General features: G+C 71.1%; 103 protein-coding genes, 11 tRNA genes, 1 rRNA gene, 1 other RNA gene and 1 riboswitch (1 of these 117 cut by a window edge). Of the genes, 57 read left to right on the forward strand and 59 right to left on the reverse strand.

Translation table 11 applies throughout. The features are described from left to right. Both ACH4D5_RS12825 and ACH4D5_RS12830 read right to left on the reverse strand, forming a co-directional pair. A 16S ribosomal RNA gene (locus tag ACH4D5_RS12825) occupies window positions 1–85 on the reverse strand; the annotation flags it as partial. A 663-nt stretch (window positions 86–748) separates the two neighbouring features. Further along, window positions 749–1,297 (reverse strand): MarR family winged helix-turn-helix transcriptional regulator, encoded by a 549-nt coding sequence (locus tag ACH4D5_RS12830; protein ID WP_398301476.1) that lies wholly within the window; start codon window positions 1,295–1,297, stop codon window positions 749–751. A gap of 127 nt (window positions 1,298–1,424) precedes the next feature. Here ACH4D5_RS12830 and ACH4D5_RS12835 point away from each other — a divergent pair, with 127 nt between their 5' ends. Next, window positions 1,425–2,711, forward strand: coding sequence for an MFS transporter (locus tag ACH4D5_RS12835; RefSeq protein WP_398301478.1), 1,287 nt, complete (start codon window positions 1,425–1,427; stop codon window positions 2,709–2,711). 6 nt (window positions 2,712–2,717) lie between these two features. Here the strand turns inward: ACH4D5_RS12835 and ACH4D5_RS12840 are convergent, their stop codons facing one another. Together ACH4D5_RS12840 and ACH4D5_RS12845 are read right to left on the reverse strand one after the other, a co-directional pair. After that, complete coding sequence (locus ACH4D5_RS12840) at window positions 2,718–4,415, reverse strand: SpoIIE family protein phosphatase (RefSeq protein WP_398301480.1); 1,698 nt, start codon at window positions 4,413–4,415, stop codon at window positions 2,718–2,720. 165 nt (window positions 4,416–4,580) lie between these two features. After that, window positions 4,581–5,948 carry an NAD(P)/FAD-dependent oxidoreductase gene (locus tag ACH4D5_RS12845; RefSeq protein ID WP_398301482.1) on the reverse strand — a complete coding sequence of 456 codons (1,368 nt, stop codon included), beginning with the start codon at window positions 5,946–5,948 and terminating at the stop codon, window positions 4,581–4,583. Window positions 5,949–6,348: 400 nt separating this feature from the next. Here ACH4D5_RS12845 and ACH4D5_RS12850 point away from each other — a divergent pair, with 400 nt between their 5' ends. Together ACH4D5_RS12850 and ACH4D5_RS12855 are read left to right on the forward strand one after the other, a co-directional pair. Next, window positions 6,349–7,119, forward strand: coding sequence for a TetR/AcrR family transcriptional regulator (locus ACH4D5_RS12850; RefSeq protein WP_398301484.1), 771 nt, complete (start codon window positions 6,349–6,351; stop codon window positions 7,117–7,119). A gap of 203 nt (window positions 7,120–7,322) precedes the next feature. Next, the gene (locus ACH4D5_RS12855) at window positions 7,323–9,206 is read left to right on the forward strand and encodes a sigma-70 family RNA polymerase sigma factor (protein WP_398301486.1); all 1,884 of its coding nucleotides are present in this window, start codon (window positions 7,323–7,325) and stop codon (window positions 9,204–9,206) included. A 28-nt stretch (window positions 9,207–9,234) separates the two neighbouring features. On the opposite strand, the gene ACH4D5_RS12860 is transcribed toward ACH4D5_RS12855, so the two are convergent. Then, window positions 9,235–12,675, reverse strand: coding sequence for an AfsR/SARP family transcriptional regulator (locus tag ACH4D5_RS12860; RefSeq protein ID WP_398301488.1), 3,441 nt, complete (start codon window positions 12,673–12,675; stop codon window positions 9,235–9,237). A gap of 102 nt (window positions 12,676–12,777) precedes the next feature. After that, a complete protein-coding gene (locus ACH4D5_RS12865; RefSeq protein WP_398301489.1) occupies window positions 12,778–14,862 on the reverse strand; it encodes an asparagine synthase-related protein in 2,085 nt (694 codons plus the stop codon). An 845-nt stretch (window positions 14,863–15,707) separates the two neighbouring features. Here ACH4D5_RS12865 and ACH4D5_RS12870 point away from each other — a divergent pair. The 4 genes from ACH4D5_RS12870 to ACH4D5_RS12885 all read left to right on the forward strand — a co-directional run bounded on the left by ACH4D5_RS12870 (window position 15,708) and on the right by ACH4D5_RS12885 (window position 20,865). Beyond that, window positions 15,708–17,153, forward strand: a complete 1,446-nt coding sequence (locus ACH4D5_RS12870) for an MFS transporter (RefSeq protein WP_398301491.1) — start codon at window positions 15,708–15,710, stop codon at window positions 17,151–17,153. Between the two features lie 143 nt (window positions 17,154–17,296). Beyond that, on the forward strand, window positions 17,297–18,511 hold the full coding sequence (gene lhgO / locus ACH4D5_RS12875) for an L-2-hydroxyglutarate oxidase (RefSeq protein WP_398301493.1): 1,215 nt from the start codon (window positions 17,297–17,299) through the stop codon (window positions 18,509–18,511). 90 nt (window positions 18,512–18,601) lie between these two features. After that, window positions 18,602–19,459 (forward strand): tRNA (guanosine(46)-N7)-methyltransferase TrmB, encoded by an 858-nt coding sequence (trmB, locus tag ACH4D5_RS12880; RefSeq protein WP_398301495.1) that lies wholly within the window; start codon window positions 18,602–18,604, stop codon window positions 19,457–19,459. Between the two features lie 56 nt (window positions 19,460–19,515). After that, entirely contained in the window at window positions 19,516–20,865 is a 1,350-nt protein-coding gene (locus ACH4D5_RS12885) for a PrsW family intramembrane metalloprotease (protein ID WP_398301497.1), read from the forward strand. A 10-nt stretch (window positions 20,866–20,875) separates the two neighbouring features. Here the strand turns inward: ACH4D5_RS12885 and ACH4D5_RS12890 are convergent, their stop codons facing one another. The 4 genes from ACH4D5_RS12890 to ACH4D5_RS12905 form a co-directional block, all read right to left on the reverse strand. Further along, complete coding sequence (locus ACH4D5_RS12890; RefSeq protein ID WP_398301499.1) at window positions 20,876–21,820, reverse strand: aldo/keto reductase; 945 nt, start codon at window positions 21,818–21,820, stop codon at window positions 20,876–20,878. A 129-nt stretch (window positions 21,821–21,949) separates the two neighbouring features. Then, window positions 21,950–23,035 (reverse strand): M23 family metallopeptidase, encoded by a 1,086-nt coding sequence (locus ACH4D5_RS12895; RefSeq protein WP_398301500.1) that lies wholly within the window; start codon window positions 23,033–23,035, stop codon window positions 21,950–21,952. 11 nt (window positions 23,036–23,046) lie between these two features. Continuing rightward, window positions 23,047–23,194, reverse strand: a riboswitch (cyclic di-AMP (ydaO/yuaA leader). A 221-nt stretch (window positions 23,195–23,415) separates the two neighbouring features. Next, window positions 23,416–24,648 (reverse strand): PP2C family protein-serine/threonine phosphatase, encoded by a 1,233-nt coding sequence (locus tag ACH4D5_RS12900; RefSeq protein ID WP_398301502.1) that lies wholly within the window; start codon window positions 24,646–24,648, stop codon window positions 23,416–23,418. A gap of 112 nt (window positions 24,649–24,760) precedes the next feature. Next, window positions 24,761–24,834 (reverse strand) — tRNA-Met (locus ACH4D5_RS12905). A gap of 204 nt (window positions 24,835–25,038) precedes the next feature. Here ACH4D5_RS12905 and ACH4D5_RS12910 point away from each other — a divergent pair. Further along, window positions 25,039–25,584: a YceI family protein gene (locus ACH4D5_RS12910; RefSeq protein ID WP_398301504.1), complete on the forward strand. Its 546-nt coding sequence runs from the start codon at window positions 25,039–25,041 to the stop codon at window positions 25,582–25,584. A gap of 58 nt (window positions 25,585–25,642) precedes the next feature. Here ACH4D5_RS12910 and ACH4D5_RS12915 read toward each other — a convergent pair. The 5 genes from ACH4D5_RS12915 to ACH4D5_RS12935 all read right to left on the reverse strand — a co-directional run bounded on the left by ACH4D5_RS12915 (window position 25,643) and on the right by ACH4D5_RS12935 (window position 30,347). Then, a tRNA-Lys gene (locus ACH4D5_RS12915) sits at window positions 25,643–25,715 on the reverse strand. Window positions 25,716–25,851: 136 nt separating this feature from the next. Next, on the reverse strand, window positions 25,852–26,655 hold the full coding sequence (locus ACH4D5_RS12920) for a LamG domain-containing protein (protein WP_398301506.1): 804 nt from the start codon (window positions 26,653–26,655) through the stop codon (window positions 25,852–25,854). A 78-nt stretch (window positions 26,656–26,733) separates the two neighbouring features. Further along, on the reverse strand, window positions 26,734–29,016 hold the full coding sequence (locus tag ACH4D5_RS12925; protein WP_398301508.1) for a DEAD/DEAH box helicase: 2,283 nt from the start codon (window positions 29,014–29,016) through the stop codon (window positions 26,734–26,736). A gap of 224 nt (window positions 29,017–29,240) precedes the next feature. Further along, window positions 29,241–29,717 carry a hypothetical protein gene (locus ACH4D5_RS12930; protein ID WP_398301510.1) on the reverse strand — a complete coding sequence of 159 codons (477 nt, stop codon included), beginning with the start codon at window positions 29,715–29,717 and terminating at the stop codon, window positions 29,241–29,243. Between the two features lie 279 nt (window positions 29,718–29,996). Then, the gene (locus tag ACH4D5_RS12935) at window positions 29,997–30,347 is read right to left on the reverse strand and encodes a metallopeptidase family protein (RefSeq protein ID WP_398302588.1); all 351 of its coding nucleotides are present in this window, start codon (window positions 30,345–30,347) and stop codon (window positions 29,997–29,999) included. Between the two features lie 71 nt (window positions 30,348–30,418). Here ACH4D5_RS12935 and ACH4D5_RS12940 point away from each other — a divergent pair, with 71 nt between their 5' ends. From ACH4D5_RS12940 to ACH4D5_RS12955, 4 genes are all read left to right on the forward strand, one after another. After that, the gene (locus ACH4D5_RS12940; RefSeq protein WP_398301512.1) at window positions 30,419–31,969 is read left to right on the forward strand and encodes a metallophosphoesterase; all 1,551 of its coding nucleotides are present in this window, start codon (window positions 30,419–30,421) and stop codon (window positions 31,967–31,969) included. Between the two features lie 80 nt (window positions 31,970–32,049). Beyond that, window positions 32,050–32,122 (forward strand) — tRNA-Glu (locus tag ACH4D5_RS12945). 39 nt (window positions 32,123–32,161) lie between these two features. Then, a tRNA-Asp gene (locus ACH4D5_RS12950) sits at window positions 32,162–32,236 on the forward strand. A gap of 24 nt (window positions 32,237–32,260) precedes the next feature. After that, window positions 32,261–32,334 (forward strand) — tRNA-Phe (locus ACH4D5_RS12955). Between the two features lie 534 nt (window positions 32,335–32,868). Here ACH4D5_RS12955 and ACH4D5_RS12960 read toward each other — a convergent pair. The 4 genes from ACH4D5_RS12960 to ACH4D5_RS12975 form a co-directional block, all read right to left on the reverse strand. Then, window positions 32,869–33,987 (reverse strand): ABC transporter permease, encoded by a 1,119-nt coding sequence (locus ACH4D5_RS12960; protein ID WP_398301514.1) that lies wholly within the window; start codon window positions 33,985–33,987, stop codon window positions 32,869–32,871. A 71-nt stretch (window positions 33,988–34,058) separates the two neighbouring features. Continuing rightward, the gene (locus tag ACH4D5_RS12965) at window positions 34,059–34,889 is read right to left on the reverse strand and encodes a cytochrome c biogenesis CcdA family protein (protein ID WP_398301516.1); all 831 of its coding nucleotides are present in this window, start codon (window positions 34,887–34,889) and stop codon (window positions 34,059–34,061) included. After that, on the reverse strand, window positions 34,886–35,728 hold the full coding sequence (locus ACH4D5_RS12970) for a DsbA family protein (RefSeq protein WP_398301518.1): 843 nt from the start codon (window positions 35,726–35,728) through the stop codon (window positions 34,886–34,888). The genes ACH4D5_RS12965 and ACH4D5_RS12970 overlap by 4 nt, the downstream gene beginning before the upstream one ends. 59 nt (window positions 35,729–35,787) lie before the next feature. Continuing rightward, entirely contained in the window at window positions 35,788–36,186 is a 399-nt protein-coding gene (locus ACH4D5_RS12975; RefSeq protein ID WP_398301520.1) for a hypothetical protein, read from the reverse strand. Between the two features lie 83 nt (window positions 36,187–36,269). On the opposite strand from ACH4D5_RS12975, the gene hrpA reads away from it, so the two are divergent. The 3 genes from hrpA to ACH4D5_RS12990 all read left to right on the forward strand — a co-directional run bounded on the left by hrpA (window position 36,270) and on the right by ACH4D5_RS12990 (window position 40,832). Next, a complete protein-coding gene (gene hrpA, locus ACH4D5_RS12980) occupies window positions 36,270–40,256 on the forward strand; it encodes an ATP-dependent RNA helicase HrpA (RefSeq protein ID WP_398301522.1) in 3,987 nt (1,328 codons plus the stop codon). Between the two features lie 94 nt (window positions 40,257–40,350). Next, window positions 40,351–40,425 (forward strand) — tRNA-Asp (locus ACH4D5_RS12985). 185 nt (window positions 40,426–40,610) lie between these two features. Continuing rightward, complete coding sequence (locus ACH4D5_RS12990; RefSeq protein ID WP_398301524.1) at window positions 40,611–40,832, forward strand: DUF6274 family protein; 222 nt, start codon at window positions 40,611–40,613, stop codon at window positions 40,830–40,832. Between the two features lie 443 nt (window positions 40,833–41,275). On the opposite strand, the gene bldC is transcribed toward ACH4D5_RS12990, so the two are convergent. Then, window positions 41,276–41,482, reverse strand: a complete 207-nt coding sequence (gene bldC, locus ACH4D5_RS12995; protein ID WP_003949541.1) for a developmental transcriptional regulator BldC — start codon at window positions 41,480–41,482, stop codon at window positions 41,276–41,278. Window positions 41,483–41,963: 481 nt separating this feature from the next. Beyond that, the gene (locus ACH4D5_RS13000) at window positions 41,964–42,797 is read right to left on the reverse strand and encodes a hypothetical protein (RefSeq protein ID WP_398301526.1); all 834 of its coding nucleotides are present in this window, start codon (window positions 42,795–42,797) and stop codon (window positions 41,964–41,966) included. 151 nt (window positions 42,798–42,948) lie between these two features. On the opposite strand from ACH4D5_RS13000, the gene ACH4D5_RS13005 reads away from it, so the two are divergent. Further along, entirely contained in the window at window positions 42,949–44,025 is a 1,077-nt protein-coding gene (locus tag ACH4D5_RS13005) for a Leu/Phe/Val dehydrogenase (protein ID WP_398301528.1), read from the forward strand. 296 nt (window positions 44,026–44,321) lie between these two features. Next, window positions 44,322–44,579 (forward strand): DUF3073 domain-containing protein, encoded by a 258-nt coding sequence (locus ACH4D5_RS13010; RefSeq protein WP_344522176.1) that lies wholly within the window; start codon window positions 44,322–44,324, stop codon window positions 44,577–44,579. Window positions 44,580–44,695: 116 nt separating this feature from the next. Here the strand turns inward: ACH4D5_RS13010 and purM are convergent, their stop codons facing one another. Together purM and purF are read right to left on the reverse strand one after the other, a co-directional pair. Next, on the reverse strand, window positions 44,696–45,769 hold the full coding sequence (gene purM / locus ACH4D5_RS13015) for a phosphoribosylformylglycinamidine cyclo-ligase (protein WP_398301530.1): 1,074 nt from the start codon (window positions 45,767–45,769) through the stop codon (window positions 44,696–44,698). A gap of 36 nt (window positions 45,770–45,805) precedes the next feature. Next, the gene (gene purF, locus ACH4D5_RS13020; RefSeq protein WP_398301532.1) at window positions 45,806–47,332 is read right to left on the reverse strand and encodes an amidophosphoribosyltransferase; all 1,527 of its coding nucleotides are present in this window, start codon (window positions 47,330–47,332) and stop codon (window positions 45,806–45,808) included. 230 nt (window positions 47,333–47,562) lie between these two features. Here purF and ACH4D5_RS13025 point away from each other — a divergent pair, with 230 nt between their 5' ends. Beyond that, window positions 47,563–49,011, forward strand: a complete 1,449-nt coding sequence (locus tag ACH4D5_RS13025; RefSeq protein WP_398301534.1) for a sulfatase — start codon at window positions 47,563–47,565, stop codon at window positions 49,009–49,011. Window positions 49,012–49,029: 18 nt separating this feature from the next. On the opposite strand, the gene ACH4D5_RS13030 is transcribed toward ACH4D5_RS13025, so the two are convergent. The 8 genes from ACH4D5_RS13030 to purS form a co-directional block, all read right to left on the reverse strand. Continuing rightward, window positions 49,030–49,887 (reverse strand): META domain-containing protein, encoded by an 858-nt coding sequence (locus ACH4D5_RS13030; RefSeq protein ID WP_398301536.1) that lies wholly within the window; start codon window positions 49,885–49,887, stop codon window positions 49,030–49,032. A 55-nt stretch (window positions 49,888–49,942) separates the two neighbouring features. Continuing rightward, the gene (locus ACH4D5_RS13035; protein ID WP_398301538.1) at window positions 49,943–50,743 is read right to left on the reverse strand and encodes a sterol carrier family protein; all 801 of its coding nucleotides are present in this window, start codon (window positions 50,741–50,743) and stop codon (window positions 49,943–49,945) included. A 10-nt stretch (window positions 50,744–50,753) separates the two neighbouring features. Further along, complete coding sequence (locus tag ACH4D5_RS13040) at window positions 50,754–51,392, reverse strand: TetR/AcrR family transcriptional regulator (RefSeq protein ID WP_398301540.1); 639 nt, start codon at window positions 51,390–51,392, stop codon at window positions 50,754–50,756. Window positions 51,393–51,397: 5 nt separating this feature from the next. Continuing rightward, a complete protein-coding gene (locus tag ACH4D5_RS13045; protein WP_398301542.1) occupies window positions 51,398–52,237 on the reverse strand; it encodes a M23 family metallopeptidase in 840 nt (279 codons plus the stop codon). Between the two features lie 52 nt (window positions 52,238–52,289). Continuing rightward, window positions 52,290–52,796: an ArsR/SmtB family transcription factor gene (locus ACH4D5_RS13050; protein ID WP_398301544.1), complete on the reverse strand. Its 507-nt coding sequence runs from the start codon at window positions 52,794–52,796 to the stop codon at window positions 52,290–52,292. Between the two features lie 134 nt (window positions 52,797–52,930). Continuing rightward, window positions 52,931–55,180, reverse strand: coding sequence for a phosphoribosylformylglycinamidine synthase subunit PurL (gene purL, locus ACH4D5_RS13055; RefSeq protein WP_398301545.1), 2,250 nt, complete (start codon window positions 55,178–55,180; stop codon window positions 52,931–52,933). Then, on the reverse strand, window positions 55,177–55,857 hold the full coding sequence (gene purQ, locus ACH4D5_RS13060) for a phosphoribosylformylglycinamidine synthase subunit PurQ (protein WP_398301547.1): 681 nt from the start codon (window positions 55,855–55,857) through the stop codon (window positions 55,177–55,179). Before purQ ends, purL begins: the two co-directional genes overlap by 4 nt. Further along, window positions 55,854–56,135 carry a phosphoribosylformylglycinamidine synthase subunit PurS gene (gene purS / locus ACH4D5_RS13065; RefSeq protein WP_398301549.1) on the reverse strand — a complete coding sequence of 94 codons (282 nt, stop codon included), beginning with the start codon at window positions 56,133–56,135 and terminating at the stop codon, window positions 55,854–55,856. The genes purQ and purS overlap by 4 nt, the downstream gene beginning before the upstream one ends. 319 nt (window positions 56,136–56,454) lie before the next feature. Here purS and ACH4D5_RS13070 point away from each other — a divergent pair, with 319 nt between their 5' ends. The 8 genes from ACH4D5_RS13070 to ACH4D5_RS13105 all read left to right on the forward strand — a co-directional run bounded on the left by ACH4D5_RS13070 (window position 56,455) and on the right by ACH4D5_RS13105 (window position 61,038). After that, window positions 56,455–56,772, forward strand: a complete 318-nt coding sequence (locus ACH4D5_RS13070; RefSeq protein ID WP_398301551.1) for an Lsr2 family protein — start codon at window positions 56,455–56,457, stop codon at window positions 56,770–56,772. Between the two features lie 123 nt (window positions 56,773–56,895). Next, window positions 56,896–56,967, forward strand: a tRNA-Gly gene (locus ACH4D5_RS13075). A gap of 79 nt (window positions 56,968–57,046) precedes the next feature. Beyond that, window positions 57,047–57,122 (forward strand) — tRNA-Gly (locus tag ACH4D5_RS13080). 149 nt (window positions 57,123–57,271) lie between these two features. Next, window positions 57,272–58,243, forward strand: coding sequence for an ABC transporter ATP-binding protein (locus ACH4D5_RS13085; RefSeq protein WP_398301553.1), 972 nt, complete (start codon window positions 57,272–57,274; stop codon window positions 58,241–58,243). After that, window positions 58,240–59,019 (forward strand): ABC transporter permease, encoded by a 780-nt coding sequence (locus ACH4D5_RS13090; RefSeq protein ID WP_398301555.1) that lies wholly within the window; start codon window positions 58,240–58,242, stop codon window positions 59,017–59,019. The genes ACH4D5_RS13085 and ACH4D5_RS13090 overlap by 4 nt, the downstream gene beginning before the upstream one ends. Window positions 59,020–59,032: 13 nt before the next feature. Beyond that, entirely contained in the window at window positions 59,033–60,334 is a 1,302-nt protein-coding gene (locus ACH4D5_RS13095) for a sensor histidine kinase (protein ID WP_398301557.1), read from the forward strand. Then, on the forward strand, window positions 60,331–60,939 hold the full coding sequence (locus ACH4D5_RS13100; RefSeq protein ID WP_398301559.1) for a response regulator: 609 nt from the start codon (window positions 60,331–60,333) through the stop codon (window positions 60,937–60,939). The genes ACH4D5_RS13095 and ACH4D5_RS13100 overlap by 4 nt, the downstream gene beginning before the upstream one ends. Window positions 60,940–60,962: 23 nt before the next feature. Continuing rightward, window positions 60,963–61,038 (forward strand) — tRNA-Gly (locus ACH4D5_RS13105). 48 nt (window positions 61,039–61,086) lie between these two features. On the opposite strand, the gene ACH4D5_RS13110 is transcribed toward ACH4D5_RS13105, so the two are convergent. From ACH4D5_RS13110 to ffs, 6 genes are all read right to left on the reverse strand, one after another. Further along, window positions 61,087–61,983, reverse strand: coding sequence for a phosphoribosylaminoimidazolesuccinocarboxamide synthase (locus ACH4D5_RS13110; RefSeq protein ID WP_398301560.1), 897 nt, complete (start codon window positions 61,981–61,983; stop codon window positions 61,087–61,089). A 130-nt stretch (window positions 61,984–62,113) separates the two neighbouring features. Beyond that, entirely contained in the window at window positions 62,114–63,595 is a 1,482-nt protein-coding gene (locus ACH4D5_RS13115; RefSeq protein ID WP_398301562.1) for a N,N-dimethylformamidase beta subunit family domain-containing protein, read from the reverse strand. A 359-nt stretch (window positions 63,596–63,954) separates the two neighbouring features. Beyond that, on the reverse strand, window positions 63,955–65,769 hold the full coding sequence (locus ACH4D5_RS13120) for a hypothetical protein (RefSeq protein WP_398301564.1): 1,815 nt from the start codon (window positions 65,767–65,769) through the stop codon (window positions 63,955–63,957). Between the two features lie 362 nt (window positions 65,770–66,131). Then, on the reverse strand, window positions 66,132–67,385 hold the full coding sequence (gene purD, locus ACH4D5_RS13125) for a phosphoribosylamine--glycine ligase (RefSeq protein ID WP_398301566.1): 1,254 nt from the start codon (window positions 67,383–67,385) through the stop codon (window positions 66,132–66,134). 584 nt (window positions 67,386–67,969) lie between these two features. After that, window positions 67,970–70,339, reverse strand: a complete 2,370-nt coding sequence (locus tag ACH4D5_RS13130) for a DNA polymerase III subunit gamma and tau (protein ID WP_398301568.1) — start codon at window positions 70,337–70,339, stop codon at window positions 67,970–67,972. Window positions 70,340–70,383: 44 nt separating this feature from the next. Continuing rightward, an RNA gene (ffs, locus tag ACH4D5_RS13135) (signal recognition particle sRNA small type) lies at window positions 70,384–70,482 on the reverse strand. A gap of 120 nt (window positions 70,483–70,602) precedes the next feature. Between ffs and ACH4D5_RS13140 the strand changes: the two genes are divergently transcribed. The 7 genes from ACH4D5_RS13140 to ACH4D5_RS13170 all read left to right on the forward strand — a co-directional run bounded on the left by ACH4D5_RS13140 (window position 70,603) and on the right by ACH4D5_RS13170 (window position 78,973). Continuing rightward, window positions 70,603–70,687: transfer RNA gene (locus ACH4D5_RS13140), tRNA-Ser, on the forward strand. 908 nt (window positions 70,688–71,595) lie between these two features. Then, on the forward strand, window positions 71,596–72,006 hold the full coding sequence (locus ACH4D5_RS13145; protein WP_398301570.1) for a hypothetical protein: 411 nt from the start codon (window positions 71,596–71,598) through the stop codon (window positions 72,004–72,006). A gap of 76 nt (window positions 72,007–72,082) precedes the next feature. Further along, the gene (locus tag ACH4D5_RS13150) at window positions 72,083–72,724 is read left to right on the forward strand and encodes a hypothetical protein (RefSeq protein WP_398301572.1); all 642 of its coding nucleotides are present in this window, start codon (window positions 72,083–72,085) and stop codon (window positions 72,722–72,724) included. A gap of 35 nt (window positions 72,725–72,759) precedes the next feature. Then, window positions 72,760–73,818, forward strand: a complete 1,059-nt coding sequence (locus ACH4D5_RS13155; RefSeq protein ID WP_398301573.1) for a hypothetical protein — start codon at window positions 72,760–72,762, stop codon at window positions 73,816–73,818. An 81-nt stretch (window positions 73,819–73,899) separates the two neighbouring features. Then, complete coding sequence (locus tag ACH4D5_RS13160) at window positions 73,900–74,211, forward strand: hypothetical protein (RefSeq protein ID WP_398301575.1); 312 nt, start codon at window positions 73,900–73,902, stop codon at window positions 74,209–74,211. A gap of 7 nt (window positions 74,212–74,218) precedes the next feature. Beyond that, entirely contained in the window at window positions 74,219–78,679 is a 4,461-nt protein-coding gene (locus ACH4D5_RS13165) for a DUF6531 domain-containing protein (protein ID WP_398301577.1), read from the forward strand. After that, entirely contained in the window at window positions 78,680–78,973 is a 294-nt protein-coding gene (locus tag ACH4D5_RS13170; protein WP_398301579.1) for a hypothetical protein, read from the forward strand. A gap of 339 nt (window positions 78,974–79,312) precedes the next feature. On the opposite strand, the gene ACH4D5_RS13175 is transcribed toward ACH4D5_RS13170, so the two are convergent. From ACH4D5_RS13175 to ACH4D5_RS13215, 9 genes are all read right to left on the reverse strand, one after another. Then, window positions 79,313–79,576 (reverse strand): hypothetical protein, encoded by a 264-nt coding sequence (locus ACH4D5_RS13175; RefSeq protein WP_398301580.1) that lies wholly within the window; start codon window positions 79,574–79,576, stop codon window positions 79,313–79,315. Next, on the reverse strand, window positions 79,563–79,790 hold the full coding sequence (locus tag ACH4D5_RS13180; RefSeq protein WP_398301581.1) for a hypothetical protein: 228 nt from the start codon (window positions 79,788–79,790) through the stop codon (window positions 79,563–79,565). Before ACH4D5_RS13180 ends, ACH4D5_RS13175 begins: the two co-directional genes overlap by 14 nt. A 66-nt stretch (window positions 79,791–79,856) precedes the next feature. Continuing rightward, window positions 79,857–80,711: a peptidoglycan-binding protein gene (locus tag ACH4D5_RS13185; RefSeq protein ID WP_398301583.1), complete on the reverse strand. Its 855-nt coding sequence runs from the start codon at window positions 80,709–80,711 to the stop codon at window positions 79,857–79,859. A 17-nt stretch (window positions 80,712–80,728) separates the two neighbouring features. After that, window positions 80,729–81,364, reverse strand: a complete 636-nt coding sequence (locus tag ACH4D5_RS13190; RefSeq protein WP_398301585.1) for a hypothetical protein — start codon at window positions 81,362–81,364, stop codon at window positions 80,729–80,731. 46 nt (window positions 81,365–81,410) lie between these two features. Continuing rightward, the gene (locus ACH4D5_RS13195; RefSeq protein ID WP_398301587.1) at window positions 81,411–81,587 is read right to left on the reverse strand and encodes a hypothetical protein; all 177 of its coding nucleotides are present in this window, start codon (window positions 81,585–81,587) and stop codon (window positions 81,411–81,413) included. After that, complete coding sequence (locus tag ACH4D5_RS13200) at window positions 81,584–83,965, reverse strand: hypothetical protein (protein ID WP_398301589.1); 2,382 nt, start codon at window positions 83,963–83,965, stop codon at window positions 81,584–81,586. Before ACH4D5_RS13200 ends, ACH4D5_RS13195 begins: the two co-directional genes overlap by 4 nt. Further along, complete coding sequence (locus ACH4D5_RS13205; protein ID WP_398301591.1) at window positions 83,952–84,770, reverse strand: hypothetical protein; 819 nt, start codon at window positions 84,768–84,770, stop codon at window positions 83,952–83,954. The genes ACH4D5_RS13200 and ACH4D5_RS13205 overlap by 14 nt, the downstream gene beginning before the upstream one ends. A 45-nt stretch (window positions 84,771–84,815) precedes the next feature. Next, entirely contained in the window at window positions 84,816–85,928 is a 1,113-nt protein-coding gene (locus tag ACH4D5_RS13210) for a hypothetical protein (protein WP_398301593.1), read from the reverse strand. Window positions 85,929–85,968: 40 nt separating this feature from the next. Continuing rightward, window positions 85,969–86,514 (reverse strand): hypothetical protein, encoded by a 546-nt coding sequence (locus ACH4D5_RS13215; protein ID WP_398301595.1) that lies wholly within the window; start codon window positions 86,512–86,514, stop codon window positions 85,969–85,971. Window positions 86,515–86,541: 27 nt separating this feature from the next. On the opposite strand from ACH4D5_RS13215, the gene ACH4D5_RS13220 reads away from it, so the two are divergent. Beyond that, window positions 86,542–87,120 (forward strand): hypothetical protein, encoded by a 579-nt coding sequence (locus tag ACH4D5_RS13220; RefSeq protein WP_398301596.1) that lies wholly within the window; start codon window positions 86,542–86,544, stop codon window positions 87,118–87,120. 15 nt (window positions 87,121–87,135) lie between these two features. Here the strand turns inward: ACH4D5_RS13220 and ACH4D5_RS13225 are convergent, their stop codons facing one another. From ACH4D5_RS13225 to ACH4D5_RS13260, 8 genes are all read right to left on the reverse strand, one after another. After that, window positions 87,136–87,690 (reverse strand): hypothetical protein, encoded by a 555-nt coding sequence (locus ACH4D5_RS13225; RefSeq protein WP_398301598.1) that lies wholly within the window; start codon window positions 87,688–87,690, stop codon window positions 87,136–87,138. Window positions 87,691–87,777: 87 nt separating this feature from the next. Then, complete coding sequence (locus ACH4D5_RS13230; protein WP_398301600.1) at window positions 87,778–88,194, reverse strand: hypothetical protein; 417 nt, start codon at window positions 88,192–88,194, stop codon at window positions 87,778–87,780. A gap of 8 nt (window positions 88,195–88,202) precedes the next feature. Further along, window positions 88,203–88,493 carry a hypothetical protein gene (locus ACH4D5_RS13235; RefSeq protein WP_398301602.1) on the reverse strand — a complete coding sequence of 97 codons (291 nt, stop codon included), beginning with the start codon at window positions 88,491–88,493 and terminating at the stop codon, window positions 88,203–88,205. A gap of 159 nt (window positions 88,494–88,652) precedes the next feature. After that, complete coding sequence (locus tag ACH4D5_RS13240) at window positions 88,653–89,261, reverse strand: phage tail protein (protein ID WP_398301603.1); 609 nt, start codon at window positions 89,259–89,261, stop codon at window positions 88,653–88,655. A gap of 86 nt (window positions 89,262–89,347) precedes the next feature. Then, window positions 89,348–89,749 (reverse strand): hypothetical protein, encoded by a 402-nt coding sequence (locus ACH4D5_RS13245; protein ID WP_398301605.1) that lies wholly within the window; start codon window positions 89,747–89,749, stop codon window positions 89,348–89,350. A gap of 240 nt (window positions 89,750–89,989) precedes the next feature. Further along, complete coding sequence (locus tag ACH4D5_RS13250; protein ID WP_398301607.1) at window positions 89,990–90,187, reverse strand: helix-turn-helix domain-containing protein; 198 nt, start codon at window positions 90,185–90,187, stop codon at window positions 89,990–89,992. Continuing rightward, complete coding sequence (locus tag ACH4D5_RS13255; RefSeq protein ID WP_398301609.1) at window positions 90,184–90,738, reverse strand: hypothetical protein; 555 nt, start codon at window positions 90,736–90,738, stop codon at window positions 90,184–90,186. Before ACH4D5_RS13255 ends, ACH4D5_RS13250 begins: the two co-directional genes overlap by 4 nt. Then, entirely contained in the window at window positions 90,738–90,944 is a 207-nt protein-coding gene (locus ACH4D5_RS13260; RefSeq protein ID WP_398301611.1) for a hypothetical protein, read from the reverse strand. The genes ACH4D5_RS13255 and ACH4D5_RS13260 overlap by 1 nt, the downstream gene beginning before the upstream one ends. 529 nt (window positions 90,945–91,473) lie before the next feature. Here ACH4D5_RS13260 and ACH4D5_RS13265 point away from each other — a divergent pair. The 7 genes from ACH4D5_RS13265 (at window position 91,474) to ACH4D5_RS13295 (ending at window position 97,470) form a co-directional block, all read left to right on the forward strand. Next, complete coding sequence (locus tag ACH4D5_RS13265) at window positions 91,474–91,830, forward strand: helix-turn-helix domain-containing protein (protein ID WP_398302590.1); 357 nt, start codon at window positions 91,474–91,476, stop codon at window positions 91,828–91,830. Window positions 91,831–91,882: 52 nt separating this feature from the next. After that, window positions 91,883–92,755, forward strand: a complete 873-nt coding sequence (locus ACH4D5_RS13270; protein ID WP_398301613.1) for a hypothetical protein — start codon at window positions 91,883–91,885, stop codon at window positions 92,753–92,755. Between the two features lie 122 nt (window positions 92,756–92,877). Further along, window positions 92,878–94,332 (forward strand): FG-GAP-like repeat-containing protein, encoded by a 1,455-nt coding sequence (locus ACH4D5_RS13275; protein ID WP_398301615.1) that lies wholly within the window; start codon window positions 92,878–92,880, stop codon window positions 94,330–94,332. 112 nt (window positions 94,333–94,444) lie between these two features. After that, window positions 94,445–95,251, forward strand: coding sequence for a hypothetical protein (locus tag ACH4D5_RS13280; RefSeq protein ID WP_398301617.1), 807 nt, complete (start codon window positions 94,445–94,447; stop codon window positions 95,249–95,251). Next, a complete protein-coding gene (locus tag ACH4D5_RS13285) occupies window positions 95,188–96,027 on the forward strand; it encodes an ankyrin repeat domain-containing protein (RefSeq protein ID WP_398301619.1) in 840 nt (279 codons plus the stop codon). Before ACH4D5_RS13280 ends, ACH4D5_RS13285 begins: the two co-directional genes overlap by 64 nt. Beyond that, window positions 96,024–96,620 carry a GNAT family N-acetyltransferase gene (locus ACH4D5_RS13290; protein WP_398301621.1) on the forward strand — a complete coding sequence of 199 codons (597 nt, stop codon included), beginning with the start codon at window positions 96,024–96,026 and terminating at the stop codon, window positions 96,618–96,620. The genes ACH4D5_RS13285 and ACH4D5_RS13290 overlap by 4 nt, the downstream gene beginning before the upstream one ends. Before the next feature lie 139 nt (window positions 96,621–96,759). Continuing rightward, window positions 96,760–97,470 (forward strand): sensor domain-containing protein, encoded by a 711-nt coding sequence (locus ACH4D5_RS13295; protein ID WP_398301622.1) that lies wholly within the window; start codon window positions 96,760–96,762, stop codon window positions 97,468–97,470. Between the two features lie 14 nt (window positions 97,471–97,484). Here the strand turns inward: ACH4D5_RS13295 and ACH4D5_RS13300 are convergent, their stop codons facing one another. Together ACH4D5_RS13300 and ACH4D5_RS13305 are read right to left on the reverse strand one after the other, a co-directional pair. After that, a complete protein-coding gene (locus ACH4D5_RS13300) occupies window positions 97,485–98,060 on the reverse strand; it encodes a GNAT family N-acetyltransferase (protein ID WP_398301624.1) in 576 nt (191 codons plus the stop codon). Window positions 98,061–98,170: 110 nt separating this feature from the next. Then, window positions 98,171–99,772: an ABC-F family ATP-binding cassette domain-containing protein gene (locus ACH4D5_RS13305; protein WP_398301626.1), complete on the reverse strand. Its 1,602-nt coding sequence runs from the start codon at window positions 99,770–99,772 to the stop codon at window positions 98,171–98,173. 171 nt (window positions 99,773–99,943) lie between these two features. Between ACH4D5_RS13305 and ACH4D5_RS13310 the strand changes: the two genes are divergently transcribed. From ACH4D5_RS13310 to ACH4D5_RS13320, 3 genes are all read left to right on the forward strand, one after another. Next, window positions 99,944–100,579, forward strand: a complete 636-nt coding sequence (locus ACH4D5_RS13310; protein WP_398301628.1) for an HhH-GPD-type base excision DNA repair protein — start codon at window positions 99,944–99,946, stop codon at window positions 100,577–100,579. Window positions 100,580–100,667: 88 nt separating this feature from the next. After that, window positions 100,668–100,997, forward strand: a complete 330-nt coding sequence (locus ACH4D5_RS13315) for a hypothetical protein (RefSeq protein ID WP_398301630.1) — start codon at window positions 100,668–100,670, stop codon at window positions 100,995–100,997. Window positions 100,998–101,063: 66 nt separating this feature from the next. Beyond that, entirely contained in the window at window positions 101,064–101,225 is a 162-nt protein-coding gene (locus tag ACH4D5_RS13320; RefSeq protein WP_398301632.1) for a hypothetical protein, read from the forward strand. Between the two features lie 42 nt (window positions 101,226–101,267). Here the strand turns inward: ACH4D5_RS13320 and ACH4D5_RS13325 are convergent, their stop codons facing one another. After that, on the reverse strand, window positions 101,268–102,914 hold the full coding sequence (locus ACH4D5_RS13325; protein ID WP_398301634.1) for a helicase HerA-like domain-containing protein: 1,647 nt from the start codon (window positions 102,912–102,914) through the stop codon (window positions 101,268–101,270). A 146-nt stretch (window positions 102,915–103,060) separates the two neighbouring features. Between ACH4D5_RS13325 and ACH4D5_RS13330 the strand changes: the two genes are divergently transcribed. Together ACH4D5_RS13330 and ACH4D5_RS13335 are read left to right on the forward strand one after the other, a co-directional pair. After that, window positions 103,061–103,357 carry a type II toxin-antitoxin system VapB family antitoxin gene (locus tag ACH4D5_RS13330; protein ID WP_003955420.1) on the forward strand — a complete coding sequence of 99 codons (297 nt, stop codon included), beginning with the start codon at window positions 103,061–103,063 and terminating at the stop codon, window positions 103,355–103,357. 221 nt (window positions 103,358–103,578) lie between these two features. After that, window positions 103,579–104,238 carry a LytR C-terminal domain-containing protein gene (locus ACH4D5_RS13335; protein WP_398301636.1) on the forward strand — a complete coding sequence of 220 codons (660 nt, stop codon included), beginning with the start codon at window positions 103,579–103,581 and terminating at the stop codon, window positions 104,236–104,238. 87 nt (window positions 104,239–104,325) lie between these two features. Here the strand turns inward: ACH4D5_RS13335 and upp are convergent, their stop codons facing one another. Beyond that, window positions 104,326–104,961 carry a uracil phosphoribosyltransferase gene (gene upp / locus ACH4D5_RS13340; RefSeq protein ID WP_398301638.1) on the reverse strand — a complete coding sequence of 212 codons (636 nt, stop codon included), beginning with the start codon at window positions 104,959–104,961 and terminating at the stop codon, window positions 104,326–104,328. Window positions 104,962–105,106: 145 nt separating this feature from the next. On the opposite strand from upp, the gene ACH4D5_RS13345 reads away from it, so the two are divergent. From ACH4D5_RS13345 to ACH4D5_RS13385, 9 genes are all read left to right on the forward strand, one after another. Continuing rightward, entirely contained in the window at window positions 105,107–105,277 is a 171-nt protein-coding gene (locus tag ACH4D5_RS13345) for a hypothetical protein (protein ID WP_362992040.1), read from the forward strand. Between the two features lie 203 nt (window positions 105,278–105,480). Next, entirely contained in the window at window positions 105,481–106,035 is a 555-nt protein-coding gene (locus ACH4D5_RS13350; protein WP_398302592.1) for a hypothetical protein, read from the forward strand. A gap of 120 nt (window positions 106,036–106,155) precedes the next feature. After that, complete coding sequence (gene tadA / locus ACH4D5_RS13355; RefSeq protein ID WP_398302594.1) at window positions 106,156–106,587, forward strand: tRNA adenosine(34) deaminase TadA; 432 nt, start codon at window positions 106,156–106,158, stop codon at window positions 106,585–106,587. A 71-nt stretch (window positions 106,588–106,658) separates the two neighbouring features. Further along, window positions 106,659–106,746: transfer RNA gene (locus ACH4D5_RS13360), tRNA-Ser, on the forward strand. Window positions 106,747–107,120: 374 nt separating this feature from the next. Further along, complete coding sequence (locus ACH4D5_RS13365; RefSeq protein WP_150169725.1) at window positions 107,121–107,300, forward strand: hypothetical protein; 180 nt, start codon at window positions 107,121–107,123, stop codon at window positions 107,298–107,300. A gap of 55 nt (window positions 107,301–107,355) precedes the next feature. Further along, window positions 107,356–107,649 (forward strand): Dabb family protein, encoded by a 294-nt coding sequence (locus ACH4D5_RS13370; RefSeq protein WP_030780402.1) that lies wholly within the window; start codon window positions 107,356–107,358, stop codon window positions 107,647–107,649. 241 nt (window positions 107,650–107,890) lie between these two features. Then, window positions 107,891–108,823, forward strand: coding sequence for an RNA polymerase sigma factor SigF (locus ACH4D5_RS13375; protein WP_398301641.1), 933 nt, complete (start codon window positions 107,891–107,893; stop codon window positions 108,821–108,823). 244 nt (window positions 108,824–109,067) lie between these two features. Beyond that, window positions 109,068–109,931 carry an RNA polymerase sigma factor SigF gene (locus ACH4D5_RS13380; protein WP_398301643.1) on the forward strand — a complete coding sequence of 288 codons (864 nt, stop codon included), beginning with the start codon at window positions 109,068–109,070 and terminating at the stop codon, window positions 109,929–109,931. A 637-nt stretch (window positions 109,932–110,568) separates the two neighbouring features. Further along, on the forward strand, window positions 110,569–110,811 hold the full coding sequence (locus tag ACH4D5_RS13385; RefSeq protein ID WP_398301645.1) for a hypothetical protein: 243 nt from the start codon (window positions 110,569–110,571) through the stop codon (window positions 110,809–110,811). A 386-nt stretch (window positions 110,812–111,197) separates the two neighbouring features. Here ACH4D5_RS13385 and ACH4D5_RS13390 read toward each other — a convergent pair whose 3' ends face one another. After that, entirely contained in the window at window positions 111,198–111,398 is a 201-nt protein-coding gene (locus ACH4D5_RS13390; RefSeq protein WP_398301646.1) for a hypothetical protein, read from the reverse strand. Window positions 111,399–111,573: 175 nt separating this feature from the next. Here ACH4D5_RS13390 and ACH4D5_RS13395 point away from each other — a divergent pair, with 175 nt between their 5' ends. Together ACH4D5_RS13395 and ACH4D5_RS13400 are read left to right on the forward strand one after the other, a co-directional pair. Further along, on the forward strand, window positions 111,574–112,077 hold the full coding sequence (locus tag ACH4D5_RS13395; RefSeq protein ID WP_398301648.1) for a MarR family winged helix-turn-helix transcriptional regulator: 504 nt from the start codon (window positions 111,574–111,576) through the stop codon (window positions 112,075–112,077). Between the two features lie 13 nt (window positions 112,078–112,090). Beyond that, window positions 112,091–112,837, forward strand: partial view of an MFS transporter gene (locus ACH4D5_RS13400; RefSeq protein WP_398301650.1) — the 5' end (the start) only. 1,812 nt of this gene lie beyond the right edge of the window; 747 of the gene's 2,559 nt are visible here — the first part of the coding sequence; it begins with the start codon at window positions 112,091–112,093; the stop codon falls past the right edge of the window.

The raw sequence follows: 112,837 nt of genomic DNA on the forward strand, positions 1-112,837 counted from the left end.
CCACCGAAGTGGTTCATCGTTCGACTTGCATGTGTTAAGCACGCCGCCAGCGTTCGTCCTGAGCCAGGATCAAACTCTCCGTGAATGTGTACCGGTAATCCGGTGCTACACCACGAGAGCGGAACGGTCGGGAGGAATAATCCCGTCCGTTCACAGCGTCCTCGCTGTGTTTTTTCAAAGGAACCGCGTCCCAGCTGATGCTGGAGACGGGGTTATCAACATATCTGGCGTTGACTTTTGGCACGCTGTTGAGTTCTCAAGGAACGGACGCTTCCTTTGTACTCACCCTCGCGGGCTTTCCTCCGGGCGCTTCCCTTCGGTGTTTCTTTTTGTTCTTCGTTCTTGCGTTTCCGACTCTATCAGACTCTTTCGTGTCCGATTTCCTCGGTGCCTTTCTGGTTCCCGCTCCGGCCTTTCGGCTTTCGCGTTTCCCTTTCCGGCGGTTCCGACTCTATCAGATCCTTTCGGGCCTGACTCCCAGTCAGCGGGAGGTGTCTTCGCGGCTGTTGGGCCGTTCCGACGTCCCAAACTCTAGCGGGTTTTCCCGGCGACTCATAATCGAGCCTTGGAATTGAATTCGGGCACGCCGAATTGCATCCGTTGGGAGGTCGTGCTGAGTTTGGTTTGCCGCTCGATCAGCGGCGGGATGTGCTGTCGCAGAACCGTTACGGCTCCGTGGCAACCCGAAGAACCTTACGGATCCAGCAGGTGACTGTCAACCCCACCCTGTGCCCCGCCGGAGGGCGGTTCAGTCCAGGTCGGTGAGGCGTCCGCCGGCGTCCGGCTGGGCGTGCTCCACACGGCGTAGGAGACGGGTGAGCACTTCACCCAGGGCGCCGCGCTCGTCCTGGGACAGGTCCTGGAGGAGGTCCTCCTCGAAGACCGTGGCCAGGCGCATCGCCTCCAGCCACTTCTCGCGGCCCTCCGCGGTCAGCTCGACGATGACGCGGACGCGGTTCGATTCGTCGCGGTCCCGGGTGACCAGGCCCTCCGCCACCATGCGGTCGATCCGGTGGGTCATGGCCGCGGGGGTGAGGCCGAGTCGCTTGGCCAGCTCGCCCGGACCCATTTGGTACGGAGCCCCGGAGAGGACGAGGGCCTTGAGGACCTCCCACTCGGCGTTGCTGATCCCGAGGGTCGCCGTCTGGCGGCCGTAGGCCACGTTCATCCGGCGGTTCAGGCGGCCGAGGGCCGAGACGATCTGCTCGACCTGCGGGTCGAGGTCCTGGAACTCGCGCTGATACGCGGCGATCTGCTCTTCAAGTGTCGGCTCAGTCGGGCCGGGGGTGTCACCCATGGGCCGAGTATGGCACGGCACCGGTTGGCGTTGAAGTCCTTCGGTGTGTACAGTTTAGTATCGAACTTTAGCTTCGAAGTCTTCACTTCTAACGACTCACTCAAGGCAGGTGAAAGTGACCAGGGCGATGGGCGCAGCGATGCGTCGTATCCAGGCAGGCAGCGCGCTGAGCGCGTTCGGCATCGGTTTCACGGTCCCGTTCCTCTACGTCTATGTGGCGCAGGTGCGGGATCTTGGATCCAGTGCGGCGGGCATCGTGCTCGCCGCCTTCGCCATGGCCGCGCTGATCGTCCTGCCCATCACCGGCCGCGTCATCGACCGTCGCGGCCCCCTCCCCGTCCTCGTGGGCGCGGCGGTCGTCGCCTCCGTGGGCGCGGTCGCGCTCGGCATCGCGGACAGTGAGACGACGGCGATCCTCTCCGCGGCCCTGCTCGGCGCGGGTACGGCCGTGATGCAGCCCGCGCTGGCGACGATGATCGTGTGGTCCTCGACGCCGGCCACCCGTACGCGGTCCTTCGCGATGCAGTTCTTCCTGCAGAACCTGGGCCTCGGCATCGGTGGTCTCATCGGCGGCCAGATCGTCGACGAGGACCGGCCCGGCAGCTTCACGCTGCTGTTCTCCATCGAGTCCGTGATGTTCCTGGTGCTCGCGGCCATCGCGCTGACCGTGCGGCTGCCGCACGCGCCGTCCATCCAGGACGCGATGCCCAAGGACGCCTCGGCCCCGCGGGGCGGCATGCGCGCGCTCCTGAAGCACAAGGCGATGGTGCAGCTGTGCGTGCTCGGCTTCGTGATCTTCTTCGCCTGCTACGGGCAGTTCGAGTCGGGGCTCTCCGCGTACGGCGTGGAGGCCGCGGGGATCTCGCCGTCGACGCTCGGCATCGCGCTGGCCGCCAACACGGCGATGATCGTGCTCGCGCAGTTCGCCGTCCTGAAGTTCGTCGAGCGGCGCAAGCGGTCCCGGGTGATCGCGGCCGTCGGTCTGATCTGGGCCTTCGCGTGGCTCCTCGCCGGGTACGCCGGGCTCGGGCACGGCAGCCAGGCGATGGCGACCGCCGCGTTCGTGTCGACGTACGCCCTCTTCGGGCTCGGTGAGGCGATGCTGTCGCCGACCGTCGCGCCGCTGGTCGCGGATCTCGCGCCGGGCGGCATGGTCGGGCAGTACAACTCGGCGTTCGCCCTGGTGAAGCAGCTCGCTCTCGCGGTCGGTCCGGCCGTGGGCGGGCCGATGGGTGCCGCGCTGCACGTCCCGTACATCGTGACGTTCGTGCTGTTCTCGCTGGGCATCACGGTGCTCGCGGTGCGTCTCGGGCGCGGGCTCACCCCCGTGCAGAACCAGCCTTCGCTGGCCAAGAGCCCGGTGGTGGCGCAGGGCGGCCCTACTACGGCCGCGCCCGCCACGGCCGACGCGTAACGCGCGCTACTTGGGGAGCGCGAACTCGCACCAGACGGCCTTGCCGCCGCCCGGTGTGCGGCGCGAGCCCCAGTTCGACGCGATCGTGGCGACGATGGCGATGCCGCGTCCCGCCTCGTCGGCAGGTTCGGCGCGGCGGCGGCGCGGCAGGTGGTCGTCGCCGTCGGTGACCTCGATGATCAGCCGGCGGTCGGTGCGGCGCAGGCGGAGCCGCATCGGTGGGGTGCCGTGCTGGAGGGAGTTGGCGACCAGTTCGCTGGCGGCGAGGACGCCCAGGTCGTGCAGTTCCGGGGAGAAGCGCCAGCTGGCGAGGACGCCGGTGGCGAAGGCACGCGCGCGTGGAGCCGCTTCCACGCCGCCGAGGAGCTCCAGGGCGGCGTTCCTGAAGAGCTCGGCGTCCGAACCGGCGCGGGCGGGGTGCTGGAGGACCAGGACGGCGACGTCGTCGTCGTGGTCGGCGGTGACTCCCAGGGCGCGGATCAGGCGGTCGCAGACCACTTGGGGCGTGCCGGTGGCGCCGGCCAGGGCGCGCTCCAGGGAGGCCACGCCTTCGTCGATGTCCTCGCTGCGGCGCTCGACCAGGCCGTCCGTGTAGAGGACGGCGGTCGAGCCGGGGCCGAGCGGCACGGATCCCGAGGTGTGCAGCCAGCCGCCGGTGCCGAGCGGGGGTCCTGTGGGCTCCTCCGCGCGGTGGATGGTGCCGTTCTCGTCGCGGACGAGGATGGGGAGGTGGCCCGCCGATGCGTAGACGAGGCTTCCTTCGTTCGGGTCGTGCACTGCGTAGACACACGTCGCGATCTGGCTGGCGTCGATCTCGGCGGCGAGGCCGTCGAGGAGCTGCAGGACCTCGTGCGGGGGCAGGTCCAGGCGGGCGTACGCGCGGACGGCGGTGCGGAGCTGGCCCATGACGGCCGCCGCTCGGACGCCGCGGCCCATCACGTCGCCGATGACGAGGGCGGTGCGGCCGCCGCCGAGGGTGATCACGTCGTACCAGTCGCCGCCGACGGCGGCCTCGGTGCCGCCCGGTTGATACGTGGCGGCGATGCGGAGGTCGTCGGGCTGCTCCAGCTCCTGGGGCAGGAGGGACTTCTGGAGGGTGACGGCCGTCTCGCGCTGGGCCCGCTCGCTGGTGCGCAGCCGCTCGGCCGCCTCGGCGTGGTCGGTGACGTCGGCGGCGAACACGAGGACGCCGCCGCCCTCTTCGGAGCCCGCCGCGGAGCCGCCGAGCGGCAGCGTCACGGGGGTGCACGTGACGGTGTACGAACGGCCGGAGGGGGCCTTGCGGGACTTGACGGTGCGCGGCTTGGAGCTGCGCAGGACCTGGTCCAGGAGGGGCAGCAGCCCCAGCTCCTCCAGCTCGGGCAGTGCCACGCGCGCGGTCTCGCCGACGGGGCGGGGACCGAAGGCGGCCACGTACGCGTCGTTGACGTACGCGATGCGGTGGTCGGTGCCGTGCACCAGGGCGACGAGGGCGGGGATGCGGTCGAGCACCTCGCGGATCGGCAGCTCGTCGATGCCGTCGGGTCCCGGGCGGCCCGCGGGGCCGTCCGGGGGCGGCGGCTCCGCTCCGTCGGTGGGCCGCTCGGCGCGGGCCGCGGGGACGGAGCCGTCCCCGCGCGGTGCCGGGGCGATCGCTTGTTCGGTCCGCGCTGCTGCGCGGCGCTGCGTTCCGGGGAGCCGGGCGCTCCAGCGCGTGAAGTTCACTGCGGTAGGCCTCGTGGTGTCGCTTCTGGATCGGGAACACAGCATGTCGCGATCGGACGTCCCTGGTGTCGGCCTGACGGCCTGCCCATGGTCACACGGACAGTCTGACCGAACGGACTGACAACCGTCAGACGCCGGTCCCGTGCGGGGAGTTCCTGACTCCGGTCAGGAGGACTCCTTCGGGCGTTCGCCACCGGCTGCGAGTTCGAACTCCGCACGGGGGTGTTCGAGCGACCCCAGGGAGACGATCTCGCGTTTGAACAGGCCGGACAGGGTCCATTCGGCGAGCACTCGGGACTTGCGGTTGATGGTCGGCACTCTGCTCAGGTGGTAGACGCGGTGCATGAACCAGGCAGGGTAGCCCTTCAGCTTGCGTCCGTAGACGTGCGCGACACCTTTGTGCAGTCCCAGGGAGGCGACGGAGCCCACGTATTTGTGCGTGTACTCCTGGAGGGGGCGGTCGCGCAGGGACGCGATGATGTTGTCGCCGAGGACCTTGGCCTGGCGCACGGCGTGCTGGGCGTTGGGCGCGCACTCCGTGCCGGGCTTGTCCGCCGTGACGTCGGGGACCGCGGCGGCGTCTCCCGCGCCCCACGCGTGCGTGGTGCCTTCGACGGTCAGCTGTGGGGTGCAGGTGAGGCGGCCGCGTTCGTTCAGCGGCAGGTCCGACGCGGCGAGCACCGGGTGGGGTTTGACGCCCGCGGTCCAGACGACGGTGCGGGTGGGGTGGCGGGCGCCGTCGCTGAGGACGGCCACGCGGTCCTCGCAGGAGTCAAGACGCGTGTCGAGGCGTACGTCGATATTGCGCCTTCGCAGCTCGCGCACCGTGTACTTGCCCATTTCCTCGCCGACTTCGGGCAGGATGCGGCCCGTGGCCTCGACGAGGATCCACTTCATGTCCTCGGGCTTGATGTTGTGGTAGTACCGCGAGGCGTAGCGCGCCATGTCCTCCAGCTCGCCGAGTGCCTCGACGCCCGCGTAGCCGCCGCCCACGAAGACGAAGGTCAGGGCGGCGTCGCGGATCGCGGGGTCGCGGGTGGAGGAGGCGATGTCCATCTGCTCGATGACGTGGTTGCGCAGGCCGATGGCCTCTTCGACGGTCTTGAAGCCGATGGCGTACTCGGCGAGGCCGGGCACGGGCAGCGTGCGCGCGATGGAGCCGGGGGCCATGACCAGGTGGTCGTACGCGATCTGGACGGGCCCGGCGCCCTCCTCCTCGGTGGCGAGGGTGGTGAACGTCGCGGTGCGCTTGGCGTGGTCGACGGTCTCGACCTCGCCGATGACGATGCGGCACTTGTCGAGGACGCGGCGGAGCGGCACGACGACGTGGCGCGGCGAGATGGAGCCGGCCGCCGCCTCGGGCAGGAACGGCTGGTACGTCATGTACGGGTCGGGCGTGATCACGACGATCTCGACTTCGTCCCGCTTGAGCTCCCGTTTCAGCTTTCGTTGGAGTCTCAGTGCGGTGTACATGCCGACGTAGCCGCCGCCGACGACGAGAATGCGCACACAGTCCGGAGGTACGGGGGTCATCCCCCGGGAGATCGCAGCCTTCACCATCCCATGACGCACCCGGCTCCGGAGTTTGTCCACAGGCCCGGCAATTTGTGTGACCGGGCGGGGTGTGCGGGAAAGGCCCGGCGGCGTGCCTCGGGGCGGCGGAGGTGCCCAGGTCAGCATGGGCGAAGAGGGTGTTGGACTGGGGTGCGATAGGGCCTGAAAGGGCGCGTACTCCGATCGGGGGGCGCGCTGTGCGGAACCCGCCTCTTCTGAATTGACTCCCGCTCAACTATGTTCGTGGGACGTCGGGGTGTCGGGGGATGCGCTCGTCGGGCCGGATGCACGGCTCGCCGGAAGGGCTCGCTCCTCACACGTCGGTAGTCAATGGCGGGGAGTGTCTCCGGGGGGAGACGTCATTACCGGGGGAACGTGTATGCACATTCAGGAGACTCACTGGACTTCCGCCGCCGTGCCGGCATCAGCCGTCGGCCCGAGCGGGAACGGACGTGACATGGGGGAAGGAGCGCGCACGACACCGCTGCGTGTCGACGCACAGCGCAATCTCGAACATGTGCTCAGGGCGGCACGCGAAGTCTTCGGCGAGCTGGGGTATGGCGCGCCGATGGAGGACGTGGCGCGCCGCGCGCGGGTCGGTGTCGGCACTGTCTACCGACGCTTCCCGAGCAAGGACGTGCTGGTCAGGCGGATAGCCGAGGAGGAGACCTCCCGGCTGACGGACCAGGCGCGTGCGGCGCTCGGGCAGGAGGACGAGCCGTGGTCGGCGCTCTCGCGCTTCCTGCGGACATCCGTGGCGTCGGGTGCGGGGCGGCTGCTGCCGCCGCAGGTGCTGCGGGTGAGCGTCGAGGACGGCGCCGCCAAGGAGGACGAGGCGCGCGTGCCGCAGCAGCGGCAGCCGGCCCCGGACTCGCCCGACCTGCGTCTGATCGAACAGCGCCAGGCGCCCGTGGAGGAGACGGCCTCCCTGGGCGACGACGCGGGGGCGGCGACTCTGCTCGACGTCGTCGGCCGCCTCGTGGACCGGGCCCGTGCCGCGGGTGAGCTGCGTCCGGACGTGACGGTGTCCGACGTCCTGCTGGTGATAGCGACGGCGGCGCCCTCGCTGCCCGACGCGGCACAGCAGGCGGCGGCCTCTTCGCGGCTCCTCGACATCCTGCTCGAAGGGCTGCGGTCCCGGCCCGCGTAACCGGCCGGATCATCCGGCGGAAGGCTCAACGTCGCGTCAGGCAGCGATCGTTGAGCCTTCCCCGAATGAGTGAAAGTTAGTGCTCCATTGCGGTAAATCGCCCCGGACGGGTGGTTGAACGTCCGCACCGTCGGCCTCGGCACGCCCGTGTGTCACTCTTTCCCGGTGGTCGGGTCTGAGTGTGCAACCGGGGGCGTTCCGCGATGAGTGTTGACGGTCCGGACGAGTCGTCCGCCGGGTCGGGCACCGGTCCGGCAGGTCCGGCCGATGCGGTCGGAGAGGCCGGTCCCAGCGTGCCCCCGCAGCGCGAGGGCGGCACGGGTACCTCGCTGCCCGGCGGTGACGGCGGCGACGCCCCGCTGTCCGACGCCGACCTGATCGCCCGGATGCGCTCCGGCGACGACTCCGCGTACGAGGAGCTGTACCGCCGCCACGCCGAAGCCGTGCGCCGCTACGCGCGCACCTGCTGCCGGGACGCCCACACCGCCGACGACCTCACCGCCGAGGTGTTCGCCCGCATGCTGCAGGCGGTGCGCGGCGGCAGCGGGCCCGAGCACGCCGTGCGCGCCTATCTGCTCACCACCGTGCGGCGGGTCGCCGCCGGGTGGACGAAGTCGGCGAAGCGGGAGCAGCTGGTCGACGACTTCGCGGTGTTCGCCGCGCAGGCGGCGCGCGGCGCCGAGGTCTCCGACGACGACACTCTGGATCTGGGCGCCGACGTCCGCGCGATGCACGAGGCCGAGCAGTCGATGGCCATGCAGGCCTTCCGGAGCCTGCCGGAGCGCTGGCAGGCCGTCCTGTGGCACACGGAGGTCGAGGAGGAGTCCCCGAGCGAGGTCGCCACGCTCTTCGGCCTCGACGCGAACGGCACGCGCGTGCTCGCGAGCCGCGCCCGCGAGGGCCTGAAGCAGGCCTATCTGCAGGCGCACGTCAGCGCCACGCTGACCGAGAGCGAGGAGTGCGCGCGCTACGCCGACCGGCTCGGCGCCTACGCCCGCGGCGGCCTGCGCACCCGCGCCGAGCGGGGGCTGCGCAAGCATCTGGAGGAGTGCGCCAAGTGCCGGCTCGCCGCGGGCCAGATCAAGGACGTCGCCAGCGGCATCCCGGCGGTCGTGCCCATCGCCGTCATCGGCTGGTTCGGTGCCGCCGGGTACGCGAAGGTGGCGGCGCTCGTCGGCGGCGGCACCGCGGGAGCGGGTGCCGCGGGGGCCGCCGGTGCGGCCGCGGCGAGCGGGTCGGCCGGTGGTTCGGCCGCGGGCGGAGCCGCCGCGTCCGAAGGTCTCGGCGCCCCGGCGAAGGCGGGTATCGCGGCGAGCGTCGTCGTGGCGGCCGGTGTCGCGGCGGCGATCGCGCTCACCGGAGGCAGCGGCAAGCCCAAGGAGGACCCGCCGCCGAAGGCCAAGGAGCCCGCGGTGTCCGAGTCGATCGTGCCGCAGAAGCCGCCGTCGCCGGAGCCGAAGCCCAAGCCGCCCCCGCCGCCCGTGCCGGCCGCGAAACCCAGCCCCGAGCCCACCCCGACCCCCACGCCCACACCGAAGCCTCCCGTGAAGGAGAAGCCCAAGCCGAAGCCTCCCCCGCCGGCCCCGGAGCCCACGCCCACCCCCACCCCGCCGAAGCCGACCCCGAAGCCGCCTCCGCCGCCGCCACCGGCCCCGAAGGTCTACCAGTGGAACGAGCTGGAGTACGGCCTCACCGGTGACGGCACCAAGCCCGAGATGCGGCTCGCCGAAAGCAGCTGGGTGTGGCAGCGCTGGGGTCTCTCGATCGGCGACAAGCGGTACTCCCACGGTGTGACCGTGCACGGCAGGTCCTCCGTCACCATCGACCTGAACCGCAGCTGTTCGACGTACGACGCGGTCGTCGGGGTCGACGACATGACGATGGGGCTCGGCAAGGTGCGCTTCTCCGTGTACGGGGACGGGGCGCGGTTGTGGCAGTCCCCGCTGGTCAGGGGCGGCGACCCGGCAGTGCCCGTGCACGTGAATCTGACGGGCCGCAAGACGGTCCGGCTCGTCGTCGAACCGCACACGCCGTTCGACACGACGGCCCTCGCGGACTGGGCGCAGTCGCGGATGTTCTGCACGTAGGAATCCAGGACCCGTTCGGGCGCGGGCCCTAGGACCCGTCCTGCGGAGGCAGCGCCTCGGCCGCCTCGGTGATCGCCCCGTCGACCGTCAGCGCGCTGCCCGCGGCGCGCTCCCGCTCGTACCCGTCCGGGCCGAGCGCGGCCAGCGCCTCGCGCTCCACGCGGTCGGCCTCCATGGCTTCCGGCATGGGGCGCGGGTTGCCGTTGCGCAGGGATGTGGCGACGGCGAGCAGCCGGGCCGCGCGCGGATGGTCGCCGAGGTCGCACAGGAGCACGGCGGTGCTGTCCACCAGGGACGCCACGATCACTTCGGAGCACCGGGCCGTCCACGCCGTACGCACTGCTTCGACGGCGAGCGGCAGGCCCGCGGCCGGCCCCGACTCGGCCGCGACGATGCGTGCCTCCACTCCGTCGAGGCCCGCCTCGAACTGCGGGGGCGGCGAGTTGCCGTACGAGGATTCGGCGCGGGCCTCCTGGAACAGCCTGCGGGCCCCGACGACGTCTCCGTCCTCCAGGACCATGACCGAGCGCAGCAGTCGTACGAAGGCGCGGGAGTCCGTCACTCCGTACCGGTCGGCTTCGCGGCTCGCCTCGTCGAGCACCTTCAACGCGACGTTCCGGTCGCCCTCGCGGTAGGAGATCTCGGCGAGCCGGGCGAGCAGGAACGGCGCCTCGGCGTAGGCACCCACCTCGTAGGCGAGGCGCAGCGCTTCCTCGTACTCCCCGCGGGCCTCCTCGTGGTGGCTGCGGGCCATGGCGGCCTCGCCCGCGGCGCCACACACCTGGGCCCGCATCCAGCGGTCGCCCACGCGGCGGCTCAGCTCCCGCAGCTCCGCCAGGTCCTCGTCGACGCCCGAGAGGTTGCCCGGCATGTCGACGGCCATGTGGGTGCGGAACATGAGGATGACGCCGAGGTCCCAGTCCCCGCCGTACCTGCGGCAGTTCTCGATCGTCCGGTTCAGCGGGACGAGCGCGTCCTCGTGGGTGCCGCCGGTGAAGAAGACGGTGAAGGGCCAGAGCAGTCCGGGGAAGCGGGCGGCCTCCGGCACCGGCCTCTCGAAGGCGGCACGCAGCGCGGCGACGCGCTCCGGGTCGGTCCGCTCGTCCTGGTGGGACAGGGAGTCCACGGGGCTGGACTCCGCGATCAGGCACAGGTGCAGCAGGTGGAGGTTCATCCACGGCCAGTAGAGCGGGTCGTCCTCCGCCGGGAGGCCGGGTGGGGCGAGTTCGAGGACGCGGGTCATCCAGTCGGCGCCCTCCCTGCGGTAGTTCCGCAGCCACCAGAACCAGCCGGTGTGCAGCACCATCGCGATCGCCGACGCCACGTCACCGGACTCGACGGTGCGCTGGAGGGCCGCCCGGATGTTGTCCAGCTCGGTCTCCATGCGGGTGATCCACGGCAGTTGCTCCGCGGAGCGGAGCAGGGGCTCGGCGCGGGCGACGAGGTCCGCGAAGTACGCCGAGTGGCGGGCCTCGGCCGCGGCGAGGAGCTCGGGGGTCTCGGCGGCGCGCTCGGTCGCGTACTCGTGGATGGTCTCCAGGAGGCGGTAGCGCATGCCGCCGTCGGCGGAGCCGGCGTCCGGGACGGCCACGATCAGGGACTTGTCGACCAGGGCGCCGATCAGGTCGGTGGCGGGTGCGGTGCACACGGCCTCCGCCGCGGGGAGGTCCCAGCTGCCCGCGAAGACCGACGCCTCGCGCAGCACGGTCCGCTCGGCGTCGTCGAGGAGGTCCCAGGACCAGTCGACGACGGCCCGCAGCGTCTGCTGGCGGGGCAGGACCGTGCGGGCGCCGCTGGTGAGGAGGCGGAAGCGGTCGTCGAGACGGTCGGCGATCTGGCGCGGGGTGAGCAGCCGCAGCCGGGCGGCGGCCAGCTCGATGGCGAGCGGCAGACCGTCGAGCCTGCGGCAGATCTCGGCGACGGCCGCCGCGTCCTCCTCGGGGTCGAAGCCCGGCCGCACCGCCATGGCCCGCTCGGTGAAGAGCCGGTGGGCCGGGTCGGGCGGGAGCGGCTCCACGGGGCGCACCGACTCGCCCGGCACGCCGAGGGGTTCGCGGCTGGTGGCGAGGATGGTGAGGCCGGGGCAGTGGGTGAGGAGGGCCTCGGCGAGCTCGGCGGCGGCACCGATGACGTGTTCGCAGTTGTCAAGGAGCAGGAGCAGGCTGCGCGGCGCGCAGTACTCGACGAGCAGGGCGATCGGGTCGTCCTGCGGGGCGGACAGTTCGCTGGTCATGAGCACGGTCTCGCGCAGACCGAGCGCGCTGACGACAGCGCCGGGCACCGCCTCCGGGTGGTCGAGCGGGGCGAGCTCGGCCAGCCATGCCTGCGGATGCCCGGCGGCGGCTTCCTCGGCGAGGCGGGTCTTGCCGGAGCCGCCCGGTCCGGTGAGGGTGACGAGGCGGGCCCTGTGCAAGTCCGAACGGATGGCGGCGAGTTCGGGTTCCCGGCCGACGAAAGAAGTCAAGCGGGTGCGGATGTTCCCGTTCTGCTCGGTCCTGCCCGGGCGCCGGTGCGCCTGCGACGGCTCGGCTTCCGCCGGTTTCTGCCCCTCCGGCGCGGGGCCCTCCGGCGCTGGTCCGTCCTGCGCGGGTCCCTCCGGCGTTGGTCCGTCCTGCGCGGGTCCCTCCTGCGCTGTTCGCTCCGGCTGCTGCGGCTGCTGCGGCTGCTGCGGTTGGTGCGGTTGGTGCAACTGGTGCAACCGGTGCGGCTGATGCGGCTGATGCGGCTGCCCCACCGGGCGCTCCTGCCCCTGTGGCCCCGACAGCAATTCCGCGTGCAGCGCCCGCAGTTCCGGGCCCGGGTCGGTGCCGAGGCCGTCGGCGAGGGACCGGCGCGCGTCCTCGTAGGCGGCGAGCGCGTCCGCCCCGCGCCCGGCGTCGCGCAGGGCGCGGATCAGCAGGGCGCGCAGTGTCTCGTCGTACGGCTGGGCGGTGGTCAGTTCCCGCAGCTCCGGTACGACGTCGGGGGCGCGGCCGAGCAGCAGGTCCGCCTCGATCCGCGCGCGTACGGCCTCGGCGCGCAGGGCCTCGGGGCGGGCCGCGGCGGTGCGGTCGGGCAGGTCGGCGAGGGCGGGGCCGCGCCACAGGGCGAGGGCGTCGCGCAGGGTGCGGGCGGCGAGGGCCGGGTCGCCGCGGTCCAGGGCCGCCCTGCCCTCGTGCGTGAGCTCCTCGAAGCGGTGCAGGTCGACGTCGGCGGGGGCGGCGGCGAGGCGGTAGCCGCCGGGGGCCGATGCGACGGCGTCCTTGCCGAGTGCGCGGCGCAGGCGGCCGACGAGGGCCTGGAGGGCGGCGGGGGCGTCGGCCGGCGGGTCGTCGGCCCAGACCTCGTCGATGAGGGTGCCGACGGTGGCCGTGCGGTTCGCGTGGAGCGCGAGGACGGCGAGGAGGGCGCGCAGCCGCTGGCCCCCCACGGGCAGGGGGGCGCCTTGGTCGTCGTACGCCTCGGTGGCGCCCAGGATTCGGTACCGCACCACGTCATTCTCCCCGTACGGGTGCTCGGGGGCGCGTGCTTTCTTTTCCGGCGTATGTCGCCGGCGCGCCCGGACCAGGGACGAGTGCCTCGGCGTACCGCTCTACCGACCCGCTCCTAGTGCGCCCCTCTCCGGAACCACACTCCCCGTAGGAACCGCTCGTTGCCGTGCTGGAGTCCCCGTCCAGCACGTTCCTCTTCGCGACAGCAGTCGGCGCAGCCACAGCTCGGTGGAGACCAGGTCGGCCAGGCCGTCCAGCGGGAGCGGCTCTCCTTCGGCGGCCGCGCGCAGGGCCTTGCGGACGACACGGGCCTCGACCAGGCCCGCCTGGGCGAGGAGCGGTGTGTCGAAGAGGGCGACGAGGTCGTCCACCGCCACGCGGAGTCCGGTGCGGGCGGCGACCGCGTTCGAGGTGTGGGAGGGGGCGCCCCAGCCGGCCGGTAGGTCGGCGACCCCGGCGCCTTCGAGGACGGTGCGCAGGATGGCGGCCCGCGCGCCGGGCTGGACGCGGAGGGCCTCGGGAAGCGCGCGGCAGGCGCGGACGACCTGGTTGTCGAGGAAGGGCGCGTGCAGGCGCTGGAAGCGCACCTCGGCCGCCTGTTCGAGGACGCGCAGGTCCGCGGCGTGCCGGGCGAGGGCCGCCCGGGCGCGGAACTCGCCGGGGCGCTGGCCCGGGCCGCCGGGACGCATGGTGGTGTCCTGCAGACGAACCGATACTTCAGCGAGGGCCTCTCCGGTGAGCCAGCGTGCGGCGGGGCCCGGCCTGGCCCACGCGAGGGCGGCGAGCGAGGCCCCCACCGCTCCGCCCGGCTCGTCGAAGCGGCGGTGCAGCAGCCGGTCGGCGAGGGATTCGACGCCTGCCCGGTGCGGCATGCGGGCGAGCTTGCGGGCGGCGCCGTACACGCGCGCGGGGACGAGCACCGAGCCGTCGGCCTTCGCCAGCGCCGCGACGGGGCGCACCATGTGGCGCCGTCTGCGGTCCATGAGGAGGTCGGCGAGGCGGGCGGGGTGGGCGTCGAGGACCTGCCGGGCGCCGTGGCCCGTGAAGTGGTCGGCGCTGCCCGATGAGAGCCGTGCGCGGTGGCGCTGGGCGGTCACCAGGGTGGAGCTCGGCTCGTCCGTCAGCGGTCCTTCGAGGTCGGCGTAGGGCAGGGCTTCCTCGCCCGCGGCGACGACCACGTGGTGCAGGCGGGGGTTGGCGGCGATGGCGCCGGCCCGCTCCAGTTCGGCCTCGCGGCCGTCGACGGCCAGGTCGTTGAAGGTGACGGCGAGGAGGCGCTCGCCCGCGCCCGTGCCGTGCCCGAGGACCGTGCCGGGCATCCCGGGCAGACCGGCCGCAAGGAGAGCGAGGGTTCCCGAAGCGGGCCCTCCGGAGAGGTCGGCTCCGATGCCGGGCACCGGCATGCCCCGCGCCGCGCGCCGTTCCGCGGGCCCCATGCCGGGCACCGGTCCCGGGTCGACGTCCATGCCCGGCACGTGGCGGGGTGCGGTGAGGCGGGCGCGTACCGCCTCGATGAGGGCGTCGCGGACGCCGTCCACGGCGCTGTCGGCGTCGGCCGTGGGTGCCGCGACGGCCAGCGAGGCCACCGGTTCGTACCCGGCGATCTCCCGTGCGCCCGCGCGCAGGATCAGCGCGTGCCCCGGTGGTACGCGCCGCACGCCCTGGTACGGGGTGGAGTCGTGCAGCGCCTCGGGGACGTCGGGGGCGGCCAGCAGCGCCGCGAGGTGGCCGATGTCCAGGTGGGCCTCGATGAGGTCGGCCAGCGGCAGCGCGGCCGTGGCGTAGGCCGTGCCGCCCGCCCAGGCCGTGAAGAAGACGGGGCGGGCGCCCGCGAGGTCGCCGGCGATCATGACGCGGCGGCCGACCTGGACGACCGCCGTGTAACTGCCGGACCAGGCGGTCAGGTGGCGCAGGGCGCCGCCGCGGGCGGCGAGGAGGCCGACCCGCAGCTCTTCGTCGGAGGCGCCGCAGACGCCGAGGACCGCGATGCGGGTCTGCTCGTCGGCCGTCACTGTCCGTACTTCGTCGGCCCGCCAGTCGCCGACCGCCCAGAGCGGATCCGGGTCGCCCCACAGGAGTTGGGAGCCGACGGGGTGCACGGTCTCGCCGTCGTCACCGGTGGCTCCGGCCGAGCCCACCACCGAGGGTCTCGCGGTGGTACTGCTCCACCCCACCAACCACCGCATCGCTGCCTCCACAGGCTGTGGACAGATCTGGGGGTCCCATGCTGCCACGAAGGAGGCGTGCGGGAAGGGCTGCGGGGCCGCTCGAGCGGCGGTGAATGCGCCCTTGGGGGGCGGTAGTTGAAGCGTAGAACGAAGGTGCTCTCCTTAGGGATGCGCCGGAGATGCCTTGGAGTTGCCTTCGAAATACCTTGGGCGTGCCTTGGAGATACCTTGCGAGCGACCAGTGCGCAGGGCGTACGCGGTCCTCATGAGTGCGGGCGCACTCCACGCTCGTGGGCGAAATGCCCGTTCCTGTACAGGGACGCTTTTCGGCCAAATCGGCCTGTGATGGGCCCACGGCGGAACCGTTCGAAGGCAGCACACAGCCCGGGAGGCGGTGCTCGCCTCCCGGACCGGTCCGCCGCCCGCGGGGATGGAGGCGGCGGTGTCCCCCAGCCCACTGACTCCAGCGCAGCGGGCCGACCCACGCATCGCCAATGGAAGCGCTCCCCCCATGGCCGGAGAAGAGCGCACACACGGGCGCACGGCCACACGGCGGGAGCACGCGTCACCGTCGGCGCACTTCCGCACGGACAACAATCTCGCCATCCGGAACTGCGCCTCTTAACGCTTGGGATGCGGCGAACTACGCTGTGTGTGCTGATGTTTTCGCGGAGGCATATACCTGGAGGATCGGCCAAACGCTCTTGCGGCCGCCATTCCGGCCACCGCGCGCGGAGCCCGGGGCGGGACGCCCGGAATCGCGGCGCGCGACGGCTCGGGCAGGGCTGCCCCCGGGGGAACGCAGCACGAATGCCGAGCGGTCCAGCACCGCCCGGCAGCCGTCTGTGTCCGAGGGGTGGCGCATGTCCAGGGAGCAACGCGGGCCGAACGAAAAGCTCGGCACCGTTCTCGCCCTCGCGGGAATCAGCAATGCGGGACTCGCCCGCCGGGTCAACGACCTCGGCGCACAACGCGGGTTGACGCTCCGTTACGACAAGACATCGGTGGCCCGCTGGGTGTCCAAGGGCATGGTGCCGCAAGGCGCCGCCCCGCACCTGATCGCGGCGGCCATCGGACAGAAGCTCGGCCGCCCGGTGCCGCTGCACGAGATCGGCCTGGCGGACGCCGACCCCGCGCCGGAGGTGGGCCTCGCCTTCCCCCGTGACGTGGGCGCGGCGGTGAAGTCCGCGACCGAGCTGTACCGCCTCGATCTGGCGGGCCGGCGCGCGGGCGGCGGGATCTGGCAGTCCCTGGCCGGCTCCTTCGCCGTCAGCGCGTACGCGACACCCGCGTCGCGCTGGCTCATAACCCCGGCCGACAGCTCCGTCGCACGCGACGTCTCGAGCGAGACGCCCCGCGACGCCGTGCACGCCGACGACAGCGGCGCGCCGATGAAGGTCGGCCACAGCGATGTACTGAAACTGCGGGAGGCCGCCGAGGACGCCCGCCGCTGGGACTCCAAGTACGGGGGCGGCGACTGGCGTTCCTCGATGGTCCCGGAGTGCCTGCGTGTCGAGGCGGCGCCCCTGCTGCTCGGCTCGTACTCCGACGAGGTCGGACGTGCCCTCTTCGGAGCGTCGGCCGAGCTGACCCGCCTCGCCGGGTGGATGGCCTTCGACACCGGCCAGCAGGAAGCCGCCCAGCGCTACTACATCCAGGCGCTGCGGCTCGCGCGCGCGGCGGCCGACGTCCCCCTCGGGGGGTACGTCCTCGCGTCCATGTCCCTCCAGGCGACGTACCGCGGCTTCGGGGACGAGGGGGTCGACCTCGCGCAGGCCGCCCTGGAGCGGAACAGAGGCCTGGCCACCGCCCGCACCATGAGCTTCTTCCGCCTCGTCGAGGCGCGGGCACACGCGCGTGCCAACGACGCGCAGGCCGCGGGGGCGGCGCTGCGGGCCGCCGAGGGCTGGCTGGAGCGGGCCAGGGACGGCGACCACGACCCCACCTGGCTCGGCTTCTACGGATACGACCGCTTCGCCGCCGACGCCGCCGAGTGCTACCGCGACCTGAAGGCGCCGCGCCAGGTGCGGCGCTTCACGGAACAGGCGCTGTCCCGCCCCACGGAGGAATTCGTCCGGTCGCACGGCTTACGCCTCGTGGTGTCTGCGGTCGCCGAGCTGGAGTCCGGGAACCTCGACGCGGCGTGCGAGCAGGGGACGCGGGCGCTGGAGGTCGCCGGACGGATCTCGTCCGCGAGGACCACGGAGTACGTGAAGGACCTGCTGCACCGCCTGGAGCCGTACGGGGACGAGCCGCGGGTGGTCGAGCTCCGCGAGCGGGCCAGGCCCCTGCTGGTGGCCCCGGCGTAGGCCCCGTCCTGCCTCACTCCCCGGTGAACCACCGGCTGAGGCCGGGTCAACCGGCGCGGAGCGGTCGGGGAGGATCCGGCGGCCGAGGTTTGGCGGCGTTGTCAGTGGCGCAGGGCAGTATCTGTGGTGGGAGGTGAGGCGCGGTGAAGAAGGTCGCGTACGACTGCGACGTGCTGGTGATCGGCGGCGGCATCGTCGGGCTCGCGACGGCGTATGCGCTCACGCGCGGCGCTCCCGGCACCACGGTCACGGTCCTCGAGAAGGAGCCGGGCCCCGCCCGCCACCAGACGGGCCGCAACAGCGGCGTGATCCACAGCGGGATCTACTACCGCCCGGGCTCCCTCAAGGCGAGGTACGCGGTCCGCGGCGCCGCCGAGATGGTCAAGTTCTGCGCGGAGTACGGCATCGCGCACGAGGTCACCGGCAAGCTGATCGTCGCCACGGAGCGCGCGGAGCTGCCCCGCCTGCACGCCCTGGTCCAGCGCGGCAGGGAGAACGGCATACCGGTGCGCGAGCTGGGCCCCGCCCAGATAGTCGAGTACGAGCCGGAGGTCCGCGGCCTGGCCGCCATCCACGTCGGCACCACGGGGATCTGCGACTACAGCGCCGTGGCGCGGCACCTGGCCGACGCCTCCGGTGCCGAGATCAGGTACGGCGCGGCCGGTGAGGCCGTCCACATCGACCGCCGCCCCGACCGCGGCGTCGCGGTCCGCACCGCCGACGGCTCCGTCGTCCGCGGCAAGGTCCTGGTCAACTGCGGAGGGCTGCACTGCGACGAGATCGCGCGGCTCACCGGTGACGACCCGGCCATGCGGATTGTTCCGTTCCGCGGGGAGTACTTCGAGCTGGCCCGGCCCGAGCTGGTGCGCGGCCTCGTCTATCCCGTGCCCGACCCGGCCTTCCCCTTCCTCGGCGTCCACCTCACCCGAGGCATCGACGGCGGCGTCCACGTGGGGCCGAACGCGGTCCCCGCGCTCGCCCGCGAGGGGTACGACTGGTCGGTCGTCCGCCCCCGCGAGCTCGCCGGGACCCTCGGCTGGCCCGGCTCCTGGCACCTCGCCCGCCGCCACTGGCGGTACGGGGCGGGTGAGCTGCGCCGCTCCGCCTCCAAGTCCGCGTTCACCGACGCGGTGCGCAGGCTGCTGCCCGCGGTCCGCCCCGCCGACCTGGTCCCGGCCCCCGCGGGCGTCCGCGCCCAGGCGGTCCTGCGGGACGGCACACTGGTCGACGACTTCCTGATCCGCGAGGGCCCCCGCACGGTCCACGTCCTGAACGCCCCCTCACCGGCCGCGACGGCATCCCTCCCCGTAGGCAGAGAGGTCGCCCGCCGGGCACTGGGGGTGCTGAGGGGCGAGTGAGGCCCCGGGGACCCGGCACGCCTGATCGCCGCTCCCTGCCCCTCCCGGGGCACACCCCCACCCCCGCCCGCCCCGTAAAATTGCCGCACTGTGTCTGACTCTTCCCGTATCCCTGATGCCTCCGGCGGTCCCGGCAGCTCCGATGTCTCCCGGGCCGGTGGCCGGGCGCAGGCCGCGCCGCGGTTTCCCGGCGGGCCCTCGCCCGATCCCGCGGGCTCGCACCACGAGCGGCGGATCCGCAGCTTCCAGCCCCGCCGCAGCCGGGTGACCACCAGCCAGGAGGACGCGCTGCGCCGGCTCTGGCCCAAGTGGGGCCTGGACATCGACGGGCTGCGCACGCTGGACCTCGCCGAGCTCTTCGGGGACGGCGGGACACCGTCCGACAAGCCCGTCGTCCTGGAGATCGGCTTCGGCATGGGCGAGGCCACCGCCCAGATGGCCGCCGCCGACCCGGACACCGGCATCCTCGCCGTCGACGTGCACACGCCAGGACAGGGCAACCTCCTCGCCCTCGCCGAGCGCAACGGCCTGACCAACGTCCGCGTGGCCAACGGCGACGCGATCATCCTGCTCCGCGAGATGCTGGCGCCCGCCTCGCTCGACGGCCTCCGCGTCTACTTCCCGGACCCCTGGCCCAAGGCCCGCCACCACAAGCGCCGCCTGATCCAGCCGGAGTTCCTGACGCTGGCCGCGCCCTCCCTCAAGCCCGGCGCGCTGCTGCACTGCGCGACGGACTGGGAGCCGTACGCCGAGCAGATGCTGGAGGTGCTCACCGCGCACCCCGACTTCGAGAACACCCAGCCCGACGGCGGCTACGCGCCACGCCCCGACTTCCGCCCCCGCACCCGCTTCGAGGGCCAGGGCCTGGACAAGGGGCACGTCGTCCACGACCTGCTCTTCCGCCGAGTCGCCCCGCCGCAGAGCCGAGTCGCCCCGCCCCAGGACTGAGACCCAGGACCGAGGCACCGTCGCGGCCGCCCGCCACCCTCGTTAGGGTCGACGACGTGGCCACCAGTCCTCCGTATCCGATACCCCCCGAGGCGCCCGCCCCGGGGGCGCTGTCCCGCGTCCGCTGGTGGCAGCGGCGCGCGATACGTGTGGCCGCGCTCGTCACCCTGCTCGCCCTCTCCGGCCTGGTGATCCTGGCCCTGGTCAGGGAGCAGACCGGCACCGAGGGCTTCCTGGTCGGGCTCGGCCTCGCGACCGTGCCCGTGCCGCTGCTCGTCGCCGCGTTCCGCTGGCTGGACCGGGTGGCGCCGGGCCCCTGGCGGAACCTCCTCTTCTCCTTCTCCTGGGGCGCCTGCGCGGCCGCGCTCATAGCGATCGTCGCGAACAGCTTCGCGATCCGCTGGATAGCAACCGCCACCGCCGACCCCAGCAGCGCCGACACCCTCGGCGCCACCGTCATCGCCCCGATCGTCGAGGAGAGCGCCAAGGCGGCGGCCGTCCTGCTCGTCTTCCTCTTCCGCAGACGCGACTTCACCGGCATCGTCGACGGCATCGTCATAGCCGGGGTGACCGCGACCGGGTTCGCGTTCACCGAGAACATCCTCTATCTGGGCAACGCCTTCGTCACCGACCAGCTGAGCCGCGAGAGCGGCCTCGCGTCGGTGACGGCCGCGACCTTCTTCGTACGCGTCGTCATGTCCCCGTTCGCGCACCCGCTGTTCACGGTCCTGACCGGCATCGGCTTCGGCATCGCCGCGCTCTCGGCCGAGCACCGGCACCTGCGCCGCGTGCTGCTCCCGCTCATCGGGCTGCTGCTCGCGATGGGTGTGCACGCGCTGTGGAACGGCTCGGCGGTCTTCGGGCAGTACGGCTTCTTCGCCGTGTACGCCCTCTTCATGCTCCCGGCGTTCGGCCTGCTGACCTGGCTGGCGATCTGGACCCGGCAGCGCGAACTGCGCATGATCCGCGCCGAGCTGCCCGTGTACGCGGCGGCGGGCTGGCTCACGCCGCCCGAGCCGTACGCGCTCGGCTCGATGCGCGCCCGCTCGGTGGCCCGCGACTACGCCTCGTACACCTGGGGAAAGGCCGCGGCCCGCACGGTCGCGGAGTACCAGATGTACGCGACGTCGCTCGCGTTCCTGCGCCACCGGGGCCGCCTCGGGCGGGCCGGTGCCGACTTCGTCGTACGCGAGCGGGAGCTCCTCGAAAAGCTCTGGGAGCGCCGCGAACCGTCCCGCCCCGCGCTGGCGTACGCGGCCGGGGCGACGGCGCCGGCCCTGCCCCCGATGCCGTACACGCCCTACCAGCCGTACCAGCCGTACGGCCACACCCCGCCCCCGTACGGGCAGCCGCAGCCCCACCCGGCGTACGGCTACCCGGCGCACAACCCCTACCGCAACATCTGACCGCCGGACGTCAGGCGGACGCCGCGGTCAGCGCCGCGACCTCCGCCTCCGTCAACTCCAGGTCGCCGACCGCGAGCAGGGCGGGCAACTGCTCCACCGTGCGCGCGGAGGCGATCGGCGCCGCCACGGTGGGCTGTGCCGCGAGCCAGGCGAGCGCCACCGTCGCGACCTGGGCGCCCCGCGCCCCGGCGATCTCGTCGAGCGCGGCGAGGACACGGTCGCCCCGCTCGCTCCCCACGTACTCCTCGACCCGGCCGCTCCGCGCGCTCTCCACCTGGGCGCCCTTGCGGTACTTGCCGGTCAGGAAGCCGGACGCGAGCGCGTAGTAGGGGACGGCGGCGAGACCGGAGCGGGAGGCGACCTCCTGGAGCGGGCCCTCGTAGGTGTCGCGGGAGACGAGGTTGTAGTGCGGCTGGAGCGCGACGTACCGCGCGAGGCCCTCGCGGTCGGAGAGGTCGAGCGACTCCTGGAGCCGCTCGGGGGTGATGTTGGAGGCCGCGATCGCCCGCACCTTGCCGGCCCGCACCAGTTCGTCGAGCACGCCGATGATCTCCTCGACGGGGAGCGACGGGTCGTCGTAGTGGGTGTAGTAGAGGTCGATGTAATCGGTGCCGAGACGGCGCAGGGAGGCGTCGACCGCGCCCTTGACGGTGGTCGCGGAGAGGCCCTTGTACTCGGGGTGCGCGCCGGCCTTCGTGGCGATGACGACGTCGGAGCGGTTGCCGCGCTCGGTCAGCCACTCGCCGATGAGGGTCTCGGACTCGCCGCCCCGGTTGCCCTCCGCCCAGGCCGAGTAGACGTCGGCGGTGTCGATGAAGTTGCCGCCGGCCGCGGTGTAGGCGTCGAGGACGGCGAAGGACGCCGTCCGGTCGGCGGTCCAGCCGAAGACGTTGCCGCCGAGGGCGAGCGGGAAGACCTCGAGGTCGGAAGAGCCAAGCGGGCGTAGAGAAGTCATATGTCCCTCAACACCGGCGGCGGAAACGGAATTCCGTTCGGCCGGACCGGCAGCCCTGGCGTCGGGGGGTTGTCGCCAGGACCGCCGGAGTCTCTCAGAAGGGGGTGGGGGCTGCGTCCCGGGGTCGGGTCAGGGGTTCAGGCCCTTGCTCTGCAGCCAGCCGAGGGGGTCGATCCCGGAGCCGCCGGGCGTGTGGACCTCCAGGTGGAGGTGGGGCCCGGTGACGTTGCCCGTCGCGCCGACGCGGCCGATGACGTCGCCCGTGCTGACCTTCTGGCCCGCGCTGACGTTGAGCGACGACTGGTGGCAGTACCAGATCTCCGTGCCGTCCTCCAGTTCGAGCACGGTGCGGTAGCCGTACGCGCCCGCCCAGCCGGCCTCCTTGACGGTGCCGGTGTGCACCGCCTTGAGCGGGGTACCGGTGGGGGCAGCGAAGTCCAGACCCGTGTGGTGCCCGGAGGACCACATGGAACCGGCGTCACCGAAGTGCGACGTGAGGGTGTACGAGGAGGTGGGGATGGCGTAGCTCTTGGCGAGCTTGGCGCGGCGCTCGGCCTCGGCCTTCGCCTTCCGGGCCTCCTCTTCCTTCTTCTTCTTGGCCGCGGCCTTGGCGTCCGCCGCCTTCTCGGCCGCCTTCTGCTGTTCGGCGGCCTCTTCGGCGGCCTTCTTGACGGCGGCCTCCTCTGCCGCGGTCCGCACGGCGGTGTCCGCCTGCTCCTGCTGGTTCTCGGCCTGCTGCATGATGCGGGCGCGCAGCGCCTCGCCCGCGTCGGTGGTGCCCTGCTCGGCGTCGGCGGTGCTGACACCGGCGGCGGTGAGCGGAGCGGCGGCCGCGGCCGTGGTGGTCTCCGGCGAGTCCTCGGACATCAGGGACCCGACGCCCGGCAGGGACTCGGCCGCCGGCAGCGAGTCGGCGACGGCGCCCACGCCCGGCAGGTCGGGCAGGGATATGGAGACCGGCGGCTTGCCGTCCTGGGCGGTGGCGATGCCGCCGGCGCCGACGGCGGCGATGACGCCCACGCCGAGCACGGTGGAGCTGCGGGCGAGCCCGCCGCCGCCCTTCTTGTGCACGCGGTGCCTGCCGCGGACGGGGCGGATGGACTCCTCGGTGGGGTTCCACTCCTCGAAGGTGTCGAGGGGGCCCTCGTCGTACGAGCCGAAGTCGTCGTCATTCGGCACGTACACGGCTCGGGGGGCAGGCCGGTTGGACGCCACTGGGGCGCGCTCCTTTCCTTCCTTCTCGCCTACCGGGTTAGCTGACGGGTTCGGAGCAGGAAGGTCTCCTACGAACACCTGGCACGGAGGCACAGCTGCCCGATTCACCCCAAGTTGGTGGTTCCCCGGCTCCCTTGCGGGATTAGGCGCGTGCGCGCGGAGCCGCCTCTAGTGACGGCTGGGACGACCGCGCTGCGTTATCGAACGTTAATAGACAGGGGGTCCGTATTCCAAGCCGTTCCGGTTGATCGTTAACGCTGATCGCGTGTACGTACCGGGACACGAGGGTGCGGACCGGGGCGAGTTGACCCCCGGCCTTCAAACACCAGAGCTTCACATTTCCTTGACAGAGTGTCAGTTGTTATGCGGAGGGGTGTACTTCAGTCACCGGCGGTGACCTCCGGATCGCCGGCGGCGGGCCGCCGCACCGCGAGCAGCGCCATGTCGTCCGTCATGGCGCCCCCGGTGTGCCGCCGCACCTCCCCCGCCAGGGCGGCGAGCAGCGCGTGCGGGCCGCCCCGGCCCGGGAAGATCCGCCCGCCGAGCCGCGCCGCGGGATCGTAGAACTCCCCCGCCGCGTCCCGCGCCTCCGACAGGCCGTCCGTGTAGAAGAGCAGCGTCGCGCCGGGCGGGAACTCCGACTCGTCCGCCCGGTCCGGCCAGACCCCCAGGTCCCCCATGCCGAGCGGCAGCGCGGGCTCGCTCGCCGACATGACGCACAGCCGCCCGTCGCCGCGCAGCAGCAACGGCGGTGGGTGCCCGCGGTTGATCAGGCGTACGGAGCCCTCGCCGTGCCGGATCTCCGCGAGGACGGCGGTGGTGAACCCCTCGAACGCGTCCAACCCGTCGCGCCGGGTGCCCTCACGCGCCAGCGCCCGCTCCAGGCGCTGCGCCACCGCCTCCAGGGTGGCCTCCTGCTCGGCGGCCTCCCGGAAGGCGCCGATGACGACGGCGACCGCCGCGACCGCGCCCATGCCCTTGCCGCGTACGTCGCCGACGATGAGCCGCACGCCGTGCGGGGTGTCCTGCACGGCGTACAGATCGCCCCCGATGAACGCGTCGGCCTGCGCGGCCTCGTACCGTGCCGCGATGTCGAGCCCGCCGATGCGCGGGTCCGGCGCGGGCAGCACGGCGCGCTGGGTGGCCTCGGAGATGGAGCGGGCGATGGCGAGCCGGTCGTTGCCGCGGCGCACGACACGGTTGATCACGATCGCGAGGGCGGCGACGGTCGCCACGGTGACCACTTCGGTGACGGCCTCGACGTGGCTGCTGACGCGGTTGCCGTAGTGCAGGAAGTAGTGCAGGAAGAGGACGGCGCCCGTGGCCGCCGCGCCGGTCAGGACGGTGCTGAGCAGCGAGTAGAAGGGAGCGGCGATCAGCGGGGCCGCCGTGAAGAGCGGGGCGGCGGTGAACTCCGGCGGGGTCGACACGTCGTAGGCGACACCGACGATGAGCAGCAGGAGGGGCAGGACCCGCACGAAGGCGCGCTCGGTACCGGTGGCACCCCTGGCCTCCCTGGCCCCTCTGACCCCCCTGGCCCCTCTGCCGTCGGGTACTCCTCGCTGCCCCACCGCTTGTCTCCCGCCGACTCCGCGCCCATGACCGCGCTCCACCCAGGGTTCCCGCAGCGGGAGGAGGGTGCGACCTGGTGTGGGCCGAGCGGGTTACGGGCCCGGAAAACACCTGAGGCCGGGAAGCTGATGCTTCCCGGCCTCAGGCCTTCAGTAGCGGGGACAGGATTTGAACCTGCGACCTCTGGGTTATGAGCCCAGCGAGCTACCGAGCTGCTCCACCCCGCGTCGGTAAACCCAACAGTACGCCATCCGGAGGGGTGCGTCGAACCACTTGACTCAGGGTGGTCCTGCGCTCGAGCAGCCCGGAGGGGCACCGACCCCGGCGGTATGTTCGAGCCTCCACGGTCGATCCACGCTCCACGACGCCTTCTCCAGTGACCGGTTGCACCGAACGCTTACTGCCTCTTTCCCACCGGGAGTGACCAAGCAATGTCAACCATCACCAAGCTCAGCGAGCTGAGCGGCGAGTACGTCCTCGACACCGCCCGCACCCGCATCGGCTTCGTCGCCCGGCACTCGGTCGGACCCCAGGTCCGTGGGCACTTCGAGGAGTTCGAGGGCAGTGCGCAGCTCGACGGCGACGATCCCTCGAAGTCCGCCATCCGGCTCACGATCCGGTCGAAAAGCCTGCAGAGCCACAACAAGTTCCGCGACGACCCGGTGCGCGCCAAGTTCCTGGACGCGGAGAACCACCCCGTCATCACCTTCGCGTCCACCGAGGTGGAGCAGATAGACGGAACCACCTTCAAGGTGACCGGCGACCTGACCCTGCGCGGCACGACCAGGCCGCTCACCCTGACCGTCGAGACGACCGGCGGCGAGAACGACGCACAGGGCGACCTGCGCGTCGGCTTCAAGGGCAGCGTCCTGATCAACCGCAAGGACTGGGGCGCGACCGCGAACGCCGCGGACGTACTCTTCGTCAGCCCGAAGGTGACGGTCGAATTCGAAATCGCGGCACTCCGCCGCCCCTGACCCCCCGCAACACACCGAAAGCCCAGCTCGGAGACGACTCCGAACTGGGCTTTCTCTGTAGACCGTGTGGGACTCGAACCCACAACCAATGGATTAAAAGTCCACTGCTCTGCCAATTGAGCTAACGGTCCTCGTCGGTGCACCCCCGAGCATAGCGGGAGGGGGCCCGTCATCCGATCGGGTATCGCCGTCGAGGACCGGTGCTGTTGCGGAACGGGAGGTTCCGCGGGGCTGTGGAAGCCTTCCGCGGCAGCCTCCCGCCGCGTGTCAGATCGACACGCCCAGCCTCACCACATCCTGCTCGCTGAGCACTCCCGCGTAGGCGTGCACGTCGTCCACGGCCCCGTGCAGGTACTCGCTCCGGCCGTCCGCCGTCGTGGCCCGGCCGACCTGCAGCCCGGCCTCGGCCCGCCACGCGTGGTGGAACGGCGCACGGGCCATCGGTGTGCCGTCGACGTACAGCAGCACCTCGTCGGCCCCGTCGTCGTACACCACCGCCAGGTGGTGCGGGTCACCCGGCGAGGCCCAGCTGTTGTCCGCCTTGAGCGTCGTCGTCTCCGCTCCCGCCCGGTCCTCGTGAGCCAGGGTCAGCTCCCATATCTGCCGCTGCGGCGTGTACCTCAGGGTGGCGAGGTCGTTGTGCTCGCCCGGCAGGGACAGGACCGTCATCGTCCGGTCCGCAGCGGCCGGGTCGATCCGCACATGTGCGGCCAGCGAGAAACTGTCGCCGGTGTCCACGACCGGGGCGCCGGTCGCGGCGAAGTCGCCGTCGCCGTCCAGGAGGAGCTCCCCCTCGCCCACCATCGCCGGGTCCCCCGGACCGCACTCGGGGTCCATGGCCGGGTCACAGGACTGGTCGTCGCGGCGGATCTTCGCATCACCGCCCAGCTTCAACGGCTGTCCGCCGCCCTCCTCGGGGCTCGCTCCCCCGGACGCCTCGTCGAGCTGCCAGCGCCCCGCACGCACGGCCGCGCGCTCCGCGAGGTCCGCCGCTTCCGCCGGGACGACGACCCGGTTCCACGCGCGTACGTCGGCGATCCGGCCGGCCCAGTTCCCGCCCTGCCCGGACACGCCGAAGGGCCCGCACGACGCGTACGTCGTGCGGGCCCTTCGGTTCAGACGGACCTGATTACAGGTGCTGACTGACGATCAGCCGTTGCGCTTCCAGCGCGGCTTGTCGTCGCGGCGGCCGAACGAACCCGTGCCGGAGCCGGAGCGGTCGTCGCGGCGGTTGTACGACGGGCGGTCGTGGCCGCCGGAGCGGAAGCCGCCCGAGCCGCCGGCGGGGCGGTCGTCGCGACGGTCGCGGTTGAACGGACGGTCGCTGCCGCGGTGGCCGCCGGCCGGACGGTCGTCACGGCGGAAGCCGCCGCCACGGTTGTCGTCACGACGGTCGCGGTTGAAGCCACCGCCACGGTTGTCGTCACGACGGTCGCGGTTGAAGCCGCCAGCGCGGTTGTCGTCGCGGCGCTCGAACGAACGGCCACCACGGTCGCCACCGGACGGACGGTCGTCGCGACGGAAGCCGCCACCACGGTTGTCATCGCGGCGGTCGCGGTTGAAGCCGCCGCCACGGTTGTCGTCGCGGCGCTCGAACGAACGGCCACCACGGTCGCCACCGGACGGACGGTCGTCGCGACGGAAGCCGCCACCACGGTTGTCATCACGACGGTCGCGGTTGAAGCCGCCACCGCGGTTGTCGTCACGACGGTCACGGTTGAAGCCACCGCTGCGGTTGTCGCGGCGCTCGTAGTTGCCGCGCTCGTCACGCTGCGGACGGCGGTCGTACGAGGAGGAACGCTCCTCGCGGACCGGGCGCTCGGAGGCGACGGGCTGCTCGGGGACCGACACGGCGGCCTCCACGACGGCCTCGGCGGCGGCAGCGGCCTCGGCGATCGCCGTCTCCGGGTCCTCGCCGCGCTCGCGGGCGGCACGCGCGGTGAGGCGGTCGGCCTCCTCGCGCAGCTCGGCGGCGCGGCGCGTGGCGCGCTCCAGCTCCTTGGTGAGCTCCTTGACCTCACGCTCGGCCTGGGTCGCGGCGTTGCCCGCGGAGTCGGCCTGCACCTCGGTCATGGAGCGGGCGCCGGTGATCTCGGCGACCTCCGGGTCGAAGGTGCCGCCGCCGTTGATGATGTGGCGCGTGGCGTCGACGCCCGCGTCCTCCATCAGGCGGAAGATCTGGCGGCGCTGGTGCGGGAGCGAGAGGGAGACGACCGTGCCGCTGCGGCCGGCGCGGGCCGTACGGCCCGAGCGGTGCAGGTAGTCCTTGTGGTCACCGGCCGGGTCCACGTTCAGGACCAGGTCGATGCCGTCGACGTGGATGCCGCGGGCGGCGACGTCGGTGGCTACGAGGGCGTTGACGTAGCCCTTCTTGAAGTCCTCCAGGACGCGCGTACGAGCGCCCTGCGTCATGCCGCCGTGCAGCGCGTCGGCCTTCACACCGGAGTCGCAGAGCTGCTCGGCGATGCGGTCGGCGCCCAGCTGGGTGCGGACGAAGATGATCGTGCGGCCCTTGCGGGCGGCGATGGCGGCCGTGACGGGCGCCTTGTCGCGGGGCTTCACGATGAGGATGTGGTGCGTCATGGTCGTGACGTTGCCCTGGGCGCTGTCGACCTCGTGCGTCACCGGGTTGGTCAGGTAGCGCTTGACCAGCGTGGAGATCTCGTTCTCCATCGTGGCCGAGAACAGCATGCGCTGGCCGCCGGACGGGACCTGGTCGAGCAGCTCGGTGACCTCGGGCAGGAAGCCCAGGTCGGACATCTGGTCGGCCTCGTCGAGCACCGCGATCTGGGTGTTCTCCAGCGAGCAGGCGCCGCGGCTGATGATGTCGCGCAGGCGGCCCGGCGTGGCGACGAGGATGTCGACGCCGCGCTCCAGGGCGTAGATCTGGTTGCCCATCGACGTACCGCCGCAGACGACCTTCATCTTGAGGCCGAGCACGTCGCCGTAGGGCTGGAGGGCGTCCGCGACCTGCATCGCGAGCTCGCGGGTCGGGGTGAGGATGACGCCGCGGGGCTTCTTCTTCTCGGTGCGGCCGCCCTCGGCGAGGGTCGCCAGCATCGGCAGGCCGAAGGAGAGGGTCTTGCCGGAGCCGGTGCGGCCGCGGCCCAGGATGTCCTTGCCGGCCAGGGCGTCCGGGATGGTCGCGGCCTGGATCGGGAAGGGCGTGGTGACGCCGTTCTGCGCGAGCTTGCGGACGATGCCCTCGGGCAGACCGAGGTCGGCGAAGGTCATCTCGGGCTCGGCGTCGGCGTCGGCCTGGGAGACGTCCGAGACCTCGGAGGCGTCGGCCTGGGGGGCCTCGGGGGTGACCTCGGTGATGTCCTGGGCCTCGGCGGACTCGACGATCTCGGCGGCGGCCACTACGGCCGCGTCGTTCTCGACGATCTCGTTCTCGGGCAGGACGGCGTGGTCAGAACTGAAAATGGACATGCGAAATGCGAAACCTTCCGGAGTCTCGGCACGCGCCCGTCAACTCCGTGATTTCGCAATGGACCGCCTCGATGCGGTCAGCCACGGCAAGGGAGAGTACGCGCCACGCGGCGCTCTTCTGTGTCGGCGCCGGGCAAATGGGATCAAACGATCTACCACCATACGCACCCCCCACCCCATATGGCAAACCGCCCCCGTGAAACCCCCTCTCACCTGCACATTCGTCAGTGAGGACCCGCTTGGGGCGACGGCTCACGCTCCGCGATCTCCACGTTCCGCCGCTGGAGCTGTGCCCCCTGCCCCGACCCCTCCGAGGACGACGGCTCCGGAGTGGTCGGATCCGGCGTCGGGGTGGGCGTGGGCTTCGGTGGATCCGGTGTCGCGCTGCTGCGCGTCGGGGTCGGCTTCGGCCGGGTCGGGGTCGGCTGCCCCGGCCTGCCCGGCTTGGGCGGCCGCTCGGTGGCCGCCGCCGAGGAGGTCTCCGAGGGCTCCGCGGCCCCCGCCCCGGCCCGGTCCTCGTGCGAGGACCCGCCCTTGCCCTTCTTCTTGCCCTTGTGCCGCCCGCGGCCCGGCCCGTCCTCGTCCCCGGAGGCCGCGTCACCGCCCTTCGTCACGGGGTCGCCGTCGGGCGCGGCCGCCCCACTGCGCTGCCCCGCGGAACGGTCGGGCGCCGGAGCGTTCCCGTCGTCACCGATGCTCATGCAGCCCGCGGTCGCCGCTACGGCCACCGCGACAGCGGCCCAACGGACGGGAACGTACAACTGGCGCACGGCCGAGCACCTCCTGAGGCGCGAGAGCCTGTGTCGTAACCCCGGCCGGGCGGCGACCACCCGGCCGGGGTCATGACACAGGCTCTGGGAATCGAGACGCCCTGCCCAACTCCCGCGGCCCGCAAGAGGACACGGACCGCCACCCCGGTCCGCCGGGCTCCGCACACGCACACGCACTCGCACACGCACACCAGGGCGGGTGCCCGGCGCTCACCCGTACCCGAGCGCGTGCAGGCGGGCGTCGTCGATGCCGAAGTGGTGGGCCACCTCGTGCACCACGGTGATCTCCGTCTCCTCGACCACCTCCTCGCGCGACCCGCACATCCGCAGCGTCGGCCCCCGGTAGATCGTGATGCGGTCCGGCAGCACCCCGGCGTACCACTCGCCGCGGTCGGTCAGCGGAGTCCCCTCGTACAACCCGAGCAGCTCGGGGTCGTCGGCCGGCGGCTCGTCCTCGACGAACACCGCCACGTTGTCCATCAGGCGTGTCAACTCCGGTGGAATCCGGTCGAGAGCCTCGCCGACCAGTTCCTCGAACTCCTCGCGCGTCATCTCCAGCACACCCCCATTGTCGGCCACGCCGCCTCCGCCGTCCCGGCATACCCGTGCCCGCACTTGGGCATAGGGGACCAATGGCACGCGGCTTCACAGTCGTTCTCCAGGGCGTACGACGGGCGGGTGGCGCCCTCGTCGGCCACTACCGCGCCCGTCGCACCCACCCCACGACCGAGCTGATCAGTCCCCCGCACCCCTATGCCCGCGCGCTGGGCCTGATCACCGTCGTCGTCCTCGGCGCGTGGCTCGGCCTGCTCATCGTGGGCAGCGTGCGCGCGCCCGTCGGACCGATGGACACCCGCATGACGCTCCGCCCGTCCGTGTCCGGCGGCACGAAGATCAACGTCTCGCCGCTCGGCGCCCTGGAGCTCCGCTCCCACGTGGCGCCCATCCGCCTGGACGTCGACGTGGACCGCCTGGATCCGGTACGCGCCCAGGCCCTCGTCGACCACCCGGAACGGCTCTCCGGCCTCCAGGACGAGGTCACGGACGACGTCGGCCACGGCACGCTCGACCTCGCCGTACGCTCCTGCGTCGCCGTCGTCTCGGGCGCCACGGCCCTCGGCCTCGCCGTCTACCGCCGCCCGCGCCGCGCGCTCGCCGCGGGCGGTCTGGCCCTCGCGCTGCTCGCCGCGTCGGGAGCGGCCGCGTACGCCACCTGGAACCCGAAATCCGTCCTGGAGCCGAAATTCTCAGGACTGCTCAGCAGCGCCCCCTCCGTCGTCGGCAACGCCCGCAGCATCGTGAGCGAATTCGACGTCTACCAGCAGGAGTTAGCGCGCCTGGTCACCAACGTCACCAAGCTGTACGACGTGACGTCCACGCTCCCCGCGTACCAGCCGGACCCCACCACCATGCGGGTCCTGCACGTCTCGGACATCCACCTGAACCCGGCGAGCTGGAAGATCATTTCTTCCCTGGTGACGCAGTACGACATCGACGTCATCGTCGACTCGGGCGACACCATGGACCACGGCTCGGCCACCGAGAACGGCTTCCTCGACCCCATCGAGGACCTCGGCGCGCCCTACGTGTGGGTACGCGGCAACCACGACTCGCTCACCACCCAGCGCTATCTGGAGCGCTTCAAGAACGTCCACGTCCTCGACGAGGGCCGCGCCGTGACCGTCGCCGGCCTGCGCTTCGCCGGCATCGGCGACCCGCAGTACACCCCCGACCGCTCGGAGAAGCCCGAGGGCGACTCGGTGGAGCACATGGCGGGCATACGTCTCGCCTCCGCCCTGCGCGCCGAACGGGCGGCCGGCACTCCGGTCGACGTGGCCGTCGCGCACAACCCGACGGCGGCGCGCGAGACGGACGGCGAGGTCCCGCTGGTCCTCGCGGGCCATGTCCACCACCAGGAGATGGAGGTCATGGACGGGGGCACGCGGCTGCGCATCGAGGGGTCGACGGGCGGCAGCGGGCTGCGCGCGGTCGAGGGCAAGTACCCCGACCCCGTCGAGGCGTCCGTCCTCTACCTGGACCGTACGACCAAGCGGCTGCAGGCCTGGGACGAGATCAAACTGGGTGGCCTGGGCCTCACGAAGGCCGAGGTCAGCCGCCACCTCCCCAAGGAGAACCGCCCCGGCGCACCCTCCTCGCCGACCGCTCCGAGCCCCTCGGACTAAACCGTTTTGGCGATAGCTCCCCGCATCCCATATGCTTCTCACGTCCCCGACGCGCTGCAAAGCGCCCAGGTGGGCCCTTAGCCCTCATCGTCTAGTGGCCCAGGACGCCGCCCTTTCAAGGCGGTAGCACGGGTTCGAATCCCGTTGGGGGCACGCAACACCTTGTGCGAGACTAGTGCTCGCACAACGCTTGGTCCTGTGGAGCAGTTTGGAGTGCTCGCCACCCTGTCAAGGTGGAGGCCGCGGGTTCAAATCCCGTCAGGACCGCTTGCGATTCCACGCGGATCGCGTGGCTGGGTAGCTCAGTTGGTACGAGCGATCGCCTGAAAAGCGATAGGTCGCCGGTTCGATCCCGGCCCCAGCCACCTCTCCCAGAAGCCCCGCCTCTCCGGCGGGGCTTCTGCCGTTTCCGGCCCCTGCGATGCCCTGCCGGGGCAGGACCCCAACCCCGCCGCTCCGCGGCGGATGCTCCCCACCCACCCACCCGTTTACCCCGCGACGTCCTGCGGGGGTAGGGGCCGGGTGGGTGGGTCTGTCCTGCGCCGTCCTGCGGGGGTAGGGGCGCCGAGCCCGCCGCTTCGCGGCGGATGTTTCCCACCCACCCACCCGTTCGCCCTGCGACGTCCAGCGGGAGTATGGGCGGGTGGGTGGGGGTTGCCCTGCGACGCAGCTGCCACCAGGGGGGCAAAGGCGAGGTACGCCCGAGGAACCCCCACCGGGGCGCAGGCGCACGCACGCCCGAGGGGACGTGGGGGTATGTGCGAACGGAGCACCGAGCACACTCTGGCGCCTTTGGACTTGAGGCGCGGCGCAGGGATGGCGAGTACGCACATACCCCCGCGGCCCCGCCCCACGGGCGGACGAAGGGCGCAAACCCGCACACAAGCGGACGTAAAGCGCTACCCCGCGTGAGCGGGAGTCGAGGCGCGGCCCCCCGGGTGGCGATGGCGCCAGATCCAGAAGACCGCGCTGGAGAGCAGCGCCCACGCCCCCAGAACCAGGAACGGAAACGCGTGCTGGTGGCCGCCGAAGTACACCGCCGTGTGCTGCGCGTTGACCGACGCCCCCGGCGGCAGCCACTGCCCGATGTGCCCGAGCACCGAGGGAAGCAGCGGCCAGGACACCGCGCCGCCGGACGACGGATTGCCGAGGAGCACCATCAGGCCCCACGTCGGCAGCATCGCCCACCGCCCGAACATCGTGTTGAACATCGAGAAGACCATCCCCGACGCGAACATCGTCAGCGCCAGGATCAGCCACGACTCCACGAAGGGCAGCCGCACCGCCCCCAGCCACCAGTCCACGACCGCCGCGATGACGAACGCGCCCAGGAGGGCGTACAGCGCCGTGAACCCGATCCGCTCCGCCGGATTCAGCCCGCGCGCGTGCACGCTCAGCTGAATGGCCCCCACGAAGCCGATGATCACGGCCGCCAGCGAGATGTAGAAGATGGCGAGCCCCCGCGGGTCGCCTTCCTGGAGCGGCTTGATGTCCTTCACGGCCACCGGCACCCCGACCTTCTCGCCCACCTTGGGCGCGGTCTCCGCGAGCACCTGTGCGACGGACGCGCCGGACGCCCCGGAGACGTCCAGCGTCACCTTGTCCCCGCCGCGGGCCACGTCGAGGACCGCGAAGACCTTCTGTTCCTCCACGTCCCGCAGCGCCGCCGCCCGGCTGTCGTACCGGCGTACCTCCAGCGAGGCGTTCAGCGCCTTCTCCATGCCGTCGAGGAACGCCTTGCCCCGCGTCGCGTCCCGCGCGTCGACCACCGCGGTGGGGATGTGGTGCGGAGTCGGGTTCGCCATGGAGTACGTGTACGACCCGGCGAAGAGCCCGGCCGCGGCCGCCAGGATGAACACCAGCACGATCGCCGGCAGGAAGGGCGACCGCTTGAACGCGTCCCACCGCTCGCTCCGGGTGGGAACACGCCCGTGCGCACCGTGTTGATGCTGCTCCTGTTGGTTCGGCTCGCGGTCAGGCGTGTAAGGCGTATCAGCCGTATCAGGCGTATCAGGCATACGAACACGCTAAACCCAAAGCCCCATAAGCAGCCTTCTCACCCAGCAGGCCACGCATCCGGCCAAACGCGCTAAACGGACTTGGCGCGCCTCCGCCACCCGCGCACCCCGAGCACCACACCCACCACCACGACGACACCGGCCAGCAGCACCGCGTCCGGCACCGCGCGGCCGATCCCGCCCGCCCACTGCTCCACGGCGAACGAGTCGTCCACGTCCAGCAGGCCGGGCAGCGCGGTCGTCCCGTCGTAGGCGAGGAACAGCGCCCCGAGCGCGACGAAGAACAGCCCGGACAGCAGCGACGTCGTGTGCAGCTCGAACCGGCCGATGCGGAACGTCCGGCCCCGCAGCCACCTGCGCCGTCCCAGGTCGAACCGCTCCCAGAGCAGCGCGAGCAGGAAGAGCGGCACGGCCATCCCCAGTGCGTACACGGCGAGCAGCAGCCCTCCGTAGACCGGGCTTCCGCTCACCGCCGCCACCGTCAGGACGCTGCCGAGGATCGGCCCGGCGCAGAACCCGGCGAGCCCGTACACCGCCCCCAGCGCGTACACGGAGAACGCGGTGGTCGGCCGGATCCGGCCCGAGAGCTCCGCCATCCTCCGCGACGCGAAGCCCATGCCGAGGATCTGGAGCACGCCGAGCCCGATGATCAGCCATCCTGCGGCGAGCACGAGCTGGTCGCGGTGGCCGAAGAAGAACCGTCCGGCGTACGAGCCGGCCGCGCCGAGCGGCACCAGTGTCGTCGCGAGCCCGGCGTAGAAGATGCCGGTCCGCGCGACGAGGCGCGAGGCGGAGTCGATGGAGTAGGCGAAGAAGGCGGGGAGCAGCAGTGCGCTGCACGGGCTGACCAGGGCGAGCAGCCCGCCCAGGAACGCGGCGAAGTACCCGGCGTCGGCGGTCACTCGGAGCCACCCTTGCCCGCGGCGGCCCCGCCCTTCGGCTGCTTGGCCGGTGACTTGCCCGCCGATTTGGCCGCCGATTTGGCCGCCGCCTCGATCGCCTGGTCGAAGACCTGGTCCGCCTGGGCGCCCGAGATGGGCCGCCCGTTGATGAGGAAGGACGGCGTCGAGGCGGCGCCCAGTCCGTACGCCTCCTCCTGGTCCTTCTTCACCGCGGCCGCGGCGGCGTCGCTGTCCAGGTCCTTCACGAACCGGTCGACGTCCTTGACCCCGGCCTCCCGCGCCAGTTCCTTCAGCCGCCCTTCGCCGAAGCCCTTCTCCTTGGACCCCTCGGCGTACGCGGCCTCGTGGAACTGCCAGAAGCGGCCCTGGCGCCCCGCCGCCCACGCGCCGCGCGCGGCCCGCTCGGAGTCCTCGCCGAAGATCGGGAAGTTGCGCCATTCGATGCGCAGGGTGCCCTCGTCGACGTACTTCTTCACGAGGCCGGGCTCGGTGTCGCGGGCGAACTTGCCGCAGAAGCCGCACTTGAAGTCGGCGTACTCCACCATCACGACGGGCGCGTCGGCGCGCCCCTGCGCGAGCGGGTCCTCGGCGTCGCGCCGCGCGAGCTTCTCCAGCTCGGGGTAGACGCCCTCCTGCGGGTCGGCGGAGACGTCGGCGGCGGCCTCCTCCTTGACGGAGCCGCTGCCGGAGGTGCCGGAGTCCTCCGGCTTGGTCGCGGTGTACGAGGCGACGCCGAGCAGCACGGCGGCCACGACGACGCCCGCGCCGATGGCGATGTTCCGGCTCTTGCCGCTCTGGCTCTTGCCGCTCTGGGTCTTCTTGCTGCCGTTCTCGGGCATGGGTGTGCTCTCTCTTGTCCTGTTGTACGTCGATGTGGGGCCCCTGGGTCAGGGGCCTCCTACACGCGCAGGATCGAGAGATCTATCGGTGAGGGCGGGGTGAGCGCGGGCGGCGCGCGGCCCGGCGTCACCAGGAGCACGGCCTGGTCGGCGCCCCAGGAGCCGCCCGCCGCGCGGGTGTCGTACAGCGCGGGCAGCAGTTCGTACGCCGTCCCGGGGCGCTGCGGGGTGCCCGGTGGCTGGTCGGCATCCCGGTCGGTGCCCTTGCCGCAGCCGGGCGAGCCCTGCGCGTCGGCGGCGGAGGGGGAGGCGAACACCTCCACGGCCCCGGCGACCCCGGCGGCCCTGGCCACCGGCTGCTGCGCGGCAGCCGCGGGCCCGCAGAACATCCCGAGCCCGAGCACGACGAGGAAGACCACCGCGAGGGGGCTCCAGGGTGTGCGCGTACGGGCGGGCATGCCCGGAATCGTACGTGCCGGGGTGCACCGCCGGAGAAATCGGTTCGCCACCGCCGAGTCGCGGGTGAGATCCTGGACGGCGTATGTCTACGCAGCCCGCCCTCGCCCTCGACACCCTCGCCTCCCGCCTCTCCGAGCTCTCGCTGCGCGACGAGCACCGGATCGGCAGGCGGCTGGAGGGTGCGCGCCGGATCCGCAAGCCCGAGGCCCGTGCCGCCGTCCTCGCCGAGATCGCGGCGGACGTCGACAAGGCCGCGGCTCGGATGGCCGAGCGGGGCAGCCGGCTGCCCACGATCACGTATCCGCAAGAGCTGCCGGTCAGCCAGAAGAAGGACGACATCGCCGAGGCGATCCGCGACCACCAGGTCGTGATCGTCGCGGGCGAGACCGGCTCGGGCAAGACCACGCAGATCCCCAAGATCTGCATGGAGCTCGGCCGGGGCGTGCGCGGCATGATCGGGCACACGCAGCCGCGCCGCATCGCGGCCCGCACGGTGGCCGAGCGCGTCGCCGACGAGCTGGACACGCCGCTCGGCGAGGCCGTCGGCTGGAAGGTCCGCTTCACCGACCAGGTCGGCGCGGACACGTTCGTGAAGCTGATGACGGACGGCATCCTGTTGGCCGAGATCCAGACGGACCGCGAGCTGCGCGCGTACGACACGATCATCATCGACGAGGCGCACGAGCGCTCGCTCAACATCGACTTCCTGCTGGGCTATCTCGCTCAGCTCCTGCCGAAGCGCCCGGATCTGAAGGTCGTCATCACGTCGGCGACGATCGACCCCGAGCGGTTCTCGCGGCACTTCGGGGACGCCCCGATCGTGGAGGTCTCCGGTCGTACGTATCCGGTCGAGGTGCGTTATCGCCCCCTCCTCGAAGAGGAGGGGGACGACTCCGACCGCGACCAGATCACCGCGATCACGGACGCCGTCGAGGAGCTCCAGGCCGAGGGCAAGGGCGACATCCTCGTGTTCCTCTCCGGAGAGCGCGAGATCCGGGACACGGCGGACGCGCTGAACAAGAAGAACTACCGGTTCACCGAGGTCCTGCCCCTCTACGCCCGGTTGTCGCACGCCGAGCAGCACCGCGTGTTCCAGCAGCACACCGGCCGAAGAATCGTCCTGGCGACGAACGTCGCCGAGACCTCCCTGACGGTCCCCGGCATCAAGTACGTGATCGACCCGGGCACGGCCCGCATCTCCCGCTACAGCCACCGTACGAAGGTGCAGCGGCTGCCCATCGAGGCGATCAGCCAGGCCAGCGCCAACCAGCGCAAGGGCCGCTGCGGCCGTACGTCGGACGGCATTTGCATCCGCCTCTACAGCGAGGACGACTTCCTCTCCCGCCCCGAGTTCACGGACGCGGAGATCCTCCGTACGAACCTCGCCTCGGTCATCCTGCAGATGACGGCGGCCGGCCTCGGCGACATCGAGAAGTTCCCCTTCATCGACCCGCCGGACCACCGCAACATCCGCGACGGCGTCCAGCTCCTCCAGGAGCTGGGTGCGCTGGACCCCGCCCAGAAGGACCCGAAGAAGCGGCTCACCCCGCAGGGGCGCAAGCTCAGCCAGCTGCCCGTCGACCCGCGGCTCGCCAGGATGGTCCTGGAGGCCGACAAGAACGGCTGCGTGCGCGAGGTCATGGTGATCGCGGCGGCGCTCTCCATCCAGGACCCGCGCGAGCGCCCGGCCGACAAGCAGACGCAGGCCGACCAGCAGCACGCCCGCTTCAAGGACGAGACGAGCGACTTCCTCGCCTTCCTCAACCTGTGGCGGTACGTCAGGGAGCAGCAGAAGACGCTCGGCTCATCGGCCTTCCGCCGTATGTGCAAGCGGGAGTACCTGAACTACCTCCGCATCCGCGAATGGCAGGACATCTATTCGCAGTTGCGTACGGTCGCGAAGCAGATGGGCCTCAGTCTCAACGAGGACGACGCCCCCGAGCAGCACGTCCACATCTCGCTCCTGTCCGGCCTGCTCTCCCACATCGGGATGAAGGACGTGAAGGAGTCGAAGGACAGCAGGTCCGCCAAGGACGGCGACGCCAAGCAGCGCGGCGGGCGCAACGAATACATCGGCGCGCGCAACGCGAAGTTCGCGGTCTTCCCGGGCTCGGCGCTCTTCAAGAAGCCGCCGCGCTTCATCATGTCGGCCGAGCTGGTGGAGACCTCCCGGCTGTGGGCGCGGGTCAACGCGAAGATCGAGCCGGAGTGGGTCGAGCCGCTCGCCCAGCACCTCCTGAAGCGGACGTACAGCGAACCGCACTGGGAGAAGGACCAGGCCGCGGTGATGGCGATCGAGAAGGTCACGCTCTACGGCGTCCCGATCGTCACCGACCGCAAGGTGAACTACGGCCGCATCGACCCCGAGGTCTCCCGCGACCTCTTCATCCGGAACGCGCTGGTGGAGGGCGACTGGCGCACCCACCACAAGTTCTTCGCCGCCAACCGCAAGCTCCTCACCGAGGTCGAGGAGCTGGAGCACCGCGCGCGGCGCCGCGACATCCTCGTCGACGACGAGACGCTCTTCGACTTCTACGACCAGCGGGTGCCGGCGGACGTCGTGTCCGGCGCGCACTTCGACTCCTGGTGGAAGAAGAAGCAGCGGGAAGAGCCCGAACTGCTCGACTTCGAGCGGTCGATGCTGATCAACGAGAAGGCGCAGGGTGTCTCCAAGGACGACTACCCCGACTCGTGGCGTCAGGGGCAGCTCAAGTTCCGGGTGACGTACCAGTTCGAGCCGGGCGCGGACGCGGACGGCGTGACGGTCCACATCCCGCTCCAGGTCCTGAACCAGGTGACGGACGACGGCTTCGACTGGCAGATCCCGGGCCTGCGCGAGGACGTGGTCGTCGAGCTGATCCGCTCCCTGCCGAAGCCCATCCGCCGGAACTACGTCCCCGCGCCGAACTTCGCGAAGGCGTTCCTGGAGCGTGCGGTGCCGTTGCAGGAGCCGCTGCACGTCACGCTGGCGCGCGAGCTCCAGCGGATGGTCGGCGTGCCGGTCACGCCGGACGACTTCGACCTGACGCGCGTGCCCGACCACTTGAAGATCACGTTCCGGATCGTCGACGAGCGGCGCAAGAAGCTCGCCGAGGACAAGGACCTCGAAGCGCTGAAGCTCCGGCTGAAGCCGAAGGCCCGCAAGGCGCTCTCGCAGGCGGCCGCGGCGACGGCGGAGCGCACGGGCGGCTCCGCGGTCGAGCGCACGGGCCTGACGGACTGGAGCATCGGCACCCTTCAGCGCGTCTTCGAGACGCGCCGCGCCGGCCAGCCGGTGAAGGCGTATCCGGCGCTCGTCGACGACGGCGACACCGTTTCCGTACGCCTCTTCGACACCGAGGCGGAGCAGCAGCAGGCCATGTGGCGCGGCACCCGGCGCCTCATCCTGCGCAACATCCCGGTGAACCCGGCCAAGTTCGCCTCGGACAAGCTGACCAACCAGCAGAAGCTCGCCCTGTCCGCGAACCCGCACGGCTCCATGCAGGCCCTCTTCGACGACTGCGCGACGGCCGCCGCGGACAAGCTGATGGCGGACTTCGGCGGGCCGGTCTGGGACGAGGAGTCGTACCGCAAGCTGTTCGACAAGGTGCGCGCGGAGATCGTCGACACGACCGTGCGGGCGGTCGGCCAGGTCCAGCAGGTCCTCGCCGCCTGGCAGGCCTGTGAGCGCCGCCTGAAGTCGGCGCAGAGCCCGGCCCTGCTGCCCAACCTCGCGGACGTGCGGGAGCAGCTGAACTCCCTCATCAAGCCCGGTTTCGTGACGGAGACGGGGCTGCGCCGCCTGCCGGACCTGATGCGCTACATGGTCGCGGCGGACCGGCGCCTGCAGCAGATGCCCACCAACGTCCAGCGGGACACCGCGCGCATGGAGAAGGTCCGCGAGATGCGCGACGAGTACCTGTGGCTGCTCGAACAGCTGCCGCAGGGCAGGCCCGTGCCGCAGGAGGCCCTGGACATCCGCTGGATGATCGAGGAGCTCCGCGTCAGCTACTTCGCGCACGCGCTGGGCACGGCGTATCCCGTCTCGGACAAGCGGATCGTGAAGGCGATCGACGCGCTGGTCCCGTGATCGCCCGGGCACGCAGGGTGAGTTCGACCGCCGGGCCTGCACTGCTGTAGAGTCCTGTCTCGCAGCACAACGCGCAAGCAAGTGCAGCGAGCAAGGTCCTGTGGAGCAGTTTGGAGTGCTCGCCACCCTGTCAAGGTGGAGGCCGCGGGTTCAAATCCCGTCAGGACCGCAGTAGATACGAGGGCCGTACCCAATGGGTGCGGCCCTCAGTCGTGTGCGGGTCGTGCCCACCGGGTGCGGCCCTCAGTCGTGTGCCTGTGCGGGGGCGGCCGGGCCCCCGGTGGCTTGACGGAGTCACATTCCACCGGTACTCCGGACAGCAGGGGCCGGCGGGAGGCCCCCAGGAGGTGACGCATGTCCGCTTCTTCGGCGTCCGCGCGGCACGAGACGCGCGCCCTGCTGCGCGCCCACCTCGCGGCGGCCACCGGCTACCGCCACGTGACCCGGCACTGCCCGATCTGCCACCGGCTGCTGAGACTCGCCCTGGAGGCCCCTCAGCGCCCACCGGGCGAGCCCGAGGACCCCGAGGAGGGTTTCGTGCGGGAGAGCGCCGCAGACAGCCCTCCCGACGCATGACCCCAGCGCAAGAGCCCCTCTAGCGCAGGGGAGTTGCCCACAACAAGATTCACGACGTGTGACGGGTGTCACCGAAGTAGTTTGCGAAACCCCGGAACTTACACCCTTCCTACAACCAGCCAATTTAATATGTGCAATTGCACCACCCCCAGGGCGCTCCCCCGCTGTCCTCCGATTACTCCCCAGGGCCGCCCACCTGCGCATCCTCCGCGCATCCACGGCGCATCCTCGGCACACAAAAAAGATCGCGCTGGACCCGGCGGAGTCCAGCGCGATCGAACGACGCACCCATGTGTGTCAGGCGTGGGTCCCGTTGGGGCGGGACCCTCGTCGTGTGGAGCCATATGTCGGACGTACGGCCAGGTTGGGGGACCTGACAGCAGTGGTGCTCTTCGCCCGAGTTGTACGAGTTACTGCTGGTTGAGCGGTACTTCTGGCGTACGTCAGGCCTCGCTGCGCTGCTGCGGAATGCCCGCGAGCAGTGCGCGGACCTCAGCCTCGCGGTAACGGCGGTGTCCGCCGAGCGTGCGAATCGACGTGAGCTTGCCAGCCTTGGCCCAGCGCGTCACCGTCTTCGGGTCGACGCGGAACATCGTGGCGACCTCAGCCGGGGTCAGCAGCGGCTCGGCATCAGGGGTGCGAGCGGTCATGAGCGGCCTCCTCGGGAGAACCGAACCTTCTCGGTTCATTCCTCTAAATTCTGCACCTTGACCCGCGTTGCCCGAAATGGCGGACGCGAGTCGAGTCGGTTATAGGACGAACGGCTTGTCCTCGGCACTACAACTACACCATCCGTCCAGCCGCGTCGGCCAAACCGATGGAATTGCCCTCCCAGGTGTTCATCACCGACGGAAGCCGATGGACCATGCCATAGCGGACAGTCACGCCACAGTGACGATCAGTCACAGAGCGATCAGGAGTCAACAGACCCCCCATACAGTGCAATGCTGAGTAATCCGCCCTTACTTGGGCGGAAGGAGCCCTCCCCGGACTCCTTGTCCTATTTTGGCATGAGGAGGGGCGATGGGCGCAAGAGCCCCGAAAGTGCGGTCCATCACGCTTGAGGCAAAGGCCCGTATCGGGACCTACGTCCCGGGACCCTGAAGGGCGGCGACGGAAGGGAGCCGGCCCTCAGTTCGCGAACTGAAGATCCCGGATCGCCCGCCACCGCTCCACGAGCCTCGCATACGCCTCGCCGGCCGCCTCGCCGTCGCCGTCGCGCAGCGCCTCGATCCCCTCGGCCACGTCCGCCGCCGAGTGGTCCTCGCCGAGCTCGTCGGCCGGCACCGCGTGCACGAGGCCTCCGTAGTCGAGCTCGACCAGGGAGCGCGGGTGGAACTCCTCCAGCCAGCGGCCGACGTCCACGAGACCGTCGATGAGCGGCCCCTCGCCCAGCGCCTCCCGCAGCGTCTTCAGACCGCGGGCGACCCGGCGCCGCGCCTGCACCATCGGGGTGCGGTAGCGGAGCACGGGCGGGTCGGCCTTGGCGTGGTCCCGCTCCTCGTCGGAGAAGAGCACGAACCAGTGCAGCGGCACCTGCCACGTGGACGTACGGATCCAGGGGCGCGCGTCGGGGTTCCGGGCCAGCCACTGTTCGTAGTCCGCGGCCGTCTGGCGGCGCAGCACCGGAGGGAGCACCGCGTCGAGGACCGGCGCGGGCAGCTGCCCGGCCAGCTCCCCCATGGCCTGCCAGCCGCGCAGCCGGGTCCGCCAGGGGCAGACGCACAGCACCCCGTCGGCCTCCACGACGAACGCGTCGCCGCTCTCGTGCACCGGCACGGGCACCGGCGGCGTGGGCACCAGGTCGGCGAGCGAGCGGCGGAGCTCGTCCTGGTAGGAGGGAAGGTCCCGGCGACGGGCGTAGCGCGCCCAGTGCTCGCGCTCCGGTTCCGGGAAGGCGGCCAGCGGCTCGTACACGCGCAGATAGGACGCGTACGGGACCGTCACCGATGACACCTTGGGCACGGCTGCTCTCTCCCCCACGGGTGAACTCGAAAACGTGATCCTCGACTCCGGGCGGTCAAGGTCGGTGGACAGCCTTTAGTCTCATGCCCATCGGGCCCCGCCACCCGCACGGGACCCGCCCAACCGCGCCACTTGACCGGGAGTCACCACAGTGACCGAAGCAGACAACGGCGTCCTGCACACCCTGTTCCACTCGGACCAGGGAGGCCACGAGCAAGTAGTGCTCTGCCAGGACCGTGCCAGCGGCCTCAAGGCCGTCATCGCCATCCACAGCACCGCCCTGGGCCCCGCCCTCGGCGGCACCCGCTTCTATCCGTACGCGACCGAGGAAGAGGCCGTCGCCGACGTCCTGAACCTGTCGCGCGGGATGTCGTACAAGAACGCCATGGCCGGCCTCGACCACGGCGGCGGCAAGGCCGTGATCATCGGCGACCCCGAGCAGATCAAGAGCGAGGACCTGCTCCTCGCCTTCGGCCGCTTCGTCGCCTCGCTCGGCGGCCGCTACGTGACGGCCTGCGACGTCGGTACGTACGTCGCGGACATGGACGTGGTCGCGCGCGAGTGCCGCTGGACCACCGGGCGCTCCCCGGAGAACGGCGGCGCGGGGGACTCCTCCGTGCTCACCGCCTTCGGTGTCTTCCAGGGCATGCGCGCCAGCGCCGAGCACCTGTGGGGCGACCCTTCGCTGCGCGGCCGCAAGGTCGGCGTCGCGGGCGTCGGCAAGGTGGGCCACCACCTCGTCGAGCACCTCCTGGAGGACGGCGCCGACGTCGTGATCACGGACGTCCGCGAGGAGTCGGTGAACCGGATCACCCACAAGCACCCGTCGGTGACGGCGGTGGCCGACACCGAGGCGCTCATCCGGACCGAGGGCCTCGACATCTACGCGCCCTGTGCGCTCGGCGGCGCGCTCGACGACGACTCCGTGCCGGTCCTGACCGCGAAGGTGGTGTGCGGAGCCGCCAACAACCAGCTGGCGCACCCGGGGGTCGAGAAGGACCTCGCCGACCGGTCGATCCTCTACGCGCCGGACTACGTGGTGAACGCAGGCGGCGTCATCCAGGTCGCCGACGAGCTGCGCGGCTTCGACTTCGACCGGTGCAAGGCGAAGGCGTCGAAGATCTTCGACACCACGCTCGCCATATTCGCTCGTGCAAAGGAAGACGGCATTCCGCCGGCCGCCGCGGCCGACAGGATCGCCGAACAGCGGATGTCCGACGCGCGCTGAAATGGCGCGCGGGGACGTGTGACGGGGCCCCGCCGGCGTACTGGGAGAGACAAGACTCACCCCCGTCGGCGGGTCGCCCGACAAGAAGAGGTTAAAATCGCAGTTGACCAGCGAGGACGGGGCTCCTCGAGGGTTGTGCGCCGAGGCGCGTCCTGCGGGCGACGTACCGTATGGCCGCAGGAGCAGGTACCGTGGAAGCCCTACGGACCGGTCTCTCCACGGAGAGTCCGTTCCAGATCATGAACGCGTGTCAAGACTCTGGGGCCGTCGAGCCCCGTATCCGAGGGGGTCGAGCCATGGGGCGCGGCCGGGCAAAGGCCAAGCAGACGAAGGTCGCCCGCCAGCTGAAGTACAGCAGCGGCGGGACAGACCTGTCGCGTCTGGCCAATGAGCTGGGCGCTTCGACTTCGCAACAGCCGCCGAATGGCGAGCCGTTCGAAGACGACGACGAGGAAGACGACCCGTACGCCCAGTACGCGGATCTGTATAACGACGACGAGGACGACGACTCTGCCGAAGAGTCCGGCCCCTCGTCTCAGCGCCGCGGCGCTTGACCTCGTTGCTTACGCACTATTTATTGCCTAGGCAGTATTCGCAGTTCTCATAGCAACTGCACTTCACCCGGTCCGGGGGCACCACCCCGGGCCGGGTTTTGTGCTGCTCGCGCTTCCTACTTCGCGTAGTCGCCGATGAGCTCGGCGCCGGTCGCGTGGTCGCCGCGGTCGGTGATCTCTCCGGCGACCCAGGCCTCCACGCCGCGGTCGGCGAGGGTGGTGAGCGCCGCGTCCGCCGACTCCTCGGGGACGATCGCGATCATGCCGACGCCCATGTTCAGCGTCTTCTCCAGTTCGAGGCGCTCGACCTTCCCCTGCTTGCCGACCACGTCGAAGATCGCGCCCGGCGTCCACGTCTCGCGGTCGACGATCGCGTGCAGGTCGTCCGGGATCACCCGGGCGAGGTTCGCCGCGAGGCCGCCGCCCGTGATGTGGCTGAAGGCGTGGACGTCGGTGGTGCGGGTGAGCGCCAGGCAGTCCAGGGAGTAGATCTTGGTGGGCTCCAGGAGCTCCTCGCCGAGCGTGCGGCCGAACTCCTCGACCTGACGGTCCAGGGCCCATCCTGCGCGGTCGAAGACCACATGCCGGACGAGCGAGTACCCGTTCGAGTGAAGACCCGAGGCCGCCATGGCGATGACCGCGTCACCCTTACGGATGCGATCCGGGCCGAGCAGACGGTCGGCCTCGACCGCGCCCGTGCCGGCGCCCGCGACGTCGAAGTCGTCCGGGCCGAGCAGGCCCGGGTGCTCCGCCGTCTCGCCGCCGACGAGCGAGCAGCCCGCGAGGACACAGCCCTCGGCGATGCCCTTCACGATGGCGGCGACGCGCTCGGGGTGGACCTTGCCGACGCAGATGTAGTCGGTCATGAAGAGCGGCTCGGCGCCGCACACGACGATGTCGTCCATGACCATCGCGACGAGGTCGTGGCCGATGGTGTCGTAGACCCCCATCTGGCGGGCGATGTCGACCTTCGTGCCGACGCCGTCGGTCGCGGAGGCGAGCAGGGGGCGCTCGAAGCGCTTGAGCGCGGAGGCGTCGAAGAGCCCGGCGAAGCCGCCGAGGCCGCCGAGGCCCGCGACCTCGGGACGCTGGGTCTTCTTGACCCACTCCTTCATCAGCTCGACGGCGCGGTCGCCCGCCTCGATGTCGACGCCCGCGCTTGCGTAGCTGGCACCAGTGGTCTCAGACATGACGGTGAGAACTTTCGTGTCGTACTGCGTGGGGTCTTACGGGCGACGGATCGCGTCGGCGGCGGCAGTGCTCGCCGGGCCCGCGGCCAGTTCCGTCTCCAGGAGCTGCTTGCCGAGCAGCTCGGGGTCGGGCAGGTCCATCGGGTACTCGCCGTCGAAGCAGGCGCGGCAGAGGTTCGGCTTGTCGATGGTCGTGGCCTCGATCATGCCGTCGATGGAGATGTACGAGAGGGAGTCGGCGCCGAGCGAGGTGCCGATCTCCTCGATGGTCATGCCGTTGGCGATGAGCTCGGCGCGCGTCGCGAAGTCGATGCCGAAGAAGCACGGCCACTTCACGGGCGGGGACGAGATCCGGATGTGGACCTCGGCTGCGCCGGCCTCGCGGAGCATCTTGACCAGGGCGCGCTGGGTGTTGCCGCGGACGATCGAGTCGTCGACGACCACCAGCTTCTTGCCCTTGATGACTTCCTTGAGGGGGTTCAGCTTGAGACGGATGCCGAGCTGGCGGATCGTCTGCGAGGGCTGGATGAAGGTGCGGCCGACATAGGCGTTCTTCACCAGGCCGGCGCCGAAGGGGATGCCGGAGGCTTCCGCGTACCCGATCGCGGCGGGGGTGCCGGATTCGGGGGTCGCTATGACGAGGTCGGCCTCGACGGGAGCTTCCTCGGCGAGTTTCCGGCCCATCTCGACGCGGGAGAGGTAGACGTTCCGGCCCGCGATGTCCGTGTCGGGGCGCGCGAGGTAGACGTACTCGAAGACACAGCCCTTGGGCTTCGCTTCCGCGAATCGGGACGTTCGCAGTCCGTTCTCGTCGATCGCGATGAACTCGCCGGGCTCGATCTCGCGGACGTAGGAGGCGCCGCAGATGTCGAGGGCGGCGGACTCCGACGCGACGACCCAGCCGCGCTCCAGGCGGCCGAGGACCAGCGGGCGGATGCCCTGCGGGTCACGGGCCGCGTACAGCGTGCCCTCGTCCATGAAGATGAGGGAGAAGGCGCCCTGAACCTGCGGGAGGATCTTCATGGCGGCGTCTTCGATGGTCAGCGGCTTGCCGTCGTCGTCCACCTGACCTGCGAGGAGAGCCGTCACCAGGTCGGTGTCGTTGGTCGCGGCGACCTGGGTCGCGCGGCCGTTCTCCTTCGGCAGTTCGGCGACCAGCTCGGCGAGCTGGGCCGTGTTGACGAGGTTGCCGTTGTGCCCGAGCGCGATGGAGCCGTGCGCGGTGGCACGGAACGTCGGCTGGGCGTTCTCCCAGACGGAGGCACCGGTGGTCGAGTAGCGGGCGTGACCGACCGCGATGTGACCCTGGAGCGAGCCGAGAGAGGTTTCGTCGAAGACCTGGGAAACGAGGCCCATGTCCTTGAAGACGAGGATCTGGGAGCCGTTGCTGACCGCGATTCCCGCGGATTCCTGGCCCCGATGCTGGAGGGCGTAGAGCCCGAAGTACGTGAGCTTTGCGACCTCTTCGCCCGGAGCCCAGACACCGAAGACGCCGCAAGCGTCCTGGGGGCCCTTCTCGCCGGGAAGCAGATCGTGATTGAGTCGACCGTCACCACGTGGCACGCCACCGAGTGTAGGCGAGATCGACCACTGGTCCGAATTGGGGATACGGCCCCGGCACGGAGGGTGAGCGCGGCCCGCCGCCGGGGCCTTCGAGGCCCGTTCGCGGCGCTTGTGCGTCAGGCGTACGACAGGGCTGTGAACTGCGACGACGGCTTTGTGAACAGGGGTGGGAGCGCGTTGACGCCCGCTCCGGCCCCCCGCGAGGCTCCTGATCCATGCAGCCTCATGGATTGTCACGGTCTTCCCGGTTGTCCCGGCGCTCCTTCACCGGCGGAGTGGCGGGCGCCGCCGTCGGCGTGGGCGCGGCGGGCGCCGCGACACGGGCCGACGCCGCGCCCGGCGCCCCCGCCACGGCCGCCTCCACGACCCCCGCCGAGCGGCCCTTCGCCGCCGCCCGCGGGCGGCACTCCCGGCGGCCCAACATCCTCTTCATCCTCGGCGACGACCTCGGCTGGGCCGATCTCTCCTCGTACGGGTCACCGCACATAAAGACCCCCCACCTGGACCGCCTCGCCCGCCAGGGCGTGCGGTTCACCGATGCCTACTCCGGGTCCGCGACCTGCTCGCCGACCCGCTTCAGCCTGTACACGGGACGCTTCCCCGGGCGTACGAAGGGCGGGCTCGCGGAGCCGATCGCCGACAGGTCCGTGGGCCTCGACCCGACCCACCCCACGCTCGCCTCGCTGCTGCGCGACGCCGGATACGCGACCGCGCTGATCGGCAAGTGGCACTGCGGCTATCTGCCCGACTACTCCCCCACCCGGTCGGGCTGGGACGAGTTCTTCGGGAACTTCGGCGGGGCCCTGGAGTACTACTCGAAGCTCGGGCTGGGCGGGGAGTACGACCTCTACGAGGGCGGTGTCCGGGAGGGCGATGCCGAGTACAAGGACCTGCGGTACTACACGCGTGTCCTGACCGAACGGGCGAGCGCGTACGTCCGGCGGGACCACGGCGAGCGCCCCTGGCTGCTCAACCTCAACTTCACCACCCCGCACTGGCCGTGGATCGCGGACGGGGACGAGGAGCAGAGCGCCGAGATCGTGCGGCGGATCAAGGCGGGCGACAAGGGCGCGCTCCGCCACCAGGACGGCGGCTCCGTGGAGAAGTACGCGGAGATGGTCGAGGACTTGGACCGCTCGGTCGGTGAAGTGCTGCGCGCGCTGCGGAAGTCCGGGCAGGAGCGGGACACGCTGGTGTTCTTCGCCTCCGACAACGGCGGTGAGCGCTTCTCGTACAACTGGCCGCTGTCCGGCAACAAGGGCTCGCTGAAGGAGGGCGGCATCCGCGTGCCGACCATCGTGCGGTGGCCCGCGCGGCTCGACGGCGGGCAGGTCAGCGATGAGCCCGTCTACACGCCGGACTGGACGGCGACGCTCCTGGACATCGCGGGGGCCCGGCCGCACCCGGCGTATCCGCTGGACGGGACGAGCCTCGCGCCCTACCTCCTGAAGGGGCAGGCCGTCCCCGAGCGCGAGCTGTTCTGGCGGGTGCGCGGGGAGCGGGCGCTGCGCCGCGGGAAGTGGAAGTACTACCGCGGCAAGGGCGGCGCGGACCAGCTCTTCGACCTCGCGGCCGACCGGCGTGAGCAGGCCGACCGGGCCGCGGGCGAGCCGGAGCTCCTGGCCGAGCTGCGGGCGGCGTGGGAGCGGACGGACGGGGAGCTGCTGGCGTACGGCTGACGGTCCGGTGCCGTACCGCTACTTCGCCGGCTTCTCGGCTCCCTCGCGGTCCGCGTTCGCCCTGATCACGGTGCCGTCGGCGGCGGTGAGCTTCAGGGTGCCCCGCGCCACCTCGTAGCGTGCCGTGCCGTCGAAGAGCTTCAGGAGCTTGCGTTCCGTGGTCATCGCCTCGCCCGGGCACAGCTTCCTGGTGGTGGCGGGGGCGCCGAAGGTGATGCGGCCGTCCTTCGCCTCGGCCTTGGCGGTGACGGAGTTGCAGCCGAGGTTGCCGCGGACCTTGCCGTCCTCGCCGAAGGTCAGGTGGACCTTGTCGGCCACGTCCTTCGGCAGGGACGCGGTGGTCCGGGCGTCGCCGACGGCGTCGACCCGCCATTTGGTGTTGGTGAGCGGGGCGTCGGGCTCGGCGGGCTGCGAGGTGAAGGCCACGCGGTCTCCCTTGGCGGTGGTGAGGGTCATGCGGTCGCCGGCGACCTTCGCGGTGAACTTCTCCTTGCCGAGGGCGCGCAGGAAGTTCTTCTCGAACGTCATGCGGCCGTCGTCCGTGCAGGCCCGCTTCGTCGTCAGGGGCTGCCCGAACTCCACGGCCTCGCCCTTGATCGACACGTCGGCGCCGACCGAGTTGCAGCCGAAGCTGCCGCCGGCCCGCCCGTCCTCGCCGATCTTGAGGTAGGCGTTCCCCGGCGCGTCGTGCTTCTTGCCGCCGAGGGTGAGGCTCTCGACGTTCCAGCGGACGCCGGTGAGAGCCGCCTCGCTCTTCACGGAACGGCCGCCGGAGCCGCCTTCGGAGCCGGCCCCGGACTCGGTGCCGCATGCGGTGAGCAGCAGCCCGGCGGAGGCCAGCGCGGTCACGGTGAGGGTCAGTCGCTGCGTGTGCATGACGATGTGACGGGACAAGTGGGGGAGTCGGTTCCATCACCCCCACCGACCGCGGCTAGCCCATGATCGGCAGCAGGTCCGACAGATCCGCCCGTTCCCCGCTCGCGCTGACCTTCGCCGCGTCCAGGGCGCTCGCCCAGTCGGTGCGGCCGGTCGCGAGGCGGATCCAGGTGAGCGGGTCGGTCTCGACGACGTTGGGCGGGGTGCCGCGGGTGTGCCGGGGGCCCGCCACACACTGCACGACCGCGTACGGCGGGATGCGCACCTCGGTCGACGCGCCCGGCGCCTTCACCGCGAGGGCGTCCGCGAGCAGCCGGGCACAGGCGGCCAGGGCCTGGCGGTCGTACGGGACGTCGAGGCCCGGCACCGCGTCGTTCAAGTCGTCCGTGTGGACGGTGAGTTCGACGGTTCGGGTGACCAGGAAGTCGCCGAGGGTCATGGCGCCGAAGCGGGAGGGCACCAGGCGCTCGTCGGGCGCGGCGGCCAGGGACTCCTCGACGCCGGTGAGCGTGCGCGTGAACAGGTCGTCGAGGTCGGCGCCGGCGCTCTCGGCGACGGCGCGGGTGTCCTCGTCGACCTGGGCCGCCGCGGTGACGGTCGCGAACGGCCAGTCCATGAGCGGGACTTCGTGCTTCTCCGGCTCGGGCAGGCCCAGGTAGCGGTGGACGGTGCCGAGGACCATCGCGATGTGGGCCGCCAGTTCGTGCACGGTCCAGTCGCCGAGCCGGGTGGGGCGGGCCAGCTGCTCGGGCGTGAGGGTGCGCACCGCGTCCCGTACGTTGCCCGACTGGGCGAGGACAGCGGTGCGGATCTTGGCGGAGTCGTACGAACGCGTGCGCTTCTTGGCCGGTGGCATGGGGCCGAGCCTAAGCGCTTTCGGGGTACCCCTGAAGTCCCTTTTCCACCAGATCGAAGGCGCGCTCGGCGGCCTCGGCGCAGTCCTTCGCGATCTCGTCGATCGGGTCGCCGGCGAGGGTGCGCTCGTGGTTCTCCATGATGAGCGCGTTCCGGGCGCCGATCAGCTGGGCGGCGGCGACCCGCGCGAGGAGCACGTCGCCGGTCTCCTCGGCGAGGGCGTCCGTGAGGAGCTGGACGCTGCGCATGTGGAAGATCACCATGCGGTGCGCGAGCGTCGGTGTCTCCTTGATGAGCTGGCGCACCTTGAGGGTGCGCGGGTCGCCGCTGAGACCGATCGACGGGTCGTGTCCGGGGATCTGCTCCAGGAACTGGCGGCGCGCCGCGGCGACCGCGGACTCGCCGGGCCGCCGCTCGCGCACCGCGCGGGCCGGGTCTCCCGCGTGCTCCTCCATCGGGCCGACGATCACGCCCTCTTTGGTGCCGAAGTAGTTGAAGACGGTCATCTTCGACACGTCGGCCGCCTCGGCGATCTCCGCCACGGAGACGTGGTCGAAGCCCCGCTCTGAGCAGAGGTCCACGGCGACCTGCCAGATCCGCGCGGCGGTCTGCCGCTTCTTGCGCGCGCGCAGCCCCAGCTCCTCAGTCATGCAGGTCACGGTACCGGGGTGGCTTCTTCCCGCACGGTGAACGTCTCGCGGTTGCGGGGCACCCCGACCCCGCGCCAGCTGAACGGCACGCCCCGCGCGGTCTCCGGGTCGGGTCCGTCCATCAGCTGGAAGTGGACGTGCGGCTCGGTGGAGTTGCCGGAGTTCCCACAGCCGCCGATCCGCTGCCCGACGGTCACCCTGTCGCCCGCCCGGACGGCGAGCGAACCCCGCTGGACGTGCGCGTACAGGGCGTACGTCCCCTCGCCGAGGTCGAGCACGACGTGGTTGCCGATGACGCGGCGGGCCCCGCCGAGCGTCCTGCCGACGCCCTCGACCAGCCAGAAGTACAGCACTCCGAGGAGGGAGCTGCGGCTCAGGTGGTCGCGCTGGCCGTCCTCGGCGTGCACGACGGTCGCGTCGCCCACCGCGTACAGCGGCTCACCGAAGGCGGGGTAGGCACTGCCGTGCCGGGCGACGGGCCAGAACCAGACGGGGGTGGGGCGTGCGGGCCCGTCCTCCGGCTCGGCGGTGATGTCGATGGCGTACGTCTGGGCCAGGTAGTGCGTGCCGTGGCTCGGCACCTTGTCGGCGGGGCTGTTCAGCGCGGACCAGCGGCCGGCGACCGGGGGCGCGACCTCGACGGGGGCCGGGGGATCCGCTTCGATCCGCCGGCGCGCGGAGCGGGACAGCGTGGTGCTGATGGCGATCGCGGCGACCGCTGGCAGCCAGCTCAGCCAGTAGTTGTAGGGCAGGTCCGTGAAGATCCTGACGACGAACTGGCCGAAGAACACGATCCACAGCAGCCGATGGAGCACTGCGGCGGACTTGAGCAGGCCTATGGGCATGACTCCCCCTCGTACGTACGGACATACCTGTTGAAAGCCCGGTCAGATCAGGTCAGGTCACCGGGCGCGCGGCCGTGAGCACCACCAGGAGCGGCACGACCCGGCCTGCCGGGACCTCGTACCGGCCGCGTTCCGTGGTGTGCAGCCAGCCCGCGCCGGTCAGCTGGCGCAGGTGGTGGTAGATCTGGCCGGTCGTGCCGACGTCGTCGAGCGCGGCGAGCTCGGCGGCGGTGCGCAGGCCGCCGAGGATCTCCCTCAGCAGCCGCAGCCGCACGGGGTGGCCGAGGGCGGCGAACGACTCGGCGGTCTCCGACCAGTCGCCCTCGAACACGGTCTCGGTGAGCAGGCCGTACTGCCAGTCGTACCGGTGTCCCGTCGGCACCCGCACCGAGCCGGTGAACAGGACGGCGCCGTCCGCGTCCTCCGTCACCGGGTGCCGTGCCTTCAGCGCGTCGAGGGCCCAGAAATCGCCCTCGCCCACGGGAGGCGCGGCCGGTCCCGCGCTCTCCAACTCCGCCATCCGCCGTTCGAGCTCGGCGACACGCTCTTCAAGATCCACGATTACGAGCTTACGTAGTTACGTAATTCCTGGCAACCCCTGACCTGGCAGGGCCGCCTGACCCGGCAGGGCCGCAGGAACGACGAAGCCCCCGTCCGGACCAGGTCCGGACGGGGGCTGTCAGTCGAGGCGGATCAGGCGAAGAGCCCCGGCAGGGTCCCCTCGTGGGCCGCGCGCAGCTCGCTCAGCGGCAGCGAGAACTCGCCCTGCACGTCGACGGAGTCACCGTCGACGACACCGATGCGCCGCACGGGCAGACCCCGCGCCCCGCACATGTCGGTGAACCGCAGCTCCTCGCTCCGCGGCACGGAGACGACCGCGCGCCCCGCAGACTCGGAGAAGAGGAAGGTGAACGCGTCCAGGCCGTCGGGCACGACGAGCCGGGCACCGCGGCCGCCCCGCAGGCAGGACTCGGTGACGGCCTGCACGAGACCGCCGTCCGACAGGTCGTGCGCGGCGTCGATCATGCCGTCGCGCGAGGCGGAGATGAGGATCTCGGCGAGCAGCTTCTCGCGCGCCAGGTCGACCTTGGGCGGCAGGCCGCCGAGGTGTCCGTGGACCACCTGCGACCAGGCCGAGCCGCCGAACTCCTCGTGCGTCTCGCCGAGCAGGTAGAGGAGCTGGCCCTCTTCCTTGAAGGCCATCGGCGTACGCCGCGCCACGTCGTCGATCACACCGAGGACGGCGACGACCGGCGTCGGGTGGATCGCCGCCTCACCGGTCTGGTTGTAGAGCGAGACGTTGCCGCCGGTGACCGGGGTGCCGAGCTCCAGGCAGCCGTCCGCCAGACCGCGGACGGCCTCGGCGAACTGCCACATGACGTCAGGGTCCTCGGGCGAACCGAAGTTCAGGCAGTCGGAGATGGCGAGGGGCTTGGCGCCGGAGGCGGCGACATTGCGGTACGACTCGGCGAGCGCGAGCTGCGCGCCCGTGTACGGGTCGAGCTTCGCGTACCGGCCGTTGCCGTCGGTGGCGATGGCGACGCCGAGGCCCGTCTCCTCGTTGATCCGGATCATGCCGGAGTCCTCGGGCTGCGCGAGCACGGTGTTGCCCTGCACGAAGCGGTCGTACTGGTCGGTGACCCAGGACTTGGCGGCCTGGTTCGGCGCGGCGACCAGCTTGAGGACCTGCTCGCGCAGTTCGTCCGAGTTCGCCGGGCGGGCCAGCTTGTTCGCGTCGTCGGCCTGGAGGGCGTCCTGCCAGGACGGGCGGGCGTACGGGCGCTCGTAGACCGGGCCGTCGTGCGCGACCGTGCGCGGGTCGACGTCGACGATCTTCTCGCCGTGCCAGAAGATCTCCAGGCGGTCGCCGTCGGTCACCTCACCGACGACGGTGGCGATGACGTCCCACTTGTCGCAGATCTCCAGGAAGCGGTCGACCTTGTCGGGCTCGACCACGGCGCACATGCGTTCCTGCGACTCACTCATGAGGATCTCCTCGGGAGTGAGCGTGGAGTCGCGCAGCGGCACGTCGTCCAGCTCGACGCGCATGCCGCCGGAGCCGTTGGACGCCAACTCGCTGGTGGCGCAGGAGAGTCCGGCCGCGCCGAGGTCCTGGATGCCGACGACGAGCTTCTCGGCGAAGGCCTCCAGGGTGCACTCGATGAGGAGCTTCTCCTGGAAGGGGTCACCGACCTGGACGGCGGGGCGCTTGCTCGGCTTCGTGTCGTCGAAGGTCTCGCTCGCCAGGATCGAGGCGCCGCCGATGCCGTCGCCGCCGGTGCGGGCGCCGTACAGGATGACCTTGTTGCCGGGACCGGATGCCTTCGCGAGGTGGATGTCCTCGTGCCGCATGACGCCGATCGCACCGGCGTTGACCAGCGGGTTGCCCTGGTAGCAGGCGTCGAAGACGAGCTCGCCGCCGATGTTCGGCAGGCCGAGGCAGTTGCCGTAGCCGCCGATGCCCGCGACGACTCCGGGGAGCACGCGCTTGGTGTCGGGGTGGTGCGCGTCGCCCATGCGCAGCGGGTCCACGACCGCGACCGGGCGGGCGCCCATCGCGATGATGTCGCGGACGATGCCGCCGACACCGGTGGCCGCGCCCTGGTAGGGCTCGACGTACGACGGGTGGTTGTGGGACTCGACCTTGAAGGTGACCGCGTAGCCCTGGCCGACGTCGACGACGCCGGCGTTCTCGCCGATGCCGACGAGCATCGCGTCGTTCTCCGGCACCTTCTCGCCGAACTGCCGCAGGTGGACCTTGCTGCTCTTGTACGAGCAGTGCTCGGACCACATGACGGAGTACATGGCGAGCTCGGCGCCGGTCGGGCGGCGGCCGAGGATCTCGCGGACGCGCTCGTACTCGTCCTCCTTCAGGCCCAGCTCGGCCCAGGGCAGCTTGACGTCGGGCGTCTCGGCCGCGTGCTTGACGGTGTCCAGAGTCATGCGTTGACCAGCTTCTTCAGGATCGAGGTGAAGAATCCGAGGCCGTCGGTGCGGCCGGTCCCGACCAGCGGCTCCACGGCGTGCTCGGGGTGCGGCATGAGGCCGACGACGTTGCCCGCCTCGTTGGTGATGCCGGCGATGTCACGGAGCGAGCCGTTCGGATTGCCGTCCAGGTACCGGAAGGCGACGCGGCCCTCGGCCTCCAGCATGTCCAGGGTCCGCTCGTCGGCGGTGTACTGCCCGTCGATGTTCTTGAGCGGGATCCGGATCTCCTGGCCCGCCGTGTAGTCGGCGGTCCAGGCGGTCTCCGCGTTCTCCACGCGCAGCCGCTGCTCGCGGCAGATGAAGTGCAGGTGGTTGTTGCGCAGCATCGCGCCGGGCAGGAGGTGCGTCTCGGTGAGCACCTGGAAGCCGTTGCAGATGCCGAGGACCGGCATCCCTGCCTTCGCCTGCTCGATGACGGACTCCATCACCGGCGAGAAACGGGAGATGGCGCCGGCCCGCAGATAGTCGCCGTAGGAGAACCCGCCGGGCAGCACCACGGCGTCGACCTGCTTGAGGTCCTTGTCCTTGTGCCACAGCGGCACGGCTTCGGCGCCGGCCACGCGGACGGCACGCTGGGTGTCGCGGTCGTCGAGGGTTCCCGGGAAAGTGACGACTCCAATTCGAGCAGTCACTTCGCGGCCTCCTCGGCCTTCTGCGCCTGCTGAGCCTCTTCGACCTTTACGACGAAGTCCTCGATCACGGTGTTGGCGAGGAAGGTTTCCGCCAACTCGTGGATACGGGCGAGGGCCGTCTCGTCGACGGGCCCGTCCACCTCGAGTTCGAAGCGCTTTCCCTGACGTACGTCGGAGATGCCCTGGAAACCGAGGCGCGGCAGTGCACGCTGCACCGCCTGGCCCTGGGGGTCGAGGATCTCCGGCTTGAGCATGACGTCGACTACGACGCGTGCCACTGGCACTCCCGGTGTGTGGTGCTGGCGTGTGCTGCTTGCGATGTGCTGAGCAGGTTCCTTCAGACTACCGGCACAAAATTTCTACTCGCGTAGATTCGTAGCAACCTACGAGATGACGGTCACGTTCCGGGGTGCAAGCAGGTTTCGAACCGAGAACCTTCACGATGAATCCATGAAAGATCTGGCCTCGCAATGCGCCAATACAATGCCGGGCACTGTACAAAGGAATTGGCAATAGCCGATACTTTGCCCAAAACATCCGTGCAGTCGGCATCACCGCATGTCAACGCGGTAGAGCCGCGCGAAGGGACCGATATTCGTGGCGCAACGTGTCGTGGTCACTCTCTTTGACGACATCGACGGCGGGGAAGCGGCGGAAACGGTCGCGTTCGGTCTTGACGGCAAGTCGTACGAGATCGACCTCAATCAAACCAATGCCAAGAAACTGCGCACGGCTCTGGCGCCGTACCTGGAGGCCGCGCGCAAGCAGTCGAAGTCCGGGGCGGTCTTCCGGCACACGGCGGTCTCCCCCGACCCGTCGGCGGTCCGCGCCTGGGCGCGCTCGCACCAGATGGACGTCCCGCCCCGCGGCCGCATCCCCAAGAAGGTCTACGAGGCCTTCGAAGCGGCCAACTGAGCACGGGCCGCACGCCGTCCGGAGCCCCTCGCCGGCACCGACTTGCGCTGCACCCCTCCCGGTCGGCTAAAGTCTGGAGCACGCCGAGGGGCGAGGCCGAAGGGCCGGACCTCACGGAGTCATGCGGGTGTAGTTCAGTAGTAGAACATCCCCCTTCCAGGGGGAAGGCGCAGTGTGCAATTCCTGTCACCCGCTCTGCATCGCTCACCGACCGGTCCTCCGGTTGCGGTAAGCTGGTGCCCGCGCCGGTCGGTGAAAGCCGATCGGAGGCAATGCGAACGTAGCTCAGTTGGTAGAGCGCAACCTTGCCAAGGTTGAGGTCGCGAGTTCGAACCTCGTCGTTCGCTCCATGTGAGAGGCCCCGGTCCTGTGACCGGGGCCTTCTTCGTATCCCCTGCCTTCTGCTGCCTTCTGCCTCGTGGGTGCTTCTGACATTTGTCATGCGGGCCGGTGACAGCGCGCACTGCCGACGTCCCCCGGGCCCCGGGACGCTTGAGTCATGACTGACCAAGTGATCGACGTGACCGATCTGCGGCGCGTGTACGGAGGGGGTTTCGAGGCAGTACGGGGGATCTCCTTCGCCGTGGGACGCGGCGAGCTCTTCGCGCTGCTCGGCACCAACGGCGCAGGCAAGACGTCCACCGTCGAACTCCTCGAAGGGCTCGCGGCACCGGCCGGCGGACGGGTGCGGGTGCTCGGGCACGACCCGTACACCGAGCGGAGCGCGGTGCGCCCGCGGACCGGCGTCATGCTCCAGGAGGGCGGCTTTCCCGCGGAGTTGACCGTCGGCGAGACCGCGCGGATGTGGGCGGGGTGCACCAGCGGGGCCCGGCCCGTCGACGAGGCACTGGAGATCGTCGGGCTCGCCGGGCGGTCCCGGGTCCGGGTGAAACAGCTCTCCGGCGGCGAGAAGCGCCGCCTCGACCTGGCCATGGCGCTCCTCGGGCGGCCCGAGGTGCTCTTCCTCGACGAACCCACCACCGGGCTAGACGCGGAAGGCCGGCGCGAGACCTGGCAGCTGGTCGGGGAACTGCGCGACAACGGCACGACCGTGCCGCTCACCACGCACTACCTCGAAGAGGCCGAGAGCCTCGCCGACCGGCTCGCGATCCTCCACGAGGGCCGGATCGCCGCCGAGGGAAGCGTCGCCGACGTGGTGGCCGAGCAGCCCTCCCACATCTCCTTCGAACTGCCCGTCGGGTACTTCGTGGGCGACCTGCCGCCGCTCGCCGAACTCGGCGTGACCGGACACGAGACGGACGGCCGCCGCGTCCGGCTGCGCACCGGAGAACTGCAACGGGCCGCCACCGGGCTCCTGTTGTGGGCCCGCGACGCACGGGTCGAGCTGACCGCACTCGACGTGCGCGCGGCCACGCTGGAGGAGGCGTTCCTGCGGATCGCGCGGGGCGCGCGGAGCGGGACGGACGAGGCCGCCGGGCGGCGCCTCGGCGACAAGAAGATGGCGGTATGAGCACGGCGACCGTGACGACCCCGGCGGGCCGGATGCGGGCGCTGGCGCGCGCCGAGCTGACGCTGTTCGGACGGAACAAGGCGATGCTGTTCGCGGCGCTGTTCGTGCCGATGGTGATCCCGCTCAGCATGCGGCAGGCGGCCGAGGGCATGGACCTGAAGGGCACCGGACTCGACGTCGGCACCGTCGTCCTGCCCAGCGCCCTCGGCTTCTCCCTGCTCTTCGCCGTGTACTCCGCGCTGACCGCCGTCTACGCCGCCCGGCGCGAGGAGCTCGTGCTCAAGCGGCTGCGCACCGGCGAGCTCCGGGACCCCGAGATCATCGCGGGCGCCGCGCTGCCGTCGGTCCTCATCGGGATCGTGCAGTGCCTCGTGCTCTCCGTGGGCTGCGCGGTGCTCCTCGACGCCGGGGCGCCGAGCGCGCCGCACCTCGTCGTGCTCGGCCTCGCCGCGGGGCTCGTGATGTTCTCCGCGCTGGCCGCCGTCACCGGAAGCGTCAGCAGGACCACCGATTCCGCGCAGGTCATGAGCATGCCGCTGATCTTCGTGTCGATGATCGGCTCCGGGCTCTTCATCCCGCTCGAAGTCATGCCCGACAAGGTCGCCTCGGTCTGCGAGCTGCTCCCGCTCTCACCGGTCGTCGAACTGATCCGCGGCGGCTGGGCCGGCACCCTCTCGGCCCGGGACGCGCTGGGCGCCACCGCCACCGCGGTGGCCTGGACCGTACTCGCGGTGTTTGCTGTACGGCGATGGTTCCGCTGGGAACCCCGGCACTGAGGGAGGAGCCTCCGTGATCGACCGCATGCGGGCCTGGCAGCGCGACTGGCACGGGCGCAGCAAGATCGAGAGGGTCGAGCTCCAGAGCCTCGCCATGTGGCACGCCATGCCGTGGATCTTCTTCCTCAGCTGGCTCTCGGTGCCGCTCGGCCTGAGCCTGCGCCCGGGGCTCGCCGCCCAGCTCTTCGGCTGGTCGCTGATCGTGCTCGCGGCCGCGCAGTGCGTGCACGTCAACCGCTCGCTGCGCCGGTCGATCGACCACTACCTCCGGCGGGCGCCCCTGCCGCGACGTGACCTCACCGTGGCCGCCGTCCTCATGGGCGCCACCATGGGACTGGCCGTCGGCCTTCAGGCCGTGGACGGCGTGGACAACGGAATGCTGGGCCTCACGACCCTGTACATGATGATGCCGTTCGCCCAGGCGCTCGCCTTCTCCGTGCCCATCCGTGGCTTCCTGGCCTGCGTGGCGCTGGTCGACGCCGCGGCCGTGGCCGCCTTCGCGGCCGGCGGGGCCCGCGGCGGGCAGCTCGCCGCCGTCGGCGGCCTCATCGCCTTCGCCGGCCTCCTCGCGCTGGTCTCCACGCGCTGCGGCGCCTGGACGCTCTCCGTGATGTGGGAGGGCGACCGGGCCCGCGAGGTCGAGGCGCGGCTCGCGGTCGCCGAGGAGCGGCTGCGGTTCGGCCGGGACCTGCACGACGTGATGGGGCGCAACCTCGCCGTCATCGCGCTCAAGAGCGAGCTCGCGGTGCAGCTCGCCCGCCGGGGCCGGCCCGAGGCGGTGGACCAGATGGTCGAGGTGCAGCGGATCGCGCAGGAGTCGCAGCGGGAGGTGCGCGAAGTCGTACGGGGCTACCGCGAGGTCGACCTCGCGGTGGAACTCGCCGGGGCGCAGGGCGTGTTGGAGGCGGCGGGGATCGTGTGCCGGGTGAGCGGGTCCGCGGCGACGCTGCCCGCATCGGTGCAGTCGGCCCTCGGGTGGGTCGTGCGGGAGGCGGCGACGAACGTGCTGCGGCACGGTGACGCGGGGCGCTGCGACATCACGCTGGCGGTGGACGAGAGGCGGGCTGCGCTGGTGGTGGAGAACGACGGAGCGCCGGAGGTCGCGCCCGAACAGCGGGGATCCGGTCTCGCGGGGCTGCGGGAGCGGCTGGCCGCGGTGGACGGGGTGCTGGACTTCGCGTCCGGCGACGGCGTGTTCCGGCTCACCGTGGAGATCCCCCTGCCGCCGCCCTCGGCGCACGACCCGGCACCGGCGCCGGAGCGGGGCCGGGACGGGGACCGGGAGCGGGACCGCGGCCAGGGGGTGGCCGCGTGAGCCTGCGCGTCCTGCTCGCCGATGACGAGCACCTCATCCGAGGGGCTCTCGCCGCGCTGCTCGCCCTCGAGGACGATCTCGTCGTGGTCGCCGAGGCCGCGTCCGGTCCCGAGGCGCTCGCCATGGCACGGGCCCACCGGCCCGATGTCGCCGTGCTCGATCTGCAGATGCCGGGTGCCGACGGTGTGAGTGTGGCCACATCCCTGCGGGACGAACTCCCGCAGTGCCGCACCATGATCGTGACGAGCCACGGCAGACCGGGACATCTCAAGCGGGCCCTCGCGGTGGGGGTGCGCGGCTTCGTGCCGAAGACCGTGAGCGCCCAGCGGCTCGCCGAGATCATCCGTACCGTGCACGCCGGAAACCGTTACGTGGACCCGGAGTTGGCGGCCGACGCGATCTCCGCCGGGGACTCGCCGCTGACCGCCCGCGAGGCCGAGGTGCTCGAACTCGCCGCCGACGGGGCGCCCGTCGCGGAGATCGCCGAGCGCGCCGCGCTCTCCCAGGGAACCGTCCGCAACTACCTCTCGTCGGCGGCCACCAAGATCGGGGCGGAAAATCGTCATGCCGCGGTGCGTCTCGCACGCGAGCGAGGTTGGGTATAGTTGGTCTCGCGCTTCGGCGCAACGCGGACGTAGCTCAGTTGGTAGAGCGCAACCTTGCCAAGGTTGAGGTCGCCAGTTCGAACCTGGTCGTCCGCTCCAGATGAAAGGCCCCGGTCGTCTCGACCGGGGCCTTCTTCGTGCGCCCGGCTACCAGGACGTGCCGGTCAGCCGCTCGTACGCCTCGATGTACTTGGCGCGTGTGGCGTCCACCACATCCTGCGGCAGCGCCGGCGGCGGCTGCTCGCTGTGGCGGTCCCAGCCCGAGGCCGGGGAGGTCAGCCAGTTCCGCACGAACTGCTTGTCGTACGACGGCTGGGCGCGGCCCGGCTCCCACTGGTCCGCGGGCCAGAAGCGCGAGGAGTCCGGCGTCAGGACCTCGTCGCCGAGGATCAGCGCCTCCCCGTCGAAGCCGAACTCGAACTTCGTGTCGGCGAGGATCAGGCCGCGGTCGCGCGCGACGTCCCGCGCCCGGCTGTAGACCGCGAGGGTCGACTGGCGCAGCCGCGCCGCGGTGTCCGCGCCGACCTGGCGGGCCACGTCCTCGTACGACACGTTCTCGTCGTGCTCGCCGACCGCGGCCTTCGCCGCCGGCGTGAAGATCGGCGCGGGCAGCTCCGAGCCGTCGACCAGGCCCTCGGGGAGGGCGAGGCCGCAGACGGTACGGGTGGCGTTGTACTCCAGGAGGCCCGAGCCCGTCAGATAGCCGCGGGCGACGCACTCGACCGGGACCATCTGCAGGGACTTGCAGACGAGGGTGCGGCCCTCCCAGTCGGCGGGCGCGCCCTGCGGCACGTCCGTCGAGATGACGTGGTTCGGGACGAGGTCCGCGAGCTGGTCGAACCACCACAGGGAGAGCTGGGTGAGGACGCGGCCCTTGTCGGGGATCTCCGAGGGCAGCACCCAGTCATAGGCGGAGAGGCGGTCGCTGGCGACCATGACGAGCTCGCCCGCCTCGTTCTGGTACAGCTCGCGCACCTTGCCGGTGTGGAGGTGGACCAGGCCCGGCACCTCAAGGGGCTCGGGCTTTTCTACGAATCCGGACACGGTTCCCTCCCGTGGTTCTGGCCAAGTGAGGTCGATTCTCCCGTATGGGAGGCGTGGTTTTGGCCATGGGTCGAGCGGGGCTGTGCGGTGGCGCGTACCGGTGCCGTGCCCGCCGCGCGCGGCGGCGGGGTCAGTCGCGCTTGCAGATGCGGTCCAGGAGATTGGCGGTGGCGCGCTGGATGCGCGTGTCCACATGGCCCGGGCGGTCCAGCGCAGGGGACCAGGCGAAGGTGCCGGACGCGAAGACCAGGGCGCCGGACGGGGCGCGGTAGAGCGACGACTCCTGGTGGCGGGTGACGCCCTCGGTGTCCTCGTACGGCGAGTGGGCGAGCAGGATGCGGCCCTGGTGCTGGGGGAGCGCGGTACGCGGGAAGTAGCGGTCGGCCTCGCCGGCGACCAGGCCTTCGATCTCGTCGTTCTCGTGCGCCCCGGTGGCCTCCCACAGCCAGTGGTCGGCGTTGCGGACGACGAGGGGGCGCGGCTCGGGGACGCGGCCCGCGTACTGGATGCCGAGCAGTTGCTGCTCCGCCTTGTCCTGCTCGCGCCACAGGGCGGGGCGGCCGGGGCCGCGGCGCTTGCGGCAGGTGAGGAGGCGGTCCTCGACGCCGGAAGCGGACGGGCCGAGCTCCACCTGCCAGTACATGGTGTTGGCGGAGAGGAAGACGAGGGAGGTGCCGTGCTCGCGGGCCAGCTCGGTGGTGCGGCGCATGCTCGGCGACCAGTACTCGTCGTGGCCGGGGAAGACCAGGCCTCGGTACCGGGTGGGGTCGATGCGGCCGGCGTGCAGGTCGCGGGCGTCGGCGTACGCCAGGTCGTAGCCGTACCGCTCGGCCCAGCGGATGAAGTCGTAGGCGTGGCCGACGTGCAGGGGCAGGCCCGCGCCCGCGTACGGCCGGTCGAAGGAGACCGTGACGGCGGCCTCGCTCTCGCCGAGGAGGCTGCCCTCCTCGTCCCACGCGTGGTAGAGGCTGGCGCCCGTGCGGCCGTCCTCGGGGTAGAGGTTGTACGCCTGCCAGGTGATGTCCGGCAGGAGCAGCAGGAGGTCGGCGGGGTGGCTGTCGCGGACCGTGAAGGGGACGTGCGAGCGGTACCCGTCGGCGGTGGTGAGGACCGCGACGTACGCCCCGATGCTCCAGTAGCTCGGGATCTGCAGGCGCCAGGAGAGCCACCAGTGGTGGCAGGAGACCGTGCGGTCCGCGGTCAGCGGGGCGGGCTGGACGATGCCGGAGAGGCGCGGGCTGGTGGTGATCTTCGAGGCTCCGTCGCCTCCGTAGTGCCCGATGCGGTAGATGTCGACGCTGAACTGCTGGGGCGGGTCCACGGTGACGTGGAAGTCGATCGCCTCGCCCGGGGCGGCGGCGCCGGTGGAGGTGAAGCCCTTGATCTGGCGGTGCACGTCGTCGGCGGTGAGCGGGCCGCCGGTGCGCGGCTCCGGGATGTTCGCCGCGCCGGGGGCCGGGGCATGGTCGACGTACCACGGCACGACCCGGCCCGTGTCGTCGAAGTAGTGCTCGGATCCGCGCAGCCAGGGCAGTGGGCCCTGGCCGAAAGGATCCGACACGGCGTGCGCCAGCGCGCCCGATTCCCAGCGGCGGATCGGCTCCGACTTCATGTGTGCCCCTCCCTCGCTCCCCCGAGCCTGCGGCGCCTCATGGTGCGTACGGTCCGGCGCGCCGCTCCCAGCACATCACATTACGCACGCGCCCCGTTACCGTTCGTCGCGAATTGGTGTGAACGGAGCGTGATGCTCCGGGTGGGTCGACGGGCGGGGTGGCGGTGGGGTGGCGCCGGGGTGGCGGGCTGCGGCGGGTGGGCGGTGGCGGGTGGACGGGAGGTCGGCGGGTCGGCTGTGCGGGCCCTTGGACCGGGGGCGGAGGGCTGTGGCGGGGTGCGAGCGGCGCGCGCTGGGGCGCGCGGGCCGGTGGGCGCCGGGTTCCTGGGGGGCCGGGTGTGGGGCGGTGGGTGCCGGGGTCAGACGAGGCGGACCGGCTTCTCGGGGCGGATGCCCAGGCGGGTGAGCCAGTCCCGCAGCGGAGACGGATCGCCGTCCTCGACGAGGCTCAGGACGCGCGGCGTGAGGTCCGCCGCGCGCTCGCCGTCGACCAGCAGGGCGGGCCCGTCGAGCCAGTCGAGACCGGGGGTGGCACCCGCGGTGTCCACCGCCGCACAGCACACCATCGCCGTCACGTGGTCGGCGAGGAGCTCGCGGCCCGTGCGCGGCGGCTGGAGCGGGAAGAGCGGCAGCGCGCCGTCGTCCCAGAGGGCCTCGTCCGGGCCCTGGCCGGTGGGGGCGGGGCGGGGCGGTGCCGCGGCCTCCTCGCGGGCGAGCTCGGCGGTGAGGCCCGCGGCGAGCATGCCGCCGATGCTGTGCTCGTCGGCCTCGTCGGTGTCGTCGTCCGCCGGGAAGAGGGACGCGGCGTGCTCGGGGGAGCCCGGGGCGAGGCGGTGCCGCGGGGTCTTCGACGCCGGGCCGACGCCCGCGGGATCGTCACTCTGCGTGCTGTCCGGGCCAGGCGTCGTCAGGTGTTCGAGGACGCGGCCGAGCGTCGGCCCGTCGGGGTCGGGGGCCGTCGGGTCGGCGGAGTGGCCGACGCCGAGGGAGTCCAGGACGCGGTGCAGCCGGGCGGCGTCCATGCGCCATTTCCGGTCGACGACCTCGTCCGGATACTCCTGCCACGCGACCGGCGCCCAGTCCGGCCCCGCCTCCGCGGGCCCGCCGTGGAAGAGCCGGGCGGCAAGGAGCGACGCCGCCTCGTCCACCGAACCGGGCTCCTCCAGAAGGTCGCAGGCGGGACGCTCGCCCAGGCGCGAGGCGAAGCCCTCCGCGAGACGGTCCCTGCGGGACAGCTCGGTGAGCGCGGAGACCACGCCCGCGTCGAGCCGGGAGGGCCAGCGGCCCATGCGCCAGGCGGGCAGCGCGACCCGGGTGAGGAGGCGGTCCCAGCCCGCGTACGCGAGGCCGACCTGTTCCTGAGCGACGATCCGCACGCCATAGTCCACGGCTTGGGCGCGCTCGGCGGCGGCCGCGGCGACGCCGCGCTCCATCTCGGCGGCGTGCACCCGGCAGTGGCGCAGCAGGAGCCGGGCGATCCGGCCGATCCCGGCGAGCACCACACGCGAGACGGGATCGCGGCCCGGGGCCGTGGCGACCGCGACGGCCGCGTCGAGCCCGCGCACGAAGCGGCGGGCGGCGGCTATGTCAGGGTGCGCCGAGGGTCCCGTCCCCGCCACGACGGGGGCAAGCACCGCGCGCAGCTCACCGACCCGCATCCACCACAGGAACGGGGAGCCGATGACGAGCACGGGGGCGACGGACGACGGGCGCTGCGGGGTGCGCGGCTGCTCCCCGCGGCCCTGCGCGGGCGCGCCGCCGTGCGCGGGGTGGGTGCGGTCCTCAAGCCAGCTGTCGCAGTCCGGGGTGAGCGCTATCGCCGAGGGCGCGGGCACGTCAAGACGGTCGGCGAGGTCCCGCACCAGGCGGTACAGGTCGGGGGCGGACTCCTCGGTGATCGGCACCGTCGGACTCAGGGCGGGCCTGGCCCGCGCGACGACCAGGCCGACGCCTGCCGCGACGAGCAGCGCGAGCACGGCCACGCAGGTCACGACCCAGCGGACGGCATCCCAACGCCCGCCGCCCGCATGGCCCATGGCCCCGGCCGCGAGCAGCACGACGGCGACGGCCGCGGGCAGCAGGGCGACGGCCAGCGCCCTGCTGCGCAGCCGCAGCACGGCGAGGGCCCGGGAGCGCGCGGCCTGCGCGCCCACCTCCACACCCGTACCTGACACGACCGATGGCACCCCCTGCCTGCCTATTGCTCGGCCGTCGGCCGGGGCCGACGGCACACATCAACGGCGTTCGTGTTGCTCACTCCCCCACTGTGGCACCCGCCACCGACATCGCAATGCCGGTGGTCTGTTTGGCTCTGGGCGCCTTGAACGCTTTCGCCGCACCCTAGTTGGGGTGCCCGCCATCGTCAGCCGGATGGGCCACCGGTCACTCGATGGAATGGCTTTGGCTAAAGCTGGCTGCCGAAAAGGCCCCGGATCCAGTGTCAGATCCGGGGCCTGGGGTCGGCGGGAGTGGCCGAAAGTCACGCGGGGGTGGCCGGGAGGAAGCGGGGTGTCCGGGGGGGGAGGGGGGGGACGGGTTACGCCTCCGCGGCGGCCTTGGCCGCGATGTCCGTGCGGTGCTGGGAGCCCTCGAGGCGGATGCGGGACAGCGCGGCGTACGCGCGCTCCCGCGCCTCGGTGAGGTCGGCGCCCGTCGCCGTCACGGACAGCACGCGGCCGCCCGCGCTGACGACCGCGCCGCCGTCGTGCTTCGTCCCGGCGTGCAGGACGTACGCATCCGGGGCATCCTGTGCCGCGACCTCGTCCAGGCCCTCGATGGGGTCGCCCGTGCGCGGCGTGCCGGGGTAGTTGTGCGAGGCGACGACCACGGTGACCGCGGCGTCGTCGCTCCAGCGCAGCGGGGGCAGGTCGGCGAGGTTGCCGGTCGCCGCGGCCATCAGGAGGCCGGCGAGCGGCGTCTTGAGGCGGGCGAGGACGACCTGCGTCTCGGGGTCGCCGAAGCGGGCGTTGAACTCGATGACGCGCACGCCGCGGCTCGTGATCGCCAGGCCCGCGTACAGCAGCCCCGAGAACGGGGTGCCGCGGCGCCGCAGCTCGTCCACGGTCGGCTGCAGCACGGTCTGCATGACCTCGTCGACCAGCTTCGGGTCGGCCCACGGGAGGGGCGAGTACGCGCCCATGCCGCCGGTGTTCGGGCCCTCGTCGCCGTCGAGTGCGCGCTTGAAGTCCTGGGCGGGCTGGAGCGGGACGACGGTCTCGCCGTCGGTGACCGCGAAGAGGGAGACCTCGGGGCCGTCCAGGAACTCCTCGATGACGACGCGGTCGCAGGCGAGGGCGTGCGCGCGGGCCGCCTCGACGTCGTCCGTGACGACGACACCCTTGCCGGCGGCGAGTCCGTCGTCCTTGACGACGTACGGCGCTCCGAAGGCGTCGAGGGCCTCGTCGACCTCCTTCGGGGTCGTGCAGACGTACGACCGGGCGGTCGGCACGCTCGCGCCCGCCATCACGTCCTTGGCGAACGCCTTGGAGCCTTCCAGCAGGGCGGCCTCCTTGGACGGCCCGAAGCAGGGGATGCCCGCCGCGCGCACGGCGTCGGCGACGCCCGCGACGAGGGGGGCCTCCGGGCCGACGACGACGAGCGCCGCGTCCAGCTGCTGGGCGAGGGACGCCACGGCGGCGCCGTCGAGGGCGTCGACCCGGTGCAGCTCGGCCACGTCTGCGATGCCGGCGTTGCCGGGGGCGCAGTGCAGCTCGGAGACGGCGGGGTCGAGGGACAGAGAGCGGCACAGGGCGTGTTCGCGGGCACCACTGCCGATGACGAGGACCTTCACGTGGTCAGCCTAGCCCGGAGGGCTGGGCCGCTTTGTACGGGCCGCCCACCTTGGGCCTCGGCGGCTTTTGTACGTTCCTCCAGCTCGCCGGTCCGTTCGGGCCTGTCCCGCCGCTTCGCGGCGGATGCTTCCCACCCACCCGCCCGTGCGCCCTGCACCGTCCGGCGGGGGTAGGGGTCCCCCGGGGGGGGGAGCGGAAGGGAGCGGGCGGGAGCATCCACCGCGAAGCGGCGGGCTGGGTACTCCTGACCCGGGCGGGACGCCGCAGGCAGGCGCCCACTCGCCCCACCCCTACCCTCACGTGACGTCGCGGGGCGATCCCCACCCACCCGCCCCTACTCCCGCGGGACGTCGCGGGGCAAACGGGTGGGTGGGTGGGAAACATCCGCCGCGAAGCGGCGGACTCGGCGCTCCTACCCCCGCAGGACGTCGCAGAGCAGCCCCACCCGCCCCGCCCCTACCCCCGCAAGACGTCGCGGGGCAAACGGGTGGGTGGGTGGGAAACATCCGCCGCGAAGCGGCGGGCTTGGGGCTCCTACCTCGGCAGGACGGGGCCGGGCAGACCGGCACCCCGAGAGGTGTCGCTACTCGTTCGGGTACTCGTCGACCACCGTCGCACCCAGTTCCCGCACGATCAGGTCGTGGCCCGACAGGGCCGACTCCACCAGGTCCGGGTCGTCGTCCTCGGGAATGTCGTCCTCGGGGGACACGTGCTCCGGCGCCGGAGCCGGGGCGGGGGCCGACGCGCGGGGAGGCGGGGCCGCCTCCGGGGCGGGCCGGGGCGGCGACTGGGGGGCGGCCGGGGCCGCCGGGGCCGGTGACGGCTGCTGCGGCGGCGCGGCGGGGCGGGAGGCCATCGGGGCACCACCACCGAAGTTACCGCCACCGAAGTTCCCCGCGGCGGGCGGCGGCGCGGAGCCACCGGACGGGTCGACGATCGCCTCGACCTTCCACTGCACACCGAACTGCTCGGACAGCGCCTGCCGCAGCACGTCCTCGCTGCCGCTGCTCGCGAAGTTGTCCCGCGCACCCGCGTTGACGAAGCCGATCTGGAGGGTCGTCCCGTCGAACCCGGCCACCTGCGCGTTCTGGCTGAGCAGGATCCAGGTGAAGCGGCGGCGGTTCTTCACCGCCTCCAGGATGTTCGGCCACAGAGTCCGCGGGTCGGGCCCGCCCGCGGGCGGCGCGGCGGCCGCCATGGGGGCGGGTGCCTGGGCGGCCGGAGCCGTGGGCGCGGAGGACTGGGGGGCCGGGGCCTGCGGGGCAGGAGCCGCCGTGGCGCTGCTCCCCGCGGAGGCCGCCGTCGGCCAGCCCCCCGGGCGGGGGGCGGCTCCCTGCGGTGCCGGGGCGGCGGCTGCCGGGCCGCTGCCGGGTGCCGAGGCCGTCGGCCAGCCACCGGGGCGCCGCTCGGCCGCCGGAGCAGCGGGAGCGGCAGCAGGAGGGGGAGCCGGAGCCTGCGGAGCGGGCGCCTGCGCCGTCTCAGGAGCCTGCTGGGCCGGCGCGGACTGGGCGACGGCCTGCGGCCCGGCGTCCGACACCTGCCCGCCCCCACCAGCACCAACACCAGCACCAGCACCAGCACCAGCACCACCCTGCGGCGCCGCCGCCCCGGCCCCCCGCACCGCCGCACGCGCAGCCGCCGGACCGCCCCCCGGCGGAACGGGCGGCCCGGGCGGGACGGGCGCAGGTCCGCCCACGGGCATGGCGACCCCGGGCTGCTGCACGCCCGCGTGGGCCTCGGGCCCGGGGACGTAACCCATCGCGGGGCCGGGGCCCTGGCCACCGGCGACGAAGTTCCCGCCGCGCTCCAGGCGCTCGAGGCGGGCCATCATCGAGCGCTCGTCGTCATAGGCGGCGGGGAGCAGCACGCGGGCGCAGATCAGCTCCAGCTGGAGCCGCGGCGAGGTGGCGCCGCGCATCTCCGTGAGGCCTTCGTTGACGATGTCGGCGGCGCGGCTGAGCTCGGCCCCGCCGAAGACGCCGGCCTGTGCCTGCATGCGCTCGACGACGTCGGCCGGCGCGTCGATCAGCCCCTTCTCGGCGGCGTCCGGCACGGCGGCGAGGATCACGAGGTCCCGCAGCCGCTCCAGGAGGTCGGCGACGAAGCGCCGCGGGTCGTTGCCGCTCTCGATGACGCGGTCGACGACCTCGAAGGCCGCCGCCCCGTCCCCGGAGGCGAAGGCCTCGACGACGGAGTCGAGCAGCGAGCCGTCCGTGTAGCCGAGGAGGGAGGTCGCCATGGCGTATGTCACACCGTCGTCGGCGGCGCTGGCGAGGAGCTGGTCCATGACGGACATGGAGTCACGCACGGAGCCGGCGCCGGCCCGCACGACCAGCGGGAAGACACCGTCCTCGACGGCCATCTCCTCGCGCCCGCAGACCTCGGCGAGGTAGTCCCGGAGGGTGCCGGGGGGCACGAGCCGGAACGGGTAGTGGTGGGTGCGCGAGCGGATCGTGCCGATGACCTTCTCGGGCTCCGTCGTCGCGAAGATGAACTTGAGGTGCTCCGGGGGCTCCTCGACCACCTTCAGCAGGGCGTTGAAACCCGCCGAGGTGACCATGTGGGCCTCGTCGATGATGTAGATCTTGTACCGGCTGGAGGCGGGGCCGAAGAAGGCCTTTTCGCGCAGGTCACGCGCGTCGTCCACGCCACCGTGCGACGCGGCGTCGATCTCGATGACGTCGATCGATCCCGGGCCGTTCCTCGCCAGGTCGCGGCAGGACTGGCACTCGCCGCAGGGCGTGGGAGTGGGACCTTGCTCACAGTTCAGACAGCGGGCCAGGATGCGCGCGCTCGTCGTCTTGCCGCAGCCGCGCGGGCCACTGAACAGGTACGCGTGATTGACCCGGTTGTTCCGCAGCGCCTGCTGCAGCGGGTCTGTCACATGCTCCTGCCCGATGACCTCGGCGAAAGACTCCGGGCGATAACGGCGGTACAACGCGAGAGACGACACGCATACGAGGTTATAGGCGACCACTGACAACCCGGACCGCCCCAACGCAAAGCGCCCCTCACGCACCCGCCAGAGCCGACCTACCCTTGCTGCCTTCCGGCCCTGGGGGAGTTCAGTCAGATAGCGCCACGTGAGGGGCTGACGCCCACCCTAGCGGATCCGGGCCCGCGGAGGCGACGCCGGGAGGCACCCTTCCGACCTCGGGAAGCCGCCGAGTGGATCGTGTTCGCGAGCACTCCCCAACGTCTTGTATTGTTTGCGGCGGAGGATTCGCCTAGTGGCCTAGGGCGCACGCTTGGAAAGCGTGTTGGGGGCAACCCCTCACGAGTTCGAATCTCGTATCCTCCGCACCCGCCCGCAAGGGCAGACGAAGGCCCCGACCGTTTCGACGGTCGGGGCCTTCGGCATACCTTGGTATCGGTGTCGGGTTCATCAACTTCGGTCACCCACGACCTTTCCTTGCCGACTGGGCCGACTGCTGTCGGGCAACGCCCCACTGCGTGGAAGGACCGAGCCGAAACTGGTCGTCCCCCTCTGCCCCTGAGTCACTGCCTCGCCGCCGGGTTCTGGGGCATCACCGACCGACCCCCACTTGGAGACGGTGCGGACGACCCCGTCGTCGAAGTCGTCAGGCCCCTTCGGACCGTGTGTGAACTCGCGCCGGTAGGCAGAGGCACCGCCCAGGACCGTGTGCCGATCTCCGCAACAACCACCTCTGGCCAGGCTGGCCACCATTGCCGACGGCAACGCCACCCGCGGGCATGGCTGGCGGAAAGCCACCGACACCGCTCACCCCATCAGCGTCCTGGTCGACGCGGACCCGGTCCGTCGGGATGCCGCCGCCATTCGCGGCAACAGGCCCACTTGCCGCATCGCCGAGCTGTTGATGCTGTGTCTCTTCCGCGACGGCGTCCGGGCCCCCGCAGCCAGAAGGGCAGCACGAGGCTGGGGAGGGGTGGCAGCTGAAGGTAAGCGGGAGCGGTTCGCTGCATGTGCGGCAGCGCCTCGGCGCGCGCGGCGAAGGCCTCTCGGGGGCGTCCGGCGTTACCTCGGCCTGTACCAAGTGGGTGCCCGCCTCGATGCTGTCGCGGCGCCGAGCGCGGCCGGGGAAGATCTCGGCGTAGTGAGCGGCATGGGGGGAGCAGTGGGGACCGCCGCCTGAACGAGGGCGTGAAGGTAGGTTCGGCCTCCGGCGCGGAGGAGGCCGGAGGCTCGTGCGTAGTGGTGGTCCAGCGTGATCGCTTCACTGGTCGGCCTTGGCCGTACACGTCCAGGACCGCCCAGCCGCGCTCATCAGCCTGTTCGCGAACGTAATTGCACTGCTCCAGATTGCACTGCTCCAGGTCGCCGACACGACCGACTCGAGCCCAGCAAAGGCCGCCCCTGTGTTCCTCAAGGTCCATCACGCAGCATGGCAGGTCATGTACGGCGACACCTGGCGGTCGTCGCTGACGGTGGACATCGGAGTGGGGCGGTTCCTGTGCGTTGAGAGGTACTCGCCCACCCACGTGGTGGCCGAGGAGGACCTCAACAGCCCATCCCGCGACGTGGCTGGAGAGGTGCTGGGCAGCCCAGGGAAGGGCGTTCGTAATGGAATCGCCTGGTTTCCCTGTGGTCTCACTCGAGCCGGGATGGTTCAGCACAGCTACGTCTCAGCCAAGGCCTGACCCCTCTCATTGTCACCAGGTGATCACAGATACCGTTACTTCGCTTGGGCTAACCCTCACCTCATCGGAGACGATTGTGAACCGCTCGACCCGGCTCGTGGCGACCGCGCTCGCGGCTTCCGCTGCCTTGCTGTTGACCGCTTGCGGCAGCTCTGGCGACGACAAGGACAACAAGGAGATCGCCGGGGCGGACACGCGATCGAGTGCCGGGCCGTCGGCCTCCGCCACGCCCTCCGACATGGCAGCAGGCCGCCCGAAGATCACGCTCCCCAAGAGTTTCCAGGCCGACTTCGACGGGTGGACGAACTCGGACCCGAAGAAGCAGGCGATCTTGAATGACGGCAGACAGGAACTGCTGGCCGAGTACGCCGCGATCATCGAGGGAAACCCGGACTCCAAGGCACTCGCCTTCTACACCGACGAAGCAGCCGGCCAGTCGGCCCGCAAATGGATCAAGGGTTTCGTCGACGACGACCTGGTTCTGATCGGCCGCGCCACGGTGTCGAAGCCGCAGGTGAGCATCGCCGACGACGGCAGCGGCGTGTTGTTCTACTGCGTCGACGAGAGCAAGGGCTCCACCAAGAACACCAAGACCGGAAAGGTCGAGCACACACCCCAGAACTCCAAAGCGCGCGTCCAGTACCGCAACCGGCTCGACAAGACCTCACAGGGTGTGTGGAAGACGAGCTACTCGGAAACCGACCGGGGAGGCTGCTGAACGTGCCGCGCCCCTACAGGGCAGCAAGCCTGCTGATGGCCTCGGCAATCGTCGTCGTTGCGGTGCCCGGCATGGCCCACGCGTTCGGTGAGGACGACAAGTCCAAGCAGCCGAGCAAGCCCTCAGGTCCCAGTGGTGACGCCTCCGGCCAGTCACTCATGGCATCGGTGTCCAACTCGAAGATCAAGCTCACGTACCCGGGCGGGCAGACCGCGAAGGCGTCGGTGGGCGAGCTGAGGTCGGTGGACCCCAATTGGGAGCCGCCGGCCTGCTGGTACGAGCCGGTCTTCTCTCCGAAGCAGCTCAAGGACGCGGTCGCGACCGGTGAGGGCGGGCTGGTGAACGCCCACGTGTGGTGGAGCAACGGCCTGTGGGTGGATCACTACGAGAAGGGCAAGGCGGACAACAACTTCGACCTGAAGTCCCCCGGGGACACCACGGCCGACGGCTACAAGAAGTACAACCTCGGCAAGAAGGGCATGTTCTGGCGCAGCACGGTCCGCGAGGGCATGTACCAGGACTCCAAGGCGTGGGACTGCGGCCGGATCATGTTCTGGCAGGACGCCGGCACGATCCCGAAGGACAAGAACGCCCCCACGCCCGAGACTCTCGCCGCATTCGCGTACGACAAGATCAAGGTTCCTGATACCGAGGTCGAGCTGAAGCCCGAGGGCAAGGCGACGGTCAACCTCCCCACTTGGGCGTGGCTGGACAAGGCAACCTTCAAGGACGTCTCGGTCCGTGCCGATCTGCCCGGCACCGGGCTGTGGGCGGTGACCACCGCGAAGCCGGTGGCCCTGCACCTGGAGCCCGGTACCGAGTACGCGGAGACTTTCCCCGCTTCTGGCGACTGCCCGGTCAACGAGGACGGCTCCATCGGTGCCCCGTACAAGAAGGGCGACGCCGAGCAGGAGCCGCCGTGCGGGATTCAGTACCTCCGCGCCACGAGCGGCGAGCCGTACGAGCTCAAGGCGTCGATCACCTGGGAAATCTCCTGGGAGGGCACAGGCGGCGCGAAGGGCCAGCTGCCCAATGGCACCTTCGAGACGACCCAGGACATGAACGTCCAGGAGATCCAGTCCGTCAACCGCTGACCGAGACGACGCGTCGATCAGGTCTGCTCACGTCAGCGCGTCGCACGCACAACCATTTTCCACCAACGGGGGCGGACACGTATGTCAGACCTGAAGAAAGACGCGGAGTCGCTGCACAAGGCGGCATCCGCGCTGGCCAAGGCGGAGGACCACACCCGAAAGCCACTGCACGACTTCAAGGCCGCTTCGCATGACCTGTCCGCCTTCGGTGTCCTGGGCTCTCTGATGAGTGCCAAGGACGACATCCAGGACGGCATGGACACCATCGCCAAGCTCACCAAGGACCTGCACAAGGAGTGGGAGGCCGAAGCGAAGTTCATGGGCGATGTCTCCGACGCCTTCGATCTGCTGGACCTCCTGCTGACGGCTGCGGCCCGCGCCAAGAAGGGCTGAGCCGTACATGGGCTTCGACATCATCCCCGGCGACATCGACATAGACATCGACGCCGACGACCTCAATCCCCTGCACTGGATCAACAAGGCCAACCACGCCTTCGGTAATACCCTCGCCAGCAATCTGGAGTTCCTCGGTATTACCGATCCTGCCGTCGACCCCGACGGCATCCGCGACATGGCCAAGCAGTGGCGGGCCCTGGCCAAGGGCCTGGACGCCGCCGCCCGCGACGCCGAGACGGCCCTCAAGGACCTGAAGTGGGAGGGCAAGGCCGCCAAGGCCCTCCACAAGCGGGCCAAGACCGCCCGCACGCAGGCCACCGACATGGCCGACTCCCTGCGCAAGGGCGCCAAGGCACTGGACGACTTCGCCGACGAAGCCCACGCGCTGTTGGTCGAGATCGGCGTGATCCTCGCCGAGATCGCGGAGTTCGAGATCGCGGGCCTGGCCCTGTCGGTACTGACCGGCGGACTGTCCGCGATCGCCTCCAGCCTCGCGGCCGGCGCACGGGCTGCGAAGGTCGTGGCGCTGATCGCCCGGATCGAGAAGTCCGGCACCCGCATGGCCAGGGTCATCCGCACCGTCATGGAGGCGATCCGCGGTCTGGAGCGGGCATTGAGGGCCCTCGGGGAGATCAAGACGATCGCCAAGGCAGGAAAACTCGCAGGTGAGGGCATGAAGTTTTCCGCCTTCGACGCAGCCCTGCAAGATCCTGGCTCCTTCAAGGACCCGGGCAAGTTGGCGGAGTTGCTGGCTACCGGTGCCGCCTTCGGCGTCGGCGCGGGCGCACTGGGCAAGGCCCTCGGCAAGGGACTGGGAAAACTCAAGCCCAGCGAACTCGCCAAGCTCGGCAAGACGTTGAAGCTGGACGGTTCGGGCCTGTCGCGGCTCAAGCTGCGACCATCGGAGTGGGAGGAACTGCCTGCCTCGGTCCGGGCGATGTTCAAGAAGTGCGACCTCGATCCGATCGACGTGGCTACCGGCGACATGCTGTTGCCACAGACCGACGTCGAACTGCCCGGGGCGCTCTCCTTGGTCCTGGAGCGCACCCATGTCTCCTCTTACCGCTGGGGCGGCTGGTTCGGCATGTCCTGGGCCTCCACCCTGGACCAGCGTCTCCAGGCCGACGACGACGGCTTCATCTACGCCGCCCCCGACGGGGCGCGCCTCGTCTACCCGCCCCTCGCCCCCGGCTCCGCCACCCCCGTATACCCGGACAGCGGCTCACGGCTGTCGCTCACGTGGGATACCGAAGTCGACGGCGCGCTGCGCATCACCGACCCGGACACCGGGCTCGCCCACGTCTTCCACAGCCCGCGGGCCACCGACGACGAGGGAGCGGTGGACCTGCCACTGCAGGCCATCGTGGACCGCAACGGCCAGCGCATACGCGTTCACTACGCCCACGACGGCGCCCCCATCGAAGTCAGCCACAGTGGCGGCTACCGCATCGCCCTCGATCGCCACCGCAACCTGCCCCGCATCAGCTCCCTGCGCCTGCTCACCCCCGGGCAGCCCGACGCCGGCACAACCCTCGTCTCCTACGGCTATAGCGACGATGGCCACCTCACCGAGGTCACCGACTCCTCCGGCCAGGCCGTGCGGTTCACCTATGACGAGGACGGCCGCATCACCTCCTGGGCCGACCGCAACGGCACCACGTACGCCTACCGCTATGACGAGCGGGGCCGGGTCGTCCGCACCGAGGGAAGCGGCGGCTTCCTGTCCGGCACACTGGTCTACGACGACGCAAACCGCACCACAGTGGTCACCAACTCGCTCGGTCACAGCACCCGTTACGTGCACAACGCCTTTTGCCGCCTCGTCGAAGAGACCGACGCCCTCGGCCACACCAGCCGCCAGGAATGGGACGACGCCCACCGCCTGACTGCCACGACTGACGCGCTCGGGAACACCACCCGCTACCGCTATGACCAACACGGGCGGATGACTGCCGTCATCCGCCCGGACGGCAGCAAGACACACATCGAGTACAACAGCCAGGGCCTTTCGACAGCGGTACACGGTCCGTCCGGGGTCATCTGGCGCTACGGGTACGACAAGCGTGGCAACCGCACCAGTGTCACGGACGCCGCCGGCGCGACGACACACTTCTCCTATGACCGATCCGGGCATCTGACGTCGATCACCGACCCACTTGGACACCGCACGAACATCCGTTGTGACCGTGCGGGGCTTCCCCTGGTAACCACCGACCCGCTCGGTGCGGAGACCCGCTACGAGCGCGACGCCTTCGGGCGACCCACCACCCTCACCGACCCCCAGGGGAACGTGACCCGTTTCGAATGGACGCTGGAGGGCAAGCCCGCCCGCCGCACCGCTCCGGACGGCAGCAGTGAGTCGTGGACCTACGACGCCGAGGGCAACTGCACCAGCCACACCGATCCCGTGGGCGCCGTGCACCGCTTCGAGTACACCCACTTCGACCTGCTGAGCGCGCGCGTCGGGCCAGACGGCACACGTCACACGTTCACCCACGACACCGAGCTACGCCTGGCAGAGGTCACCAACCCTCAGGGGTCCTCTTGGAGTTACGCGTATGACGCTGCCGGACGTCTCGCAGTCGAGACCGACTTCGACAACCGCGTCCAGCGATACACACACAACCCGGCCGGTCAGCTTTCCGCCCGCACCAACGCCCTCGGCCAGACACTCCACTTCGAGCGCGACGCTCTCGGGCGGATCACCCGGCAGACCGACGGCGACAAGGCCACAACCTTCGCGTACACGGCCGACGGTGAACTGGCCTCCGCCACAACTCCGGACGCCACGGTGCGCCGGGAGCACGACGCCGTCGGCCGCCTTCTGGCCGAGACCGTCAACGGCAGCACGGTCACCTATGCCTACGACGCCATGGGACGCCGCACACGGCGCACCACCCCCTCTGGCGTGACCAGTACCTGGCGCTACGACGCGGTCGGCAACTGCGTCGAGCGGACCAGTGCCGACCACACGATCAGCTTCGACCGTGACTCGGTCGGCCGGGAGCTGAACCGGCACATCGACTCCGCCCTCACTCTCACGAACGAATACGACGCTCTAGGCCGACTCACCGCCCAGTCCGTGGCGGATCACACCACCGCTCGTAGTCTCCTCCAGCGCAGCTTTACCTACCGCGCCGACGGCCGACTCACCGCCATCGGCCACCAGACCGACGGTATCCGCCACTTCGGCCATGACGCCTCAGGCCGCGTGACCACCGTCAACGCGGCCGACTGGACCGAGCGGTACGCCTACGACGAGGCAGGTAACCAGACCGACGCCACCTGGCCCGCAGAACACCCCGGTGACGACGCCACCGGCCCGCGCGCCTACACCGGCACCAGCCTTGTCCAGGCGGGCAACGTCCGCTTCGAGCACGACGCGGCCGGCCGCGTCACCCTCCGGCAAAAGACCCGTCTGTCGCGCAAACCCGCCACCTGGAACTACACCTGGGACGCCGAAGACCGCCTCACAGCAGTGGTCACGCCCGACGGCACCCGTTGGCGCTACCTCTACGACGCGCTCGGCCGCCGCATCGGCAAGCAGCGTCTGGACGACGACGGAACAGTCATCGAGCAGACCTCGTTCACCTGGGACGGAAGCACCCTCTGCGAACAGACCACCACCGCGCCGGAGGTGCCTCACCCCGTCGTGCTCACCTGGGACCACGACGGTCTGTGCCCGATCGCGCAGATCGAACGCCACACGCCTCTTGATACGCCGCAGGAGGACATCGACTCCCGGTTCTTCGCGATCGTCACCGACCTCGTCGGAACGCCCACGGAACTTATCGGCGAGTCCGGTGACATCGCCTGGCAATCGCGCTCCACGCTCTGGGGCAACACCTCCTGGGAAGCCGAAAACTCAGCCCACACGCCCCTGCGCTTTCCAGGCCAGTACTACGACCCCGAAACCGAGCTCCACTACAACTATTTCCGGCACTATGACCCCGAAACGGGCCGCTACCTCACACTCGACCCCCTCGGGATCGCCCCGGCGCCGAACCCGGCCACCTACGTGACGGACCCCCATTCCTGGGCCGACCCACTCGGCCTCAGCCCTTGCAAGCCCGGCATGCCAGGCCCGTACGCCGGCACCAAGGAAGCTGCGCAATTGCTCCGCGACGCCGGGGTTCCCCGCCCGTTCCGTGTGCAGGTCATGCAGTCCTTCGAGGATGGCACGCACTCCGTGCGTCGAGCCGGCAACAACGACTACGGCATGCGTTTCTACGACAACGAGAACGCATGGGCACGAGGCCGGTATCTGACCACTCAGTGGCCGGCAACCCGCGAGGAAATTGCCGTCAAGGCCGCCTGGAATCAGTTTACTTACCTCAAGCAATGGCAGATCCGGCCAGGCGCCCCGATCATCGAGGGCAGAGTCGCTCCCCAGGGCATCGGATACCCTGGCGGCGGAAAACAGACCTACGTATTGAACCCCGACAAGGACTTGCTGGAGCCATAAATGTCCGAGTCAGCCGTGCAAAAGGCCCTGGCCGTAAGCGAGAGGGCTCTGTCCGGGATCGACGAAGAGCTGGCACGACACGCGGCAGGCCGGGGGAGTGTCAGCAACCCCGGCCAACTCGCAGCGCTTCGTGCCCAGTTGCTTCAGGTAGTTCAGCAACTCGCCGCCCCGCCGCTTCCGCCCAAAGATCAGCGCCTGCGTGGAATCGGCCGCGTCATCGCTGACTCCTGGCCTTACGACAACCCCCTAGGCGGCATGATCCTGGAGGCCGAGCGGCTCTACCTCGATGCATAGGTTTTCGCTTGATGGGCCTCGTGGGGCAGTCGCTCAAAGTTCAAGACGCCCAGATGACGCGTACAACAGCACTGTAGGAACACCGCTCCCGCCTGGTCTCAGTTCTGGTCTCATTCACCCCCGTCCAGCGCCGTCCGAAGTCTTGTTTCCGGACCAGACAGGTGCAGGTCAGCCCGCCCACGGTCCGCGCCGGACGGCCGGGCGAAGACTCGGAAAGCGTGTTGGGGGCAACCCCTCACGAGTTCGAATCTCGTATCCTCCGCACCCGCCCGCAAGGGCAGACGAAGGCCCCGAACGGTTCGCCGGTCGGGGCCTTCGTCGTTCTCCGGGCTCACCGCGTCACCTGCCGCCCGCCTGCCAGAGCGTGACCGCCAGGGCCGTGCAGGAGGTGATGGCCGCCAGGGAGGGCAGCGGCCAGCGGGCGCGTTCCAGGGTGTCCAGGCGGTCCTCGTGGTCCGAGAGGGTCTTGTCGGTCTGGTCGGCCCGTTGCAGGAGGAGGGCCAGGTCGCCCCGGGTGGTGGCGAAACCCACGTCTACGGAGCGGCGCAGTCTCTCCAACTCCAGGGGGATGATGCTGACGCTTCCTGTGTCAGTTCCGGGCATCGTGCGGCCCCTCCCTCCGGAGCCACGGAGGCAGCAGCGCCTCCACCGCCGGGAGTGCCATCAGCCGGCTCAGTGCCGTGGCGAAGGCCACCAGGCCCGCGAGTGCCGGGATGTCGGTGATGGCCGGGTCCGCCGCGAGGAGCGGAAGCGCGGCGAGGAGGGTGAAGAGTGTCTGCACGGCGGTGCGCAGGCCTCTGCGTGTGGCGTCGTTCATGGGCGTCCTCCCAGGACTCGGTGGACTCGGTGGACCAGGACTCGGTGGACTCGGTGGACTCGGTGGTCAGGAGCGCGGGACGCGCAGCCGGTCCCAGCTGGTCCGGCCGGGGATGCCGTCCGCGTCCCGGCCCCGGTAGCCGAGCTTGTGCTGCCAGGCGGCGTACGAGGCACGGTCGGCCTCGCTCCAGACGGGGCCCGGGCCGACGGCGTACCGTCCGCAACCCTCCTTGACCAGTCGGCGCCCGACCGCCGTGCACAGCGCGCTGTGCCGCCCGATCGTGAAGAACGCGGCACCGGGGAACGGTGCGTACGCGGTGTCGTCGTCGCCCGGTGCTTCGGAGCCGAGGCGCGTGGCCACCCGGCCGCGCATCACCGGCATCGAGAACGTCGGGTCGATCTTCCGGCGGGTCCACTCCTTGTGGCCGATGACGCTCGCGCCCGACCAGCCGTGCGCCCGGCACAGGGCCGCGGACAGGCGCTCCACCGTGTCGAGCTGGGCGGCCGGGAAGGGGTCGCGGCCGTTGCCGAGGTTCTCGATCTCGAAGCCGTAGAAGCGGGCGTTGCCGTCCACGGCGTCGGGGCCCGGCCTGGACGGCGGCACCTTTGACCTGCGTACCGCGTCGAGCACCGCGGTCGAACCGTGGCCGGCGTGGTTGGTGCGGCCGTAGCCGACCAGGTGGAGCGTGCCGTCCTTGGTGATCAGGCCGATGCAGAGCGGGCCCGGCAGGGCGGACATGCCCTTGCGGCAGAGCGCGAGGCTGTCGGTGCCCGCTGTGTGGTGCAGCATCACGCCGTGGACCGGGCCCCAGGCGCCCTTGTGGTTGCGGTTGTGCGTCCTCCAGTTGCCGTGTTCTCTCATGCGGACGCCCTCGCCGCGCAGGGCGCGGACGAGGGCGTCGGGGGTCAGAGGTGTGGCCATGGGCCCTCCCCGGTACGTCAGTTCATGGGCGTGATCGTGAGGAAGCGGTTGGTGAGGCTCGTCGAGGTGGCGGTGGTGCGGAAGGCGCCCGTGACGGTGTGGGCGGCGCCCGCGGTGAGGCCGGAGACCGGGTACTGGATGCTCGCCGAGACCTGGTTCGTGCCGCCGACGGTGGCCGCGCGGGAGTCGGCGGCGGCGGATACGACCCGCGTGCCCTGCTTCACGGAGGCCGAGAAGTAGGTGAGGCCGGCCGCGCTGTTGTTGAACCGGGCGCCGACCGTGATGAGCGCGATGCCGGACGGCGGGGCGATGAACGAGACGGCCAGGGGGTCCGTGGCGCCGGTGAGCGTCTCGACGTACGCGGTCGAGTTCGTCGTACCGGTCAGCGTGCTGAACCAGTGCACCGGGCCGGGGACGAGCGGCGCCCACTGCTTGGCGGCGGTGAAGTGGTAGTAGCGGCCGGGGTTGTTGAGCCAGGCGACCATGCCGGGGATCGGGTCGGTGACCTTCGCGTCGCGGGCCGCGGCGTCGGCGAACCGCAGCACGGTGCGGCCGTCGACGGCCTCGGCGAGGGACTGCAGGTGGACGGGGATGTCGGCGTTGTCGGTGGGCTGCGGGTAGGGCAGGCTGCCGAGCGGGGTGAGAGCGACCATGGGTTCGGGTTCCTCCTGGCAACGAGGGGCTGATCGGCGGGGTGCGTCAGCCGTCTAGGGGCGGCGGCAGCGTCTCGCTCGGGTCCATGCCCTCGTCGTCCGCCGCCACGAGGGGGTCGTCGATCTGGACGGGGCCGGGCGGGGGCACGTACGCGTCGGTGGCGTCCGTCAGGCCGTCATAGGAGGCGGCCACATCGCCGACCGGGGTCTCGGACTCGTTCATCCCGTCGCTCCCGGGGTCGTGAGCAGCGTCCGGTAGCTGATCGCCGCCGCGGTGAGCGGGGCGAGCGTCGCGTACTGGGCGGTGAGCCGCTGGTACGTCCGCTGCTTGCCGTAGGCGGGGTCGACCGGGCCGTCGGGGGTGAGGCCGTCGTCGGCGGGGACGCCGTTGTAGGCGGTGCCGCGCAGGGTGAGGGTCTGCTGCGGCGCGCTGCCGGCGGCGTGTGTGGTGCGGATGCCCACCACCCAGGCGAACGTGTCCAGTTCGGCGCCCGCGGAGTCGACCACGCGGACCACGTCGCCGAGCTGGATGCGCGGGTCGTGCAGGACCTCGACCTCGCCGAGGAGCGGCACGGGGTAACGCCCCGCGGTGAGCATGGCGTTCGAGAGCGCGGAGGCGGACGTGGAGGTCTGCACCCACTCGGTGGCGGGGGCCGTGTACTGCTGCTTGCCGTAGTGCTGCTGGCTGGTGGTGTTCCACCGGGCGTACGAGCGCTGCTTGGGGTCGGCCGAGCGTTTGATCGGGACGATGCGCACAGAGGGCTTGCCGTCCTTGGTCGCCGTCCACACGCTGGTCGTACCGCGGTTGGAGAACCGTACGAAGTACGTCGGGCCTTCCCGCCAGCAGCTCACCGACACCTTGCCCTTGACCGCGGTGCCGCCGGTCTTCGCGGTGCCGAAGCGCACCCGGTGGCCGTCGTTGACGACGCTGTCGTCCGTGATCACGAGCGGGCCGATGTCGTTCTCGTCCTCGGCCATGGCGTACTGCACGACGACGGCGGTGTTCGGTTTGATCTCGCGCACCACCGTGTCGTCCACCGCCTCCCCCGCCCGGGCGCTGATGCCGTTCCAGTCCTGGTAGGGCTGCTCGCAGTGGTTGCGGCAGGCGTCGATCTCCTCGGTGACGGTGAGCGAGGCGATGTCCCTGCGCGTGGTGACGGTGAGGTCGGGGGCGGCCGGCACCTTGGTGAACCGCGAGGGGCCGCGCCAGCGGAAGATGCCCTGTTCGTCGAATTCGGCGGTGGACATGCTGGCCCGCGCGATCTCGGTGATCACGTCCCACTGGGAGCCGGACACCTTGGGGATGTCGTAGAGCGGCAGTTCGGGGAGGTCGAGGACGGCGCCCTTCGTCCACCAGCCGGGCGGCTCCCACGCCGTGCCCGTGAAGCTGTCGACGTCGGGCAGGAACCGGTCGGTGACCTGGAGGCACTCCACGGCCATGTCGGTGGTCAGGTCGATCCGGTTCAGCTCCGAGATCGGCTGGAACGCGGCTTCGTTGGTGAAGGTGTACTTGCCGCCCACGCGGAGCGCGCCGTCGGGGGCGGTGAGGCGCGGCTGCACGGTCGGGGCGACGGTCGTCCCCGTCGACCTGGTGTCCACCAGGAAGCCGAGGTGCCAGATGCCGCGCAGGGACGCCAGCTTGTCGATGGTCCACATCACCCCGGCCGAGCCGGCGTCCTTGGTGCCGCAGGTCATGGTGATGACACCCGTGGAGATGTCGAAAGAGCCCTTGATGAAGCCGGTCTTGGTGCCGCTCTGGTCGAAGACCGTCGAGATCTCGACCAGATTGCCGCGCGCGAGCGCCGTGTTGACCCAGCACTCCACCAGGAACACCTTGCCCGGCATGACGAACCGCGAGCGCGGCATCCAGGAGGCGGTGAGCCCGGCGGCCTTCGGCATCAGGGCGATCTCGTGGGGCGCGCCCTCCTGGATCCAGTCGTACGTGGTGGGGCTCGGCAGGGTCTCCGGCTGGCCGTACGTCGAGTTGAAGCCGCCGTGCAGGGAGGCGTAGAGCACGGTGAACGGGTTCTCGTCCGCCGTGTCGTCCTTGTCGACGAGCGGGGCGCGCGGCGGCGGGCAGGTGTGGATGCCGCCCTGGCGGAGGAGCTCGTCGACGCACCAGGTGGCGGTGGCGACCGGCCGGCCGTAGTAGTAGCCGTGGTACGGGCGGGGCAGGGAGGCGGGGCCGCGCAGCCGCTCGGCGCCGTCCAGGGCCTGCACGGTGACGGTGTCGCTGCCGGAGGCGGCGGTGCGTGAGCGGACGGTGCCGCGGAAGGCGGGCAGGGTGCGGCTGCCCGCGCCCGCCGTGTGGACGACGGACTGCCCCGGCCGTACGACGTCGCCCGTCGCGCGGTCGGCCCAGGCGGAGTAGAGGCGCGGGGCGGGGATGTTCTCCGTGCCGCCGAGGAGCAGTTCCAGCTGGGCGGAGGCGCTGCCGGAGAAGGCGCGCATCGCCTCGGGCAGGTCGGTGGCGTAGGCCCGCTCGACCTTCCACGACTGGACCTGGCGGCCGAGCTCCTTGCCGCCGAGGCGGGTGGAGTGGGCGGGGACGCGCTCGGGGGAGGAAAGGGCCTTGTCGAGTGCCTCGTCAGAGGGCTGCACGGCGCACCTCCACGAGATCGACGCTGATGTTGCGGTACGGCAGCGGGCGCGCCGGGACGTCGCTGTACGCGGTGACGGCCATGGCCGGGCAGCCGTCGCCGAGGGCGTGTGCGACGGGGCCCTCGCCGAGGGTGAGGCAGGCGCCCGCGAGTCCGAACAGGCCGATGGCGCCGGGGCGTCCGACGGGGGTGGCGAAGGCGGCACCGGCGGGGGCCGTCGCGGTGACGGTGGTGCCGGTGGCGTGGCTGGTGCTGAGGTAGGTGCCGTCCACGGCCTTCCAGTCCAGCTGGGCGGTCGCGGTGGCAGGGTCCCAGCCGGCCGGCAGCAGCCAAGAGACCTGCATGCCCGGCACCACCGGCCACCCCGCCCACGTGCCGTGCACCCAGCCGACGGCGGCGGCCGGGTCCTGGCAGTCGGCGGTGGTGACGGCGTCGGCGTTGCGGGAGAGCGCGATGTCGCCGTTCATGGTGAACCAGTGGTCCCAGCCGCCGGAGACGTCCGACTGCCCGGCCGCCTGGTAGGGGTCGAGGAGATTGACGGAGGCCGGGTCGAGCACGACGAGCGGGCCCCGGCCGGTGCCGACGCGGCGGGCGAGCCCGACGAGGTGCTGGGCGTCGGCGGGTTCCAGCGCGTCGAAGGAGAGCTTGATGCGGCGGACGGTGCGGGTGGGGGCGAAGGTGGTGACGCGCCCTTCGAGCGCCTTGAACTCGGTGACGTTGAGCTCGGCGGTGCGCTCCCAGCTCTTCGCCGCCTGGTGGATCTCGCGGAGCCGGCCGGGGGCTCCGATCCACAGGTTCCTGGCCATGGAGTCCTCCTGTTCTGTCGTGGGTCGCGGGATGGGAGGCGGCGGCTAGCGGCGGGCGAGGGCACGCTGTCCGGCGAAGACGGCGCGGGCGATGGTCTGCGAGTCCACGTCGACGTGCACGGGCCGCTCCGCGAGCCGCTCCATGGCCTCGGCGAGGCGGCGCAGGGCGGCGCCGTTGCCGCCGCCGCGGGCGAGCATGCGTTCCAGCTTGGAGAGCGGGATGACGGCCTCGGACTCGCCGGCCTCGCCGATGAGGGCGAGGGTGCCGCCGTTGCGGGCCTGCACGACGCCGCCCTGGGCGAGGTGCGGGACGGGCACGTGGAGGCGCGGGAACCCGAAGGACTTGCCGCCCCACTTGGGCACCCAGCCGGGGATGGAGATCTTGATCCCGGCGAGGACACCGAACACGCCGTTCAGAGCGGTGGCCAGCCCCTTGATGGGGGTCAGGATCAGATTGCCGAGCCCCTTGACCAGCGGCTTGATGAAGTCGACGGCGGAACGGGTGCCGGACTTGATGCCCCGCCATGCGGCGTCCATGCCGCGCTTGAGGGCGGCGGTGACCTTGTCCATGTTCACGAACTGGGCGATCAGCGGGGCGGCGAGCGTCATGATCAGCCCGAAGGGGCTGGCCGCCATGGCGAGGTTGAGCCCCTTCTGCGCGGTGCTCGCTCCCTTGAGGCCCTTGCCGAGGCCGTTCATGGACTTTCCGCCCTTGTCGGCGTTCTTGCCGGCCTTGCCGACGGACTTCTCCACGGCGTCGGCCTGGCGTTTCACGTCGCGCAGGGCGTTCTTGGTGCGGTCGGCCGAGCCGCGCAGCTTGTCGAGGGAGCTCTTGAACTTGTCGGACCCTTTTCGGGCCTTGGAGAGGGAGCTGTCGGCGTTACGGAGACCGGTGTTCAGTTTCCGTACGGCGCTGTCGCCGTTGTTGGCGGATGTACGAAGCCTGCCGATGGCGGTGGAGGCAGTGCCGGTCGACTTGCCGAGCTTGCCGACGGCGGTGGAGGCGGTGCCGCTCGCCTTTCCCAGCTTGGCGACCGGGTTGTCGGCGGAGCCGGTCGACTTTCCCAACTTGCCGATCTGGGTGGCGGCTTGGCTCGCGGCGCCGCGCATGCGGCCGAGTTGGGCGGCCGCGGTTCCTATGGATTGGTTCAATGCCATGGGGGTCTACTCCTTGGGGTCTCTACTCCTCGTGTGCCAGTCAGAAGCGGGCATTGAGCCGATCGATCTCGTCCTCCAGGGCCTGGACGGAAGCCCTGGTCTGCTGGGCCTCGCGGCGCAGCGCATTGACCTGACTGCTCCGCAGGCCTTCGAGCCGGCTGTCGTGCCGGTCGGCGGTCTGCCGGAGGGCGGATATGTCGGCCTTGCGGCGAATCTTTTCGTTGAGGTCGCGGGAGAGGTCGGTGATGCGCTGGTCGGCGCGGTCTCTTCCCTCAGTGGCCAGACGTTTTACGGCGTCGATGTCCTCGGCGAGTTGGTGCGGAAGCTGTCTGGCATTCCTGAGGTCGCGCTTTTCCTTCTCGGCGCGCATATCCCACTCGAAGTTCCACAGCTTCACACCACCGGACAGAATGGTGCCCTCGCCGGAGATGCCGGTCAGGGACCCGGCAGCCCCCGTGGCGGCGCCGGCCGCTCCGACAGTTTCGCCTTTGGCCAAGCCGTGCTCGAACTTTGTTATGAACCCCTGGATCTCCTCCTCGAGTTCTGCCACTCTGTCCTTGATCGGCTTCGCATCGCCTTCACTCATACGGCAATCCTCCTGAAAGGTTCACGAATGTCCAATGGTTCATCGGGGCACTTTTCCGGACACGGAAAGGCCGAATTCGACATACCGGCCGCCTTCGCCGGGAGAATATTGCTCGCCGAGGCGTGGGGCCGGAAGTTCGGGCAGGGTTTCTCGATCCACGGCGACCGCACCGAGGGCGACATCACCCGAAGGGAATTCGTCGGCGAATCAGGGTGGGGGAACGAAAAGGCTCACCTTGTGATACCGGCCGAATGCCATCGGCTCTCCATATCCAAGGGAGTCGGCAAGCCCGGGCGCTGGAACGTATCTCTCGGAGAGTTGTCCGATGCGCCCGAGCTGGCGGCCGACAACTCGGGAACCACTTCCCGTATCTACGCCTATCACGGGGAAAAGATCGAGGCGGATGTGGATTTCGAACGCCACGGGGCCGTGTGGCTCTACGACTTCACCTGGCAAGAGGAACGGAAGCTGATCGAGCACAGAGACAAGTTCCGCGGAACGATCGTGATACCGGGCCCCGGTCTCGTCGCGGTGAGCGGCGGCCACGGGGGCGCCTTGCGGTGGGGATCTCTGGCCAAGTGGAGACTGACTCTGCGCGGGGAGTGAGGGGCCGCTCCGCGGTCAGCGGGTGCTGATGCTCCAGTGCTCGGCGTACAGCAGGAGGTAGCCGGGCCCGGTGACCGTGATGGTTTCATGGGTGTGATCAGGGGCGGAGAGCACCCTGCCCGTGGTGTCCGCCGGCCCGAACAGGGTGAGGGAGCCCGCGTATTTCCCCTTGTTCCATGTGATGCGGAGACGCTTTGTGGTGCCTTCGTCGATCCGCAGTACCCACGGCCCTTCCCCGGACATCTCGCCGGCTACAGGCTCGACGTCCTGCTCGGCCAACCGCCGCGCCTTCCAGCCGCCGACACCTGTGAACGTGGCGTCGCTGCTATGACGGTACAGCCGGATGGAGTTGTGGTCCGGCGGCACCACGACCCGTCGGCGGTCCCGACCCCACAGAGTGGCGGTGTACCCGACTTTCTGCGTCGTCTCCGTACGCCGGACGACGTGCGCGGAGAGCTGTGCTCCGAAGACTCCGCGTATCTCCAACGGAATAGGGGCGGTGTCGCCGGCCTCTCGGACGAGGATTTCGCGGCTGCGCCAGGATTTCCACTGCTGTTGCGGGTCTTTCACGAGCTTCCTCCCCTGTTCCACGCTGTCCGGCAGATCATCGCCCGCAGGGCCACGCCGCGGGAAGGTCAAAGGAAGATCACGGCAGGATCAGGCGAAGAAAGCCGCCAGTTGTTCCGGAGACGGCATGGAGGGTTCGGGGGCCGGGGGCCGGTCGGGGTGGGCGGCGTCCGGGGGCTCCGTGGCCGGGGGGCGGGTCGTGTGCGGGCGCGGGAGGGGCTTCGGCGGGTCCAGCGGGTCCGCGTCCTCGTCGCGGTTGACCGTGGCGAACATCCAGTTCGCGTCCGCCAGTTGGTCCACGACATGGGCGAGCAGATAGTCGCCGACGGACCACTCCGCCGCCTCGCCCTCCGTCTCCCGGGCCACCGCCCCGTCCCGCGGAAGGTGGCGGATCAGGACCGCGAGGCGGCGGGAGGAGAGGCTGCCGCGGTGCCAGTCCAGGAGGTCGAGGCCGTAGAAGCGGAGGAGGTCGGCCTCCAGAGCCTCGGCGTGTTCGTCGACGAACACGCCGAGGCTCAGCCTTCCCCCAGGCCGAGCCCGGTCTCCTTGCCGTACGCCTCCAGGATCGCCGCGATGTCCTGCATGGTGACCTCGTGCCGCTCGAAGCGGGCGTACTGCTCCTCCCCCAGGAGGAGTTCGAGCAGACCGTCCACGTCGTTGTCGTCGAGGTCGCGGAGCTTGCGCGCGGTGGCGCGGGTCAGTTCGGTCGGCAGCTCGAAGCTGTCGGAGTCGAGCTCGAAGGTCCAGGCCCGGCCGAGCGCTTCGAGGCGCTGGGCGCGGGCGGCGTTGACGTTGAAGCCGGACACGGGTGTCTCCTTCGGCAGGGCGACGCCCGGCCGTGCTGGGGGCACGGGCCGGGCGTCGCTCGGATCCTAGACGGTCGCGCGCAAGCGCAACCGGCGATTTCGCGCAATCAATCAGGTGGGCAGCAGGGCGGGTTGCCCTTGCCGGTCACGCATACCGGCTTACGAGTACGACGTGGCCAGTTCCTTGATGCGGAAGCTCGCCAGCGGCGCGTTGTCGTCCTTGGCGAGTGCCGTGAAGGTGACGCCCAGCTTCACCGCGCCGGTGCGGGTCAGACCGATCTCCTCGGTCTCGGTGACCTGACCGCGCGGCACCACGAAGCGGTACTTCGACGCGCCGTCCGTGAACTCGATGCCGAGCGCCCGCTCGTCCGGCGCCGGGGTGTTGGCGAGGTCGTACGTGAACTCCTTGAACTCGTCCCCGGCCAGCGCGTCGAGCGTCGCGGGCGGGGTGGTCGCCGCCTTCACCTCGCCGCCGCCCATGAAGAAGGCGAGGTTCGCCTTGTTCAGCTGCAGCAGCTGGAACTTCACGGTGAGGTCGCGGTCGGAGTAGATGAACCGCGCCGGGCTCACGGACTGCCAGGTGTCGACCGGGTCGATCTTGTCCTTCTTGTTGAACTTGATGCCGTCGGTCGTGGTGTAACCGAGGTCGGTCCACTTCGCCTTGTCCCAGTCGGTGGCGATGGTGGCCGGCGCGTCGGTGCCGACGGGCGCGATCAGGACGCGTCCGGTACCGGCGACGCGGATTTCCTTGCCGTTGTTGCCTGCCATGCGTACTCCTCAGGACTCTGAACGGATACGACGAAGGCCCCGCCGGGATCGGCAGGGCCTGTGGTGCGCGGGCGGACGGTGGTTGCTCACTCGGGGCGGATCGAGATCCGTACCGTCGACAGATAGCGGCTGCCCGCCGGGCGGTTGTAGTCGGGCAGCCAGCGCGGCCCGTCCGCCTCGGCGACGTCGGTGACGACGGCCCCGCCGTACGAGGTGCCGGCCAGTTCGAGCACACAGGCACGGGCGGCGAGGGAGATGCCGTGCGCGGTGGACTTGTCCGGGCCGTACACCTCGAAGTCGAGCAGCGGCTGGTCGAGATGCCGGTCGTCGACCCACGCGCCGCCGACGCGGGAGACGAGGACGGCCTTCTGGGTGCCGTCGAACCCGGCGGGCGGCTTGTTGTCGACGACCGAACCGGCGAGCTCCGCACGGTTCTTGAGGAAGTCGACGACGAGCCGTTCCGCGTCGGGAAAGGTCAGGATGGACACATGGACACTCCCTGTCATCAGAAGGGATCCCTGTCATCCGGAGGGATGAGCGCGGGCAACACAAAGCGGCAGGTCCGCCGCCCCGGTGTGGGGCGCAGCTCTGCCGCTGCTTCAAGTGTGATCCAGGGCCTCGTATCCCGCAACTGAGGTTGTGACGGGGTGGGTTGGGGCTGGTGGGGGTACGCAGAGAGGGCCCCGCACCATCCGGTGCGGGGCCCTCTGCACTGCGTCTCCGTAGGACTACGTCTGCGGCCGCGTCGCCCGCACTCCCCTGACGGAGCGCTCGGCGGCGAACACGTCCTCCAGGCGGTACATCGCCCGCCGCCCCTGCCGCCCCGCGGCCTTCAGATGGCCGAGCTGCACCCACTTGCGGATGGTGGCGGGCGAGACGTCGGCCTCGGTGGCGGCGAGGTCTCCCGAGATCAGCGGCGTGTTCATGCCTTCTCCTCCCCTTCCGGGCCGTCCAGTTCGCCCAGCTCATCCAGTACGTGTCGGCAGGGCGGATTCACGCACATCGCGACCCCGCGTTCGGGAAAGGCGCGCAGCGACACGGAGCCGCAGGCGGGACAGCGGCCGGGCAGCCGGACCAGCTGTTCGGGGTCCCCGAGGGCGCGGGCGCAGCGACGGGCCATGCGGCGCGTCTCCTCCTCGACGTGGGCCGCCAGGTCGGGGATGTCCCGTACGGCATCGAGGAGTTCGGCGAGCCGGCGCAGGCGGACCGGCACCGGGGCCGCCGTGATGCGGCGCAGGCCGAGCCGGTCCCGTACGGCCTCCTCCAGTTCGACCACGCCGTCACCGATGTCGCGGAGGGCGTCGGAGACGTAGAGGCGGACCGGCGCGACAGCGGACGCGGCCGGGCCGCCGCCCCGCACCTCGCGGAACGTCCGCCCCGTGCCGGGCGCCAGCTCCTCCAGGAGCAGGGGGTACCGGCGGCGCAGGGAGTCGATCCAGAGGGCCGCGCGTTCGGCGGCGGTGCTCGTGGTGCTCATCACGGCCTCCCCGCGGCGGACTTGCGCGGCTTGACCTCGCGGCCGTTGCGCCAGAGGCGCCCGCCGCTGACCCCGTCGAACCAGGTGTGCGAGGGATCGACGATGGCCTCGCACTCGCGCCGGATCGGACACTGATTGCAGGCGCGCAATACCGGTGCCGCCTCGGCGGGGCTGCGGGTGAAGACGTACTGCTGTGGGAGATCCACGCAGGCGGCGTTTCGGCGCCAGTCGAGAGCTTCGTCCGAACGTTCCCGGGTGTCTCGTGTGTCAGGAAACGCGCTGTTCAGAGTAGGTGCGAGGAGAACAGTCCGATGAGACATGCGCAGCCCCTCCGCGGGTATGCGAACATAAGTTCGAGTCGTGGATGCGTGATCAGAGTTCCACGCTGCGTGCGCATGCGCAACTAAAAACGGAGGGGTGTGGGACGGGAGAGGAAGTCGGAGATGGCTGAAAACGCGTACGCCTGCGCGGGATCTTCACAACAACGTGCGAGCGCGCGCATATTTCGGTGCGCGCGCGATCGGTACGCTCGCCCTGCGACGAGGGGAGAGCGACGACATGGTGTCCAGCTCACGGGCCAGCGCCCGCAGCGACCAGGTGTACCGATCCGGACCCGGACCCAGACCCGGTTCCGGCCACGGCCACGGCCCGGGCCAAGGCCGGGAGAGCGGCAGAGAGAGTGGCCGGAACCGGGCGGACGAACTGGACGAGTTCGCCGAGTGGATCGAGGGCGTGATGCGCGAGCGCGGCTACGACATCGACAGCCCGCGCGGCGGCGGCAAGTCGAAGCTGGCGGACGACGCCGGCGTGCACCGGGCCGCGGTCAGCCGCCTCATCCAGCGGCAGAGCATGCCCGACCTGGAGACGATGCGACGCCTGGCGACGGTGCTCGGAGTCCCCTTGCGGGACATGCTGATCCGCTCCGGCCGGCTCTCCGAGAACGACCTGCCGATCGCGGGCGCCCGGGGCGGTGACACCGACGCCCCCCGACTGCTCAGCCCCGAGGAAGCGGCCCGGAAGATGGGGATTCCTCCGGAGTTGCAGGCGGTCTTCGTGAGAGTCACGAAGGCGTTTCTGCCGCAGGTCGAGTAGTCGAACAGCAGGGGGCCGACATACGCAGCCCGGGCGCAGAGGGAGTGCGAACATGCCGACTGACGAAGCGGAGGGGCCGTCCGGCGGCGCACGTCGTCGCGGAGCGGGACACCACGGCACCGGGCACCACGGTGCGGGACGCCACGGAGCGGGACACCACGACGTCGTGAGGGAGACGACCGCGGCGGAGGAGGTGGCCTACCTCGTCGGCGGGCTGCTGATCGAACTCGGTTCGAAGATCCAGGAGGCCGGGATCGACGGCGTACGGATCCTCACCGAGGAGGAGGCGCAGCAGACCCAGTTGCGCTGGTTCCGCGAGGGCTGGGCGGAACACGCCCGCGCGACGGAGCACGCACGGGCGGCCGACGCGGAGCACGGGGGCCGGACCGGGGCCTGGGCCGGGGCCGGAGCCCGGGGCGGACCTGGCTCCAGGGATGGAGAGGCGGCCGGCCACGACGACGCCGATACCCGCGCCGACACCGATACCCGTGCCGACACGGACACCAGCGCCGGCACCGGTACTGGCACCGGCACCGATGCCCGCCCCGACGCCGACACCCACGCCTGCCCCGACAGCCATGCCTGCCCCGACACCCGCGCCGACGCCGACACTCACACCGACGCCGATACCCACGCCGCCGCCGACACTCACACCGACGCCGACGCCCACACCGACGCCGCTACCCACCCCACTACCCATCCCACCGCCGACACGAGGCCGTCACCCGACTCCTCCGCCCGGCTCCTCCACTTCCCCGCGGGCCCCCGAGGCACCCACCCCCTCCCCATCGTGGGCACGGACGACGCCCGCGGCACGCGGGACCTGATGGCACACCGGCCGCGCAGGCGCCGCGACGACGCTCCGAAGCGCCCGCGATCCGGGCCGGGGCCCGGTCCCGGTCCCGACCCCGACGACCAGGACTGAACACTCGTACAACCTCCGTGCCCCCACGAAGGTCTTCTGTGCGCCGAAGCGCCCCGATCAAGGGCCGCCAGGCAAAGGCGCCCGAATCGCGGGCGTCCCGATTTCCGCGCAGGAGAACCCGCATGCCCAAGATGTTCCGTACGGTCCTGGCCGGTGCCGCCACGGCCGCCCTGACCGGATCCCTCCTCGCCGCCACGGCGGCCTCGGCCGGTGCCGCGCCCGCCGACGGCCCGGACGAGGTACGCGCCGACTTCAACGGCGACGGCTACGGCGACCTCGCGATCTCCGCGCCCCTCGGCACCGTCTCGGGCAAGTCCGGCGCCGGTTACGTGGCCGTCGTCTACGGCACCGCGAGCGGCCTCGACACCACCAAGCGCACCCTCATCAGCCAGGCCACCACCGGCATACCCGGCACTCCGGAGAGCAGCGACTACTTCGGTGACCGGATGACCACCGGCGACCTCGACGACGACGGCTACACGGACCTGGTCGTCGGCGTGCACGGCGAACAGCTCGGCAGCACCGGCGACTCCGGCGCGCTCACCGTGGTCTGGGGCGGCTCGGGCGGCCTCAAGACGGCGACCGACATCACCTCGCCGCTGCCCGAGAACCGCAACGAGCTGGGCTGGGCCGTGGCGGCGGGCGACTTCGACGGCGACGGCAAGACCGATCTCGCCGCGGCCAACAACGCCTCTCCGGGGCTGAACATCTTCAAGGGCCCCCTCTCGCGGGACGGCAAGGCCGCGGCCCTCACCGGCATCGACACGTATGACGCGACCGGCATCAACACCGACAAGCTCGTCGCCGGTGATGTCAACGGCGACGCGGCCACCGACCTGTTGATCATGGGCCAGGAGGAGAACGGCGACGGGTACCGCACCCGCAGCGTCCTCTACAAGGGCGGTACGACGCTGAAGCCGGCCGGCAAGGTCGCGGGCGGCTACGCCGCGACGGTCGCCGACGTGAACAAGGACGGTTACGGCGACATCGTCACCGGCAACTTCATGGAGAAGGCCACCGACGAGCCGAACGGCGGCCCCGGCGGCGCGGTCACGGTGACGTACGGCAGCGCGACCGGCCTCAGCACCCGTACCCCGGTCCGCATCACCCAGGACACGGCGGGCGTGCCCGGCGCCGCGGAGAAGGGCGACGCGTTCGGCTGGAGCCTGTCCGCGGGCGACACCAACGGCGACGGCTACGCGGACATCGCGGTCGGCGCGTACTCCGAGACGCTGGGCAGCGCGAAGAAGGCCGGTTCGGTCGTCGTCCTGCGCGGCTCCGCGAGCGGCCTGACCGGGACGGGCGCGAAGGCGTTCTCGCAGAGCACGGAGGGTGTGCCCGGCACCGCGGAGTCCCAGGACTTCTTCGGGTCCTCGGTACGCCTGACGGACGCCGACGGCAACGGCCGTGCCGAGCTCGTGGCGGGCGCGTACGGCGAGAACGACGGCGCCGGTTCCGTCTGGCTCTTCAAGACCACCGCGTCCGGCACGACCGCGACCGGCTCGAAGTCGGTCAGCGGCACGGGGCTCGGCGGCCCGGCGGGCCTTTCGTACTTCGGAGACGTACTCGCGGGCTGACGGCGGCCCGCCACACCCCCGAGCTGCCCGGGCCCCTGCCCCTGCCCCTATCCCTGTGTCACGTATCCTCCCCATTCGCCCGCCCGAAGCGCATGAAGAGGATGAACAGCTGGTGTCACGCCTGGTCGTCCGTCTTGCGGCCCGGTGCGGGGACGCGCTGCTCCGGGAGTGGCGGAACGTCGTCGTAGAGCCGTTCCGCGCACTCCGGAAGCGCGGCCCCCTGGGGGTCTCCCTGGCCGCCCTCGCCACCCTCGCCGTGATCGGTCTGCACGAGTTCCAGCAGACCGGCACGGGGGCCGGTGTGGTGCGTGTGCTCAGTGAGGTGCGGGCGGACCAGCCCCTCTGGCTCTCCCTGCTCCGCACGCCCGTCTCGGTGTTCGTGCCCGCGGTGGACCTGCCCGCTTGGGGCGGGCTGCCCCGGCTGTTCCTGGCGTTCGCGCTCGCCGAGCTGCTCTTCGGGCGCGTCCGCACGCTGGTGGTCGCGTACGCCGTCACGCTCGCCGGGACCCTCTCGGCGCGCGTGATGATCGCCCTGGGACCCGACCGGCTCGGGCTCCCCGCCGACGCCGCGCACACGGTGGACACCGGTGCGTCCGCGGCGATCGTCGGCCTCTTCGCCTACACGGCCGTGGCGCGGCGGGCACCGGTCCTCTTCCTCGCCGCGGTGGTCCCGACGGTGGCCGGTTCGCTGGCCGACCCGAACCTCGCGGGCCGCGAACACCTGGTCGCCGTGGCCGCGGCGATACTCCTCGCCGCCCTCTGGCACCGGCCTGGGCGAATCGTTTCGCCGGACGGGGAACGGCCGATGTCAGTGCCCGCTGACACAATCGACGGCAGTCGATCAGGAGGTCGGGCATGGCAGTTCTCGACGCGGAGGACCCACTTCTCGACGCGGAGGACCCGCTGGCCGTCGAGGTGACCGGAGCGATCCGTTCCGGTGACGTGAGCGCCCTGCGGCGCCTCCTCGCCGCGCATCCCGGACTCGCCGCCACGGGAATCAGACAGACCGGCGAGGCCGCGGGCATCCGCAGCCTGCTGCACCTCGCCACGGACTGGCCCGGGCACTTCCCCGCGGGCCCCGAGGTCATCGCCGTCCTGGTCGCGGCGGGCGCCGACCCCGACGCCCGGTTCGTCGGGGCGCACAGCGAGACACCCCTGCACTGGGCCGCGAGCAACGACGATGTAGCGGCGCTCGACGCCCTTATCGCGGCGGGCGCGGACATCGAGGCGACAGGGGCGGTGATCGCGGGCGGCACCCCGCTGGCCGACGCCCGCGCGTTCGGACAGTGGCGGGCGGCCCGGCGACTCCTGGAGCACGGAGCCCGGACGACCTTGCAGGACGCGGCGACGCTTGGCTTCCTCCCCCGCGTGACGGCCCTGATCGAAGGCGGCCCCGAAGGGACGGGGACGAGGACGGCGACGGGAGCGGCAACGGGAACAGAACCCGAAACAAGACCCGACCCCGCCGCCATCACCAGCGCCTTCTGGGGCGCCTGCCACGGCGGGCACCTGCCCACCGCACGCTATCTGGCGGAGCACGGAGCCGACCTCAACTGGATCGGCTACGACGGCATGACACCGCTGGACATCGCCACCGCCCCCGGCGCCGGCCCCGGCGCCGAGGACGTCGCACGGTGGCTGCGCACCCAAGGCGCCAGACACCGCAGCGAGTTGACGCCCGGAGAGACGCCATGACCGACGGAGCCCGGGGAGACGTCCTCACCACCGCCCGTCTGACCCTGCGCCCCATAGAGCGGGCCGACGTCCCGTCGGTCTCCCGGCTCTGGACGGACCCCGAGGTCCGCCGCCACCTCGGCGGCCCCGTGGCCGAGGACGTGGTGCGCGAGCGCGAGCGGCGCTGCGTGGGGGCGCCGGGCGTCCTCTGCGTCGTACGGACGCGGGACTCAGCGGTGGTCGGCCTGGTGACCGTGGAGCCCGCGGCACGCCAGGGTCGGACAGAGGTTTCGTATCAACTGCTGCCCGAACACTGGGGATTCGGGTACGCCCGCGAGGCGGTGGGCGCGGTCGTGGCACGGACCGTGAACGGAGCGGGGAGCGACAGCACCGCGCCCCACGACGTCGTCGCGGTGACCCAGGAGGCCAACTCCCGCTCCCGGCGGCTGCTCGAAGCGCTCGGCGCGGAGCCGGTCGAGCGGTTCGTGGAGTGGGGCGAGCCGCAGGTCCTCTACGCCTTCGCGGCTCCGCCAGCCGAGGCACCCAAGACCGCGGCACCCGGGACCGCAGCCGGCGGCCCCGTCCTGCGTTCCCCCGGACGGCAGGGGGGCTAGTACCACCCACGAAACACCACGTCACCGTATGCCGCCGGACCCGCGGATCCGGGAGCGTAGAGGACGTCCGCACGGCACGCCCGCACGGCACGTCCCCTCTGCCCCAGCCCTCTCCCCACCGCGACGCTTCGAGGCCACCATGAGCACCAGCACCCTGCCGCACACCCCCTCGGCTCCGGCTCCCGCCGGGGCGTACGTCTCCGCCAAGAGGCCCGGATTCTGGCGTGCGCCGTTCTCTGCCGTCACGTTCCGCGAGATCGGGTACGTCATGACCTCGCTGCCCGTCGCGATCGCCGGGTTCGTCTTCGCCGTGACCATGATCTGTCTCGGCGCGGGCCTGCTCGTCACCGTGCTCGGGCTGCCCGTCATCGCCGCGGCACTCGCGGCGGCGCGCGGGCTCGGTGCCGCCGAGCGACGCCGGGCTCGCACAGGACTCGGGCTCGACGTCGCCGGTCCCGGACCGGTCGACGCGCCCCGGGACGCGGGCCGCCGGGCCGGCGTGAGGGCCCGGCTCGGGGACGCGGCGGGCTGGCGGGCGCTGCTCTTCCAGGTGCTCATGTTCCCGTGGCGCGTAGCGAGTTTCGTCCTGTCGGTGACGTTCCTCGTCACCGGCTGGGTGGTCGCGCTCTTCCCGACGTACTCCTGGGTCTTCCACCGCTACGTCGGCTGGCCCGGCTACCGCCTCTACGACTTCACGTCCGGCGGCGAGCGGCACGCGTACTACATCACCTCGCCCGCCCAGATCGCGGCGGTCTCCCTCATCGGCGCCGTGCTCGTCCTTCTCACCCCGAAGCTGGTCCGCGCCCTGACGAGCGTCGACCGCGCGGCGGTCCGCTCGCTGCTCGACTGAGCCGCTGGACCCCGTCACCCCTTAGGCGAAGGCTCCGGTTCCGGTGGGGCCGCGTAGCAGCGCAGGGTGACTCGTTGGTCCGGGCCCCACTCCTGTTCCACGACGGACAGCAGTTGCCAGCCCATGCGTTCGTAGAGCGCGGCGGCCGCTGTGTCGGTGGAGACGACGTCCAGGACCGGATGCAGTCCGCGCGTCCGCGCCTCCCGCACGGCTCGTCCCATCAGCAGGGCGCCGATGCCGTGCCCGCGTGCGTCCGGTGCGACGAAGAGGCGGCTGACGACCGCCGCGCCGACGGCCCCTACGCCCGCGCGCTCGCCCCACAGGCCGGGGGCTTCGTCCCCCTCACCCGGGTGGGACAGGCCGACATGGCCGACGACCCGCCCGTCGAGCTCGGCCACCCAGGCGCCTAGCGAGCCAGCCCCCTCCAGCCAGTCCGCGGGATGGGCAGGCCAGTTGACGGGGTAGCCGTCCGACTTGTGGACGCCCGCGAGCACACCGACGCACGCCTCCAGGTCGTTCTGGCCCGCACGTTCCCTGACCCGGAGCACCGGATGTCCGTCGGCCGCGTCGGCGGCACGGTCTCGCTTCATCGCAGCATCGAACCACAGCGGCCGGTACGGCGCGTATCGCATTCTCAGGTCGCCTCCTCACGTCGCCTTCTCAAGGCGCCGTCCGGCCGCAGTGGTTGGAGGTGTCCCGGTCAGGCGAGCGTGACCAGGTCCTTGTAGTCGGGGCTCCACAGGTCCTCGTCGCCGTCCGGCAGCAGCAGCACCCGGTCCGGGCGCAACGCGTCGATCGCGCCCTCGTCGTGCGTGACCATCACGATGGCCCCCGGGTAGGTGCCGACGGCGCCGAGCACCTCGTCCCGCGACGCCGGGTCGAGGTTGTTCGTCGGCTCGTCGAGCAGCAGGACGTTCGCGCCCGAGTGGACGAGCCCGGCCAGCGCGAGCCGCGTCTTCTCACCGCCGGAGAGGACCGCGGCGGGCTTGTCCGCGTCGTCCCCGCCGAACAGGAACGATCCCAGCACGCGCCGCACCTCCCCGTCCGTCAGCTGCGGCGCCGCGTCCGCGAGGTTCTCCCGGACGGTCCTTGCCCCGTCCAGCGTGTCGTGCTCCTGCGCGAAGTACCCGAGCCGCAGCCCCGGCCCCGCGACGACCCGCCCCTCGTCCGGGAGTTCACACCCGGCCAGCAACCGGAGCAGCGTCGTCTTCCCCGCGCCGTTGAGCCCGAGGACGACCAGCCGGCTGCCCCGGTCGACCGCCAGGTCGACGCCCGTGAGGACGCGGTGCGAGCCGTACGCCTTGGTCAGGCCGACCGCGCCGAGCGGCATCCGGCCGCACGGCGCGGGCTCGGGCAACCGGATCCGCGCCACCTTCTCGCCCCGCCGCACCGGCTCCGTCCCCGCGAGCATCCGCTCGGCCCGCCGGTCCATGTTCTTCGCGGCGGTGGCCGTCGCGACATGGGAGCGCATCTTGTCGGCCTGGGCGCGCAGCGAGGCCGCCTTCCGTTCTGCGTTGGCGCGCTCCCTCACACGCCGTCGCTCGTCTGCCGCGCGCTGCGCGAGATAGGCGTGCCAGCCGGTGTTGTGCACGTCGATGGCCGCGCGCCGGGGGTCCAGGTGGAAGACGCGGTTGACCGTGTCGGCGAGCAGCCCGGTGTCGTGGCTGATGAGCACGAGTCCGCCCGGATATCCCGCCAGGTAGCCGCGCAGCCAGGCCACGGAATCGGCGTCGAGGTGGTTGGTCGGCTCGTCGAGGAGCAGGGTGTCGTGCTGCGAGAACAGGATCCGCGCGAGCTCGACGCGGCGCCGCTGGCCGCCCGACAGGTCGCCCACGGGCTGGTGCAGGGCGCGCTCGGGCAGCCCGAGCCCGGCGGCGACCCGCGCGGCCTCCGCCTCCGCGGCATAGCCGCCCCGCGCCTGGAACCGGTCGTCCGCGCGGGCGTACGCGGCCATGGCCCGCTCCTGTGCCGCGGGGCCCTCGGCCGCCGCCATCGCGGCCTCGGCGGTGCGCAGCGCGGTGACCGCCTCGTCCAGGCCGCGCGCGGACAGGATGCGGTCGGTGACGGTGACGGCGGGGTCGGCGGCGCCCGGGTCCTGGGCGAGGTGGCCGACGGATCCGGTGCGGGTGACGGTGCCCTCGGCGAGGGTCGCCCGGCCCGCGAGGATCTTCATCAGGGTGGTCTTGCCGGCGCCGTTGCGACCGACCAGGCCGACGCGGTCGCCCGGGGCGATGTGGAAAGAGACGCCCGACAGCAGCAGGCGGGCACCGGCGCGCACGTCGGCGCCTCGTACGGTGATCATGAGGTAACGCTCCGCAATAGCAAATGGACACACGGGTGGCGTGGAGGCGTGTGTCCTGGCTAGGAAATGCGGGGCGTAGACATGCCTTCCACGGTAACGAACCCCCTGAAGCACCCGCATCCGGATTTCCTGCGCGCTGCGACGGGCCCGCCCCCGAGGGATCATCGAGCCATGGACGTGACCCTTCACCTCGCACAGGAGCCGGCCGCCGACGAGCTCCTCGGCCGCAGTCCACTGGCGGCGCTGGTCGGCATGCTCCTGGACCAGCAGGTCCCCATGGAGTGGGCGTTCGCGGGGCCGCACACGATCGCTGTGCGCCTGGGGGCGGATGACCTCGACGCCCAGGAAATCGCGGCGTACGACCCCGAGGCCTTCGCCGCGCTCCTCGCCACGAAACCGGCCGTGCACCGCTACCCGGGCTCGATGGCCAAGCGGATCCAGCAACTCTGCCAGTACCTCGTCGAACACTACGAAGGCGATCCCACGGCCATCTGGCAGGACGCCGCCACCGGAGACGAACTCCTCAAGCGCCTGAACGACCTCCCTGGCTTCGGGAAGCAGAAGGCCCAGATCTTCCTCGCCCTCCTCGGCAAGCAGCTGGGCGTACGCCCCAAGGGCTGGCGGGAGGCCGCGGGCGACTACGGCGCCCCCAAGGCGTACCGCTCGGTCGCGGACATCACGGGCCCCGAATCGCTCCGGAAGGTCCGCGCCCACAAACAGGAACTGAAGGCCGCGGCAAAGGCCTCGTCGACGAAGACGACGAAGGCGATGAAGACGACGAAGGCGACGAAGGCGACGAAGAAGTAGCGGCTCTCCCCGCCCGCGGCCGTAGTCCAAGCGAGCGGATCTCGGCGTACGGCGGTCCGCGCGCGGCGCGGGCGGGGACATGCCCTGCATGAGCGTTCCGGATCCGCCACGCCTGCGCCCCACGTGGCCCCGCGCACTGCTCACCCTCCTCGCGCTCCTCCTCGCCACGCTCGCCGCCGCCCCCGCCGCCCAGGCGGGCCCGCCTCCTCCGGCCGCCCTCGCCGCGGAGATCGGCGGCGAGGTCCAGCAGGACGCCACCGAGACGGCGCTGCGTCTCCCCACCCGGCACGCCACGCGCCTGCCCACCGCGCGCCCGCCCGCCCCGGTTCCGGCCCGGCGCCTCACGCCGCCCGCCCCGCGCCCCCGCGGCCTCCACCCCCACGTCCCGACCCCGCGCACAGCGGTCCTGCGCTGCTGACAGGGAGGCGCACGCCCTCCCACCCCGCCAGCACCAGCACTCCAGCGCAGATCGAAGGACGTTCCCATGCCCATGGACCCCTACGCGGCCCTGCAAGCCCTCCTCCGCGCGGAAGCCGCGCGCACCGCACCCCACGAACCCGCCCGCCGCCCGGCGTCCGCCGAGCAGGACGAGGACCACCACCGTCAGCGGGACCCGCAGCAGCACCAGCACTCAAGCGACGCCTGATACGCGCAAACGCAGGCGCAGACGCTCAAGGCCCCCCGCCGGTCAGCGTCTGCGCCGAGCCGTCCCGAACACCGAGCGCGAGATCTCCCGGCCGATCTGCGTCCCCATGGACCGCAGCAGGGACTTGAACATTCCGCTCTCCATCACCTGCTCCACGACGGAACCGGACCCGGACTTGGACCCGGACTTGGCCCCGGGTCCGGACCCGGGCCCGGACCCCTGAGGTGCCGACCCCGGGGACGCCTGCCGAGCCGTCAGCTTCTCGTACGCCGACTCGCGGTCGACCGCGTCCGCGTACCGCTCGTACAACGGCGACGACCGCACCGCCCTGGCGAGCGCTTCCGCCTCCACGGGGGCCATCAGCGACTCGGGGGCCCGCAGCCGCGTCGCCGCGACCGGGGTCGGTGCGCCCTTCTCGCTGAGCACGGTGATCACGGCCTCGCCCGTACCGAGGCCGGTCAGGACCTCCTCCAGGTCGTACGCCGAGTCGGGAAACGTCCGTACCGTCGCCTTCAGCGCCTTCTGGTCATCGGGAGTGAACGCCCGCAGCGCGTGCTGTACGCGGTTGCCGAGCTGTCCGAGCACGTCCGCGGGCACGTCCTTCGGCGTCTGCGTCACGAAGAAGACGCCGACGCCCTTGGACCGGATCAGCCGCACGGTCTGCGTGACGGCTTCGAGGAAGGCCTTCGAGGCGCCGTTGAAGAGGAGGTGCGCCTCGTCGAAGAAGAAGACGAGCTTCGGCTTCTCCACGTCGCCCACCTCGGGCAGGTCGTTGTAGAGGTCGGCGAGCAGCCACATCAGGAACGTCGAGAAGAGGTGCGGCTTGTTCTGGACGTCGGCCAGCTCCAGGACGGACACCAGGCCACGCCCGTCCGGCGCCAGGCGCAGGAACTCGCCCGTGTCGAACTCCGGCTCCCCGAAGAAGTCGGCCATTCCCTGCGCCTCGAAGGCGGTGAGCGCCCGCAGGATGACGCCGGCCGTGGCGGACGAGAGGCCGCCGATGCCCTTGAGCTCCGGCTTGCCCTCGTCGGAGGTCAGGAAGGTGACGACGGCCCGCAGGTCCTTCAGGTCGACCAGTTCGAGGCCCTTCTGGTCGGCGTAGTGGAAGATCAGGGCGAGGGACTGCTCCTGGGTCCGGTTGAGCTGGAGCACCTTGGAGAGCAGTACGGGGCCGAAGCTGGTGACGGTGGCCCGGACCGGGATCCCGGTGCCGATGCCCCCGAGCGCGTAGAACTCGCTCGGGAATCCGGTCGCCCGCCACTCCTGCCCCACGTCCCGCGCCCGCTCCGCGACCCTGTCGCCCGCCTCGCCGGGGGCCGAGATCCCGGAGATGTCGCCCTTGATGTCGGCGAGAAACACGGGCACGCCCCGCGTGGCCAGCTGTTCGGCGATGAGCTGCAGGGTCTTCGTCTTGCCCGTGCCGGTGGCGCCGGCGACGAGGCCGTGGCGGTTGAGCATGGGGAGGGGAACGCGGATCTGCGCGTCGGCGTGGCACCGCCCGTCCCACAGCAGCGCGCCCAGTTCGAGGGCGGGGCCCGCGAAGGCGTATCCGGCGGCGATCTCCGAGGCCTCCCGGGGCAGCGAGGCCCCGGTGTCGGCGCTCCCGGCCGCACCCTCGGAATTCTTGCTTCCGCTCGTCACTCCCCCGGCCGGCGGAGACTCGTTCGGGCGGTTCGCATGATCCGGCATGGACGGAATCGGCTGGCTCTCGCTCACTTCGGCCCCTGTTCCGGCTGACGTGTTTCCGTTTTGAGCCGATTTAAGGCGGCATTTCCCAGGCTCGCACTCCGTCGCCATGGCTGCGCCCGGAGAGCCTTGCCCGGTAGGCTTTCCGTGTGATCTTCAAGCGCATCGGAAACGGCCGGCCGTACCCCGACCACGGCCGGGAAAGCACCCGGCAGTGGGCGGACGTCGCGCCGCGCCCGGTCCGCCTCGATCAGCTCGTGACGACCAAGGGCCAGCTCGACCTCGAGACGCTGCTCGCCGAGGACTCCACGTTCTACGGCGACCTCTTCGCGCACGTCGTGAAGTGGCAGGGCGACCTCTATCTGGAGGACGGACTGCACCGCGCGGTCCGCGCCGCGCTCCAGCAGCGCCAGGTCCTCCACGCGCGCGTGCTCGAACTGGGCTGACGCCACCCGCTCTCCCGCCCGAGCACCCTCCTGCCCTCGCCCGGGCGCCCTCCCGGCTCCCTCCCGGCTCCCGCCCGGGCGCCCTCCCGCTCTCCGACCCGAGCGCCCCCGGCCCTCGCCCGAGCGCCCTCCCGGCCCGCATTGACCCTTTCGGGTTGCACTGAGCACCGGGCAATGATCATTTAGTAGGCATCGCCGCCCCGCCGCACTACGCTGCGCCCATGAGCATGCTCACTCCCCCCGACATGGGCGGCCCGTACCGCATCACGGGGGACAAGTACCCACGGATGCGCCGCCCGAGCGGTCGCCGCAGGATCGCGCTCGCGGTCGTCGCGGCCACCGTGGTGGTGGGGCTGATCGGCTGGGGCACCCTGCAGCTCATCGACGTCTTCACGGGGGGCGACAAGGCGTCGGCCGCGGCACGCGCGAGCGGCGACTGCGACCGCGACCGGGACCGCGCGCCGGCCGGCCCCGCCCGGGCCGCGAAGCCGAAACCGCTGCCCCGGCCGGGCCAGATCAAGGTCAACGTCCTCAACGCCACGCCCCGCGCCGGCCTCGCCAAGAAGACCGCCGACGAGCTCAAGAAGCGCGGCTTCGCCATCGGCAAGGTCGGGAACGCGACCAAGGAGTACGACAAGAAGGTCAAGGGCACCGGGCTGCTGCTCGGCGCCAAGACGGCCGCCGACACCGCGCTCCCGGTGCTCGGCACGCAGCTCGCGGACGCCGAGCGCAAGGCCGACGGCCGCAAGGGCGGCGAGGTCGACCTGGTCATCGGCGACCGGTTCAAGGAGCTGGCCAAAAAGGAGGACGCCGACAAGGCCCTGGCCGCACTGGCCAAGCCCGAGCCGACGTCCAAGCCGTCAGGCAAGAAGAACTGCTAGCCGGACACCGGCCCGGCCACGAGAACGGCGGAGCCACTCCGCCGTCCCCGCACAGCGGAGCCACTCCGCCGTCCCCGCACGGCGGAGCTACTCCGCGGTCCCGTACATCCGGTCGCCCGCGTCGCCGAGGCCCGGCACGATGTAGCCCTGCTCGTTGAGCCGCTCGTCGACCGAGGCCGTCACGACCGTCACCGGCGTCCCCGCCAGCTCGCGCTCCATGATCTCGACGCCCTCGGGGGCGGCGAGGAGCACCACGGCGGTCACGTCGTCGGCGCCGCGCTTGATGAGCTCCCGGATCGCCGCGACGAGCGTGCCGCCGGTGGCGAGCATGGGGTCGAGGACGTACACCTGACGCCCGGAGAGGTCCTCCGGCATGCGCGTCGCGTACGTGGAGGCCTCCAGGGTCTCCTCGTTGCGGATCATGCCGAGGAAGCCGACCTCGGCGGTCGGCAGGAGCCGGACCATGCCGTCGAGCATGCCGAGACCGGCACGCAGGATCGGCACCACCAGCGGGCGCGGGTGCGACAGCTTCACGCCGGTCGTCCCGGTCACCGGGGTCTCGATGTCGACCTGCTCGGTGCGCACGTCCCGGGTGGCCTCGTACGCGAGCAGGGTGACCAGCTCGTCGGCGAGGCGCCGGAAGGTCGGGGAGTCGGTGCGCTTGTCGCGCAGCGTGGTGAGTTTGTGCGCCACCAGCGGGTGGTCGACGACGTGGATCCGCATGGCATCAACAGTAACCGGGCGCGGAGCCACTCCCTCCTCGCCGGCACCCCGCCGGCGCCCCACCGGCATCTCACCCGCATCTCACCGGCATCAATGCCGCCGACCGAGGGAAGGTGGGGACGTACGGACTGAGGTGGTGTGGCCCATGGTGGAGCGCAAACCGGAAGACGAGACCGACGCCGAGCGTCGAAGGCGCCGCGCCCAGTTCCTGCGCGAACGCGCCGAGGCCATCGAGCTCCGCGACCGGGTGAAGCCGCGCCGCGCCCGGGCGGCACGCATGCGACAGCAGATGCGCATGCGTACGTTCCGCTGGTAGCGGCCCGCCCGGCGACGGGCCCGTGGGAGCCGGGGAAAAACGCGACGCGGAACACAGCGGCCGGAAGACCTCTCCTGACGGCGCCGTTTCTGCCACGATTCCGAATGGGCGGGGCTTGGCATCAGCACTCCCCGCTCCCCGACCTCGCCGGGGGGACCCCAAACCGCCAACCGGCACTGCCTATGACCAGTGGGAGAGTCACGGTGTACTTCGCCGCACTGCTCGCGCGCACCGAAGACGGGTGGGAAGCGAGCGACACGGAGCTCGACGATGTGGAGACCCTGTCGGATCTGGCCGACCTGGCCCGCGAAGCCACAGCCGACTACGAGGACGACACAGTGCTCGTCTTCATCGAACAGGAAGACGCGTGGTTCGGCGTCGTCCGCGTGGACGGGGAGGAAGACCCCCGTATCTACGTCTCGGACGCGGCCGCGGCCGCCCGCAGCTCGTACGGGGAGATCCTGCTCACCGCCGAGATGCTCGGCCGCGACCCCGACGACGAGGAGGCGGTCGACCTGGACGCCCTCGATCTCGACGGCACGGAGGACGGCGAGCCGGAGGCGTCCGACGCCGAGCCGGACGCCGAGGACGACGCACCCGGTACGTCGGGCGTGCCGTCCGGGCCGCTCGGCGACACGGAGATCCTCGCCGACCTCGGCGTGCCGGAGAAGGATCTGCTCGGTCTGGAGGCCGGCGACGCGCTCAACGACATCGCCGACGTCCTCGGCGCGGCGGAGGTGCTCGAGACCGTCCGCTAGGTTCCCCGTGTGACCGACCCGACCGACCACACCACCGACCACACCACCGACCACACCACCGACCGCATCACCGATCACATCACCGAGAACGATCCTGTACGCGACCGCTGGCGGGCGCCCATGCGGCTCGCTCTGGCCGAGGCCGAGCGCGCCGTCGAGGGCGGTGACGTCCCCGTCGGCGCCGTCGTGCTGTCCCCGGACGGCACGACGGTGCTCGCCGTGGGGCACAACGAACGCGAGGCGGCCGGCGACCCCACCGCGCACGCGGAGGTGCTCGCCCTGCGCAGGGCCGCCGCCGCGACCGGCGAGTGGCGGCTGACCGGCTGCACGCTCGTCGTGACGCTGGAGCCGTGCACGATGTGCGCGGGCGCGCTCGTGCAGTCCCGCGTGGAGAGGGTCGTCTACGGAGCGCGTGACGAGAAGGCCGGCGCGGCGGGCTCCCTCTGGGACGTCGTGCGCGACAGAAGGCTCAACCACCGCCCCGAGGTCATCCACGGTGTTCTCGCGGACGAGTGCGCCGCCCAGCTGACGGACTTCTTCCGCAAGCGCTGATTCAGGGCCTCGCGGGATCCGGCGACGAACGGATTTCTGTCCGCGGGCCACTTTGGGCTAGAGTTCCTCTCGGTAGCGTGTCCGAGCGGCCGAAGGAGCTCGCCTCGAAAGCGAGTGAAGGGTAACCCCCTTCCGTGGGTTCAAATCCCACCGCTACCGCTCTTGATACGAAAGGGCCCGACCAGCCGAGCTGGTCGGGCCCTTCGTCGTTCGGTGAGCCGTGAGTATGGGCGGGGGAAGCGGCATCGGGGGGACAGCCGCTTCCCCCGACGAGGACCAGGCCCTCAAGTCGACGCCGCCGCCGGGGGAAGCGGACGGCGCGGACCCCGCAGTGGGGCCGGTCCCTCACCCCGCGGACTCCTGCCAGATCCGCCGGGCTCACCCCCATCCTGCGTCCCCGCGCCCCCGTGGAGCGCGGGCAAAGGGCCTCCGCCGCCGGGCCGTTGGTCCCTAAAAACCCCGTCAGTACCGTCCGGGTTAGACTCGCCGCCGTCACAGGGGTCACACGGGGCACGGCAAGGGGAGGCCAGATCGTGGCAGTGCAGTGGAAGAAGCTCGGCCTCTTCGCGGTGGTCGTCTTCGTGCTCTACGTGATCATCACCGACCCCGCCAAGGCCGCCGACTACGTGCAGATAGGGTTCGAAGGCATTTCGAGCGCCGCTCAGAGCATCGGTGACTTCATGACGTGGGTCGCCAACGGAGGCAAGGACTGAGCGGCCGCCCAGGCCGCCGGCGCCGCCCGGCCCCAGCCCTCTCCAAGGAGTGCCCGTGATCCGCCATCTGGTCCTCTTCAAGCTCAACGACGGCGTGCGGCGCGACGAGCCGCGCGTGGTCGAGGGCGTCAAGGCCTTCCGCGCCCTCGGCGAGCAGATCCCGGAGCTCACGTTCTGGGAGTGCGACTGGAACATCACCGACCGCCCCATCGCGTACGACTTCGCCATCAACTCGGCGGTCGAGGACACCGATGCGCTGAAGCGGTACATCGAGCACCCGGCGCACCAGGCGGGCGTCGCGCTGTGGCGCGAGTTCGCCACGTGGGTGATCGCGGACTACGAGTTCTGAGTCGGCCACCCCGCCGCCCCGCCCTCCGAACGGCCCCGCACCGCGATGGTGCGGGGCCGTTCCGCGTCGTACGCCCCAACTTGCCTTCAACACGGAGTTATCAGGTGCTTGCACACAGTGCACATGTCTTGTGATGCTATGACCGCTTTTGACGGATGAGTTGACCGAGGTCGACCGAGCGTCGACCGAGCTTGACTGTGCCTGACTGACAGTGCCTGTCTGAGAAGGGGTGGCGTTGACCGTGCCGGCCAGTACTGCGCCCGAAGCGCCGCCCGCGAGGACCGCACAGAGTTCCGAAAGTACGCAGAACTCCGGAAACACCCCCAGCCCCGGGAGCACCCCGAGCCCCGGAAGCGCGCAGGGCTCCGGAAGCGCGCAGGGCTCCGGAAGCGCGCAGAGCTCCGGAAGCACCCGGGGTGCCGACACCCGCGCCCTGACCCAGGTGCTCTTCGGCCAGCTCAAGGAGCTGGAGCCGGGCAGCCCCGAGCACGGCCGGGTGCGCGGCGCCCTCATCGAGGCCAACCTGCCGCTCGTGCGGTACGCGGCCGCGCGCTTCCGCAGCCGCAACGAGCCGATGGAGGACGTCGTCCAGGTCGGCACCATCGGGCTCATCAACGCCATCGACCGGTTCGACCCGGAGCGCGGGGTGCAGTTCCCGACCTTCGCGATGCCGACCGTGGTCGGTGAGATCAAGCGGTACTTCCGCGACAACGTCCGCACGGTCCACGTGCCGCGCCGGCTGCACGAGCTGTGGGTGCAGGTGACGGGGGCCACCGAGGACCTCACCACCGCCTTCGGGCGCTCGCCGACGACCTCGGAGATCGCCGAGCGGCTGCGCATCACCGAGGACGAGGTGCTCGCCTGCATCGAGGCCGGGCGCTCGTACCACGCGACGTCGCTGGAGGCGGCCCAGGAGGGCGACGGGCTGCCCGGCCTGCTCGACCGGCTCGGCTACGAGGACCCCGCGCTCGACGGCGTCGAGCACCGCGATCTCGTACGCCACCTCCTGGTCCAACTGCCCGAGCGCGAGCAGCGGATCCTTCTCCTCCGCTACTACAGCAATCTGACGCAGTCACAGATCAGCGCCGAATTGGGCGTTTCCCAGATGCATGTGTCGAGACTGCTCGCCAGAAGCTTCGCGCGCCTTCGGTCCGCAAATCGGATCGAGGCGTAACCGTAACGAGTGGAGTGCCGTCGGAGCTCTTCCCGACGGCACTCTTTGCTGAAATGGCGCAGACCCCCTCTTTCCTGCACGGATGTCACCCTGGTTTGTCGACAAGTAACTACAGCGCGTTGCCGACATGTGACATTCTGCTGGAACCGCGTTTGCCGTAGCCCCACCTCCGGTATTCAGGTGGAGGCTGCGTTCCTCCGACGGGAGCGCCCGCCGCGACCGTCCGCGACCTCAAGGGGGTGGCATGTCCGCAGACCAGGGCAGCTCGAAGGTGCTCACGCTCACGCTCACCAAGAGCCCGAGCGAGTCCGCGCCCGACGCGCTTCACAGCTCACCGGCTTCGGAAGCCATCGACACCCGGACCCTGTCCCGCTCCCTCTTCCTGCGGCTCGCCACGCTCGCCCAGGACAGCCCGGAGCGCGTCTATGTACGGGACACGCTCATCGAGCTCAACCTCCCCCTCGTGCGGTACGCCGCGGCCCGCTTCCGCAGCCGCAACGAACCGATGGAGGACATCGTCCAGGTCGGCACCATCGGCCTGATCAAGGCGATCGACCGTTTCGACTGCGAACGGGGCGTGGAATTCCCGACGTTCGCCATGCCGACGGTCGTCGGTGAGATCAAGCGCTTCTTCCGGGACACCAGTTGGTCGGTGCGGGTGCCGCGCCGCCTCCAGGAGCTGCGGCTCGCGCTCACGAAGACCAGCGACGAGCTCGCCCAGCGGCTCGACCGCTCGCCGACCGTGCCCGAACTGGCCATCGCACTCGGCGTATCGGAGGAAGACGTCGTCGACGGCCTCGCCGTCGGCAACGCGTACACGGCATCCTCCCTCGACTCCCCGACCCCCGAGGACGACGGCGGCGAGGGCTCCCTCGCGGACCGTCTCGGGTACGAGGACTCGGCCCTGGAGGGCGTGGAGTACCGCGAGTCCCTCAAGCCCCTGCTCGCCAAACTCCCGCCGCGCGAGCGCCGCATCATCATGCTGCGCTTCTTCGCCAACATGACGCAGTCGCAGATCGGCGAGGAGGTCGGCATCTCGCAGATGCACGTGTCCCGCCTCCTGACGCGGACGCTCGCCCAGCTGCGCGAGGGCCTGATCTCGGACTGACGGCGTCCTGACGGCGTCGCCACGCGGCCGTGGCGGGACCGGTGTTGCTGACGGGGTTCCGAATTGACGTACCGTCAGCCACACTGACGCGATGCGACGAGGTGTGCGGAACATACTCGGTGCGGGGGGCGCTGCGCTGTGCCTCGGCGGGCTGCTGTCCGCCTGCGGCGGCGGCAGCGGTGACGGGTACGTGGCGACCGGAGCGGCGGGCTCCTCCCCGGGAGGCGCCCAGGCCCCCGAGAAGCCGGTGGGCCCGACTGCTGACGTTCGGCTGATCCCTCTTGAGGGAGGCGACGGGACTGGCGGGGCCAAGGGTGGTCGTGGGGGCGCCTCGGAGGGGAAGTCGTCGTCGGGCGGGGCTTCGAGGGGGACGGGAGGGGGCTCTGGGGATCCGTCGACGGGGCCTTCGGAGGGCCCTGTCAGCAACAGGAACTCCCCGGGTACGCCGGGCACGCCGGGTATGCCGGGTACGCCGGATACGCCGAGCTCACCGGGTACGCCTGACAGGCCTGGCACACCGGACAGGCCTGGCACGCCGAGCGCCCCGGGAACCCCGAGTACATCGCCGAGTGGGCCCGCGAAGCTCAGCTTCGGTGATCCCGAGCGTGAGCCCGGGGCCAAGCGCTGGTGCGACAAGGTGACGGTCACCTTCCGCAACACCGGTGGCTCACCGGTCCGTTCGGGAACGGTCACCTTCGGTACGCACATCATCGGCGCGCTCGGCGTCGACTGGGCCACGATCGAGTCGACCGTGCAGTTGCCGGCGCCGATCGGCCCCGGGCAGAAGAGGGAGAAGTCCTGGCCGGTGTGCGTGGACGCGTGGCGCGTGCCGCTGGGCATGCACGTCGAAACGCGGGACGTCTCGGTCAAGTGGCGCTAGCGGGCCCCCTTCCGGGGGCGGTTCCGTTTCGCCTGCGGGTGCGTCGTGGTTGCTCGCGCAGTTCCCCGCGCCCCTGACCGTGGTCCCCCCTGCCGGTCCTTCGCCTGCGGGCGCGTCGGGGCTGATCGCGCAGTTCCCCGCGCCCCTGAGGAAGTCCACCCTGAGCCATACGGAATGGCAGGCCCCCCAAGGGGCGCGGGGAACTGCGCGCCCAGCTACAGCGAGCCCGCAGATAAGAGACACCCCCAGCCGCCCACTTCCAGGGGCGCGGGGAACTGCGCGAGCAACCACAGCGTGCCCGCAGAGAGACAGTCGCAGTAAGAGGTGGGGCGGTCCGAGTGGGACAGGGTGCCCCCACCCGCGTAGAGACGTCGAGTTCGTTGCCGTTACTTAAGGGCGAGCCACGCCACGCCCGCCACCACCAGGATCGCGAGAACGACGCCCACGATCAGGCCGACGCGCGGCCCCGAAGACGTCGCGGCCTGCTGTCGGCGGCCCTGCGGCGCCTCGTCGACGAAGGCGCGGAACATCTGCGTGCTGCCGGCGGGGTCGGGGTTGCCCGGGTTGCCCTGGGGGTTGTGTGCCATGGGGCAGGACACTAGCGAATCCAGCGCCATCGGCCCAACCCCCTCTGGCCAGGGACTTTACGAGCGGGCCCCCAACGCTTTGCCGACTCTTTAGTCCGATGGGCCCCTTTTAGTTTGCCTGCAGCAACCAACTGCTCTTATCGTTGCCCTAAGCAACAAATATTCAGGAGGTGCCGTGGCCGCGCAGCGTCAGTACGAGGAGCTGGCCCGACAGCTCAGCGCCATCGGTGCCGTGAAGCGTGGCCTCGGCCGGGGGCTCCCCCACGACTGTCCGGCCGGATCCGCCGCCGTGCTCATCCTGCTCGACCGCCACGGCGCGATGCGGATGAGCAGGCTCGCGGAGCTGCTCGCCGTCGACATGTCGGTCACCAGCCGGCACGTCGCCCACGTCGCGGAGAAGGAGTGGATTGTCCGCGATCCCGACCCCGCGGACAAGCGGTCCCGGATCCTGCGGCTCACCACCGAGGGCAAGGCCAAGGTGGACGAGCTCTCCGAGCTCTCCATCCGCACGCTCACCCACTACCTGCACGACTGGACCGACGACGAGGTCGTCCAGCTCAGCACGCTGCTCGCGCGACTGCGCGACAGCTTCGGGGACTGCCGCGCGGCTTCGGCCCGGCTGTCCCCTTCCCTCCACGACGTACAGACCACGTCGGAGACCACCCGTACACCCGCGTAAGAAAAGGAATTCCATGGCAACAACCACACCAGCCGGTGTGCGGGGCAGCCATGCCAAGCACGGAGCTCACCACGGTCACCACGGTGAGAACGCTCCGATGACGCACCGGCAGATCATGGAAGCGCTGTCGGGGCTGCTGCTCGGCATGTTCGTGGCGATCCTCTCGTCGACGATCGTCTCCAACGCCCTGCCCGAAATCATCGGCGACCTCGGCGGCGGCCAGTCCGCCTACACCTGGGTCGTCACCGCGTCGCTGCTCGCGATGACCGCGACGACGCCCCTGTGGGGCAAGCTGTCCGACCTCTTCAGCAAGAAGGCGCTCGTACAGATAGCCCTGATCATCTACGTCGGCGGATCGGTCGTCGCCGGTCTCTCGCAGAGCGCAGGGATGCTGATCGCCTGCCGCGTTGTGCAGGGCATCGGCGTGGGTGGCCTCTCCGCCCTCGCCCAGATCGTGATGGCCGCGATGATCTCCCCGCGCGAGCGCGGCCGGTACTCCGGCTACCTCGGCGCGACCTTCGCCGTCGCCACCGTCGGCGGTCCGCTGCTCGGCGGTGTCATCACCGACACCTCGTGGCTCGGCTGGCGCTGGTGCTTCTACGTCGGCGTGCCCTTCGCGATCATCGCGCTGATCGTCCTCCAGAAGACCCTGAAGCTCCCCGTCGTCAAGCGCGACGTCAAGGTCGACTGGGCCGGCGCCTTCTTCATCAGCGCCGCCGTCTGCCTGCTCCTCGTCTGGGTCACCTTCGCCGGTGACAAG

This window comes from Streptomyces sp. NPDC018029, from assembly GCF_044327655.1.
In the GTDB taxonomy this organism is placed as follows: domain Bacteria; phylum Actinomycetota; class Actinomycetes; order Streptomycetales; family Streptomycetaceae; genus Streptomyces.

Bases quoted from the DNA above. Each gene is read 5' to 3' on its own strand.
- ACH4D5_RS12830 (WP_398301476.1), bottom strand. From the start codon at position 1,297: ATGGGTGACACCCCCGGCCCGACTGAGCCGACACTTGAAGAGCAGATC.
- ACH4D5_RS12835 (WP_398301478.1), top strand. From the start codon at position 1,425: ATGGGCGCAGCGATGCGTCGTATCCAGGCAGGCAGCGCGCTGAGCGCG.
- ACH4D5_RS12845 (WP_398301482.1), bottom strand. From the start codon at position 5,948: ATGACCCCCGTACCTCCGGACTGTGTGCGCATTCTCGTCGTCGGCGGC.
- ACH4D5_RS12850 (WP_398301484.1), top strand. From the start codon at position 6,349: ATGCACATTCAGGAGACTCACTGGACTTCCGCCGCCGTGCCGGCATCA.
- ACH4D5_RS12855 (WP_398301486.1), top strand. From the start codon at position 7,323: ATGAGTGTTGACGGTCCGGACGAGTCGTCCGCCGGGTCGGGCACCGGT.
- ACH4D5_RS12865 (WP_398301489.1), bottom strand. From the start codon at position 14,862: ATGCGGTGGTTGGTGGGGTGGAGCAGTACCACCGCGAGACCCTCGGTG.
- ACH4D5_RS12870 (WP_398301491.1), top strand. From the start codon at position 15,708: ATGTCCAGGGAGCAACGCGGGCCGAACGAAAAGCTCGGCACCGTTCTC.
- ACH4D5_RS12890 (WP_398301499.1), bottom strand. From the start codon at position 21,820: ATGACTTCTCTACGCCCGCTTGGCTCTTCCGACCTCGAGGTCTTCCCG.
- ACH4D5_RS12910 (WP_398301504.1), top strand. From the start codon at position 25,039: ATGTCAACCATCACCAAGCTCAGCGAGCTGAGCGGCGAGTACGTCCTC.
- ACH4D5_RS12925 (WP_398301508.1), bottom strand. From the start codon at position 29,016: ATGTCCATTTTCAGTTCTGACCACGCCGTCCTGCCCGAGAACGAGATC.
- ACH4D5_RS12930 (WP_398301510.1), bottom strand. From the start codon at position 29,717: ATGAGCATCGGTGACGACGGGAACGCTCCGGCGCCCGACCGTTCCGCG.
- ACH4D5_RS12940 (WP_398301512.1), top strand. From the start codon at position 30,419: ATGGCACGCGGCTTCACAGTCGTTCTCCAGGGCGTACGACGGGCGGGT.
- ACH4D5_RS12960 (WP_398301514.1), bottom strand. From the start codon at position 33,987: ATGCCTGATACGCCTGATACGGCTGATACGCCTTACACGCCTGACCGC.
- ACH4D5_RS12970 (WP_398301518.1), bottom strand. From the start codon at position 35,728: ATGCCCGAGAACGGCAGCAAGAAGACCCAGAGCGGCAAGAGCCAGAGC.
- ACH4D5_RS12975 (WP_398301520.1), bottom strand. From the start codon at position 36,186: ATGCCCGCCCGTACGCGCACACCCTGGAGCCCCCTCGCGGTGGTCTTC.
- hrpA (WP_398301522.1), top strand. From the start codon at position 36,270: ATGTCTACGCAGCCCGCCCTCGCCCTCGACACCCTCGCCTCCCGCCTC.
- ACH4D5_RS12990 (WP_398301524.1), top strand. From the start codon at position 40,611: ATGTCCGCTTCTTCGGCGTCCGCGCGGCACGAGACGCGCGCCCTGCTG.
- bldC (WP_003949541.1), bottom strand. From the start codon at position 41,482: ATGACCGCTCGCACCCCTGATGCCGAGCCGCTGCTGACCCCGGCTGAG.
- ACH4D5_RS13010 (WP_344522176.1), top strand. From the start codon at position 44,322: ATGGGGCGCGGCCGGGCAAAGGCCAAGCAGACGAAGGTCGCCCGCCAG.
- purM (WP_398301530.1), bottom strand. From the start codon at position 45,769: ATGTCTGAGACCACTGGTGCCAGCTACGCAAGCGCGGGCGTCGACATC.
- ACH4D5_RS13030 (WP_398301536.1), bottom strand. From the start codon at position 49,887: ATGCACACGCAGCGACTGACCCTCACCGTGACCGCGCTGGCCTCCGCC.
- ACH4D5_RS13035 (WP_398301538.1), bottom strand. From the start codon at position 50,743: ATGCCACCGGCCAAGAAGCGCACGCGTTCGTACGACTCCGCCAAGATC.
- ACH4D5_RS13040 (WP_398301540.1), bottom strand. From the start codon at position 51,392: ATGACTGAGGAGCTGGGGCTGCGCGCGCGCAAGAAGCGGCAGACCGCC.
- ACH4D5_RS13045 (WP_398301542.1), bottom strand. From the start codon at position 52,237: ATGCCCATAGGCCTGCTCAAGTCCGCCGCAGTGCTCCATCGGCTGCTG.
- purL (WP_398301545.1), bottom strand. From the start codon at position 55,180: ATGACTCTGGACACCGTCAAGCACGCGGCCGAGACGCCCGACGTCAAG.
- ACH4D5_RS13085 (WP_398301553.1), top strand. From the start codon at position 57,272: ATGACTGACCAAGTGATCGACGTGACCGATCTGCGGCGCGTGTACGGA.
- ACH4D5_RS13090 (WP_398301555.1), top strand. From the start codon at position 58,240: ATGAGCACGGCGACCGTGACGACCCCGGCGGGCCGGATGCGGGCGCTG.
- ACH4D5_RS13115 (WP_398301562.1), bottom strand. From the start codon at position 63,595: ATGAAGTCGGAGCCGATCCGCCGCTGGGAATCGGGCGCGCTGGCGCAC.
- ACH4D5_RS13155 (WP_398301573.1), top strand. From the start codon at position 72,760: ATGGCCTCGGCAATCGTCGTCGTTGCGGTGCCCGGCATGGCCCACGCG.
- ACH4D5_RS13160 (WP_398301575.1), top strand. From the start codon at position 73,900: ATGTCAGACCTGAAGAAAGACGCGGAGTCGCTGCACAAGGCGGCATCC.
- ACH4D5_RS13165 (WP_398301577.1), top strand. From the start codon at position 74,219: ATGGGCTTCGACATCATCCCCGGCGACATCGACATAGACATCGACGCC.
- ACH4D5_RS13170 (WP_398301579.1), top strand. From the start codon at position 78,680: ATGTCCGAGTCAGCCGTGCAAAAGGCCCTGGCCGTAAGCGAGAGGGCT.
- ACH4D5_RS13175 (WP_398301580.1), bottom strand. From the start codon at position 79,576: ATGCCCGGAACTGACACAGGAAGCGTCAGCATCATCCCCCTGGAGTTG.
- ACH4D5_RS13180 (WP_398301581.1), bottom strand. From the start codon at position 79,790: ATGAACGACGCCACACGCAGAGGCCTGCGCACCGCCGTGCAGACACTC.
- ACH4D5_RS13185 (WP_398301583.1), bottom strand. From the start codon at position 80,711: ATGGCCACACCTCTGACCCCCGACGCCCTCGTCCGCGCCCTGCGCGGC.
- ACH4D5_RS13190 (WP_398301585.1), bottom strand. From the start codon at position 81,364: ATGGTCGCTCTCACCCCGCTCGGCAGCCTGCCCTACCCGCAGCCCACC.
- ACH4D5_RS13195 (WP_398301587.1), bottom strand. From the start codon at position 81,587: ATGAACGAGTCCGAGACCCCGGTCGGCGATGTGGCCGCCTCCTATGAC.
- ACH4D5_RS13205 (WP_398301591.1), bottom strand. From the start codon at position 84,770: ATGGCCAGGAACCTGTGGATCGGAGCCCCCGGCCGGCTCCGCGAGATC.
- ACH4D5_RS13210 (WP_398301593.1), bottom strand. From the start codon at position 85,928: ATGGCATTGAACCAATCCATAGGAACCGCGGCCGCCCAACTCGGCCGC.
- ACH4D5_RS13215 (WP_398301595.1), bottom strand. From the start codon at position 86,514: ATGAGTGAAGGCGATGCGAAGCCGATCAAGGACAGAGTGGCAGAACTC.
- ACH4D5_RS13220 (WP_398301596.1), top strand. From the start codon at position 86,542: ATGTCCAATGGTTCATCGGGGCACTTTTCCGGACACGGAAAGGCCGAA.
- ACH4D5_RS13240 (WP_398301603.1), bottom strand. From the start codon at position 89,261: ATGGCAGGCAACAACGGCAAGGAAATCCGCGTCGCCGGTACCGGACGC.
- ACH4D5_RS13250 (WP_398301607.1), bottom strand. From the start codon at position 90,187: ATGAACACGCCGCTGATCTCGGGAGACCTCGCCGCCACCGAGGCCGAC.
- ACH4D5_RS13255 (WP_398301609.1), bottom strand. From the start codon at position 90,738: ATGAGCACCACGAGCACCGCCGCCGAACGCGCGGCCCTCTGGATCGAC.
- ACH4D5_RS13265 (WP_398302590.1), top strand. From the start codon at position 91,474: ATGCGCGAGCGCGGCTACGACATCGACAGCCCGCGCGGCGGCGGCAAG.
- ACH4D5_RS13270 (WP_398301613.1), top strand. From the start codon at position 91,883: ATGCCGACTGACGAAGCGGAGGGGCCGTCCGGCGGCGCACGTCGTCGC.
- ACH4D5_RS13275 (WP_398301615.1), top strand. From the start codon at position 92,878: ATGCCCAAGATGTTCCGTACGGTCCTGGCCGGTGCCGCCACGGCCGCC.
- ACH4D5_RS13285 (WP_398301619.1), top strand. From the start codon at position 95,188: ATGGCAGTTCTCGACGCGGAGGACCCACTTCTCGACGCGGAGGACCCG.
- ACH4D5_RS13290 (WP_398301621.1), top strand. From the start codon at position 96,024: ATGACCGACGGAGCCCGGGGAGACGTCCTCACCACCGCCCGTCTGACC.
- ACH4D5_RS13295 (WP_398301622.1), top strand. From the start codon at position 96,760: ATGAGCACCAGCACCCTGCCGCACACCCCCTCGGCTCCGGCTCCCGCC.
- ACH4D5_RS13300 (WP_398301624.1), bottom strand. From the start codon at position 98,060: ATGAAGCGAGACCGTGCCGCCGACGCGGCCGACGGACATCCGGTGCTC.
- ACH4D5_RS13305 (WP_398301626.1), bottom strand. From the start codon at position 99,772: ATGATCACCGTACGAGGCGCCGACGTGCGCGCCGGTGCCCGCCTGCTG.
- ACH4D5_RS13310 (WP_398301628.1), top strand. From the start codon at position 99,944: ATGGACGTGACCCTTCACCTCGCACAGGAGCCGGCCGCCGACGAGCTC.
- ACH4D5_RS13315 (WP_398301630.1), top strand. From the start codon at position 100,668: ATGAGCGTTCCGGATCCGCCACGCCTGCGCCCCACGTGGCCCCGCGCA.
- ACH4D5_RS13320 (WP_398301632.1), top strand. From the start codon at position 101,064: ATGCCCATGGACCCCTACGCGGCCCTGCAAGCCCTCCTCCGCGCGGAA.
- ACH4D5_RS13325 (WP_398301634.1), bottom strand. From the start codon at position 102,914: ATGCCGGATCATGCGAACCGCCCGAACGAGTCTCCGCCGGCCGGGGGA.
- ACH4D5_RS13335 (WP_398301636.1), top strand. From the start codon at position 103,579: ATGAGCATGCTCACTCCCCCCGACATGGGCGGCCCGTACCGCATCACG.
- upp (WP_398301638.1), bottom strand. From the start codon at position 104,961: ATGCGGATCCACGTCGTCGACCACCCGCTGGTGGCGCACAAACTCACC.
- ACH4D5_RS13345 (WP_362992040.1), top strand. From the start codon at position 105,107: ATGGTGGAGCGCAAACCGGAAGACGAGACCGACGCCGAGCGTCGAAGG.
- tadA (WP_398302594.1), top strand. From the start codon at position 106,156: ATGCGGCTCGCTCTGGCCGAGGCCGAGCGCGCCGTCGAGGGCGGTGAC.
- ACH4D5_RS13380 (WP_398301643.1), top strand. From the start codon at position 109,068: ATGTCCGCAGACCAGGGCAGCTCGAAGGTGCTCACGCTCACGCTCACC.
- ACH4D5_RS13390 (WP_398301646.1), bottom strand. From the start codon at position 111,398: ATGGCACACAACCCCCAGGGCAACCCGGGCAACCCCGACCCCGCCGGC.